General features: G+C 56.3%; 117 protein-coding genes, 1 tRNA gene, 3 pseudogenes and 1 riboswitch (1 of these 122 cut by a window edge). Of the genes and pseudogenes, 87 read left to right on the top strand and 34 right to left on the bottom strand.

Features of this window, described 5'->3' with window-relative positions:
• The 34 genes from Tam1G_RS09340 to Tam1G_RS09180 all read left to right on the top strand — a co-directional run.
• Positions 1–85: the final stretch of a DUF7694 domain-containing protein gene (locus tag Tam1G_RS09340; RefSeq protein ID WP_101626309.1), read on the top strand. Its footprint begins 413 nt before the window's first position; the window shows 85 of its 498 coding nt (coding positions 414–498); its start codon lies beyond the left edge, outside the window; its stop codon occupies positions 83–85.
• Entirely contained in the window at positions 82–1,143 is a 1,062-nt protein-coding gene (locus tag Tam1G_RS09335; RefSeq protein ID WP_101626308.1) for a hypothetical protein, read from the top strand. Before Tam1G_RS09340 ends, Tam1G_RS09335 begins: the two co-directional genes overlap by 4 nt.
• Positions 1,140–1,412: a hypothetical protein gene (locus tag Tam1G_RS09330; RefSeq protein ID WP_101626307.1), complete on the top strand. Its 273-nt coding sequence runs from the start codon at positions 1,140–1,142 to the stop codon at positions 1,410–1,412. The genes Tam1G_RS09335 and Tam1G_RS09330 overlap by 4 nt, the downstream gene beginning before the upstream one ends.
• 7 nt (positions 1,413–1,419) lie before the next feature.
• On the top strand, positions 1,420–2,043 hold the full coding sequence (locus Tam1G_RS09325) for an exonuclease domain-containing protein (protein WP_242689609.1): 624 nt from the start codon (positions 1,420–1,422) through the stop codon (positions 2,041–2,043).
• On the top strand, positions 2,040–2,300 hold the full coding sequence (locus tag Tam1G_RS09320; protein ID WP_101626306.1) for a hypothetical protein: 261 nt from the start codon (positions 2,040–2,042) through the stop codon (positions 2,298–2,300). The genes Tam1G_RS09325 and Tam1G_RS09320 overlap by 4 nt, the downstream gene beginning before the upstream one ends.
• Entirely contained in the window at positions 2,297–2,584 is a 288-nt protein-coding gene (locus tag Tam1G_RS09315) for a tight junction protein ZO-3 (RefSeq protein ID WP_101626305.1), read from the top strand. The genes Tam1G_RS09320 and Tam1G_RS09315 overlap by 4 nt, the downstream gene beginning before the upstream one ends.
• A complete protein-coding gene (locus Tam1G_RS09310; protein WP_101626304.1) occupies positions 2,581–2,775 on the top strand; it encodes a hypothetical protein in 195 nt (64 codons plus the stop codon). The genes Tam1G_RS09315 and Tam1G_RS09310 overlap by 4 nt, the downstream gene beginning before the upstream one ends.
• 17 nt (positions 2,776–2,792) lie before the next feature.
• Positions 2,793–3,560, top strand: a complete 768-nt coding sequence (locus Tam1G_RS09305; RefSeq protein WP_101626303.1) for a hypothetical protein — start codon at positions 2,793–2,795, stop codon at positions 3,558–3,560.
• 146 nt (positions 3,561–3,706) lie between these two features.
• Positions 3,707–4,024: a hypothetical protein gene (locus tag Tam1G_RS09300; RefSeq protein ID WP_101626302.1), complete on the top strand. Its 318-nt coding sequence runs from the start codon at positions 3,707–3,709 to the stop codon at positions 4,022–4,024.
• Positions 4,025–4,035: 11 nt separating this feature from the next.
• Positions 4,036–4,296: a hypothetical protein gene (locus Tam1G_RS09295; protein WP_101626301.1), complete on the top strand. Its 261-nt coding sequence runs from the start codon at positions 4,036–4,038 to the stop codon at positions 4,294–4,296.
• 113 nt (positions 4,297–4,409) lie between these two features.
• Positions 4,410–5,702, top strand: a complete 1,293-nt coding sequence (locus Tam1G_RS09290) for a DNA modification methylase (RefSeq protein WP_207553032.1) — start codon at positions 4,410–4,412, stop codon at positions 5,700–5,702.
• A 16-nt stretch (positions 5,703–5,718) separates the two neighbouring features.
• A complete protein-coding gene (locus Tam1G_RS09285; RefSeq protein WP_101626300.1) occupies positions 5,719–6,324 on the top strand; it encodes a terminase small subunit in 606 nt (201 codons plus the stop codon).
• A gap of 4 nt (positions 6,325–6,328) precedes the next feature.
• Positions 6,329–7,939, top strand: a complete 1,611-nt coding sequence (locus Tam1G_RS09280) for a terminase (RefSeq protein WP_242689610.1) — start codon at positions 6,329–6,331, stop codon at positions 7,937–7,939.
• Positions 7,940–7,954: 15 nt separating this feature from the next.
• On the top strand, positions 7,955–9,463 hold the full coding sequence (locus Tam1G_RS09275; protein WP_101626298.1) for a phage portal protein: 1,509 nt from the start codon (positions 7,955–7,957) through the stop codon (positions 9,461–9,463).
• Positions 9,444–10,241 carry an HK97 family phage prohead protease gene (locus Tam1G_RS09270; protein WP_101626297.1) on the top strand — a complete coding sequence of 266 codons (798 nt, stop codon included), beginning with the start codon at positions 9,444–9,446 and terminating at the stop codon, positions 10,239–10,241. Before Tam1G_RS09275 ends, Tam1G_RS09270 begins: the two co-directional genes overlap by 20 nt.
• 2 nt (positions 10,242–10,243) lie before the next feature.
• Positions 10,244–11,485, top strand: coding sequence for a phage major capsid protein (locus tag Tam1G_RS09265; RefSeq protein ID WP_101626296.1), 1,242 nt, complete (start codon positions 10,244–10,246; stop codon positions 11,483–11,485).
• Positions 11,486–11,511: 26 nt separating this feature from the next.
• Positions 11,512–12,066: a hypothetical protein gene (locus Tam1G_RS09260; protein ID WP_101626295.1), complete on the top strand. Its 555-nt coding sequence runs from the start codon at positions 11,512–11,514 to the stop codon at positions 12,064–12,066.
• Positions 12,045–12,458 carry a hypothetical protein gene (locus tag Tam1G_RS09255; RefSeq protein ID WP_243394878.1) on the top strand — a complete coding sequence of 138 codons (414 nt, stop codon included), beginning with the start codon at positions 12,045–12,047 and terminating at the stop codon, positions 12,456–12,458. The genes Tam1G_RS09260 and Tam1G_RS09255 overlap by 22 nt, the downstream gene beginning before the upstream one ends.
• 3 nt (positions 12,459–12,461) lie before the next feature.
• Positions 12,462–12,752 carry an HK97 gp10 family phage protein gene (locus Tam1G_RS09250; RefSeq protein WP_101626293.1) on the top strand — a complete coding sequence of 97 codons (291 nt, stop codon included), beginning with the start codon at positions 12,462–12,464 and terminating at the stop codon, positions 12,750–12,752.
• Positions 12,749–13,162, top strand: coding sequence for a hypothetical protein (locus Tam1G_RS09245; RefSeq protein ID WP_242689611.1), 414 nt, complete (start codon positions 12,749–12,751; stop codon positions 13,160–13,162). Before Tam1G_RS09250 ends, Tam1G_RS09245 begins: the two co-directional genes overlap by 4 nt.
• A 29-nt stretch (positions 13,163–13,191) precedes the next feature.
• Entirely contained in the window at positions 13,192–13,803 is a 612-nt protein-coding gene (locus Tam1G_RS09240; protein WP_101626291.1) for a hypothetical protein, read from the top strand.
• Positions 13,804–13,887: 84 nt separating this feature from the next.
• The gene (locus tag Tam1G_RS09235) at positions 13,888–14,304 is read left to right on the top strand and encodes a hypothetical protein (protein ID WP_101626290.1); all 417 of its coding nucleotides are present in this window, start codon (positions 13,888–13,890) and stop codon (positions 14,302–14,304) included.
• Positions 14,301–14,603 (top strand): hypothetical protein, encoded by a 303-nt coding sequence (locus Tam1G_RS09230; protein WP_242689612.1) that lies wholly within the window; start codon positions 14,301–14,303, stop codon positions 14,601–14,603. Before Tam1G_RS09235 ends, Tam1G_RS09230 begins: the two co-directional genes overlap by 4 nt.
• 21 nt (positions 14,604–14,624) lie before the next feature.
• Positions 14,625–18,224, top strand: coding sequence for a hypothetical protein (locus Tam1G_RS09225; protein WP_242689613.1), 3,600 nt, complete (start codon positions 14,625–14,627; stop codon positions 18,222–18,224).
• The gene (locus tag Tam1G_RS09220; protein WP_101626289.1) at positions 18,221–19,078 is read left to right on the top strand and encodes a hypothetical protein; all 858 of its coding nucleotides are present in this window, start codon (positions 18,221–18,223) and stop codon (positions 19,076–19,078) included. The genes Tam1G_RS09225 and Tam1G_RS09220 overlap by 4 nt, the downstream gene beginning before the upstream one ends.
• On the top strand, positions 19,063–20,616 hold the full coding sequence (locus Tam1G_RS09215; RefSeq protein ID WP_101626288.1) for a hypothetical protein: 1,554 nt from the start codon (positions 19,063–19,065) through the stop codon (positions 20,614–20,616). The genes Tam1G_RS09220 and Tam1G_RS09215 overlap by 16 nt, the downstream gene beginning before the upstream one ends.
• 1 nt (position 20,617) lies before the next feature.
• Positions 20,618–21,004 carry a hypothetical protein gene (locus Tam1G_RS09210; RefSeq protein WP_101626287.1) on the top strand — a complete coding sequence of 129 codons (387 nt, stop codon included), beginning with the start codon at positions 20,618–20,620 and terminating at the stop codon, positions 21,002–21,004.
• Positions 21,001–21,159 carry a hypothetical protein gene (locus Tam1G_RS11720; RefSeq protein ID WP_165781975.1) on the top strand — a complete coding sequence of 53 codons (159 nt, stop codon included), beginning with the start codon at positions 21,001–21,003 and terminating at the stop codon, positions 21,157–21,159. The genes Tam1G_RS09210 and Tam1G_RS11720 overlap by 4 nt, the downstream gene beginning before the upstream one ends.
• Positions 21,152–21,910 carry a hypothetical protein gene (locus Tam1G_RS09205; protein ID WP_101626286.1) on the top strand — a complete coding sequence of 253 codons (759 nt, stop codon included), beginning with the start codon at positions 21,152–21,154 and terminating at the stop codon, positions 21,908–21,910. Before Tam1G_RS11720 ends, Tam1G_RS09205 begins: the two co-directional genes overlap by 8 nt.
• A 1-nt stretch (position 21,911) precedes the next feature.
• A complete protein-coding gene (locus Tam1G_RS09200) occupies positions 21,912–22,103 on the top strand; it encodes a hypothetical protein (protein WP_101626285.1) in 192 nt (63 codons plus the stop codon).
• Between the two features lie 19 nt (positions 22,104–22,122).
• Complete coding sequence (locus Tam1G_RS09195; RefSeq protein WP_101626284.1) at positions 22,123–22,929, top strand: hypothetical protein; 807 nt, start codon at positions 22,123–22,125, stop codon at positions 22,927–22,929.
• A 25-nt stretch (positions 22,930–22,954) separates the two neighbouring features.
• Positions 22,955–23,536 carry a hypothetical protein gene (locus Tam1G_RS09190; protein WP_101626283.1) on the top strand — a complete coding sequence of 194 codons (582 nt, stop codon included), beginning with the start codon at positions 22,955–22,957 and terminating at the stop codon, positions 23,534–23,536.
• 16 nt (positions 23,537–23,552) lie between these two features.
• Entirely contained in the window at positions 23,553–24,323 is a 771-nt protein-coding gene (locus Tam1G_RS09185; RefSeq protein ID WP_101626282.1) for a hypothetical protein, read from the top strand.
• Positions 24,324–24,350: 27 nt separating this feature from the next.
• Complete coding sequence (locus tag Tam1G_RS09180) at positions 24,351–24,686, top strand: hypothetical protein (protein ID WP_101626281.1); 336 nt, start codon at positions 24,351–24,353, stop codon at positions 24,684–24,686.
• On the opposite strand, the gene Tam1G_RS09175 is transcribed toward Tam1G_RS09180, so the two are convergent.
• Positions 24,683–24,865 carry a hypothetical protein gene (locus tag Tam1G_RS09175; RefSeq protein ID WP_101626280.1) on the bottom strand — a complete coding sequence of 61 codons (183 nt, stop codon included), beginning with the start codon at positions 24,863–24,865 and terminating at the stop codon, positions 24,683–24,685. The genes Tam1G_RS09180 and Tam1G_RS09175 overlap by 4 nt on opposite strands.
• A gap of 41 nt (positions 24,866–24,906) precedes the next feature.
• On the opposite strand from Tam1G_RS09175, the gene Tam1G_RS11715 reads away from it, so the two are divergent.
• Positions 24,907–25,050 (top strand): hypothetical protein, encoded by a 144-nt coding sequence (locus Tam1G_RS11715; protein ID WP_165781974.1) that lies wholly within the window; start codon positions 24,907–24,909, stop codon positions 25,048–25,050.
• A gap of 6 nt (positions 25,051–25,056) precedes the next feature.
• On the opposite strand, the gene Tam1G_RS11710 is transcribed toward Tam1G_RS11715, so the two are convergent.
• From Tam1G_RS11710 to Tam1G_RS09150, 5 genes are all read right to left on the bottom strand, one after another.
• Positions 25,057–25,206 carry a hypothetical protein gene (locus tag Tam1G_RS11710; protein ID WP_165781973.1) on the bottom strand — a complete coding sequence of 50 codons (150 nt, stop codon included), beginning with the start codon at positions 25,204–25,206 and terminating at the stop codon, positions 25,057–25,059.
• Positions 25,207–25,319: 113 nt separating this feature from the next.
• Positions 25,320–25,511: a hypothetical protein gene (locus Tam1G_RS09165; RefSeq protein WP_165781972.1), complete on the bottom strand. Its 192-nt coding sequence runs from the start codon at positions 25,509–25,511 to the stop codon at positions 25,320–25,322.
• Between the two features lie 153 nt (positions 25,512–25,664).
• On the bottom strand, positions 25,665–25,883 hold the full coding sequence (locus Tam1G_RS09160) for a hypothetical protein (protein ID WP_101626277.1): 219 nt from the start codon (positions 25,881–25,883) through the stop codon (positions 25,665–25,667).
• Between the two features lie 69 nt (positions 25,884–25,952).
• The gene (locus Tam1G_RS09155; RefSeq protein ID WP_165781971.1) at positions 25,953–26,150 is read right to left on the bottom strand and encodes a hypothetical protein; all 198 of its coding nucleotides are present in this window, start codon (positions 26,148–26,150) and stop codon (positions 25,953–25,955) included.
• Positions 26,151–26,269: 119 nt separating this feature from the next.
• Positions 26,270–27,133 (bottom strand): tyrosine-type recombinase/integrase, encoded by an 864-nt coding sequence (locus tag Tam1G_RS09150; protein ID WP_101626275.1) that lies wholly within the window; start codon positions 27,131–27,133, stop codon positions 26,270–26,272.
• Between the two features lie 81 nt (positions 27,134–27,214).
• Here Tam1G_RS09150 and Tam1G_RS09145 point away from each other — a divergent pair, with 81 nt between their 5' ends.
• Genes Tam1G_RS09145 through Tam1G_RS09135 form a run of 3 tightly spaced genes read left to right on the top strand, consistent with a single transcriptional unit; the run spans position 27,215 to position 28,702 of the window.
• A complete protein-coding gene (locus Tam1G_RS09145) occupies positions 27,215–27,571 on the top strand; it encodes a DUF2746 domain-containing protein (protein WP_101626274.1) in 357 nt (118 codons plus the stop codon).
• A gap of 12 nt (positions 27,572–27,583) precedes the next feature.
• Positions 27,584–27,979 carry a phage holin gene (locus Tam1G_RS09140; protein WP_101626273.1) on the top strand — a complete coding sequence of 132 codons (396 nt, stop codon included), beginning with the start codon at positions 27,584–27,586 and terminating at the stop codon, positions 27,977–27,979.
• Between the two features lie 3 nt (positions 27,980–27,982).
• Positions 27,983–28,702: a peptidoglycan recognition protein family protein gene (locus tag Tam1G_RS09135; protein ID WP_101626272.1), complete on the top strand. Its 720-nt coding sequence runs from the start codon at positions 27,983–27,985 to the stop codon at positions 28,700–28,702.
• Between the two features lie 400 nt (positions 28,703–29,102).
• Here Tam1G_RS09135 and Tam1G_RS09130 read toward each other — a convergent pair whose 3' ends face one another.
• On the bottom strand, positions 29,103–30,917 hold the full coding sequence (locus Tam1G_RS09130) for a CocE/NonD family hydrolase (RefSeq protein ID WP_101626271.1): 1,815 nt from the start codon (positions 30,915–30,917) through the stop codon (positions 29,103–29,105).
• An 82-nt stretch (positions 30,918–30,999) separates the two neighbouring features.
• Positions 31,000–32,394 (bottom strand): DHA2 family efflux MFS transporter permease subunit, encoded by a 1,395-nt coding sequence (locus Tam1G_RS09125; RefSeq protein WP_101626270.1) that lies wholly within the window; start codon positions 32,392–32,394, stop codon positions 31,000–31,002.
• A 213-nt stretch (positions 32,395–32,607) separates the two neighbouring features.
• Here Tam1G_RS09125 and Tam1G_RS09120 point away from each other — a divergent pair, with 213 nt between their 5' ends.
• Entirely contained in the window at positions 32,608–33,138 is a 531-nt protein-coding gene (locus Tam1G_RS09120) for a TetR/AcrR family transcriptional regulator (protein ID WP_133125001.1), read from the top strand.
• Positions 33,139–33,235: 97 nt separating this feature from the next.
• Positions 33,236–33,508, top strand: a complete 273-nt coding sequence (locus Tam1G_RS09115) for a GNAT family N-acetyltransferase (RefSeq protein WP_101626268.1) — start codon at positions 33,236–33,238, stop codon at positions 33,506–33,508.
• 85 nt (positions 33,509–33,593) lie between these two features.
• On the opposite strand, the gene Tam1G_RS09110 is transcribed toward Tam1G_RS09115, so the two are convergent.
• Positions 33,594–35,105, bottom strand: coding sequence for an MFS transporter (locus tag Tam1G_RS09110; protein WP_101626267.1), 1,512 nt, complete (start codon positions 35,103–35,105; stop codon positions 33,594–33,596).
• A gap of 144 nt (positions 35,106–35,249) precedes the next feature.
• On the opposite strand from Tam1G_RS09110, the gene Tam1G_RS09105 reads away from it, so the two are divergent.
• Together Tam1G_RS09105 and Tam1G_RS09100 are read left to right on the top strand one after the other, a co-directional pair.
• Entirely contained in the window at positions 35,250–35,870 is a 621-nt protein-coding gene (locus Tam1G_RS09105; protein ID WP_101626266.1) for a TetR/AcrR family transcriptional regulator, read from the top strand.
• Between the two features lie 285 nt (positions 35,871–36,155).
• Positions 36,156–36,416, top strand: coding sequence for a hypothetical protein (locus Tam1G_RS09100; RefSeq protein WP_101626265.1), 261 nt, complete (start codon positions 36,156–36,158; stop codon positions 36,414–36,416).
• Between the two features lie 334 nt (positions 36,417–36,750).
• On the opposite strand, the pseudogene Tam1G_RS09095 reads toward Tam1G_RS09100, so the two are convergent.
• Both Tam1G_RS09095 and Tam1G_RS09090 read right to left on the bottom strand, forming a co-directional pair.
• A pseudogene (locus Tam1G_RS09095) lies at positions 36,751–36,847 on the bottom strand (IS3 family transposase); the annotation flags it as partial.
• 30 nt (positions 36,848–36,877) lie between these two features.
• Positions 36,878–37,049: pseudogene (locus Tam1G_RS09090) on the bottom strand (IS3 family transposase); the annotation flags it as partial.
• Positions 37,050–37,202: 153 nt separating this feature from the next.
• Positions 37,203–37,262: riboswitch (guanidine-III (ykkC-III) riboswitch) on the top strand.
• A 19-nt stretch (positions 37,263–37,281) separates the two neighbouring features.
• Here Tam1G_RS09090 and Tam1G_RS09085 point away from each other — a divergent pair.
• On the top strand, positions 37,282–37,596 hold the full coding sequence (locus Tam1G_RS09085) for a DMT family transporter (protein ID WP_101626264.1): 315 nt from the start codon (positions 37,282–37,284) through the stop codon (positions 37,594–37,596).
• A 527-nt stretch (positions 37,597–38,123) separates the two neighbouring features.
• On the opposite strand, the gene Tam1G_RS09075 is transcribed toward Tam1G_RS09085, so the two are convergent.
• The 4 genes from Tam1G_RS09075 to mmuM form a co-directional block, all read right to left on the bottom strand.
• A complete protein-coding gene (locus Tam1G_RS09075; RefSeq protein WP_278251021.1) occupies positions 38,124–38,408 on the bottom strand; it encodes a homocysteine S-methyltransferase family protein in 285 nt (94 codons plus the stop codon).
• Between the two features lie 95 nt (positions 38,409–38,503).
• Positions 38,504–38,710, bottom strand: coding sequence for a helix-turn-helix transcriptional regulator (locus tag Tam1G_RS09070; protein WP_101626262.1), 207 nt, complete (start codon positions 38,708–38,710; stop codon positions 38,504–38,506).
• Positions 38,703–40,013, bottom strand: coding sequence for a Fic family protein (locus Tam1G_RS09065; RefSeq protein ID WP_101626261.1), 1,311 nt, complete (start codon positions 40,011–40,013; stop codon positions 38,703–38,705). Before Tam1G_RS09065 ends, Tam1G_RS09070 begins: the two co-directional genes overlap by 8 nt.
• Positions 40,014–40,258: 245 nt before the next feature.
• Positions 40,259–41,233, bottom strand: a complete 975-nt coding sequence (mmuM, locus tag Tam1G_RS09060; RefSeq protein ID WP_101626260.1) for a homocysteine S-methyltransferase — start codon at positions 41,231–41,233, stop codon at positions 40,259–40,261.
• Between the two features lie 100 nt (positions 41,234–41,333).
• On the opposite strand from mmuM, the gene Tam1G_RS09055 reads away from it, so the two are divergent.
• Both Tam1G_RS09055 and dtd read left to right on the top strand, forming a co-directional pair.
• Positions 41,334–41,687, top strand: a complete 354-nt coding sequence (locus Tam1G_RS09055) for a hypothetical protein (RefSeq protein WP_133125000.1) — start codon at positions 41,334–41,336, stop codon at positions 41,685–41,687.
• 276 nt (positions 41,688–41,963) lie between these two features.
• Complete coding sequence (dtd, locus tag Tam1G_RS09050) at positions 41,964–42,449, top strand: D-aminoacyl-tRNA deacylase (RefSeq protein ID WP_101626258.1); 486 nt, start codon at positions 41,964–41,966, stop codon at positions 42,447–42,449.
• Between the two features lie 80 nt (positions 42,450–42,529).
• Here dtd and Tam1G_RS09045 read toward each other — a convergent pair whose 3' ends face one another.
• Positions 42,530–44,140 carry a PolC-type DNA polymerase III domain-containing protein gene (locus Tam1G_RS09045; RefSeq protein ID WP_101626257.1) on the bottom strand — a complete coding sequence of 537 codons (1,611 nt, stop codon included), beginning with the start codon at positions 44,138–44,140 and terminating at the stop codon, positions 42,530–42,532.
• A gap of 318 nt (positions 44,141–44,458) precedes the next feature.
• On the opposite strand from Tam1G_RS09045, the gene Tam1G_RS09040 reads away from it, so the two are divergent.
• From Tam1G_RS09040 to Tam1G_RS09030, 3 genes are all read left to right on the top strand, one after another.
• Complete coding sequence (locus tag Tam1G_RS09040; RefSeq protein ID WP_033891026.1) at positions 44,459–45,289, top strand: histidine phosphatase family protein; 831 nt, start codon at positions 44,459–44,461, stop codon at positions 45,287–45,289.
• A gap of 119 nt (positions 45,290–45,408) precedes the next feature.
• The gene (locus Tam1G_RS09035; protein ID WP_101626256.1) at positions 45,409–46,698 is read left to right on the top strand and encodes a uracil-xanthine permease family protein; all 1,290 of its coding nucleotides are present in this window, start codon (positions 45,409–45,411) and stop codon (positions 46,696–46,698) included.
• Between the two features lie 300 nt (positions 46,699–46,998).
• Positions 46,999–48,933: a DEAD/DEAH box helicase gene (locus Tam1G_RS09030; protein ID WP_101626323.1), complete on the top strand. Its 1,935-nt coding sequence runs from the start codon at positions 46,999–47,001 to the stop codon at positions 48,931–48,933.
• A gap of 154 nt (positions 48,934–49,087) precedes the next feature.
• Here Tam1G_RS09030 and Tam1G_RS09025 read toward each other — a convergent pair whose 3' ends face one another.
• Positions 49,088–50,380 carry an alpha-amylase family protein gene (locus Tam1G_RS09025; RefSeq protein ID WP_101626255.1) on the bottom strand — a complete coding sequence of 431 codons (1,293 nt, stop codon included), beginning with the start codon at positions 50,378–50,380 and terminating at the stop codon, positions 49,088–49,090.
• A gap of 222 nt (positions 50,381–50,602) precedes the next feature.
• Here Tam1G_RS09025 and Tam1G_RS09020 point away from each other — a divergent pair, with 222 nt between their 5' ends.
• Entirely contained in the window at positions 50,603–51,655 is a 1,053-nt protein-coding gene (locus Tam1G_RS09020; protein ID WP_101626254.1) for an inorganic phosphate transporter, read from the top strand.
• Positions 51,656–51,669: 14 nt separating this feature from the next.
• Positions 51,670–52,293, top strand: coding sequence for a DUF47 domain-containing protein (locus Tam1G_RS09015; RefSeq protein WP_101626253.1), 624 nt, complete (start codon positions 51,670–51,672; stop codon positions 52,291–52,293).
• 10 nt (positions 52,294–52,303) lie between these two features.
• Here Tam1G_RS09015 and Tam1G_RS09010 read toward each other — a convergent pair whose 3' ends face one another.
• Entirely contained in the window at positions 52,304–52,957 is a 654-nt protein-coding gene (locus Tam1G_RS09010; protein ID WP_101626252.1) for a response regulator transcription factor, read from the bottom strand.
• Positions 52,954–53,763: pseudogene (locus Tam1G_RS12120) on the bottom strand (sensor histidine kinase); the annotation flags it as partial. The pseudogene Tam1G_RS12120 and the gene Tam1G_RS09010, both read right to left, overlap by 4 nt.
• A 785-nt stretch (positions 53,764–54,548) precedes the next feature.
• Between Tam1G_RS12120 and Tam1G_RS09000 the strand changes: the two are divergent.
• From Tam1G_RS09000 to Tam1G_RS08990, 3 genes are read left to right on the top strand one after another with little or no spacing between them, the layout of a single operon-like run.
• A complete protein-coding gene (locus Tam1G_RS09000) occupies positions 54,549–57,587 on the top strand; it encodes a type I restriction endonuclease subunit R (RefSeq protein ID WP_243394877.1) in 3,039 nt (1,012 codons plus the stop codon).
• A 3-nt stretch (positions 57,588–57,590) separates the two neighbouring features.
• Positions 57,591–59,096, top strand: a complete 1,506-nt coding sequence (locus tag Tam1G_RS08995) for a class I SAM-dependent DNA methyltransferase (protein WP_101626249.1) — start codon at positions 57,591–57,593, stop codon at positions 59,094–59,096.
• Positions 59,086–60,312, top strand: coding sequence for a restriction endonuclease subunit S (locus tag Tam1G_RS08990; protein ID WP_101626248.1), 1,227 nt, complete (start codon positions 59,086–59,088; stop codon positions 60,310–60,312). Before Tam1G_RS08995 ends, Tam1G_RS08990 begins: the two co-directional genes overlap by 11 nt.
• On the opposite strand, the gene Tam1G_RS12115 is transcribed toward Tam1G_RS08990, so the two are convergent.
• The 5 genes from Tam1G_RS12115 to xerA form a co-directional block, all read right to left on the bottom strand.
• Positions 60,263–60,733 (bottom strand): restriction endonuclease subunit S, encoded by a 471-nt coding sequence (locus tag Tam1G_RS12115; RefSeq protein ID WP_207797863.1) that lies wholly within the window; start codon positions 60,731–60,733, stop codon positions 60,263–60,265. The two genes, Tam1G_RS08990 and Tam1G_RS12115, sit on opposite strands and share 50 nt — an antisense overlap.
• 49 nt (positions 60,734–60,782) lie before the next feature.
• Positions 60,783–61,064 (bottom strand): DUF4160 domain-containing protein, encoded by a 282-nt coding sequence (locus Tam1G_RS08980; RefSeq protein ID WP_101626247.1) that lies wholly within the window; start codon positions 61,062–61,064, stop codon positions 60,783–60,785.
• Complete coding sequence (locus Tam1G_RS08975) at positions 61,057–61,290, bottom strand: DUF7723 family protein (RefSeq protein WP_101626246.1); 234 nt, start codon at positions 61,288–61,290, stop codon at positions 61,057–61,059. Before Tam1G_RS08975 ends, Tam1G_RS08980 begins: the two co-directional genes overlap by 8 nt.
• A complete protein-coding gene (locus tag Tam1G_RS08970) occupies positions 61,283–61,555 on the bottom strand; it encodes a DUF7724 family protein (RefSeq protein WP_101626245.1) in 273 nt (90 codons plus the stop codon). Before Tam1G_RS08970 ends, Tam1G_RS08975 begins: the two co-directional genes overlap by 8 nt.
• 97 nt (positions 61,556–61,652) lie before the next feature.
• Positions 61,653–63,374, bottom strand: a complete 1,722-nt coding sequence (gene xerA / locus Tam1G_RS12130; protein ID WP_101626244.1) for a site-specific tyrosine recombinase/integron integrase — start codon at positions 63,372–63,374, stop codon at positions 61,653–61,655.
• 135 nt (positions 63,375–63,509) lie between these two features.
• Here xerA and Tam1G_RS08960 point away from each other — a divergent pair, with 135 nt between their 5' ends.
• From Tam1G_RS08960 to Tam1G_RS08950, 3 genes are read left to right on the top strand one after another with little or no spacing between them, the layout of a single operon-like run.
• A complete protein-coding gene (locus tag Tam1G_RS08960; RefSeq protein ID WP_101626243.1) occupies positions 63,510–64,508 on the top strand; it encodes an ABC transporter ATP-binding protein in 999 nt (332 codons plus the stop codon).
• 31 nt (positions 64,509–64,539) lie between these two features.
• Positions 64,540–65,799 carry an ABC transporter permease gene (locus tag Tam1G_RS08955; RefSeq protein ID WP_101626242.1) on the top strand — a complete coding sequence of 420 codons (1,260 nt, stop codon included), beginning with the start codon at positions 64,540–64,542 and terminating at the stop codon, positions 65,797–65,799.
• Complete coding sequence (locus tag Tam1G_RS08950) at positions 65,786–67,228, top strand: ABC transporter permease (protein WP_101626241.1); 1,443 nt, start codon at positions 65,786–65,788, stop codon at positions 67,226–67,228. The genes Tam1G_RS08955 and Tam1G_RS08950 overlap by 14 nt, the downstream gene beginning before the upstream one ends.
• Before the next feature lie 12 nt (positions 67,229–67,240).
• Here the strand turns inward: Tam1G_RS08950 and Tam1G_RS08945 are convergent, their stop codons facing one another.
• From Tam1G_RS08945 to Tam1G_RS08930, 4 genes are all read right to left on the bottom strand, one after another.
• Positions 67,241–68,722, bottom strand: a complete 1,482-nt coding sequence (locus tag Tam1G_RS08945) for an ATP-binding protein (protein ID WP_101626240.1) — start codon at positions 68,720–68,722, stop codon at positions 67,241–67,243.
• Positions 68,723–68,893: 171 nt separating this feature from the next.
• On the bottom strand, positions 68,894–69,823 hold the full coding sequence (locus tag Tam1G_RS08940) for a transglycosylase SLT domain-containing protein (protein WP_423220485.1): 930 nt from the start codon (positions 69,821–69,823) through the stop codon (positions 68,894–68,896).
• A gap of 116 nt (positions 69,824–69,939) precedes the next feature.
• A complete protein-coding gene (locus Tam1G_RS08935; RefSeq protein WP_101626239.1) occupies positions 69,940–71,301 on the bottom strand; it encodes a nucleobase:cation symporter-2 family protein in 1,362 nt (453 codons plus the stop codon).
• Between the two features lie 35 nt (positions 71,302–71,336).
• On the bottom strand, positions 71,337–71,918 hold the full coding sequence (locus tag Tam1G_RS08930; RefSeq protein WP_033891011.1) for a xanthine phosphoribosyltransferase: 582 nt from the start codon (positions 71,916–71,918) through the stop codon (positions 71,337–71,339).
• 166 nt (positions 71,919–72,084) lie between these two features.
• Between Tam1G_RS08930 and Tam1G_RS08925 the strand changes: the two genes are divergently transcribed.
• The 11 genes from Tam1G_RS08925 (at position 72,085) to mltG (ending at position 84,413) form a co-directional block, all read left to right on the top strand.
• Positions 72,085–74,721: an ATP-dependent helicase gene (locus Tam1G_RS08925; protein WP_101626238.1), complete on the top strand. Its 2,637-nt coding sequence runs from the start codon at positions 72,085–72,087 to the stop codon at positions 74,719–74,721.
• Positions 74,722–74,956: 235 nt separating this feature from the next.
• Positions 74,957–75,355: a DUF4418 family protein gene (locus Tam1G_RS08920; protein ID WP_101626237.1), complete on the top strand. Its 399-nt coding sequence runs from the start codon at positions 74,957–74,959 to the stop codon at positions 75,353–75,355.
• Between the two features lie 11 nt (positions 75,356–75,366).
• Positions 75,367–76,584, top strand: a complete 1,218-nt coding sequence (locus Tam1G_RS08915) for an ABC transporter permease (RefSeq protein ID WP_101626236.1) — start codon at positions 75,367–75,369, stop codon at positions 76,582–76,584.
• A gap of 1 nt (position 76,585) precedes the next feature.
• Complete coding sequence (locus tag Tam1G_RS08910; protein ID WP_101626235.1) at positions 76,586–77,434, top strand: ABC transporter ATP-binding protein; 849 nt, start codon at positions 76,586–76,588, stop codon at positions 77,432–77,434.
• Between the two features lie 204 nt (positions 77,435–77,638).
• A complete protein-coding gene (gene rpsD, locus Tam1G_RS08905; protein ID WP_033891006.1) occupies positions 77,639–78,265 on the top strand; it encodes a 30S ribosomal protein S4 in 627 nt (208 codons plus the stop codon).
• A gap of 106 nt (positions 78,266–78,371) precedes the next feature.
• A complete protein-coding gene (locus Tam1G_RS08900) occupies positions 78,372–79,046 on the top strand; it encodes a histidine phosphatase family protein (RefSeq protein ID WP_165781968.1) in 675 nt (224 codons plus the stop codon).
• 283 nt (positions 79,047–79,329) lie between these two features.
• The gene (locus tag Tam1G_RS08895; RefSeq protein WP_101626233.1) at positions 79,330–79,713 is read left to right on the top strand and encodes a DUF948 domain-containing protein; all 384 of its coding nucleotides are present in this window, start codon (positions 79,330–79,332) and stop codon (positions 79,711–79,713) included.
• Positions 79,713–79,949, top strand: coding sequence for a hypothetical protein (locus tag Tam1G_RS08890; RefSeq protein WP_101626232.1), 237 nt, complete (start codon positions 79,713–79,715; stop codon positions 79,947–79,949). Before Tam1G_RS08895 ends, Tam1G_RS08890 begins: the two co-directional genes overlap by 1 nt.
• Before the next feature lie 122 nt (positions 79,950–80,071).
• Complete coding sequence (alaS, locus tag Tam1G_RS08885) at positions 80,072–82,753, top strand: alanine--tRNA ligase (RefSeq protein ID WP_101626231.1); 2,682 nt, start codon at positions 80,072–80,074, stop codon at positions 82,751–82,753.
• Positions 82,754–82,758: 5 nt separating this feature from the next.
• A complete protein-coding gene (ruvX, locus tag Tam1G_RS08880; protein WP_101626230.1) occupies positions 82,759–83,220 on the top strand; it encodes a Holliday junction resolvase RuvX in 462 nt (153 codons plus the stop codon).
• 11 nt (positions 83,221–83,231) lie between these two features.
• Complete coding sequence (mltG, locus tag Tam1G_RS08875) at positions 83,232–84,413, top strand: endolytic transglycosylase MltG (RefSeq protein ID WP_101626229.1); 1,182 nt, start codon at positions 83,232–83,234, stop codon at positions 84,411–84,413.
• Positions 84,414–84,491: 78 nt separating this feature from the next.
• Here mltG and Tam1G_RS08870 read toward each other — a convergent pair whose 3' ends face one another.
• The gene (locus Tam1G_RS08870; RefSeq protein ID WP_101626228.1) at positions 84,492–84,959 is read right to left on the bottom strand and encodes a peptidase A24; all 468 of its coding nucleotides are present in this window, start codon (positions 84,957–84,959) and stop codon (positions 84,492–84,494) included.
• Between the two features lie 50 nt (positions 84,960–85,009).
• On the opposite strand from Tam1G_RS08870, the gene aroC reads away from it, so the two are divergent.
• From aroC to Tam1G_RS08815, 11 genes are all read left to right on the top strand, one after another.
• Positions 85,010–86,197, top strand: coding sequence for a chorismate synthase (aroC, locus tag Tam1G_RS08865; protein WP_033890998.1), 1,188 nt, complete (start codon positions 85,010–85,012; stop codon positions 86,195–86,197).
• 17 nt (positions 86,198–86,214) lie between these two features.
• Complete coding sequence (locus Tam1G_RS08860; protein ID WP_101626227.1) at positions 86,215–87,837, top strand: bifunctional shikimate kinase/3-dehydroquinate synthase; 1,623 nt, start codon at positions 86,215–86,217, stop codon at positions 87,835–87,837.
• Between the two features lie 9 nt (positions 87,838–87,846).
• On the top strand, positions 87,847–88,293 hold the full coding sequence (gene aroQ / locus Tam1G_RS08855) for a type II 3-dehydroquinate dehydratase (protein ID WP_101626226.1): 447 nt from the start codon (positions 87,847–87,849) through the stop codon (positions 88,291–88,293).
• 76 nt (positions 88,294–88,369) lie between these two features.
• Positions 88,370–90,031 carry a CTP synthase gene (locus Tam1G_RS08850; RefSeq protein WP_033890994.1) on the top strand — a complete coding sequence of 554 codons (1,662 nt, stop codon included), beginning with the start codon at positions 88,370–88,372 and terminating at the stop codon, positions 90,029–90,031.
• A gap of 157 nt (positions 90,032–90,188) precedes the next feature.
• Complete coding sequence (locus Tam1G_RS08845; RefSeq protein WP_101626225.1) at positions 90,189–91,817, top strand: L,D-transpeptidase; 1,629 nt, start codon at positions 90,189–90,191, stop codon at positions 91,815–91,817.
• Positions 91,818–92,026: 209 nt separating this feature from the next.
• Complete coding sequence (gene sufB / locus Tam1G_RS08840) at positions 92,027–93,526, top strand: Fe-S cluster assembly protein SufB (protein ID WP_033890991.1); 1,500 nt, start codon at positions 92,027–92,029, stop codon at positions 93,524–93,526.
• Between the two features lie 5 nt (positions 93,527–93,531).
• Positions 93,532–94,767: a Fe-S cluster assembly protein SufD gene (sufD, locus tag Tam1G_RS08835; RefSeq protein WP_101626224.1), complete on the top strand. Its 1,236-nt coding sequence runs from the start codon at positions 93,532–93,534 to the stop codon at positions 94,765–94,767.
• A 24-nt stretch (positions 94,768–94,791) separates the two neighbouring features.
• Positions 94,792–95,571, top strand: coding sequence for a Fe-S cluster assembly ATPase SufC (gene sufC / locus Tam1G_RS08830; protein ID WP_033890988.1), 780 nt, complete (start codon positions 94,792–94,794; stop codon positions 95,569–95,571).
• A 134-nt stretch (positions 95,572–95,705) separates the two neighbouring features.
• On the top strand, positions 95,706–96,980 hold the full coding sequence (locus Tam1G_RS08825) for a cysteine desulfurase (protein WP_101626223.1): 1,275 nt from the start codon (positions 95,706–95,708) through the stop codon (positions 96,978–96,980).
• Between the two features lie 11 nt (positions 96,981–96,991).
• Positions 96,992–97,546, top strand: a complete 555-nt coding sequence (gene sufU, locus Tam1G_RS08820) for a Fe-S cluster assembly sulfur transfer protein SufU (RefSeq protein WP_101626222.1) — start codon at positions 96,992–96,994, stop codon at positions 97,544–97,546.
• 8 nt (positions 97,547–97,554) lie between these two features.
• Positions 97,555–98,142 (top strand): metal-sulfur cluster assembly factor, encoded by a 588-nt coding sequence (locus tag Tam1G_RS08815; RefSeq protein WP_101626221.1) that lies wholly within the window; start codon positions 97,555–97,557, stop codon positions 98,140–98,142.
• A 74-nt stretch (positions 98,143–98,216) separates the two neighbouring features.
• Here Tam1G_RS08815 and glgC read toward each other — a convergent pair whose 3' ends face one another.
• The 3 genes from glgC to Tam1G_RS08800 all read right to left on the bottom strand — a co-directional run bounded on the left by glgC (position 98,217) and on the right by Tam1G_RS08800 (position 100,749).
• Positions 98,217–99,461 (bottom strand): glucose-1-phosphate adenylyltransferase, encoded by a 1,245-nt coding sequence (gene glgC, locus Tam1G_RS08810; RefSeq protein ID WP_033890983.1) that lies wholly within the window; start codon positions 99,459–99,461, stop codon positions 98,217–98,219.
• 230 nt (positions 99,462–99,691) lie between these two features.
• The gene (locus Tam1G_RS08805; RefSeq protein WP_101626220.1) at positions 99,692–100,573 is read right to left on the bottom strand and encodes a TrmH family RNA methyltransferase; all 882 of its coding nucleotides are present in this window, start codon (positions 100,571–100,573) and stop codon (positions 99,692–99,694) included.
• Positions 100,574–100,661: 88 nt separating this feature from the next.
• Positions 100,662–100,749, bottom strand: a tRNA-Leu gene (locus Tam1G_RS08800).
• A gap of 96 nt (positions 100,750–100,845) precedes the next feature.
• Between Tam1G_RS08800 and Tam1G_RS08795 the strand changes: the two genes are divergently transcribed.
• The 6 genes from Tam1G_RS08795 (at position 100,846) to era (ending at position 106,222) form a co-directional block, all read left to right on the top strand.
• Entirely contained in the window at positions 100,846–101,643 is a 798-nt protein-coding gene (locus Tam1G_RS08795; protein ID WP_101626219.1) for a 16S rRNA (uracil(1498)-N(3))-methyltransferase, read from the top strand.
• A gap of 79 nt (positions 101,644–101,722) precedes the next feature.
• Positions 101,723–102,061 carry a histidine triad nucleotide-binding protein gene (locus Tam1G_RS08790; RefSeq protein ID WP_033890978.1) on the top strand — a complete coding sequence of 113 codons (339 nt, stop codon included), beginning with the start codon at positions 101,723–101,725 and terminating at the stop codon, positions 102,059–102,061.
• A 12-nt stretch (positions 102,062–102,073) separates the two neighbouring features.
• Positions 102,074–103,225 (top strand): PhoH family protein, encoded by a 1,152-nt coding sequence (locus Tam1G_RS08785; RefSeq protein WP_101626218.1) that lies wholly within the window; start codon positions 102,074–102,076, stop codon positions 103,223–103,225.
• Entirely contained in the window at positions 103,222–103,770 is a 549-nt protein-coding gene (gene ybeY, locus Tam1G_RS08780; RefSeq protein ID WP_033890975.1) for an rRNA maturation RNase YbeY, read from the top strand. The genes Tam1G_RS08785 and ybeY overlap by 4 nt, the downstream gene beginning before the upstream one ends.
• Before the next feature lie 27 nt (positions 103,771–103,797).
• The gene (locus Tam1G_RS08775) at positions 103,798–105,228 is read left to right on the top strand and encodes a hemolysin family protein (RefSeq protein WP_033890974.1); all 1,431 of its coding nucleotides are present in this window, start codon (positions 103,798–103,800) and stop codon (positions 105,226–105,228) included.
• Between the two features lies 1 nt (position 105,229).
• On the top strand, positions 105,230–106,222 hold the full coding sequence (era, locus tag Tam1G_RS08770) for a GTPase Era (protein WP_033890973.1): 993 nt from the start codon (positions 105,230–105,232) through the stop codon (positions 106,220–106,222).
• A 231-nt stretch (positions 106,223–106,453) separates the two neighbouring features.
• Here the strand turns inward: era and Tam1G_RS08765 are convergent, their stop codons facing one another.
• Entirely contained in the window at positions 106,454–108,490 is a 2,037-nt protein-coding gene (locus Tam1G_RS08765; RefSeq protein WP_033890972.1) for an AMP-dependent synthetase/ligase, read from the bottom strand.
• A 225-nt stretch (positions 108,491–108,715) separates the two neighbouring features.
• Between Tam1G_RS08765 and Tam1G_RS08760 the strand changes: the two genes are divergently transcribed.
• From Tam1G_RS08760 to Tam1G_RS08750, 3 genes are read left to right on the top strand one after another with little or no spacing between them, the layout of a single operon-like run.
• Complete coding sequence (locus Tam1G_RS08760; protein WP_033890971.1) at positions 108,716–109,861, top strand: Rossmann-fold NAD(P)-binding domain-containing protein; 1,146 nt, start codon at positions 108,716–108,718, stop codon at positions 109,859–109,861.
• Positions 109,862–109,886: 25 nt separating this feature from the next.
• Complete coding sequence (locus Tam1G_RS08755; protein WP_033890970.1) at positions 109,887–110,192, top strand: NAD(P) transhydrogenase subunit alpha part 2; 306 nt, start codon at positions 109,887–109,889, stop codon at positions 110,190–110,192.
• Positions 110,192–111,616 carry an NAD(P)(+) transhydrogenase (Re/Si-specific) subunit beta gene (locus Tam1G_RS08750; RefSeq protein ID WP_033890969.1) on the top strand — a complete coding sequence of 475 codons (1,425 nt, stop codon included), beginning with the start codon at positions 110,192–110,194 and terminating at the stop codon, positions 111,614–111,616. Before Tam1G_RS08755 ends, Tam1G_RS08750 begins: the two co-directional genes overlap by 1 nt.
• 174 nt (positions 111,617–111,790) lie before the next feature.
• Here the strand turns inward: Tam1G_RS08750 and Tam1G_RS08745 are convergent, their stop codons facing one another.
• Positions 111,791–112,789 carry an alpha/beta hydrolase gene (locus tag Tam1G_RS08745; RefSeq protein WP_101626217.1) on the bottom strand — a complete coding sequence of 333 codons (999 nt, stop codon included), beginning with the start codon at positions 112,787–112,789 and terminating at the stop codon, positions 111,791–111,793.
• Positions 112,790–113,302 lie beyond the last annotated feature (513 nt).

Here is a 113,302-nt window from a genome sequence, read left to right as displayed (position 1 = left end):
CACGACGGAGCCCGAGCACGACGACAACGAACCGCCGGCCTATCACGGCGGCATCCACCAGATCATCATCGGAGGCGAATCATGAGCCAGCAGGCAACCGCATGGACCCTCTACGAAGCGCCCATCGAACTCGACGCCATCGAATTCCGACTCCTCACCATCATCGCCGACAACGTCGATAACGAAGGCCGAGGCTTCGGCAAAAGCGTCAAAACCCTCATGGAACTCTACCGGGCGCCCATCGGCGAACGCACCGTGCGCGCCAAACTCGCCCACATGGTCGAAATCGGCGTGCTGCGCGAAGGCGACCAACGCCTCGTCTCCTACCTCCCCGGCAACCGCAGGCCCAAGGTCTACGACATCGTCATGAACGACAGGGGTGCAGAATATGCACCCCTGAACGACGATGACGCATACCCGATCAACGAACCCGCGTCGGAGCCAGAAACCGAAACAGAATCGGAACCGGTCATCGCTGCCGACGAATGGACCACCGACGAAGCCGACCCCGACGCATCACAGGGGTGCAGCAGGGGTGCAGCAGGGGTGCAGCTGACCTGCAGCAGGGGTGCACGTATAGCTGCAGACAAGAGTATTAAATCTATTAAGAATATTAAGAACATTAAGAGAGAGTACGCGCGCGCAAAAACGCAAACCGAAACCACCACCAGCCAGCCCACGGATCCACGCCAAGCGCTCGCCGACTTCCAACCCGACCAGACGCACATCGCGCTCGCCGACGCGTTCGGCCTCGACCTCGACTACGAGCTCGCCAAATTCCGCGATGCGCTCGACGCCAACGGCAAGTACCCGTCCAATCCGGCGCCGGCGTTCCGCAACTGGCTGCGCCGCGGCAAGGAGATCGGGCTGAGCGGCGCCAAGCTCGGCACCGGCATGCCCGATGCCCCGGATCCGGCCGATATGGAGCTGGAACGCAGGGCGCGCAAGCTCGTCGACAGCTCCACACGCCTCAAGCAACGCCAACCGGACCCGGCTATCCGCCACGAGTGGATCCCGGCCGTGGCACGGCTCCTCGGCCAGGGCAAAGCGCCCACCGACATCGTGGATCGGATCTGCCTCGACCAGCCGGACGAACTCACCGAACTCGGCATCCACGTCGACGGACTCGAGGCCATCGCATGAACGGCAAAGTCCAGGAAACCATCGACTGGCATACCGCCAAACCCACGGAGCTCGACGGGGCACGTTGCATCCTCATGACCCAGGCCGGCACCATCATCGACGGCCGACTCAAAGCAAGCTACCCGCACGACGGCTACCAGGCCACCCGGTTCACCCTCGACGACACCGAGCAAAACCTCAAAGGCATGCGGATCCTCAGCGTCAACCCCAAACACGACACCGCGATCCTCCAACCCCACATCACAACCCTCACCGTCCTGAAAGGCTAGGAAACCCATGAACACAAGCGACGCGCACGCCATCACCGTCGGCGGCCAGCCCATCACGCCGGAACCCACCGACGCGCTCCTCTGGCTCGACGTGGAAACCACCGGACTCGATACGAACACCTGTTCGATACTCGAAATCGGAGTCATATGCACCAGCCTCGACGCGACCAGGGAGTTCGGCCGCTACGAGACCGTCATCCACATCGACTCCAGCCAACTCCTCGAGATCGCGCTGCCCGCCCTGAGGATGCACACCGCCAACGGCCTCCTCGCCGACTGCGAACAAGCAGGCAGCAGCGAACAGGAAGCCGCCGACGACCTCGCCGACTTCATCGACCGGCTCACCACCAACCGTAACCTCACGCTCCATCCCGCAGGCACCAACGTCCAACACTTCGACCTGCCCGCCATCGACCACCTGCTCGAACAACACGACTACCACGGCTTCCTCGCCAACCAACTCCACTACCGAGCCCTCGACCTGACCAGCCTGCGCCTCCTATGGCAATCACTCGGCCACAACCCCTACCAACACCACCAACACGGCACCCACCGCGTCCACGACTGCCTCACCAGAGACATCACCGAATACCGAAACATCCGCCAACAGATCAAGGACCACACCGCATGAAACGCACCAACACCCGCAACGCACGCGCCACCCTCACCACACTCGGCAAAACCATCCTCTCCATCAACCTCCTCGCCGTCATCTTCACCGCACTACGCCTCGCCAACATCACCGACTGGAGCTGGTGGATCGTACTCCTACCCATCTGGGGACCAGCCGCATACGTGGCACTCACCCTCGCCTTCTGCACCATCGGCCTCATCGCCACAACCATCCTCGACCACCTCGACCACACCAACACCAAGGACAACCAATGAACAAGCTCCTCAACCACATCTTCAAAGACTGGACCCTCGAAGAATTCACCGGCCTCCTCTTCGCCCTCATAGCGCTCGCCGCCGCCACAGGCCTCATCGCCACCATCGGACTCATCGGCTACACCATCGCCACCGGCAACGACCAACCCAAACAAACCACCATCCAAAAAATCGAAACCACCGGCGACATCAAACGCTTCTGCATCGAAATCAAAACCGGCGACCACATCGACGCAATCGACTGCGAACTCATCGACCCCATGACCGGAGGCGTAGCCAAATGACCGAACGCCACGGCAAAATCCTCACCTACCAACAAATCAAAACCGCGCTCGCCGACTGGCACAAACGCAACCGGTTCCTCACCACCGAAGAAGCGCTCACCCGCGAAGCCAGCTTCATCTACGACAACTACGGCACCAACTACTACATCGAATACCCGCCATCGCCACCCACAACCAACACCAACCCGTGAGACAATGGACAACGGGCATGAAGCCAACCGAACAGCAGCAAAACCACACTGACGGACCCGGAGGAACCATGCCCACACCAGCCCAACAACTCCACAACAACCTGCGAACACTCAAAGACGGCTGGCCCATACTCAGCCTCATCGCCGCCAAAAAAGCCAACATCATGGCACGCAGCACCAGCAACGGCACCCACAGCATCGCACCCATCCCCGTCAACATCGACGCATGGCAACTCAAACAAGACATCGACCTCCTCACACGCAAACTCACCCGAGCCGCAGGCCTCCACCCACACCGCGGCATGGACGTCCCGGCACTCCTCAAAGGCATCATGCTCCACGAAACCAACCTCCTCGCACACGACGACGCCGACGCCATCACCGAGCAAATCGCGCTCGCCGCCGTGCGCATGGATCGGATGCTGAACCCGCCTCCGGCGTGCAAGATGATCGGGCCTTGCCCGAAGTGCGGCTATGAGCTGTGGTGCACGGAGCTGGAGATGTTCTCGGGGTACAAGGCCTGTGACCGTTGCCGGGGCGAGTGGCGGATTAAGGATGTGCAGCAGGCCAGCGTCCTGCGGCTGGCCCTCGGCGGAGCGCAAGGCACTGCGGCGGCCATTGCCCGGTGGATGGATCCCTACGGGGTGGCGGTCAAGCCGAACACGATAACCAAGTGGGCCAAACGAGGGATTCTGGAACCGGTGAACGTGGATGAGAACGGCAATCCGGTCTACAACGTGTGGGACGTTTGGCAGGCCTTCACCCGACGAGACAGGGGCAAGTGACACGCCGAAGGTCTTGACAGACGCAAACTGTCACCGCTAGAACTACTATCGTTGGTTATTTCTGTAACCACTTGGATACTTTGAAACCCCGGGCGCTTGCGCTTCGGGGTTTTCTTATGCCCGATCCCGCGAAGGGAGGCCCACGAATGACGGCTCCCAGCAGAAAGGTCAGAAAGGGCGGACGTCAGTTCGAGAAGGACCGCAAGGCGTTCTTCCTGAAGTGCAAGGCCGAGCGCGCGGTCTGCTGGCTGTGCGGAATGCCCATCGACTATGAGGCGCCGCAGAACACCAGCGATGACTCGTACAACCTCGACCACTTCTACCCGGTGACCAAACGTCCCGATCTGCAGCACGACCCGGCCGGCTTCAGGCCGAGCCATACGCAATGCAACAACCTTCGAGGCAACAAGGATCCGGCGACGCCAATCGGCGCGCTGTCAAGGCAATGGATACGCACAGCATAGGAGCCGCCACCATGACCGATATCGAGGAACCAGTCAAGACGCAGCAAGGAGAAACCATCGGGAAGGCGCATCAGCCCATCAGCCTGCACATCTCGGCAAGCGTCGGAGACTACGAGGCCAATCTGGTCGACCTGGAAGTGGACATGCCCATCGACATGGAACCGTGGATGAGCGGCAACACCCTGTTCGTGCCGAAAACGGATGCGAAAGCGCTCACCAAACGCCTCACGAAAGGCATCAACGCGTTCGTCGAAGCATTCGCGGACCGGTAGGGGCGTTCGAATCGCGAAAACGGCCTCCGGTGGAAGACTACCCGCGTGCCCGCAGTTCCTCTCCCTCCGAAAATGACCACCCCATCGCGCGTGCGCGCGGGAAAGGAGCCGAAGTGGCGAATCTGAAAATCGAGACCATGCCAGTCGGCGACCTCACCGCCTACCATCGCAACCCGCGTCGCGGCAACGTCAATGCCATCGCTGAAAGCCTCAAGGCGCGCGGACAATACAAGCCCATCGTCGTCAACAAGGGCACCAAGACCGGCATCGCCAATGAGATACTCGCCGGTAACCACACATGGCAGGCCGCCAAGAGCCTCGGCTGGACGACCATCGAAACCGTGACCGTCGACCTCGACGCGGATCAGGCCGCGCAGATCGTGCTCGCCGACAATCGCATCGCCGACCTCGGCGGCTACGACACCGACGCGCTCGCCGAACTGTTGGAGGGCATCGAACAGCCGACTGTGGGCACCGGATACAGCGCCGACGACATCGCCGAGATCATCGCCGCCGCGAGACCCGCGCCCAATGAGCTCAAAGACCCAGACGACGTGCCATCGGTGCCGAAGAAGCCCTATACGAAGCCCGGCCAGATATGGAGGCTCGGCGACAGCCTGCTCGTCGTCGGCTCCAGCACCGACGAACAGCTCATCACCAAGGCGGCCGGCATGATCGGCCAGCCATCATGCATCTGGACGGACCCGCCCTACGGCGTCGCCTACCAGGGCGGCACCAAGGAGCATCTCACCATCGAGAATGACAACGACCCCAACAAGGCCGTCGAAATCACCAAACAGGCCATGCAGGTCGCCACCAAGATCTGCAAGCCAGGATGCCCGTTCTACATGGCCCACTCTGACAGCCTGCGCGTCCAATTCCAGCAGGCGGTCGAATCCATCGGCCTCAGATGGCGGCAGACCCTCATCTGGGTCAAAGACCAATTCACGCTAGGCCACTCCGACTACCAGCAGCAGACCGAACCGATAGCCGCCGGCAACCTGCCCGACAAGCCGCTCACCGAATACGAGCCCATCGGCTACGGATTCACGCGGGGGGGGGGCGGCCGTCTCGGCCGAGGAAGCGCGAACTGGCGCGGCGACAACAAACAATCGACCGTCCTGCAATTCCCCAAGCCCAAAGCCAACAGGGAGCATCCGACGATGAAACCCGTTGAACTCATCCAAAGCATGCTCAAAAACAGCTGCAGGCCTGGCGGCATCGTCTACGACCCGTTCGCCGGCAGCGGCTCCACGCTCATCGCCGCCCACGGGCTGCGCATGAAAGCGCTCGCCGTCGAACTCGACCCGAAATACGCCGACGTGATCTGCCGGCGATTCCAGGAATACACCGGCATCATGCCGGAACTCGACGGCAAGCCACACGACTTCACCGCAAGCGACTGAAAGAAGGTGAGGAACATTGACCGCCGAAACCGACGCCAAGGCCCTCAACCTGTTCCTCGCCGCCACCCCGATCGGCCAGATCAAAACCAAGATGGGCTACCGGTCGACCACCAGCGCGATGGCCGCCATAACACGCGCCCTCAAAAGCGCACGCTCAGGCAAAAACCCGGACACCGCGCGAAGCATCGAAATCGAACGCCTCGACAGCATCTACCGGCAGATCTACCCGCTCGCCCTCCAACAGGACGCCAAAGCCATAGACCAATGCCTCAAGATCGGCGAACAACGCCTACGGCTCATGGACGCACCGACCAAGGCGCAGAAGGGACTGCTCAAAGCATACGAGGACACCGTCAAAGCACTCGATGACCGACTGAAGCCCGAAGACAGCGCCCTCATCCAATCCGGCCGAATGATCGCCAGCCAAATCGACTACGCCGTCACCCACGGCACCGGCATCGAAGTCACCAAAGCCCTCTACCTCATGCCACACCTGATGAACGTGCTCCGGGAGCTCGGAGCCACGCCAGACGCGCGCGGCTCCATCGCCAACGCGCTCCAGGAAACGAAACCAAAACAGGTGGCCGACGAATTCGAGGAATACCTGGCAAAAATGACCTAGGAGGATGCACATGGACATCGGCGAAATCAACGACGACGCCCACGGCATCACCACCCCAAGAATCTACACGCCACCACTGCGGCCCCTCACCCCGGCAACCTCCGACGGCTACGGAGTCATCGAATTCGCCGAACGTTTCCTCCACGTGAACCTCTACCCGTGGCAGAAATGGCTGCTCATCCACGGACTCGAAACCAACCCAGACGGATCCTACCGATTCCGCCGCGTCGTCGCCGAAGTCGCACGCCAGAACGGCAAAACCACCGTCATGAGCGTCCTATGCGCATGGTGGCTGTTCGTCGACTCCGGCCGCCGACCCGAACTCTCCCCATCATGGAAGTTCCTCATCGTCGGAGCCGCCCAGACCCTCGACAACGCCAGAGCCCCATACTCCGCCGTACTCAACTGGTGCAACCCCACGCCACAAACCGACGAGGAAGCAGCGCTCGCGGTGCCCGCATTGCAGAAGCGCGTGCAACGGGTCAACAACAGCCACGGCGAGGAAGCGATTATCTGCCGCAACAAGGCGCAATACATCGTCCGAGCCGACAAGAACATCCGTTCGAAATCCGCCAGCCGCGTCGTGTTCGACGAGCTGCGCGAACAGCACACGGACGACGGCTGGAACGCGGTCAGCCAGACCACGAAAGCCATCTGGTCCAGCCAACTGTGGGGCATCAGCAACGCCGGCGATTACCGCAGCATCGTGCTACGTAGGGTCGTGGACGAAGGGCGCAGGCTTTCCGACTCGTGGAACGCGAGCGTCGAAACCGGCCAGCAGACCATCGACGAATGGACGGAAGCGCATGACACATCCTACGGGTACTTCGAATGGAGCGCGCCGGATGGGTGCGAGCTTGATGACCTGGACGGCATACGTCAGGCGAATCCCTCCCTTGGCTATGGGCCGATGACCTACCGGAGCGTGATCGCCGACATCAACGGCATGACCGAGGCGGCATACCGCACCGAGGTGCTCTGCCAGTGGGTGACCGCCGACATTATCCCGTTCATTGATCCGAAGCAATGGAAACGCGGCATCGACAAAAAATCCAGCATCCCGTTCGAGAACCGTGTGGTGCTCAGCGTGGACACTTCGGCGGATCGTGAGACCACATACGTCGCGGCCGCCGGATACCGGGCTGACGGGCTGCCGCACGTCGAATTGATCATGCGGCGTGACGGCATGCTTTGGGTGCCCAAGTATCTGGGCATGCTGCGTGAATCATGGCCGAACATCACCGAGATAGCCATCCAATCGAAAGGCTGTCCGGCCGTCGATTTCTGCGATCCTCTCGCCGAAGCGGGCTGGACGGTGCACATGATCGAAGGCTTCCGGGTCGGCGCGTGCACCGGCCGGTTCAAGGACCGCGTGAAGGAAGGCAAGCTCCGGCATCTGCCACAGCCGGCCATCGAACAGCAGGTGAGCGTGGCCATCACCAGACGACTCGGCGAAGTCGAGGTATGGGACCGGCAGAAATCGGCCATGCACATCAGCGGCCTCATCGCCGAAAGCCAGGCGCTCTACGCGTTGGAGACCATGAACGCCGAACCTGTGAAACAACAGCGCAGCGCATATGACAGCGAAACCGGGCACGGACTGCTCGTTCTCTAGGAAGGAGGCTGAACCTTGGGCATCTGGCAGAAACTCACCGGCATATTCCGCCCCACCTACCACATCAGCTTTGACATGACCGATGCGATGACCATCATCCAAGGCCAATCGGAGACCGAACTGTACAAGACCCAGCCTCATCTGCGCACGGTCATCAGCTTCCTCGCCGACAACGTCGCTCAGGTCGGATTGAAGGAATTCCGCCGAATCTCCGACACCGACCGTCAGCGCATCACGGACTCGCCGCTCATCAACCTGCTCAAGCAGCCGAATCCGGACATGACCGGTTTCGAGCTGCTCCGCCAATTGACCGCGGATCTGGCACTCCATGACGTGGCCTACTGGATCGTCACCCAATCCCCGGAACGGGGTATGGAGAGATTCGGCGGCTGGCAGATCAGGCCGATCCCCCCATCATGGGTGACGGCCAAGCAGGAAGGCAGCGTGTTCGCTCCCGCCTCCTACCGCGTGGATACGGGACTCGGCCGAGGCTGGTTCGACGTGCCCGCCGAGAACATGCTGGTGTTCCACGGCTGGAATCCCACAGACCCGACCAACGGGGTCACGCCGGTCATGGCGCTGAAGGACATCATCAACGAGCAGATCCAAGCCTGGAGCTACCGCACGCAGACATGGCAGCGCGGCGGCCGCGTCGGCACCGTGCTCGTCAGACCGAAGGACGCGCCGCCATGGGATGACACCGCGCGCGAACGCTTCGCCCGCGGCTGGAAGGAATTCACCGACAAGGGAGCCCGCGCCGGCAGCACCCCGCTGCTCGAGGATGGCATGGAACTCAAACGCCTCGGCTTCAACGCGCGCGAGGAGGAATTCAGCGAAGTCACGAAGCTCAGCCTGCAGACCGTGGCCAGCATCTACCACGTCAGCCCGGTCATGGTCGGCATCCTCGACAACGCGAACTTCTCCAACACCAAAGAGTTCCGAAAAATGCTGTATTCGGAGACCTTGGGCCCGACCATGCGCATGATCGAGGACCGGCTCAACACGTTCCTCGCCCCGATGATCGGCGCCGACCCGCTCGACTACGTGGAATTCGACATCCGCGCGAAACTGAGCGGCGACTTCGAGGAACAGGCCAGCGTGCTCTCCACATCGGTGGGAGCCCCCTGGATCACACCCAACGAAGCCCGAGCCACACAGAACCTGCCCCGCATCGAAGGCGGCGACAGCCTCACGGTGCCACTCAACGTCACCCAGGGAGGCCAGGCGAGCCCTCAGGACGGCGGCGACCCGATACGTCCAGCATCCGATACGGATGAAACCACGAAGAACCATGTCATCGCCATGTGGAAGGCAAGGCTCGACAAAAGCGTGCGCAGCAAACTCGGCGCCGGCATCGACGTGGAAAGCATCGGCTGGCTCAAATGGCAGAACGAGCTCCAATCCGACATGACCATCACCGCGCATATCGACCAATTCAACAGCGGGCTCATCGCCCTGGACGAAACCCGCAAAGCACATGACGAATACGCGAAGGAGCAACAGCATGCGGACCAAACAACTTGATTGCCGGTTCAAGACCAACGAAGAGACCGACGACCTGCAGGAAGGCGAATTCATCGCCTATCCCAGCACGTTCACCCGCCAACCCGACTGCTACGGCGACGTGGTGGCCCCCGGAGCATTCCTCGACAGCATCACCCACTGGAAGGAAAGCGGCAACACCATGCCCGTGCTCTACGGGCACCGCATGGACGACCCCGACTACAACATCGGAGGCGTCACCGACATGGGCGAAGACGACCACGGCTGGTGGATCCGCGGCAGATTCGACATGGACTCACCCAAGGCCGCGCAGACCTACCGACTCGTGAAAGCCAAACGAATCTCGCAGCTGTCCTTCGCGTTCAACGTGGACGACGAAGGCACCGTCACCCTCGATGACGGCACTAAAGCCAACGAACTCAGGAAGCTCACCGTCTACGAGGCCAGCTTCGTGCCCATCGGAGCGAACCAGGACACCAGCGTCGTCGCCATCAAAAGCATCGGCGAACAATTCACCAAATCCGGCCGCATGCTCAGCGCCGCGAACGTGGACATGCTCACCGGCATCAGCGAACAACTGGCGCAGGCCTCCAAACAGATGAAGGATTTTCTGGCATCGGCGACGGCCAGCCAGGAGCAAGAAAACAACCAGAGCGACGGTGCGAAGGCATCGGAGCCGGACAAGGCCAAGAACGAGGAGCCCCAAGGGGCCAAGTCCGAGGAGCCCAACCGGAAAGCCGAAGCGGAAGCGCTCGACCTCGCCATTCGAATCGCCCTCAAAGGGCAGAAAGGAGAGTAGGCATGTCCACTCTCATCGAAAAGCGAGCCGCGCTGATGGCGCAGCTCAAGGAGAAGCAGGCCGGACTCAAGGCCGGGGAAATCAGCGACGATGACGCCACCGCCATCAAGCAGCTGCTCGACCAGGTCGACCAGCTCGACCAGCAGATCGGCAAGGCCGAAGACCAGGCGCAGATGATCGCCAAGATCGGTGCGCTCGCCGCCGCGTCGACCCCCACCGGCAATAATTCCAGTGGCCAGAACGATGAGACTCCGGCCAAAAACGCCGGCGACCTGTTCGTCAAGTCGTATGCGAAGAACGTGGGCACCCGCCTCAAGGCCGGCTACGCGGTCGAATTCAAGGCCAACACCGACACCCAGACCGTAGGGGACTCCACGGGAGCTTTCGAGCCATATACGGTGCAGACCGACACCCAGGCCGTGTTCCCGTACCAGCGTCCGCTCGCGGTGGCCGACCTGTTCAGCCAGGGCACCATGGGAGCCTCCACGAACGCCGTCAAATACCCGGTGTTCGGCGAACTGGAAGGCTCCGCGGGCACCGTGGCTGAAGGCGGCCTCAAGCCCCAGCTGCACTTCCCGGATCCGAAGTGGAAGGCCGATGACCTCAAGGAGGTCGCCGGCTGGTTCGCCGTCTCCGACAACATGCTCGACGACCTCGACTGGCTGCGTGGCGAGATCACCGACTTCGCCGCATACAACATCCAGCTGCTCGAAGAGACCCAGCTGCTCTCCGGAGATGGCGCGGACAACAACATCGACGGCCTGTTCAACCGCGAGATCCAGACCCTCGGCCAGGGCGACGACTCCGACGCGGACCGCATCTTCAAGTGCCGCAAGCTCATCGCCACCGCCACCGGGTTCCAGCCGGACGGCATCGTCATCAACCCGACCGACTACGAGGCCATCCGCCTGTCCAAGGACGCGAACGGCCAGTACTTCGGCGGCGGGTTCTTCACCGGCCAGTACGGCCAGGGCGGCATCATGCAGGATCCGCCGCTGTGGGGCGTCAAGACCGTGGTCACCGAAGCCATCGCACCCGGCACCGCGCTCGTCGGCGCTTTCAAGGCAGGCGGCAAGGTGCTGCGCAAGGGCGGCCTGCGCATCGAATCCACCAACGCGCACGCCGACTACTTCATCAACGACAAGGTCGCCATCCGCCTCAAGGAACGCCTCACCCTCCAGGTGAAGTACCCGAAGGCCTTCGTCAAGGTCACGCTCGGCAAGCCGACCACGACCACGAAGTAGCCCCGACCATAGGAAGGAGAGCCCCGATGGCAGAAAACTCCAAAGGCACCCCGGACATCATCGAGAACCCCGGCGAGTTCACCACCGACGGGCTCTTCTTCCTCCGTGCCGCACAAGCCGCGATCCGCCGCGAATGCGGATGGCACGTCACCCCCAGCTGGACGCACACCATCCGCGTCGACGGCTACGGCGGCGGCACCCTCATACTCCCCAGCAGCCACGTCACCGACATCAGCGGCCTCGAATTCGACGGCATCGACCACGTCGATGACATCGACTGGTCGGAGAAAGGCACCGTGGTTCTCCGCCACGGCACGCTGCCGGACAGACCCGGAGCCATAAGGGTCACACTCACCGACGGCTGGGAACCCGAAGACGTGCCGGAACTGCACACGCTCATGCTCTCCCTGGCCAAACGAGCCGCCACGGCACCGGCGCCGATGATAGCCTCGCAAAGCACCAACGGCAGCAGCATCAGCTACATCACCAACGGCGGCGCCCCGATAGGACTCCAACTATTCGAAGCGGAAAAACGCCAGCTCGACCCATACCGACTCACATGGGGAGCACGAACGGCATGAACGCGCTCGACTACATCACCACCGGCTCAAACGGATTCTCACTCTCCGGAGCCACCGACTTCCAAAGGCTGCGAGCCAGACGCACACCCCGCGCCATGAATCCGAAGCAAACCGATGAGGATTGGCAGCACCCCGACATCATCGAAATTCGAGGCGCGCTCGCATCCTCCACCAGCACGCGGCTTCCCGACGCGCTGGATATGCAGACCACCAGCACCGCCGTGCTCACCATCGACAATCCCAAAGCCGATGTGCGCATAGGCGACCGCATCAGAGCCATGCCGGATGACGGCCGCCTATGGGAGGTCAGCGGCTTCCCCTCGAACGACGTGAACGCGTTCAGCGGCTGGCAGCCCACACTCGAAATCCAACTCACCGAATGGAGGGGATGACACATGCCAGCGGCAGGACAGACCACGGTCGACTTCAATGAGGCTTTCTTCGACGAGATGCTCAATTCGGCCGGGGTGAGGGCCCTGACCAGAGGAGCGGCCGAGAAAGCCCTCAACATCGCCAAGGCGAACGCCCCGGTGGATACCGGAGCCTATCGAGACGGTCTGCAAGTGGAGGCCGTGCAGCATGCGCACCGCACCACCTACATGGTGGTCGGCACCGACGCGAAGACCATGCTCATCGAATCGCAGACCGGCAACCTCGTCAAGGCATTGAAGAAGGCGAAATCATGAGCGTGCTTTCACCGGACATCGAGCAATGGCTGTGCGATTATCTGCGGGACCGGGTCTACGACGTGGAAGGCCTGCAATTCGACAACCGGAAACCGGAAGCCTACCGCGGCGATTATCCGCTCGTCACCATCCGAGACGACAGCGGCTCCGGCGACGGGCTCGCGCAATTCGACCGCAGCGTCGGCGTCAACATCTACGGGTGGACCCGCGCCCATGACAAGCCGTGCAAGGACCTCGCACGCCGCATCCAATCCATGCTCATGGACGACGCCATCGCATCCGCCGATAATTCGCCCGTCATAGCGGTCGACCACTCCCAATGCAACGGCCCCTACGTGGTGCCTGAGAACGAGCCCACCGCCCACTACTACCTGATCATCGCCTATTCGGTGATCGGAGAAATCCAATAACCCAACCAACAACACCGAAAGGAACCACCATGACAGCAGACGCCCAGGGCAACGACCTGACAGCGGTCAAGTACGTAACCTCATCCAAAATCATCATCGCCCCATACAATCCAACCGCGAAGCTCACCGCATCCATGATCGCGAAAACCGTGGCAGACCCGATCACCACGCTCAAGGACATCTTCAGCAAGGGACACGCGGTCGGCCTCATCACCAGCGACGGCGCGCCACAGGACGCGCGAGACTCCGATGACGCCACCGAATTCCATCAGCCCGGCTACATGCTCAACGCCGACCCGAACCTCACCCTCGCGTTCACGGTCGCCGAAGACAACGAAACCGTGCGCGGCATGACCATCGGCACCCCCGATGCCGACGGCGTCTACCACGTGAGCGACACCATCCAGGATTCCAAGTGGATCGCCTACCAAGAGACGCACTACAAGACCGGCACAATCCGCCGCCGCCTCGGCGTACTGCAGACCACCGGCAGCGAACCCGCGCAGGACACGCGAGGCGAAGTCTCCGGCATCGCACTGACCACCACCTGGCAGAAGGACAGCATCGTCGACAACGGCAACAGCCGCTACCTGCAGTCCTACTACACGCCGACCACCACCGACACCGAGACCGGCAAGTAAACCAAACGTCCCTCGCATGAGCTTCTTCTCCCATCGGCATGCGAGGGACCTCCCGCCGATGGGAGAAACCGATAGGAGAACACCATGGCCGCAACCGAATGGACACCAACCCCGGAAGACTTCGAAAACTGGACCGACGACGACGAACAATCCGCGCTCGACGCCATCGCCTCGCGGATGAAGATCAGCCACATCATCAAGAACGACGAATACTGGGCGCTCGCACCCGGCGGAGTCATCTACAAGCTGCCGATGTTCCTCAGCATCCATGATTTCGAGGCCCTCTCGTCCGCCGCCGATGATTCCGAAAGCATCGAACAGATCAAGCGCATCCTCACCCAGTTCGCCGGCGAGGAACAGGCGAAGAAGCTCGAGGCTGGTCCGACACAGATCGCGTTCAACCTGCTTCAGGACTACGGGGCCACCCTGATGAAGACCCAAGGCGTCGAATTGGGAAAATCGCAGGATTCTGCAGAACCCTCAGCTCCAAAGAAGGAGTGAAGGTACGCGCCGACTTCGCCAAAGCCGGCTGGAGCTTGGAACGCGACCTCGGCCGACGGCTGCGCTTCGTGGACGCGATAAGCCTCCACGAGGCCATGAGCGTCGACCCGTCAACATACACGGGAGCCTCAGCCCTGGGTCTCGCGTTCCCCATGACCGCCACCGACATCACCATCCTGCACGCCATCGGCGCCAACGGACTGGTGGACACAAGTGACGACAGCGGGGCTCCGGATGATTCTGCGCCGGCGGAAATCCACGACGCCGAGACCCACGAGAGCGCCCTATTCAGCATGTAACACCCAATAAGGAGGACTCCAATGGCGGGAGGCGCAGAGGTCGGCACCGGCCACATCTCCATATTCCCCGTGATGAACGGCTTCCGAAACGCCGTGAACAAGGAGATGAAGAACGCCGGCAAAACCGGGTCGAAAACCTTCGACAAGGCCTTCGGCACCGGCAAGAAGATAGGCAGCCGGTTCGGCACGTCCTTCAAGAACGGATTCAAAGGCAGCGCAGGCCAGCAGCTCGCCGACGATGTGCTCAAGCCGTTCAAGAAGGACGTGGCGCAAGCCACCTCCAAAGCCTCCGCCGCCCTTCTCAACTACAAGCAATCCACCGTGGCCGTCGCCGCGGCCCAGGACAAACTCAACGCCGCCATCGCGAAATACGGTGCCGACAGCACCCAGGCCCAGGCCGCCGCGATCAAGGTCGAACAGGCCCAGCTTCGCCAATCGGTGGCGCTCGAGAAATCCAACGAAGCCGCCCGCAAACTCGCCGAAGCGAAAAAGGTGCTGCAGGCTGCGGAATCCGAACTCACCATGAACAACGGCAAGGCCACAGTCTCCTTCAAGACCATGGCCAGCTCGTTCGCGGCCGGATTCTCCAGCATCAGCCGAGGCCAATCCACCTTCACCGGACTCTCCGGAGCGCTCGGTAGCCTCGTGCGCAGCCTGCTCGGCGTTGACGCCATCTGGAAACCGTTGGGCGCGAAGATCAGCGGCTTCGCCAGCACGGCAGTGGCCAAACTCAGCGGCTTCGCCGTACAGGTCGGCGCGAAAATCCAAACCGGACTCAAAGGAGCCATCAGCGCCGTCCAACAAACCCTCAAAGGGTGGGGCAGCAGCATCGCCACAACCGTGTCAGGCATCGCCAAACCAATCGGCGCGGCAATCAACGCCTGGACGCAACCGATCCGCGACTGGGGAAGCAGAACCGGCTCCGTCATCAAAAACGCGGTCACCACCTGGACCGCACCCATCCGCTCATTCGGCGGCAAAATCGGCTCCGCCATCGGAAACGTCGCAGGAAAAGTAGGACAGAAACTCGCCCCGGTCGCCAACGTGGCCAAGAACTACTTCGGCAACATCGCCACCGCAGCCGGAGCCGTATGGTCCAAACTCCCAGCCGGAGCGCAGACCGCCGCCGGGGCAATCGGCAGCACGCTCGGCAACCTCGCCTCCAGCGCAGGCAACGCATTCAAGAGCCTCGCCTCCAGCGCCGGCTCGCACCTCAAGAGCCTCGCCACCGGAGCGGTCGCCGCAGTGGGAGCGGGCATCACCGCCATTGGAGCCACCGTACTCGCCACAGGCAAGCAGGCGCTCGCCGCCTACGCCACGTGGGAGCAGGCGGTCGGCGGCGTGGACACCCTGTTCAAGGATGCCAGCGGCACGGTGCAGAAGTATGCGTCCGAAGCGTACAAGACCGCAGGCATCGGCGCGAACGACTACATGAACCAGGTCACGAGCTTCGCCGCAAGCCTCGTGAGCTCGCTGGGCGGCGATACCGCCAAGGCCGCCGAGATGGGCAACCAGGCCATCATCGACATGTCGGACAACGCCAACAAGATGGGCACCGACATAGGCAGCATCCAGCAGACCTACCAGTCGCTCGCTCGTGGCAACTACGCCATGCTCGACAACTTGAAGTTGGGCTATGGCGGCACCAAGAGCGAGATGGAACGCCTCATCTCGGATGCGAACAAGCTGCCCGGCGTGCTCAAGGACGGCAACGACCTGAGCATCGATTCATTCTCCGACGTGGTCGAGGCCATCAGCCGAGTCCAGAAGGAGATGGGCATCAGCGGCACCACCGCAAGGGAAGCGGCGACCACCATCGAGGGATCCGTGAACTCGATGAAGGCCGCCTGGCAGAACTGGCTCGCCGGCCTCGGCAACAGCAACGCGGACATGGGTTCGTTGAGCCAGCAGCTCGCCGAAAGCATCGGCACCGCGCTCAAGAACATACTGCCCCGAGTGGGCCAGATTGCCAAGGGCGTCGTGAAGGCGATACCCGCATTGTTCGCCGATCTGGTGACGCTCCTGCCCAAACCGTTCCAGGACGCGATCAACGCCATCGGCAGCGTGTTCAACGGATTGGGCGACATGTTCAAACCCGTGCAGAACGCCATCGCCCCGCTGATCGCCGCGTTCGTGGCGCTCGGAGCCGGTGGCATCGCCCCGCTGCTGTCCAAGATTCCGCTGCTTGGCGGGGTCTTGGGAGGATTGAGCGGACCGTTGGCCGCATTGGGCGGTCCCATCGGCATCGCCGTGGCCGCCATCGGCGCGCTCATCGCCACCACGCCGAAACTGCGTGAGGCGTTCGGCGAACAGGCATCCGCCTTGTTCGCCCGGTTCAAGGCCGAGATTGCGAGCATGCAGCCCGCGTTCGACGCGTTGGTGAAAAGCATCCAGGGCATGCTCAAGCAGATCATGCCGGTCATCACCGATGCCATCGGCCAGTTGATACCGGTTGTTGGCTCCATCATCCAGACGATGCTGCCGCTGATCCCCACGATCATCGAGCCGCTCATCAACGGACTCACCGGCCTCATGCCGGCAATCAGCCAGATCGTGACGAGCCTGCTGCCGCCATTGACGGACGCCATAGCGGCACTGCTGCCATTGGCCGCGCAGATCATCAGCATGATCACGCAGATATCCGGGCAGATGCTCGCCGCGCTCATGCCCGTCATCCAGCAGATCGTGGACTTCATCGGACAGATGGCAGCCGCCATCGGCCCGGTAATCCAGCAGCTGATCCCGGTAATCCAACAGACCGTGGCAAGCATAGTCGCGCTGCTCCAGCAACTCATGCCGGTGATACAAGGCATCGTCTCGGTGGTGGGAGCCGTGGTATCCGCAATCATCGGATTCATCACCGGGTCGCTGCTGCCAGCCGTGCAGGCGATGCTCCCATACGTGTCAGGCGTGATCAGTGGAATCAGCGGCGTCATCCAGGCCGTCGTCGGCATAGTCTCCGGCGTCATCAGCATGGTCACCTCACTGATCAACGGCGACTGGCAAGGCGCATGGAACGCGTTCAAGAGCATCCTCTCCAACGCGGCAAGCGGCATCGGCAGCGCACTGCAAGGCGTCATCAGCGCCATCAAAGGCGTGTTCGCCGGAGCGGGCACTCTGCTTCTCAGTGCAGGCCAGGCCATCGTCCAAGGTCTCATCGACGGCATCACCGGCATGATCAGCAAAGCCGGCAGCGCCATCAAAGGCGTCATGGACACCATCAGCTCGTTCATCCCGCACTCGCCAGCCAAGCGAGGTCCCTTCTCAGGCAACGGATGGACGCCGCACCGCGGCCGCGCCATCGTCGAAGGCCTCGTCGAAGGCATGGACAAGGCAAGCCCCGAAGCGGCCAAATCCATCCGCGGAGTGATGACCGGCATCAGCGGTGCCATGACCACGAACAGCCAGATCGACACGACAGCCGCGACCATCGGAACAACGGCGCTCGCCGCCGGCGCCTCCGGCAGCCTCGCGGATCTCATCACCGAGATACGCGGCCTGCGCTCCGACCTGCAGTCACTGCACGACGATCTCGGCCCGACCATCGCGTCATACGCGCCGACCATGACCATCCGCGAAACCAAGCGCAAGCTCGGCATAGTCCAAGGAGGGAACCGATGAGAACCATGACCTACACCTGCGGCGCCACCCAGCACCGCGTGGTCGACCTCATCGCACCCGACGGCATCATGGTCAACCGCATCGAATCCCTGCGCACCCACGCATGGGATGTGGAGCTCGCCGCACACGGCATCGACTCCGCCGCACTCAACGCCTCCACCGTGCAACTGGAGGCGAAGTGCGCGGATCTAACGATTCTGGACACGGCAAGCAACCTGTTCGACGCCGACATACGGGCCCTAGCCTCCACGGGAAACCGGAACAAAGCCGGAACCATCACCGTGGACGGCTGGGCCCAAGCCGCACTCATCACCGGCATCGAACCATCGCAAGACCTTCCAAACCCAGCGAAATACGCGCTCACCGTCGCGCTCCTCGACGGCGTATGGCGCAAACCAGCCGACACGCAGCACTTCCTCCCGGACGAACTGCAATCCGGCCTCTACCTCGATTACCCCTATGACCACCCCTACGACTACAAGGCGCCAACGCGCGGCGCCGACGCCATCAACACCACCGGCGCCCCAATGCCGTTCAAAATGGTCATCTTCGGTCCCTGCACGAACCCGTCAATCACCATCGGCGGCAACCGATACGAACTGACCATGACCATCCCAGTCGGCGCATACGTCACCATCGACAGCCAAACCGGCCACAAAACCATCACGATGACCGACATCAACGGCGGCACCACCAACGTATTCGACAAAGCCACACGAGGCAACGGCCTCGACGGCGGACGCTACATCTTCCAACCCATACCAGCCGGCGAAACCAACGCCCAATGGAACGGATTCGGCTGGGACCTGACCATCATCATGGAAAGGAGCGCCCCAGCATGGCTGACCTCATAATCACCGACAGCGCCCGCAAGCCCATCGCATCCCTGGACGACTACGAGCTCGACCTGGCCTACGGCAGCGATGAGAACGACTTCAAACTCACCTGCCTGCCACAACCGGCGGCTGGCGCGCTGATCATGATGGACGGCACCGAATACGGCGGCATGGTCACCGTCCGTAACACGGACGGCAGCGTGGAAGGCCCCACCTGGCATGGCATGCTCTCACGTCGAATCCTCCAGCCCGATGCGGGTAAGGACTACCTCACCGTGAGCGGCAACGCCGCGACCATCCTCAACACGTTGTTCAAACGCATCGGCCTCGATACCCTGTTCACCGCCGACGCAAGCACCGTGACCATCGGCAGCTGGCAATTCGACCGATACACGGACGCCTACACGGGCATCACCAAGATGCTTACGGCAAACAACGCGAAACTCCGCCTCACATGGCTCGACGGCCACGTGCACGCCATCGCCAAACCAGTCGACCACTACGGTGACACCATCGACAGCGACCTGCTCACCTTCCAGGCGTCACTCGACTCGCAGCCGGTGAACCACCTCATTGGCCTAGGGCAAGGAGACCTGCACGAACGCGTGGTCGTCCACTGGTATGCGGATGCCAACGGCAAGGTAAGCCAATCCAAGACACTCACAGGGCTCGCGGAATACACGGCCATCTACGACTACAGCAACGCCCAGGCCGACGAACTCAACGAGAAGACCAAAGAGAAACTCGAAGAGCTCCAGATTCAGGGCGGCGTGAGCGTCACACTCAACGACCGCAGCCTCTCAATGGATGTGGGGGATACCGTCACCGGACGAGACAACCAGCTCGGCATCACAATCACCGTGCCGATCTCCAAGAAAATCGTCAAGGTCAACAACGGCATCATGGGCGTCGACTACGAATGCGGCACCGCGGACGGCGTCACCACAAGCCTCAGCGGCACGGCGGAATCCGGTGGCTCCGGCGCCACGTATTACGCGGATGGCACGACCATCACGATGAAGAACAACACGTTCTCGGCCGTGGTCACCCCGTCGCGGGTAGACGGGGTCGAAAAGACCGCCACCGACGCGTACACGCTCGCCTCCGGTTTCTCGGCCGAGATCGGCAAGGCGCAGCAGACAGCCGCCGAAGCCAACGCCATAGCGGCGGCGAACGTGGCGGCTATAACCGCGGCCCTTCCCTTATCCGCGAGCAGAAATGGCCAGGCCGTGCACCTCACTGCAGCGGAGGCCACAGTCAACGGATCAGGACTCATGAGCGCCGCTGACAAAAAGAAACTCGACGGATTGGAGAACTACACGCTTCCAGCTGCCACCAACGGCATGATCGGCGGCGTCAAACCGGACGGCAGCACCATCACCGTCAATGATGATGGCGTCATCACCGCGCACGTCACCTCGGCCGGAGGTGGACCCGTGATGCCGATTGGCTATGTGGTGATGAACACCACCGGCGCCAATCCGACTGTTGACTTCGGCGGCACCTGGGAGCAGCGCCCCTCGCTGGGCGCATATGTGTGGGAAAGGACGAAATGAGATGACGGCGACATTAGGCAGGCTCGGCCTGCTGGAGGCCCGACTGCTGCTCGTGGCCGGCGTGACCAACCACGTGAGGCTGCTGTGGGTGCGCAACATCCTGCGAGCGGACGGCTCTCGCACCGCGGTGCCGGTGGATCTGACCGGGTGGAATCCCCGGCTGCAACTGCGCCGCGACGGCAAGGTGCTGGCGGATCTGAGCGACTGCGTGGCATTGGACGCGCAGGGCCATGTGGACATCCACATCACCGACGAACGCTCCTCGACGCTTTCGCCATACGCGGGGGCGTGGGACCTGCTGCTGGAAAGCCCGCAGGGGGAAGTGACGCGCCTCGTATACGGCGAATGGACAGTCACCAGCGCCATCAGCAGAAAGGAGCTCTCATGATCCGCACACTGGACGGCTGCTCGTGCGACGAGGGGCCGGTAATCATCCTCGAGGACGCGGTCATCGGCGACGTGAGCATCGTCTACGCCACCGACACGGACATCGACAACCTGTTCCCAACACCAACCACAGATAAGGAGGAACACGATGGCTGACACAAGCAAGGTCATCGACCTGGACCGGCTCGCACGGTTCAAAACCAAACAGGACGCGGCCAACGAAGCCAAATTCGCCCTGAAAGGCGAGGGCGGCTCCATCGCCACGGCAGACAAGGCCGGCATCGTCAAACCCGGCGCCGACTTCGACATCACCGAGGATGGCACCATCAGTCTGTACTCGAAGATCGCGGTCACCTCGTTCACCTGCGCGCCGTCGCAGGCCGAACGCGGCGCCACCGTCACGGACGTGGAGCTCGCATGGGGACTGAACAAGATCCCCTCGACGCTCACGCTCGACGACGCGGCTCAGGAGCCGACCTCGAAGGGCGCCTCCCTCAAGGGCGTGAACCTCACCGCGAACAAGCAGTGGACGCTCAAGGCCACCGACGCACGGAACGCCAGCGCATCACGCACGGCGGGAATCACGTTCTACGACAAACGTCACTGGTTCACCGCAACCGACCTCGCCGCCGCGGGTATCACCGACGAGCTCATCAACCAGGCCGCCGGCGAATACGCCACGTCGCGCGCCAAAACGTTCACGCTGACCGCCGGCGATGGACAGCACATCTACTACGCGTTCCCGGCAAGCTGGGGCACGCCCACGTTCAAGGTCGGCGGCTTCGAGGGAGGCTTCAACCTGCTGACCACGTTCGACCACACGAACGCGAGCGGCGCGACCGTCAGCTACGCCGTATGGAAATCCACCAACGCCAACCTCGGCAAGACCACCGTGGAGGTGAGCTGAAATGGCCATCGAACTGATTGACACGCTCGCGCCGAAGAACAACGGCGCGTTCCCCATGGTCAACGCCAAGGATGTGGACGTGGACGGTAAACGACTGCCCGAGAAGCTCAAGGAGCTTGAAACGGCAGCCGGAAACATCGAAGCCGCCACCGACGACGACATCAACAACCTGTTCAACCCCAGCAGCAAGTAACCACCGAAAGGAAGCCATCATGGCAACGAAATTCATCAACCTCGACAACCTCGCCGCGTTCCTCGCGAAGCTCAAGACCCTGTTCGTCGCCAAGGAACTCAAGACCGGCAGCACCGACACCTACAAGGTGCTCTCCGACAACAACCTCACCGACGAACTCGTCACCAAGATCCAGAACGCCGGCGACTCCACATTCTCCGGCGCATACGCGGACCTGACCGGCAAGCCGTCCATCGGAGGCAAGGAAATCGCCAGCGGCGAACAGACCGCCGCCAGCCTCGGACTCGCCACCCCCGCGGACGTGACCACCGCCGCCAGCGATGCGCGCACCGGAGCCGTCGACGACGTCAAGAAGCTCGGCTACCAGACCGCAGCCAACGTCGAGACCGCCATCACCGCGAAGGGCTACCAGACCGCCGCCCAGGTCGACACCATCGTCACCGGCAAGGGCTACCAGACCGCCGCAAACGTGGACGCCAAGGTCAACGCCGCAAAGACCGAACTGCAGAACTCGCTCGGCTCCGCGTTCCGCGCCAAGGGCTCCGCCGCGTTCGCCGACCTGCCCGCACTGGACAAGACCGCCAAAGGCGACGTGTACAACGTCACCAACGCGTTCACCACCACGGCCGACTTCGTCGACGGCGCGGGCAAGAACCTGCCGGCAGGCACCAACGTCGTCGCCGTGGCCGTCACCACCGGCGAAGGCGACAACGCCACCACCACGATGAAATGGGACGCGCTCACCGGCATGATCGACCTGAGCGGCTACATGCTCAAGACCGACCTCGTCGCGGCCACCGACGCCGAAATCGACGCCCTGTTCTAACCGCACCTCCGAAGGAGAACACCCGATGGCCTCGAAATACGTCACGATCAGCAACATCCAACACCTCGTCGCCAAGATCAAAGCCGGTTTCGCGGCCATCGGCCACAAACACGCAGCCGGCGACATCACCAGCGGCACCCTCGCCACCGACCGGCTGCCCACCATGCCGATAGCCAAAGGCGGCACAGGAGCCACCGACGCATCCACGGCACGCGCCAACCTCGGCATCACACCCGCCAACATCGGAGCCGCCACGGCCAACCACACGCACGCCACCATGAAAGGCTCCACCGCAACCACCGCCGGATCCGCAGGACTCGCACCCGCGCCGGCGGCCGGTGCCAGCAACCGCTATCTACGCTCCGATGGCACCTGGCAAGTGCCACCCGACACGAACACCACCTACGGCACAGCCACACAGAGCGCCAACGGACTCATGAGCGCCGCCGACAAGAAAAAACTCGACACCGTACAACTCGCCTCATGGCCCATCGGAGCCATCATGATGACCACCACCAACACCAACCCGACAACCAGCCTCGGCGGCACCTGGAAACAACTCGAAGCCACAGGCTTCACCGGATACCTCTGGCAACGCACCGCCTAACACGAAAGGAACCACCATGACAGTCGAACTCATCACCGGCTTCGCCGGAACCCCACACATCAACAGCGACGACATCGGCGCGTTCCAAGCCGGTATCGTAGGCCCCGGCGACTACGCGCTCGCCACAGGCAACCAGCTCAAGGCCACCATGAGCAACGCGAACACCATCGCCGTCCAATCCGGCGACGCCGTGCTCAACGGTCGCCACGTGCACTTGACCGGCACGACCACCGCCACCGTGCAATCCGGCACCCAAGGCCAGAAACGCAACGATAAAGTGGTGCTCCGCTACACAAAGAACACCACCACCGGTGTGGAAACCTGCTCGCTCGTGGTCATTAAGGGAACCAACGCCACTGGCACCCCAGCGGATCCGGCCCACAACACCGGTAGTATCCTCGACGGCGTCACCACCCACGACATGCCCCTGTACCGCATCCCCATCGACGGCATCACCGTCGGCACTCTCGTCCCGTTGTTCAACGTGCTGAAGCCTATGAAGGACGTGTGGGATTCGCTAACCCACTACGGATTCTCTCGCTCGGACGGCGGCGTTGTGAAGGGAGTGCTCCAGCCGAACGCAGTGACTGTCCAGAACACGAAATGGGCACATGCGTTCGCAGAAACTCCCACTGTGGTCGGCTGGTATGCGAATGACAACATCTACTCATGCGCCATCGGCTCCGTCACCACAACCGGCTGCTCCATCTCAATCAAAAACGTTGGAGAACAGGCCAACGGCATCGAGGGGCACGTGTACGCAGTCGCCTACGGCAAACTTGAGTAGCTTTCGCTAACCCAAACGCAGACCGCTGTGTTCCAAACCCAGAACACCGGCAGTTTCCAGATGCGATTCGACCCGGTCATCTATATACACGAAGGACTGGGATTGCTGTATCTGCACCTGCCGCCGATCGGCATCAACGTGACCGTGGAGAGCTTCGGGTTCATGCTCTACAAGAGTGGCCCGAAGCCCAGCAAGGAGATAGACCTCGGATTCGTCTACCAGCACGCGACCGGCAACTTCACCTACCGTTGCGCATGGCAGACGGACGGCAAGATCAGTCTCCGGACCAATGCCACCGCAGGGGATTACCTGCAGCCGGCATCGTTCATCGTGCCCATTCCCGATGGGGTCACGTTCGCTTAGGCGAAGGTGACCCCATCGGGAATGGGGATGGTGACTGGCGTATGGATGCACCGGTCACCATTGGATAGGTTGCCGACGATGACAATCTGCCCGTTCGTCTTCCATGTGGCCTGCTTGCCGTAGCCGGAGTTCGGCAACGACCACAGGCAGCCGAGATTCACGTCCTTCGAGGGCTTCACCCCTGACTTCGGCTGAATGACGCCATAGTTGGTGACATCACGTGGCTGATGAACGAGGTGAGATTCACGTGCAGAAGCCGGTTCGCTTGATCTATGATAATCAGCTGCATACCGCCGTAACTATCGCCTGTGAACGAGTTATCGTTCTGCATCTTGAAATGCGCGTACAGCAGTGGCTGGGTTAGCGAAAGCTATGCAAGCTCGCCGTAGGCGTACCAGCGTGGGTAAACGTCACGCGAATTTGGTTGATCCATGACGTTGACTATCCAATAGACGAATCCGGTTGTCGTAATGTCGGTAATCGCGGCATTGAATGTCACGTCGCCTGATTCGCACCACATAAGGGGAGGCTTCTTGAATGGCTTGTCAAATATGATGGTGTTGTTCCATGTGGCTCCGCCCTTGATTCCGCCTTTGTAGATTCCTCCACCCAATCCGGACACCAGCTGATGGGTTAGCGAATCCCGTAGATGATGGTCAGAGTGAGTAGTTTGCTGGTAGCAACAAGTTTGCTGACGCTATCTGCATCACGGGCACGGTGGGTGTTGATTGAGAATCCGCCATTTTTAATGGTGAATCGAACATCTTTGAACCATGTTTTTCCTGTGGTAATGGATGTAGTGTGCCAGCTGAGCGTTGTCGCCATATCGGGAAGGACTGGAATCGTAAACGATCTATACAGTCCGTCATCGTCCTTTCCTTCAAGCAACAGCCATTTAAACACACTGACGTCTTTGGAGAATTGCGCCGAACCTTCCTGAATGGAGCCGGACCACAGAATGGGCTGGGTTAGCGAAAACTACCACCATGCCAGCCAAGTGAATTTGACGATATGGTTGGTGGCCCACGTGTCGGTAAGTGTGTTGCGGAATCGCACCCATGCCTCCGTACTGCGTAAATCCCATAGAGTAGGTAGCACGTGCAGCACGGAGGCATCATCTTCATTGGGGTGCTTCATGCGGGTGACGAGGAATCCGGTGGGCATGGTCGAATGGCGAGTCCATTTGACCGCGGACACCGCGTCGCCATTCGTGTTGCCAGCCCATATACCCGATTCGCAGTCTGTCAGTCCGTGGGTTAGCGAAAGCTAGGCGGTCAGCCAGCTGCCGGTGCAGGTTTGGAAATACCCTTTATCCGCTTTACCTCGAATGGTAATGCTTCCGTCAGAGTCTATGTACCAGCTGCCGACTGCACCGCCATTGTTCGATACAAACAGGATCGCGCCGTTGATCGCAGGCCTGTATCCTTCCGGGATTTTCTCTGTAGCTTTCAATTCTCCGGTCACATAACTAGATGATGGCGAAGGTTGACCGACCGCTATAACGATGCGACCTATGCGCATGAGTCTTACATTCATTGCGTAGGGGCCAGTAAACGATACAGACGATTGGGTTAGCGAATCCCTTAACGTATGAGGGCGTGCTCCCATGTGCGTTGTGCCTCGCGCAACACCTCGCTATCGGGGCGCAGGTAGTAACGGGCTGTGGTTGCGATGCTGGAATGGCCGAGCGCCCGGCTGACCACGGCCACGTCCACTCCGGCTCCCAATGCGGTGCTGGCCCAACTGTGGCGCAGATTGCGGCGCGGCACGTATGGCAGATTCTGCGAATGACACCATGAGGCGTAGCGGCGAGCTACCTGACCAGGGTTCAGGAATCCGATAAGCCGACCGCTTTCGCGTGGTCTGATTTCACGCAGGCGGAGCACCGCGAATCGCGGCAGCACGACGGTGCGACGCGATAGCTCGGTCTTCGGCTCGACTATCGCCTCGTGGCCGTCCACCCATTGCAATCCTCGCCGGATTCTGACCTTGCCGGTGTTGAGATTCACGTCAGACCATTCCAATCCGAGAGCTTCTTCGGTGCGTAGTCCGAGGCAGACGCTGCAGATCAGCCAAGCCTCGAGCTCATGCCCGTGGAAACCCTGCAGCAACTGGCGTATCTGGCGGATATCCAGCACCTCCGGCTCATAGCCGGAGGGCTTCGGCGGTGTGACCCTGCCGGTCACGTCCACATCCAGTAATCCGAGCCGCACCGCCGAACGCAGCATCTGCCGGAGCACGGCCCATGCCTTGCGCGCGGCACCCGGCGAGTTTATCGAGTCCAGCCACGATTGGATGCGCGGCCCCGTCAGATTCACCAACTCCACATCGCCCAATTCCGGTCGTATATGACGGTTCCATGCGCTCGCGTATCCGACGCGCGTGCATTCGCGCAGCCTGCCGCATGCCGGCCAATAGGACTCAGCCCAATACTCATTCAGTAACATTTCCGACCTCCAAAACCCACACGCCGCATGGCCGTCCCATGCGGGTCTACGTGTGGGTTTTCCACACCGTAGGAGCCGTGCATGAACCTGCCCGAGGGATTGCCCGCATGGGCGTACATCGTGGTGAGCGCCCTGGTGCTCGCCGCCCAGATCGTCACCGCTATTTGGATCAACCACAGAGGCGACGAGAGGGACAGGGCGACGCGAGGCGAGATCACGAACAACCACGAGATGCCATTGCGCGACGACCTCGACGACAAAAACCGGCGCACTCTGGACGCCATCGAATCATTGCGCGGTGCGGTAGACGATCTGCGTGACGACATGAACGGCGAATTCGCGACCGTCAACAGGCGCATCACCACCACCGAGCAGAACCTCATCGAACTGCGCCACGAAGTCAACGACCTCCGGCGCGGAGGAAACAACCACCAATAGAAAGGAACACCAATGGCAAACATCGCCGGAGTGGCCGACCACAAGGCCGCCAATACCACCACTACCACGATCCCGGGCTTGACCTTGGAGCGCACGAAATCGATCGTGCTGCTCCTCGTCCAGCTGTTCAGCGTGCTCCAGACCGGCCTGTCCATCGCGGGGGTCGCGGCACTGCCGTTCACCACGGACCAGGTGTCGACCGCGATCACCGGCGTCATCGCCGTCGTCTCGTCCGTCTGGTCGTGGTGGCGCAACAACAACATGACCGGCGCCGCCGTGCAGGGCCAGCAGGTCGTCGACGCCGTCAAGCTCGCCCAGTCCACCGGCAATGCGGTGGATATGCCGGGCGAGGTCGTGCCGATGAGCGAGATGATCGAGGACCCTGATACCAAGACCATCACGGAGTGAGTCATGGTGCAGATCAAGGAGGAGATCGTCAACCAGGGGCACGGGTATCTCAGCCCGTCCCTGTTCGCCGTGCACTCCACGGCGAACCCCGGCGCCACGGCCCGCAACCACCGGGATTTGTGGAGCCGCGGCTACGATTACGCGGTGCACCTCACGTCCGACTGGACGGAGGCGATCCACTGCGTGCCCTACGACCGGTTGTGCTGGCAGGTCGGCAACGGCAATGGAACGTGCGAGGGCATCGAGATCTGCGAGGCCACCAACGCGTCGGACTTCTGGAAAGGTATTGAAATCGCCGCCGACGTGATTGCCCAACGATTGCGCGCTCGCGGGTGGGGTGTGGACCGCATGCACCCCCACCAGTGGTTCTCGCAGACCTACGGCGGCAGCGACCACACCGACCCCATCCCGTACTTTTCGCGCTTCGGCTATAACTGGGGCGCTTTCGTCCAACTTGTCCAACAGAAATTATCCGGCGTCAGTGCCGGAACACAGGAGGTAGATATCATGGCGGCATTGATGATCCGCAACGACGACACTGGAGTGATCTGGTATTGCGAGCCCGGCAAGGGGCGCACCGCGCTCACCCACGTCGACCAGGCCAACCTGCTCCAGCAGACCGGCGTGCCGTTGATTCACGGCAACAGCGGAGCCCCTTGGTGGGGACGCTTCGATGAGATCAACAGCCTGGTGTGCAGCACCATGAAGAAGCTCGGCGTATGAGTAACGTCCGAAGGTTCATGGAGTGCGCGGCGTTCCTCGCGGTCCTGCTCATCCTAGAGCTCTACGCGGCGGTCACCGGCGACCATGACATGCCCTGAAACCGAACGCCCCGCCCGGGCAATGCAGACGGCTTCGCATGAGCCGCACTGCTTGCCGGGCGGGGCGTTTTCCTGTATACAATTGAAGCGATACAACAAAATAGAGTGTCAATAGTGTGTACGCACAAGAGACGAGACACTGAAACCCTTGGAAACACAGGGAAACGAAAAATACGAACACATTCAAGTTCAACGTGAGTAAGTGATTGCAACAGTGATCGCCGAGTAGCGTCGGGGCCTTGGAATCCGAGCGATTCCAAGGCCCCCGGTTATTTCGCCATGCGGAGCTTCTCGGTTCGATATTACGGTTTTACGATCGGCATGAGCAGGACGCTGTCGTAGACGCCGCCCGTATGCACGGTGTGCCTGCCCTGATTGACGGTGGGCAGCTGTGCGTCCGGCGCTTCATCGCTGGCGCGGGCCTCGGCTACCGGGCCGCAAGCATGTCCTCCGATTTCCAGCACCAGGGTCTCTCCTTCATGCAGGAGCATATCGGTCGGCCATAATCCCAGATCGATCTGCACCGGTACGAACGGGGTGACCGGTTGCGGGTTCGTATAGGTCATGTATGGTTCGGTCGGCGTCGATCGTTTCGTATCGAGTTCGCGGTGCGAGGCGCGCAGTCGGCCGTTGGGGCCGACATAGATCGGCCCGCCGGGAAGCTGCTTGCCTTTCGGCGTGAGTGCTATCATCATGCGCAGTTTCTTCTCCAAGCCGGGGAAGACCACGTGGTACAGCACTTTGCCCTTCGCATCCTTCTTGTACAGCTGGGCGAACAGATCCATGTCGTCGCCGGCGTCGGTGCTCATCCACAGGCGGGCATTGAGTGGCCCGTGGATTTCCATGTCCCGGGGAATCCGGTATTCGAAGCGTGCGACGGCGCTCATGTCACGACTGACGGCATCGTATTCGGCGCTGGATTCCAGTGCGGCCTTTTGCTCGTTCATAGTGCCGTTCGAGGCATCCAGGTGCAGTGCCATCGTTTCGGTCCGCACGCAAGGATAGTCGTCGGACGTGGAGAACAGGTTGTGTTTGGCTCCCACGTCAAGCCGCGAATATCGTACGCGCGGCGTCTGCTCCCATCCGTTGTCGATGCCCTTGAGATAGTGGTCGAAGAAGCGACGCAGGTCGTCGCAGTTCTCCCGGGTGTCAAGGTCGCCCCATTCATGGGTGTCGTGGATGCGCAGCCATTTGTCCGTCGATCCGAGTCGTTTGAATCCGGAGAGTGTGCTGCGGGTGTGGATCGGATGCGTCCAGCTGGCCACCACATAAGCGGGGACGGTGGCATGTTCGAGATCGGGGATCTTATCGGTCCAATAGTCATCCACGAGCGGGTGTTGTTCGAGCATGCCGGTCACATCCTCGAATCGGCTCTGCCCGTACAGGAAGCCGACGATGTCGATGTCATGGAACGTGCCGTTGGGGATGCCTCCTCGGCATACCACGTCGCGGTATTCGTCGGTAAGGCCCTCCCACGGGGCGATTGCGGCCAGATGAGCCGGCTTTGCTGCGGCGGCGGCCCATTGGATCATGGCGAGCTGTGAATTGCCCATCATACATACCTTGCCGGTGCACCAGTCTTGGCTCGCGATGTATTCGATGGTGTCATGCACGTCTCGTCCGGCCTGAGTGCCCATGAAGTACATGTCGCCGCCGGAGTGACCGATGCCTCGCTCGTCCACCACGCAGATCGCATATCCATACCTGCACCAGTAGGCCGGGTCGGGAGACTCGAAACGTTGCAGACCGGATACCTGATCCTTGGGGAACCCGGTGCTGGTCACATCGTAGTTGGCGTTGAACGGGCCTCCGCGCTTGCTGTAAGGCGAATAGACGAGAATGACCGGGGTGCAGGTGTCGCCCTGCCTGCGCCATAGGTCACCGTAGATGACCGTGCCGTCGCGCAGTTCAATCGGGATGTCCTCCAGGCATTCGATGTCGATCGGCAGTTTCATGGCTCCCTTGGCGTTGACGCTTCCCTCCCGGTAGAGGACGGTTCGCGTTTCCAGCGGCGGAATCGGAGGTTTGGCCTGGTTCAGTGGATTCGCCGGTTTGAACAGGATTTCGCTCCCGTTGATGTCAAGCAACGGTGCGCTGCTGTTGGTGGTATCGGTCATGATGTTCCTTTCTGTGATGTAATGGGGGACAGATGATGTGATTCGGCCGGTGTGTCCTTTTGGACAATGGGCCGGGTATTCCCTATCCGACGATGGTGTCGGTTTCGCGGTCGCGTATGAAGATTGCGATGAATGCCGCCAGTGCCAGCAGAATCACCGCGGCGGCGATGAATGCGATTTTGTCGCCGTAATATGCCGCTTCAAGTTTCGTGGCCGTGGGCGCGATTACGGAGGATAGCGCGGAGAACGATATGATCAGCGCGACCATGAAGGAATTGCTGATCTGGTTTGAGGTCTGGGCGGCGGCGTTCGCGTGGCGCACGAGAGTATTGCTCAACGAATTGATGCCCCATGTGTTGCAGGGCGTGATGATTAGCTGCACGCCTACCGAGCAAAGGGCGTATGCGATGGCGACGACCGGCATGTCGGTGTCCATCGGCATCGTTGCAAGCAGTGCGATGCCGGCGAGGGCGCACACGCAGCCTACCCGAGCCGGGACATGCACGCCGAACCGGTCGTACAGTTTGCCGGATACCAGCGCCATCGCCGCGCTGAGCAGAGCGCCAGGCAGTACGACGAGTCCGCTCATCACGGCGGATTCGCCTCTGACGATCTGAACGAACAGGGGCAGCACGGTGCCGATGCCGAGATACACGCCCTGTGTGAGTGCGATGACGGCGACGGAACTGGAAAACCTGCGGGAGCGGAATACGCGCATGTCAAGCATGGGTTGGTCAAGCCTGCACTGGCGAACGACGAACAACGCGATGAGAGCGGTGCCGATCACGATGAGGAAGATGATGGCGACCGTATTGTCGGTCGATGCGAACGTCGACAAGCCGTACAGTATGCACAGCAGCCCGATTGACGACAATGCCACGGACAAGGCGTCGAACGGCGTCCGAGTAGCCGTCTCCTTGATTTCAAGCACCACTATTGCGACGCAGAGAATGATGATGCCGAGTGCGCCGACGATAAGGAATAGCGCATGCCAACCGACGGAATCGATCAACAGGCCGGACACCGTCGGGCCTATCGCCGGTGCGAATCCCACCAATAAGCCGATCAGACCCATGTCCGTCCCGCGTCGTTCGCGAGGAAAGATGAGTACGATCTCGGTCATCACCATGGGCAGCAGAATTCCCGTACATGCCGCTTGGCAGACGCGGCCGACGAGCAAGACTCCGAAATTCGGCCCCCACGCGGCCAGCAGGCTTCCTGCGGAGAATATGCTCATCGCGGCAACGAACAGACGCTTGGTCGAAAAACGCCCGAGCAGGTATGCCGACAGTGGGATGATCAACGCTTCGACCAGCGAATACGCGCTCGACAGCCACTGGGCCGTGGTCGCGTCGATGCTGAAGTCTTCCATGATGGACGGCAACGCCGGAGACAGAAACGACAGGTCGAGAATGGCGAGCACCGTGCCTGTCAACAGCACGATGACCGTAATGCGTTGTTTTCGGGTTAATCCCATAAGAACAGGTTCCTTTCCGTCGGCGGTCCAGCTCTGATTCGGCCGTACCGCGGCAATTTGACTGTGGTTGGTTATTGGTCTAATGTTTATTTAGCAACCAAAGTTGCATATCTTCAACCGACGGAAATCATCGCAGGGGGCATATGCGACCAATGGACGAAAATGTCGCTTATTGGCATCGCCCATATGGATACGGAAACGAAGGGACCATGCATGGCGGAGGATCTACGTATCGTCAAAACCCGGAAGGCGATTCGTGATGCCTTCCTGACATTGCGGCGAACCCAACCGTTGGAGCGAGTCAGGGTGCGCGACATCTGCGCGGAAGCACTGATCAACAAGTCGACGTTCTATCATCACTACACCGACGTGTTCGATCTGTCGGACCAGCTTGAGGACATGGTCCTTGATGAATGCTTCGAGGCGTTTCAGTACAAGGACAAGCTGCTCACCGATCCTTTGGTCTTCCTCGGAAACGTGCCGGCGGCCATGAGTACGAGAAAAGACGCCATAGACATACTGTTCCGCGGCAGGCAGGACGTGCTGTACGACAAGATAGAACGACATCTGCGGCAGTTCTATCTGACGGAAGACACCACCGAGGAAGAGGACATCCTCCTTACCTTTGTCATCGGAGGAGCGATGTACGCCATGCGTACGCTCGCGGCCGAAGGGCCGTACAGCAGGGAATCCGTCACCGAGGTCTCGGCCCGCATCATCGGCAGGCTCGTGCAACGGGAATGAGGTCCGCGGCTGACGCGATTCCCTCCGTTCCGAACTGTCGTACCGAGCATGGTCTGTTTTCTGCCACAGTGAGGCGTAAGGGTCGAGTTCATATTTAATGGAACTTGGCTATTGGATTGGTCGTCCGTTCTGGGGTCGCGGCTACATGCCCGAGGCTCTGGACGCCACGCTCGGATATGCCTTCGATACGTTGCATAAGGACGCCGTATGGGGCGGTCATTATGTAGAGAATAGCCAGTCAGGCCGTGTGATGACCAAATGCGGCATGAAGACGGTCTTTGAATCGAAGCATGACTACTTCGGACTTATCAATGAATACCATGATGATGTTTTCCGCATCATCACTGAGGACAGATGGCGTGTTGCATAGCTAGATTATTCCGGTTGTGCGTAATGCGTAGACGTTGTCGTTAGAAAGACAATGCGGCTTCCACGTTACTTATTAATCTGGGCCTTTATTGCATTATCTTACGTGATATCAGCGCAACGATTCCGAGAGTGACGATAATGATTGCGGCTGCGACGGCGAAGCTGCCAATCATCGCTGATTCATAGGCGCGGGAAGCTACCTGTCGTATCCATTCACCCGTCACGCCCGTGAATCCAGCCGTCTGCTGAAAGTCCAGCGTTACAGAGCCAGCGGATTGCGGATTCAGTCCTGCGGATTGTGCGAAATGATGGAATCCTGCTACATACAATCCACTCTGTATGCTACCGAAGATTCCCACGCCGATGATGGATCCAAATTGGCGGAACACCGTCAGCAGGCTGGAACCGGCACCGGATTGCTCAATCGGTACCCTGCCCATCGCCCATGTCAGCATCGCTGGTTGACCTGCCCCCAGTCCGAATCCGGCCACAATCTGACCAATCAGCACTGTCGACTGTTTCGCAATTTCGCTAGGCCACCACATGGCGACGCCAATCATCAACATGCCAGCAGCCAAACATCCCAAAGACAACAAGCTCGCTCCGCGCGAATTCATTCGAGCTACAATCCAGTCATTTATCTGTGCTCCCACGATGGATGCGATGACCAGTGGTGTCAACAGCATTCCTCCGACCAGCGCGTCGTGACGCAGCACTGTCTCCAGGTAAGCCGGCATGATGAATATGATGCCGTACATTGAGAAGTTCAGCATCATCAATGCCGGTGCGCATGCCGCGAATGACGAATCCTTCATCAATCCGAGCTCCATCAACGGATTGTACGACATGCGATCATGCAGCACGAATCCCGCAATCATCACAGCGCCAACCAGCATCGGAATCCATGCGTTCACGGCCAGAACACCATGCTGCGCATTGACCAGACCGGCGGAGAACAGGGTGAATCCAGCGAACATCATTGCGACCGACAGCCACGGCATATGCAACGATTGGGATTTGTGCGCCGCGCTCGCCTGCGGAACGTTTGCGCGTATAACCATGATTACAGCAAGGAACACTAGGCCATCAAACCCGAAAATACCCCGCCAACCCAGCGACGCGGTGAGAGCTCCGCCAACGAGCGGGCCGAAGGGTACACCCAACGTGCCGGCTATCGCCCATGTGGTCATGGCGCGAGACAGTTCGGGACCTCGAAAGAGGATGCCGAGCAGTGCCTGTCCCATTGGGATGACTACTCCTGCGCCGGCACCCATGATCGCCCGCGAGACAAGCAATACCGGTACATTGCCGGCTGTAAGGCCGATTACCGATGCAACGACGAACAATCCCAATCCGGCAAGCATGGTTTTCAGATGGCCGAGTCGGTCGCCAAGGAATCCCGCCAGCAGTACCACAGCCGCGAACACAAGATTGTAGATGGACACGACCCACTGCTGTTCCGCCATATTCGATCCGAATGATTCGGTGATGTCTGGCAGTGCCACATTGAACGCAGTGGTGTTGATCATCATTACCAGTTCGGCTGCGCATAGACAAAGCAAAGCATGATTCAGTTGCTGAGTACTTGTGTCATTCATTCTTCATCCAATAAGATACAAATTCGTTTCTTATAAACAACATGTGATTATAGATAGCCCTAGATAAGAAACGCCGTAGTATCCTGTAAAGAGCGATAGTAGAGAATCGTTATCCACAACACCTATGCCAACCGGAGATAGCACATGGAAGCGGGCACCGCACCAAAACAGACGCGCCGCAGGGGCAAGGCTTTAGAGGCTGCCATTCTGGATGCTGCGTGGGAGCAGCTATCTACGTGCAGCGCCGAAGAGTTCACTTTCGACAATGTGGCCGCCAAGGCACGCACCAGCAAGCCGGTGCTGTACCGACGATGGTCGAATCGCGCGGAATTGTTCGTGGCCGCCATGAAACAGCATCGTAGTCATGCCGCCATCGAACGGCCGAACACCGGCACACTCAGGGGCGACGTCATCTCCATCCTCCGGCAGCTCAACAGCAAGCAATCCGATGCGGTGATGGTGCTGGCCAAGTTCGGCGTCTATGCCAATTGGCTCGGCGTGAGCGCGCACGAACTATACGAGCGCACGATGATTAGCGATCAGCCCAGCATCGTGATGGCCATCGAAAACGCGCGGGCGCGCGGCGACGTCACCTGCGAACTGCCGGAGTCGTTGCTGCGTATGCCCGGAGAACTCGGACGCGCGACCATCCTGCGCGACATGCGTCCCTTATCCGAAGCGGACATCATCGCCACGGTCGACGAGCTGTTCCTTCCGCTCGTTAACCATTACGAGCATCAAGCGCGAATCGCCGCCAACAAGTAATACAGAATCATGGATTGTCCGATGTCAAATCGATATGGATACCCCTGAAAGATATAGAAAGTATGTGCAGGAACGTCACCGCACATGCGACTGACTCGAAAGTGGGGATGATATTCGTGCCTATTTTGAGGCTTGCAAGGAATATGATGACCTAAGACTTATGCTTGCTGCGCTAAGGATGTAGAGGAATCTTGAAAAGAAAAACTCGGTTGGCGCTGGACAAAATAAGCTATGACAATGCGAAACCGCCCGCGCTCATACGCGGATACTGTAAGGAGGGGTGGCATGGATATCCATGAGGCCATGAAGCTTGCAGTACAGGATTACCCGAACATGATGGTTTTCGGGGTTGCGGAAAATAATATGGCGTGGATTTTCGGACTTGACTTCAAAGATGCCGACTCCCATCCATCTGAAGTCGGTTTGCCTTCGATTGCTGTGGACAAGCATGACGGTACACGTCATCTTCTGACTCCAGGCACTGAATCGTTCTGGAAATATCGGACAAAGGACACAAGACCGATTCCAGTCCCTCTTGCGGCCTAACGGCTGAAACACCAAACCACCCATATGGATGAAGGCATTCGTGTCCACGTTTGAATGAATCTGTGCAAGAACGGGTGAAAAGTCAACACCGCCTTCCCCTACATTGATGACAAGAGAGGAGTGGATAGCTGATGAGCAAACAAGCCGAATGCGACCATGTGTTCGAAGCTGAAGCCGCTCGTCACTCCCGTTATGGCCAACCATCAGCGTGACGGCGTCGAAGCGTGCATCTGTGCCAGAGAACCATGCGAAGCGCTGCTCGACTTGCTTTGGACTACAGCTGAAGCCTGAACTGCGCCCCGGATGTTGGACGTGGTTTATTAAGGGTACCTGATTAGGCTGTGAGGGACATGCTCCGGAACTCCTCCGGGGGTGTGTCCCTCGAGTCGTTTCTGCCTTCGTTTGTCGTTCCAATGGACCATGTACGCGTCCGGTCCTCCGCGGCGATAGTCCTAGCGTCACTGCCTCAGACACGTTTGGCTGACGATACCATAACGTTCCATGACCTCGTCCGCTGTCAGTCCATGATTCACATGGTCGAGCACAGTGTTGAGCTTCGTCTCGTAATCGTATTTCCTGTTGCCCCGTTCTTCCATGAGCGCCGCCTCTCCAGCCGATTCGGTATGTCAGCAACCTTTCTCTCGTCACATTCGACGATCGGTATTTTCCGGATGCTGATTTGCAAGATGCCACAGTACATAAGTCGTCGGTTCCACGGCCGGCAGTGTGGAATGAATCATGGATATACGCAAATCCATTCTATTTTCGGCTGTGTTATCGTAATAGGTAGAGCTAGCGTTGCTCCCGGACGATGGACAAGTACCCGGTTTGACAAGACTTGCCATGCATGAGGAGTATGACGGTTATGCCTTGGTTTGTTCTTATAGTTTCCGGCATCTGTGAATCCGTGTGGGCTATTGCGCTTGACCGGTCCGAGGGATTATCCCGACTGGTTCCCACTGTGGTGTTTGTGATTGGCCTCGTTGCCAGCATGGGTGGACTTGCCTTTGCAATGAAACACATCCCCATTGGTACTTCATACGCGATATGGGTTGGCATTGGTGCGGCAATAACTGCCGTTTACGGCATGCTTAGCGGAGAGGAAGCCATTTCGCTAATGCGGATTCTGCTCATCATTGGACTGGTCACCTGCGTCATAGGGCTAAAGCTCGTTGATTGATAACAGATATACAGTGCCCATTCTTTGAATAGGGGAGTGGGCCATTCTGTTTCTGCGGTTCCGTGCTGGCATGCAGGCTCATTGTTTTCGTCCGGTGAAAGGGACAGTCTGAACAAAACCGTTGAAACCAGACGATTGATACTGTGTCCTTGGAAGGTTGATGACGCATCCAAGACGGGGCCATTTTGTTCAGATGCGCTTCCAATCCTGAAATCGGTTTGCTGTGCGGATGGCCGTCTCATACCGGTGTCGAAGGCAGCATGGGAGCAGCTGGGCGCATAGTGCTGAGGAGTTTATTCCGACTAACGCGGTTGCCAAGGTACATATCAGCAAGCCAGTGTTATACCGGCGATGGTCGAATCGCATGGAATTGTCCGTGACCACCATGAAACAAGAGTGTCCGTGCCCCCCACACAAACATGGAACACGGCTCGACATCCAACCGATACGGTTTGAGGAAGTCCGAGATATTGATGTTGCTAGTTATTTCATCCAGCGAAGTCTGCCGTCCGATGCAACTCGACATGTCAGCAAAGTGCCTGCTGACGATCTGCCGGTAGCGCCTTGGCCAAATCGTGAATATCAGCAGGGGAGGTGCGGCAGCAGCCGCCGATAAGCAAGGCTCCCGCTTCAACCCATCGGAGAGCCATATGGATGAGCGATGAAGAGTCTAAACCGCGCGTCCAAGTCTTGGTGTCGGGATGGTAGACATTGCCATTATTCGGATACACGATAATCGGTTTGGCGGTAACGGCCGATATATGGCCGATTGCGTCAGTGACGAGTTCCGGTTGCACGCAATTGACGCCGATCGCACGCCCGAGCAGAACGAGCTGATTGAATTGCGCAGGTGCAACCGGTAGCTGGAGATGGAGGTGGATGTTTTAAAACAAGCGGCGCTGCTTGCTTATTCGTTGGGATGCTTGCGCGGTCTGCCGCCACCCACCCCGCGGCCGGGACGGGCGGCGTTCCACCGGTCGATAGTCTCCGGCAGCCAGCCACGCGTCGTGCCAATCAGCGCGTCCGGCTCAGGCAGTTTATATCCTTTCGCAGCGGGATTCTTCACACCGAGGCGTTCTCCGACCTCCTTGAGGCTTAGGAACCGTTCAGTCATCGTCATGCCTTCCTGTTTCTTCTTGAATTTTGCTGTTATGCTTTCCGTTGTTCTCTTGTATTCCAGTTTCAAGGATGTCTTTCAACGATTTCGATGCCTGTATTTTCAGAGGGCGTTTCCCGGACTGGACGACAAGGTTTGTGTCCATGAGCTCTCCCACATACTTCCTTGCGCTTTGCTTGGATAGTCTGATATGGGTTGCGGCATCGTTCAGTGTTATGGACTTAGATGAGTCGAACATCTCCTCTTGAATCACGCCGTATAGTATCGAGGCCGCTTGTGCGGACAGGCCATGCTTCTGCTCAAGTTGGTTGCAGACCGACCGGCCTCTGTCGAGCTGGTCGACCCTGACCTCGAGTTCATCGATTAGCTCATCTTGAGCCTTTCTGATGAACTCGAGGATGGTGTTCACGAAGAAGGTGAGTTCACCGCAATTCAGCTTGTCTTCGGCCTCCATGAACGCTTTGTAATAGGAGTTCTTGTTTTCCGCGATGATGCGGGACAGGGAAAGCACTGTGGGCATGGTCAGGTTGTGGTTCAGATAGAGGGCCAAGAGATACCGGCCCGTTCTGCCGTTGCCGTCGTAGAACGGGTGGACGTACTCGAACAGGAAGTGCGACATGATAGACGACTGGAGGCGGGGAATTTCGTCGGAGGTTGCGAGGTGGATCATGTCGGTAAGGAGTGCACTGATGTTGCCTTCACCCTTGACACCGTTATGAATTGCGAGACCGTGTGAGCCTTGTATCTCCACGTCGCCTTTTCGGAACAGTTCGCCGTCTGGCTTGTCGCTCTCGTTGATTTCATCGAGCACAACCTTGTTGTAGATGTCGCGGATGTCTACGATTCCTGAAGGCAGTGCAGTGTCTTTGTCAGTGAGGTTCAGATATAGTTTGGCGAATTCGCTGAACCGGGCCTTGGATTCGTTGCCGCTCTTTCTTGCTTTGTCGGCTGCATCCACGGCGTCTTGGGTTTCCTTGCGGGTGCTGCGTACTCCCTCCATCTCGTTGGTGGCGAACAATTCCTCGCTGATGGAATGTCGTATGTAGTTCCAGCGCATGACGCCAGGGAGCTGGTTCCACAGAAAGGACACTTGCCGTTCCGCGAGGAGTATTTTCTCCGTGAGTATGGATGTTTCGCGTGGTGTAGCAGTGAACAGTTCGCCCAGCGGTGTGATGACCCCGGTTCTGAACGTGGAGTCCGCTTCGAGCCGTTGCTGGGCAAGTTTCGTATGGTTGATGAAGGCGTCATTCGTTCTGTCGGCATGGAACGTTCTCGCCAAACTTCTATATTTCATATTCATTGACCGAACTTGCCTTCCTGATTGCGCCCTTAATTGTAAAAACTATAAGATAATAAGAGGAGTGAGGCAAATAAACGCCATCAAAACATAACTTATATCAGTACGGCAACAACCAAATAAAGTGCCAATAGAGTGTTCGATTAGGTGTCCGGCCTCCTCAAGGACGAGTTCTATGTCGGACGCGAGTTCTCCGCATACGAGGAGTTCAAGGCCAGGCTGGACGCGTCCAACTTCCGAGGCGCAGTTCAATTTCGGTATAAGGCCTTGGCCAAATCGTGAATATCGGCAGGGGAGGTGCGGCAGCAGCCGCCGATCAGTGAGGCTCCCGCCTCAGCCCATCGAGAAGCCATGTTGCTCAGAGACAAAGCCCCTGCGCAGCGCGTCCAAGTCTTGGCATCAGGATGGTAGATATCACCATTGTTCGGATACACGATAATCGGTTTGGCGGTAACGGCCGATATATGGCCGATTGCGTCAGTGACGAGTTCCGGTTGCACGCAATTGACGCCAATCGCACTGATTTGCGGGCATGCATCGGCGATGGCTGCAGCAGTCTCCAACACTGTGCCATCACATAAATGCCCCGAATCGCCAAGGCTGAACGACACCCATGCCTCATGATCAGGGAACTCCGCGCTCAGCAGGCCAATCAACGCTTGAACCTCGCCGATATTGGGCATGGTCTCAAAAGCGAAGAGGTCTATGCCGCTGTCAGACAGAATCTGCATTCGGCTGCGATGAAAATCTTGATAGGCGGTATTCGAAAGATGATAGCTGCCGGTATATTCGCTGCCATCCGCCAGAAATGCGCCATACGGGCCCACACTGCCAGCCACCAGCAACGGTCTCGCATCATTGGGAAATGAATCGTTCGTTGAGGCATTGCTGGCATTGGCATGATGCTGCCGATACCTCTCCCGCGCTTCCAATGCGACGGATGCGGCTGTGCCGATAAGACGCTCTGCTTCTTCATGAGATATCCCGCATTTCTCAAACGCAGGAATGTTCGCCTGATAAGTGTTCGTGATAGCGATATTGGCGCCTGCCTCAAAATACGCTTCATGCACATCGCGTACGGACTGCGGAGCCTGAATCAATGCAATCGCAGACCACAGTTCACTTGTGGTATCCACGCCCCGATGCTCCAGTTCGGTAGCCATCGCGCCATCAATAATAAGCGGGGATTGCGTGGCGAGCGTTTGCTCGATGACGCCGAGCATGGGTTGCCTCCTCTATATATGGATATGCGCCATAGGCGTAATCACTATGGTCATACGCTAATCTATAGGACAACCAAGAATGTAAAAGTCAGATAGCCAGATGGGAAACAAGATTATGCAGCCGGTAGCTGAAGCTTTGCATGCCGCTATTGCGGGTGTGGATTTGAATAATGTTGATTTGTCGAACTTGGATTTGTCGGTTTTAGACAGGATAGCTGTATGGTATGGCGGTTTGCCGTCTACTGTGCAGACTGGTGTGACCATCGTAGTTGGTGCCGCTGTGGCGTACGTGGTTTTCAAAATCGTGGCCAAAATCATCAAAGGTTTGATTATGTCGATTATTGCGGCAGTGCTGGCATTCCTACTGACTACTGTGCCTGGCAATATGATTTTGTCCAATGCTTACGATCGTGTGGAACAACAGGTTTCCACCAGTCTTTCTCAATCGCAGTGAATTCCTTATTATCTTGCGCTGTCTTATTCAGTACGCCAGCTGCTGGGATGCTTTGCTGCTGGGATTATTGATTTTGTGAATTACCGCTGCTACAGGTAACACGGCTGTGAATCCTATGCACATGATTCCTGCTCTCTACGAGCGCCTGTGATGAACCACATACAAGGCGACGGTGACGCTGCGAAAACCACTCAAGTCAAGCGTATCAGTCGTGTTGAGTGCGCTCGCCGAAGCCTAAGCATGTTCCGTTTCACGGGAGATGGCATAATCGGGCATATGCGTATTGTGATTCAGCGAGTAAGCCATGCCAGCGTTGACGTTGTCAATGAACTGGGAACCCTTGATCCCACATTCGAGCCGCAGCAGATCGGCCCCGGCTACATGATTCTGGTCGGAGTTTCCGATGCTGATGGCGATGCTGAAGTGTCATGGCTCGCCCACAAAGTATTGAACCTGCGTGTTTTCGAGGACGAACAGGGCAAGATGAATCGTTCGATTCAGGATATCGGCGGTGAGATTCTCTCCCTCTCACAGTTCACCTTGTACGCTGACGTGCACAAGGGCAATCGCCCAAGCTTTATCAAAGCCGGCAAGCCCGAACATGCGGATATTACATGGATTAAATTCAACGAGGCGCTGCGTTCCGGGGGAGTGCCGGTCAGAGAAGGACGATTCGGTGCGCACATGCGCGTAGGCCTTGTCAACGACGGCCCGGTGACCATCATCGTCGATACCGAAACCGATATGCCGCATAAAAAATAGCATTCAAAAAATGGCGTTAGTCTCTCTGATTGAGAAACTAACGCCATTACTTTTGCTTGATCATTCAGTCATTCAGTCATTCAGTCGTACATCGGTGTGCGGCGCTCGTGACGCACGAAATGACGCTTCTTAGTGATGCGTTTGCCGCCCACGCCGGCCTTGCCGTCAGGTCCCCAAGGTCCACGAGCCTCAGCCTTGAGCTGGGTGAGATGATGTTTCATCGCCAACAGCATGATATGCGTATCCTCAAGGCCCAAATGGCGTTCATTATCATCCTCGCGCAGCGCACCTTGACGCTTGGCATAGGCATCCAACGTATTGTCGCCATCCGGGTGACCTTCGCAAGGAATCGAACCCTCATCCCACAGGCGGCTCATCGGCAGCGTATCGATGATGGTCACATGGCCATTGCGGTATGCCTCCGCGTAGCCGGCAACATTCAGCATAAAGAAGCTGTGCTCGAACGTGGCCATATGCGCCACGAATGGTTGTGAGGTCAAGCGCTTCAGCAAATCAGCCTGAGCTTCGGCGTCCTCATCAAACAGCGGATACTCGTCGCCTACGCGCTGGCTCACGTCAATGCCAGTCAACTGGATGATGAATGGATTACCGTGGCGTGCGGCTTCCGGCGTCACGCCAAACGAGAAACGATGCTGATCATACGCATCACCACCCTGATAGTAATCCTTGTCATAGGTGTAACCGGTTGGCGCATCAGCCGGACGCGGCGACTTCATATTCATATACTCGAAGCCCACATCGATGATGTACGTGCGGTATGGTTCAGTGCCATTGGTCTCCAAATCAATGCCCATCACCTTATCGACATCACGGCCAGGCAGGAACACGGCACGCCAATATTCCTTGGTTTCCGCATTCTGTCGTGAAGCCACATGTTCGGCTGCCGCATGGCGGAATCGAGCGAAAGCAGGTTCAGAAACAGCAGTTTCATCCACCGCGACCTGTTCCGTAGAGGGCACTGCAGGATTGTCATCATTAATGACCGGCTGACCTTCAACCAAATAATCAGGAGAGCCGGCATCCGAGCTCGAGTCGGCGGGTGCGGATTCATCAGGACCGGCCTCAACGGAACCATATTTCACTTCGTCGGCATCGAACAATGCCATCTGACGATGGTGTCGTTGCGCTTCGCGCGCAGCCCTGTCAGCCTTACGCTGTTCAGCGCGAGCATTGACAATCTCAGCCGTATGATCCTGAATATCATCAACAACAACACCATCGCGTGCCGCAGTCAATACCGGCACTGTTACACGCTGACGTTCCTCATCGGTAACGGTCCACAAACCTTCGGCCACACCACGGTCGCGCAACAGCACAATCTGATCATTCAAACGACGATTCGCATATGCCAGCGCACGCGGCAACTCATAGGTCTTGATATGACGGTCAAAATCCCGCATGAATACCATGCTCATCTTCGCGATGATCGCTTCCAAACGATCGCGGATTTCAAGATCAGTCTTCAGCAAATCGTGTACATCCGAACCGGCCCCCGGTTCGTAATCAGCCGGCGAAGCTACGCCAATGCCATGTTCGAGATCGAGCGAACGCACCCAATCCCAATCGATATCGTTATTATCTGCATCCTTCAACATAATGTATGACCATTGGCCGATACTCTCCTTAGCGGAAGTCAGCCATGAACGGTCGATTTTTGAGTTATTCCCCATGCCTCCATATCGTAGTGCGTTCAGGTTTCGTTGCGAAAGCGTAAACCAGTATTGCAGCCGAGCCGAGGCTGAACACCCGGTGAATTCTTTGATTCAGCTCGGGGAAGAAAGGCGCAAACACTGGTGGTTTCGAGTAGGGTAGTGGGCAATTGCTTCCGCATGGAACTATTTACCCAAACGTTATGATGCGAGACAGACGAGATGAGGGCAACGTTTTGCTTGCCACTGAACGTAGAAAATGAGTAACACCTGTGACGCGGAAGTCAGGTTAATCAATCAAAAACAGTAGACGTTATATGAAATGAGGAACTGAAAACTATGAGCATGCCGCTTGATTTGTATGTGATTCGGCATGGTGAATCCGAAGCCAATGTGATTGTGCAGGCCGGCGAGCAAGGCGACGAATCCCTGTATACGCAGGATAATGTGACAGTGCCCGACCGCTCCTGGCGTTTGACCGCTACTGGACGTAAACAGGCCGACTGCATTGGCCGTTGGATTGTAAGCCAGCAGCAACTGTTCGACCGCTACTTGGTCTCCCCATATGTGCGCACACGCGAAACTGCGGCCACTATGGCACTGCCCAAAGCAAAGTGGGAAGAGAATCGTGTGATTCGAGAACGCTCCTGGGGCGAAATCAACACCATCACCAAGGATGAGTTCAAAACCAACTATGCACGCAATTGGATGTTCAAGAACACGGATCCGCTGTACTGGCGCCCACCGGCAGGGGAGTCCATTGCCGACGTGGCCGAAGACCGCGTGCACAATGTGCTCACGTCTTTGAGCCGCAAATCCGATGCCGAATCGGTGGTGATGGTCACGCACGGCGACTTCATGCTGGCTATGATGCTCACCATCGAAGATCTGTCGGACGAGGAATTCCTGCATCGGGCCGATGCTGATGAATGGCGCATCACCAACTGCACCTGTCTGCATTATTCGCGCCGGGACCCGGAAACCGGACGCACTTCCAAACGTGTGCGTTGGGAGCAAACCGCTCGACCGGTTCAGGATCCGGAAACCGGGCGTTGGGAAGTCAAAGTGGAACCTTGGCGTGAATTTAAGCGCCCATATCTTTCCAACGGTGATTTGGTGGACGTGGTGCGCACGGTGGACCCGCACCTGTTGGAGTATTACGGCAAATAAACACGGTTAATATTTGCTGCCGATAGCGCCATTTCGGACAATCTCCATGCGATACAATGGCGAGCAGTGCGCGGCCGGAGGTATGGCCGCGCCCTCAGCCACAAGCGAGGAGAGAAGTAATGTCCAATATCTTTCAATGGCAACTGCACGGCGACGGTAAGACGTTGCAGCCCGGCGAAGTCGTGGAGCCCGATGAGCGCCTGACTTGGGTGCGCACCGCAGGCATCGGTGCGCAGCACGTCATCGCCATGTTCGGCGCCACCTTCCTGGTGCCGATTCTGACGGGATTCGATCCGTCCACCACCCTGTTCTTCACCGCAATGTCCACCGCACTGTTCCTGCTCATCAACAAGAACGTGCTGCCAAGCTACCTTGGCTCTTCCTTCGGATTCATCGCTCCGATCACCGCAGTCACCACTGCGCATAAAGGCATTGCCGTAGCCAGCTTCGGCATCATGGTCACCGGTATTCTGCTCGCCCTGATCGGCGTGCTGGTGCACTACGCCGGTGCCAAGTGGATTGACATCATCATGCCGCCGGTGGTCAACGGTGCGATTGTGGCCATCATCGGCTTCAATCTGGCTCCCTCGGTGTGGACGAACTTCCAGGCCGCTCCGGACACCGCTATCGTCACTTTGGTGGCAGTGCTGCTCGTGGCCGTGCTGTTCAAGGGTCTGCTCGGTCGACTCAACATTCTGATCGGTGTGCTTATCGGCTACATATACGCATGCTTCCGTGGACAGGTGGATTTCTCCGCCATCGCCGATGCCGGCTGGATCGGCTTCCCGAAGTTCCACCTGCCGCAAGCCGACTTCACTATTCTGCCGATGTTCATCCCGGTGGTGCTCGTGCTGGTGGCTGAAAACGTCGGCCATGTGAAGTCCGTGGCCCAGATGACCGGCCGCGATTACGACAACCAGATCGGCACCGCTCTGATGGCCGACGGTCTGGGCACCACGCTCGCCGGCTTCGGCGGCGGCTCCGGTACCACCACCTACGGTGAGAACATCGGCGTGATGGCAGCAACCAAGGTTTACTCCACCGCAGCTTACTGGTGCGCAGCCGTGTTCGCCCTGATCCTGTCGCTGTGCCCGAAGTTCGGTGCCGTGATCAACACGATTCCTGCCGGCGTGCTCGGTGGCGTGACCACCCTGCTCTACGGCATGATTGGCATGATCGGCGTGCGCATCTGGGTTGAGAACAAGGTCAACTTCGATAAGCCGCTCAACATCATGGTGGCCGCCATCACGATGATCATCGCCATTGGCCAATTCGCCTTCACCATTGCCGGCACGTCCTTCAACGGCATCGCTATCGGCACCATCGTGATTCTGGTGGCCTACCACGGTCTCAAGGCCATCGGCAAGGCAACCGGCACCATCGACAAGGATGATCCGGATATCCTGTAATGCTTGATGCGGGGTACAAGCCCACCGTGTGGTGAAATTCTCACCGTGTGGTATCCCAAAATGGCGCAATTCCGCCAAACCCAAAAATGGTGATACCACACCGTGGATGAATTGCCACACGGTGGGTTTTTTATGCCGTTAATAGGGACTCCATTATGTGTTATTGCGATGGATACCTATAAAGTAGGGGGCTTGGGCTAGGCTCAGGTAGTTTGCATATTTCACGCGATTACCATGCGTGCCTGATGATGAAAGGCCACTGTGCCCTATACCGATTTTGAAGATAACGCCGACACCTTTATGAACGGCGATGAAGAAACTCGTCCGATGGCTTTCGGCGAGCTTGGCGTACCCGGACCGATTGTCCGAGAACTTGCCCGTGACGATAAGAAAACTGCTTTCCCTATTCAGGCTGACACGTTGCCTGATTCCCTGTCCGGCCGCGATATTCTTGGCCGTGGACGTACCGGTTCTGGTAAAACCTTGGCTTTTTCCATTCCGCTGGTTGCGCGCCTTGGCGAATATGATTCGCTCGGCGAGTTGGCAATGGAAGAATTCCGCCGTGAAATCAAACGTCGTAAGCAGGAAAAGCTGGAAGAACGCCGAGCTGACGATTTTCTGCCGCATCCGCGCGGATTGGTGCTGGCTCCAACTCGCGAGCTTGCCAACCAGATCAATGATGTGATCGCTCCGCTGGCGCACGTATACGGCATTGGCACCACCACGGTGTACGGTGGCGTGAACCAGAACCGTCAGGTGCGCGATCTGCGCCAAGGCGCGGATATTGTGGTCGCATGCCCTGGCCGCCTTGAGGATTTACTTCGTCAAAAGCACCTGACGCTGTCCAGCGTCGAAGTCGTGGTTATCGACGAAGCCGATGAAATGGCGGACATGGGCTTCCTGCCTCCGGTCAAGCGACTGCTTGAGCAGGTTCGTCCTGATGCCCAGCACATGCTGTTTTCCGCAACGCTCGATCATGGCGTGGATACGGTGGTGGAGGAATTCCTGAAGGACCCGAAGGTGCACAGCGTGGATGAAGCCAACGCTGAACCGGATCTGATGACCCATCACGTATTCGAAACCACTCGCACGGATAAGCATGAGCTGGTGCGCACGCTTGCTTCAGGCGTGGGGCAGCGCATCCTCTTCACTCGTACCAAGTTCCAAACCAAGAAGCTCGCCAAGAACCTCACGCAGAACGGTATTCCGGCAGCGGAACTGCATGGTAACCTGAACCAGAACCAGCGCGACCGTAACCTGGCCGCTTTCGAATCCGGTGACGTACATGTAATGGTGGCCACCGATGTGGCTGCTCGTGGTATTGATGTCTCCGGCGTGGAACTTGTAGTGCAGGTGGAGCCGCCAGAAGATCCTAAGGCTTTCCTTCACCGTTCGGGCCGTACCGCTCGTGCCGGTCGCGCCGGTGATGTGGTGACTATTGTGCTTCCCGAACAGCGCCGCCAGACCCGTCGTATGCTTCGCGAAGCCGGAATCACCGTCAAGCCGGTTGAGGTTACCCATGAATCTCCTGAAGTATTGGAGCTGGTGGGGGAGCGCGCGCCTATCGTCAACGATTGGAATCTCGACAAGTCTCAGCCGGTCGGTGGCAAGCGTCGTGGCGGCAAGCAGGAAACTCCGCGCCTGAGCAAAGAGGAGCGCGAGGCTCGCGCTCGTCAGCTTGAGCAGGAGCGTAATGCCCGCAAGAAGGACCGTCGACGTCGCCGCGCCGCCGAACGTTTGGAAGCTGCAGAGCAGGCCAAGCGCGATATGGAGCGTCAGGCTCGTGATGCAAAGTCGAGCAAGCCTCGTAAACCGAATCGTGCTGAGCGTCGAGCTGGTCTAAGCGATCGTGAGGCCGAGCGTCGAGACTACTTATTCGAGCATCCCGAGGAACGTAGGCATTCAGGCGGCAACCATCGCAAGGATTATCGCCAGGAAGCTGGCAAGCGCGGCGATTGGCGTAATGATACTCGTCGTGGTGCGGATGCTCGCAACCGTCGCCGCGACGATGATCGCGCTGGTTCGAACGGTGGCAAGCGTATTCATCGCCGTAACGAGAACCGCATTATCGTAGACGAACGTGGAGAGGCTGCAAAGCGTCACGAGCGCCGTATGCAGGCAAAGTATGGGAATACGGAAGGCTCCCAGCAGCGCCATACCAAGCATTTCGGCAAACAATCCAAAACGAGGCGTACTCCATTCCGTATGCAAGGTACTCGTTCCGGGCGTCGCTAATGTGTCCTTGAGAAAAAGCTGAAGGGTTGCAGTGCAAAACACTGCAACCCTTCAGCTTTTTCTCTCCCTCAGTCGCATTCCGTGCGCCGGCTCCCTCATCAGAGGGAGCCAAAAAGACGTAGCTGACTGAGGGGAGCCGTTGTACGACGGTTGACTAATACCGGTACAGTACTGTGCCGTTGGTGTCGGTTATCGTAAACGTTGGTGTTGTTTCAACACTGAGCGATACGGTTAACGAATGATTGCCGTCTGCACTTACCGAACGATAGACGAATCGTTTATTCTCCAACTTGATTGCTTCGGTACGAGCATCCAACAGCCACGGGTTACGGCGGCGTAGCGCAATCAGTGCCTGATGCAGTCGGTACGTGGGCTCACCAAGCTTGGATAATTCGACAGGAGAGAGCGGGAACTTTGGCCGCACATCATCATCGCCACCGAATCGTTCCTGTTTGACGCCCACATAGCCCTGCTCGTCACCGTAATAAATGCTTGGCACGCCGCCAACGGTCATCAATACGGCCAATGCCAGTGCAGCTTTTTCCGGGCCGATTTGCGAGGCAATGCGTGTCACATCGTGATTGCCGATGAATGTTTGCGGTACAAATGAATCCAAAAACGCGTTATGACGTTTGAGATTCCAATCCAACTCAAAGAAATTATCGGTTTCCAGGGCATGCTGAATCGACTTCCACAACTCATATTGCGTGACCGAATCCAGTGATGCGTCCGCAACGATCTGTGGGTAATCGCCATGAATCACTTCTCCGAACACCCAGGAATACGGGTGTGTGGCTTTCACCTGTGGCAATACCTTGGCCCAGAACGAGGTAGGCACGGCATAAGCGGCATCCAATCGCCAGCCTGCGGCACCGCGATCAAGCCAATGATTCATCACTCGCGCCACATATTCCACGGTTTCCGGCGCATCATGGTCGAGATCAACCAGATCGCCATGACCCTCGAATACATCCAGCTGTGGCTGTCCATCCTGTCCCAAATGCGCACGAACCAAGCCATGCCAAGGATTATCAGCAGTCGACTGCCCTGCGGCTTCATCCAATGCGGCCTGTACCGCCGGATGCTGGCGACTCACATGATTGAACACGCCGTCAAGAATCAACTGCAAACCCATGTTTCGGCATGCGTCGGCCAAACGGTCGAATGCAGCGTCACCACCCAGCCGCACGTCGACATGCATGTGATCCAGCGTGTCGTACCCATGCGTGGACGATTCGAAAATCGGTCCCAATAGCAGACCAGATGCGCCAAGATTGCGCGCGTATTCCAGCCAATCAATCATGGAATCAAGACCGCGGCCGTTGAAGGTGCGAGGGCCCTGAGGTCGAATATCCGCGCCGCAGAACCCCAATGGATACACCTGCCAGAACACGCCATAACGCACCCAATCCGGTAAGTTACGCCCCTCGTCAGTGCTTACAACCATCACACACCTCCTATTGACACTGCGTCTATTTTCTCACATTGTTAAGGAAAAAACACGAGTGCACCTTAATGAATGCTGACTGCCACCTTTTGTGAATGATTGAGCTGTCTCATTAAGAAGATCATGTTGCGACGCCACGAATGCGCACTACGTAGTCACCAATCGGTTACAATCGGTGTGACGACTTTCCGCCGCCCCCGAAGAAGAAGGTGAAGATTAGCCGTGGACGTATCCTTGGCCTATTTCATCCAGCAGGTATTCTCCAACCCAGCCTTAGCTGTAACAACGTTGTTGACGCTCGGAGTCATCTTTGTCAATGGCTGGACCGACGCCCCCAATGCCATTGCCACATGTGTGACCACCCGTTGCATGCGTGTACGCTCCGCGGTCATCATGGCGGCCATCTTCAACTTCCTCGGCGTTTTTTTGATGACGCAATTCAATGCGTCCGTAGCCTCCACCATCTCCAACATGGTCGATTTCGGAGGGGATACGCATTCCGCACTCATTGCCTTATGTGCGGCGCTTTTCTCCATTGTGGTATACAGCGTGGGTGCATCGATGCTGGGCATCCCAACGTCCGAAAGCCATAGCCTCATCGCAGGCCTGACCGGCGCAGCCATCGCGATTCAAGGTGGCATCGCCGGCGTCAATATGGGCGAGTGGGTCAAAGTACTGTACGGCTTGGTGGCCAGCCTTGTCATCGGCTTCGGTATGGGATGGATTGTCTGCAAGATTGTGACTTTGATTTGCGCAGGCTTCGACCGCCGACGCACGAACGGCGTTTTCACGTATGCGCAGATCGTCGGCGCGGCAGCTAACAGTTTCATGCATGGTGCTCAGGATGGCCAGAAATTCATCGGCGTATTATTCCTCGGCATGGCCTTCTGCAACGGCCAATCTTCTGTGGCCGGTGTGGTGATTCCGGTATGGCTGATGATTCTGTGCAGCACCATCATGGGTATAGGCACTTCGGTCGGCGGTGAGAAGATCATCAAGTCCGTAGGCATGGACATGGTCAAATTGGAGAAATACCAAGGCTTCTCCGCCGACCTTTCCAGTGCACTCTGCCTGTTAGTGATGACTGTGCTCGGTATCCCGGTTTCCACCACACATACCAAAACCAGCGCCATCATGGGCGTGGGCGCGGTCCGCCGTCTTTCCGCTATCAACTTCGGCGTAGTACGAGACATGATGCTCACCTGGGTATTCACCTTCCCCGGCTGTGGCCTCATCAGCTTTGCTATGGCCAAACTCTTCATGTTCGTGTTCTAGAAAGGAACCTAGCAATGGCAAGAAAAAACGATTCCTTCTACTTCGACGGATTCCGCGAGAGCGCTGCATACGCATGCCAGGCCGCGCATCTTTTAAGCGAAGTGATGCACAACTTCGACCCTGAACAGTTGAAGGACAGCATGGAGGAAATGCATCGCATCGAGCAGTCGGCCGACAAGGTTCGCCACCGTTTGATGGATGAGCTGGTAACCGCTTTCATCACGCCGTTCGATCGTGAAGACATCGGACAGTTGAGCTATGTGTTGGATGATGTGATCGACAGCATCGAAGGTGTGCTCGACCGCATGTACTACGACAATGTGACGGATGTTCGCCCTGAAGCATTGCAGATGACCGAAATGGTTTCGCATGCCTGTGATCAGATTGAAGGTCTTATCGGCGAGCTGCCGCAGTTCAAGCGTTCCAAGACGTTACGCGAACGCGTGTTCGCCATCAATACCATCGAAACCGATGCCGATCATGTGTTCATCGAAGCCATGCACACGCTGCATACCACTTGTACCGATCCGCTGCAGGTATTCGCATGGCATGATGTATTCCGCCATCTTGAGCAGTGTGCAGACAACTGCGAATCCGTGGCCAACGTGGTCGACAGCATCGTCATGAAAAACAGCTGATATTATCGGCTCACCGGTGCTCACGAATCCACTCAATAGCCAATTGAGTGCGATTCGTGAGCCCGAGTTTGTCTAATATCGCGCTGATTCGATTGCGCACGGTACCTTCGCTCAAGCTCAGCTGCGCGGCGATATCCCGATTGTCCAAACCTTGCGCCACCAGAGAAGCAATCACTTGTTCCTTCTTATTGAGTAGTTGTTCGATGGATTCACCGGACTCGTGGGCTGAATCATCAGCGGTTGCGCTTGCTTGGCTGCTGGTCAGCTTCCCCAGTACTTCCGCGCCAAGCACCACCTGACCGGCCATCACCGCCTGCAATGCCGGTCCAACCGCAGTCACATCCTGTTTAATCAGGTACCCTTTGGCGCCCAGTGCCATTGCCTGCGCAATATATGATTGATCCGCGAATGTGGTCAAAAACAGAATACGAGCTGCGGGATCTTTCTTAAGGATTTCGCGGGCCGCTGCGAGGCCATCCTTGCCGGGCATTTGAATGTCAATGAGCAGAATATCCGGGTGATTCGCCGGAGATGCGAAATAGTTGGTTACTGCGGCATCGCCGTCATTTGCAGTCCACAGCACATCGGCCGCGTTCGTAGCGGAAAGAATAGTCGCCAAGGATTGGCAGACAATGGGATCATCATCTGTGATGGCAATTCTCATTGATTTCTGGTCTCCTTCATCCACGGTTGCTTGGGAATGGAAACGAACACCCTCCAGCCCTGATTGTACGGTCCGCATGTTGCCGTGCCTCCAATGGCACGCACACGCGAATCGATGTCGGCTAATCCCATACCACGCGGCAATTCATGACTGATTTGGATTGTGGGGCCGCTTATGTTCGATGCATGCTTTGCCGGGCCATCATCTTGTACTACCAGTTGCCAGAACGCTGGAAAATTGCGCAATGTCACATTGGCACTTTGCGCCTCGCTATGCCGCACCACATTCGTTAACGACTCTCGAATCACCGTGGCCAAACAACGGGATACCGGTGCGGGTGCAGCGGCAATATCATTAATCAAGCGCACTGAGAAACCTGCGGAGATGCCGTCAAATGATGCGACCGCATCCTTGATTTGCGCAGCAAAATCTGTGCCATCATCCTCCAGATCATGTACGGACCTGCGCACCATTGTCATCGCATCATCGAGCGTGCCGCTTAATGCGGCAAAGTTTTGTGCGGCGATTGCATCATTAGTGGCATCGGCCACCGCTTTGCCGGCCTGCGCCTGCATAATGGCACGCGTCAATAGATGGCCCACATTGTCGTGGATTTCGCGGGCGATACGTGTGCGTTCACCGAGCGTGGCCATGCGAATCGATTGCGCGCGTTCCTCGTCTATATCAGCAAGCCGTAGCCGATGGACGCGAACCGATTGTCTTTCGTGGTCCTGCATCACACGCAACATATGACGTAACGCGGCTTCTCTTTTTGCGCGGCAACCTAGCGCGAATCCCAGTGCACATGCTCCAGTAACAATCACAAAGATGCGGATGGAGAATGTACCAGTCCAAGCATTTCCGCCAAAATAGGCTTGTCCAAACGCAGCGGCAATCGATACCAACCACAACCATCGCGATATTGCATTGCCTATAAGCAGCACACGCTGATTCGATGGTGCGGGTGGTGAAGCTGCCGATGGCATAGCCGTTGGTGAAGATGTTCGTTTTGGTATCGATGTGTGGGAAAGTGCGTGAATCAGCGAGGGGAGTGGCTTCGTGGTTTTCGCTGCATCATAACTAATCACCGGCAGAAACATAATCCACAATGGCAATACCGTTGAGGCAAAGGCATAGCAGCATGCCGGCAGCCAGGCCCAAGCATGCCGTGCCAGCCATTCGGATAACCCAGTGGCGGATATAGCAATCAGCATACCGGCAATAAGTCCTACATAATGGTTTGAAGCATACGCGTATGATGAACCAGAATCGGCGACCAAAGATGATGTGAGCATCAGAGCCAAGCTGAACACCAGCAACAGCCCCTTCTCAATCATCGTCCGCATGGCCCCTCCTGCCAAACATTCACCTGTATAGCCTAGAGTACCCGTATGGAATGGCGTTGGCTTATAGCCATGAGCTTCTTCTTACGGTTCGCGTTGAACCAAACAAAATAATCTGCCAGATAGTAGCATGGTTTGGTGTTTCCGGTAAGTATTCAGCGTGCAAAGGGGCAAAGAGGATTATGACGATGACTGACCATTTGTCCAAGTTGGAAAGCGATAACAATATCTCTTCCTTTGATGAAGCAATGTTTGAACATGCAGTTATTCAGCGTTTGCAGTCGCTGGGGTATGAATGGCTATACGGTCCGGATATAAACCGTACGAATGAGTTATATCGTGATGCTCTGTTGCCGGGAGTATTGGAAGATTGTTTACATCGTATCAATCCGAAAGCGCACCCTTCTGCTCTTGCTGAGGCTGTGCGTAAGGTAACAGATATCGAGGGAGTGGATCTGCTGTCCCGCAATATCCAATTCATGGACTATCTCCAGTCCGGTGTTGAAGTGTCGTTCTTCGACGGAGAGAAAATGGACACAGACCATGTACGAATAATTGATTTCGACCATCCGGAACGGAACGCGTTCAACGTAGTCAATCAATGGACATACGTTGAGTTTGAAGAAAAACGACCTGACATTATCGTCTTTATCAACGGTATGCCACTGGTGGTATTCGAGCTGAAATCGCCGTCACGTGAGAACGTTGATGCTTCGGACGCCTATCTGCAGCTGAGAAACTATATGAAGGTCATTCCTTCGCTGTTCACGTACAACGCGTTTTGCGTGATGACCGACATGAGTGACACTCGTGTGGGAACTATTACGGCCAATGAAGATCGCTTCATGCAATGGAAGACGGCTGATGGTGACTATTCAAAGATTGCTAACAAGATAGCTGTTCGATGGACTACCTTGCTTGATGGTATGTTTCCGAAAGAACGATTGCTTGATATTCTTCGGAATTTCATCTGTTTCTCCAAGTCAGAAGAAGGAACCGCGAAAATTCTCGCGGCATATCATCAGTACTTCGGTGTTCATAAGGCAGTAGAGAGTACTTTGCATGCTATGAACAACGACGGCAAAGCTGGCGTGTTTTGGCATACTCAGGGTTCCGGTAAATCATTGTCGATGGTCTTCTATGCGCATTTGCTGGCTGAACAGGTGAACAGTCCAACGATTGTCGTGACTACTGATCGCACTGATTTGGATGGACAGTTATATGGTCAGTTCGCTAAATGCTCGGATTTCTTGCGCCAGATTCCTCAACAGGCGGAAAGTCGCGAGAATCTGATCGAACTGTTGGATAATCGGCAGGCGAACGGCATCGTATTCACGACGATGCAGAAATTCAGCGAATCCGATGAACCCTTATCCGAGAGGCATAACATCGTGGTCATGGCTGATGAGGCTCACCGCAGCCAGTACGGGTTGGAGGTGAAACTTCATACAGATGGTACTCGTTCGATTGGTGATGCTTTAAAGGTGCGCCAGGCACTGCCGAATGCTTCCTATATAGGATTTACCGGTACTCCGATTGAGACACAGGACAAGTCCACGCGTGAGATATTCGGTGATTACGTGGACGTGTATGACATGACCCAATCGGTCGAGGACGGTGCCACTCGTCCGGTGTTCTATGAGAGTCGTGTGGTTTCGCTCAAGCTGGATGAGAACATACTCCGCGAATTGGATGAGCAGTACGAGAACATCTCGGATGATGCCGATGAGATGGCTATCGATCGTAGTAAACGTGACTTGGCGACGATGGACAGTGTGCTGGGAGCACCTGAGACCATTGATTCGTTGTGCCGCGACATCGTGAACCACTATGAGGAGAATCGTGCTGATGAGCTGACGGGTAAGGCATTGGTTGTTGCTTATTCGCGGACCATCGCCATGCGCATGTACGAGAAGTTCCTTGAACTGCGCCCGCAGTGGAAAGACAAAGTGCATGTGGTCATGACCTCTTCTAATCAGGACCCTGAGGAATGGCACAAGATTATCGGCAACAAAGCGCACAAACTGGAGCTGGCTAAAGAATTCAAGGATGATGATAGCCCGTTCAAAATCGCCATTGTTGTGGATATGTGGCTGACCGGGTTCGACGTGCCATCGCTGTCTACGATGTACGTCTACAAGCCCATGAAGGGGCATAATCTGATGCAAGCTATTGCTCGTGTGAACCGTGTGTACAAGGGCAAGGAAGGCGGTCTGATCGTCGACTACATCGGCATTGCCGGAGCTCTGAAACGCGCTATGCACGATTACACGAAGCGTGATCGGGAACGCTATGGCGATATGAATGTGGCCGACACCGCATATCCGTTGTTCCTCGACAAACTGAGTGCGTGCCGAGACTTTCTGCATGGTTTGGATTATCAGAATCGAATCCATACCAATTCTGCTGAACAGATGGCTGAAGCCATTGCGGATGGTGCGGATTACTTACTTGATCCCGAGCGGGAGAAAGATCGTAAGGACTTTATCAAGTGTGCCAAGGAGATGGCCCAAGCATTTGGTTTATGCCGCAGCATGGTTGCTGATGAACTGAAGATCGAAGAAGCGTACATCGATGTGTTGCGTACGCAGATGCTGAAAGTGCTGAACGTCAATCCAGGCAACCCGCGTATGTCTTTGAAGGAGATTAACAAGCAAATCGCCGCCATCATGGAGCAAGGCGTACATAACGAAGGCGTTATCGATCTGTTCGAAGACCGGACAGTTGAGGTCTCGCTGTTTGATGAATCGTTCCTTGCCGAAGTCGCACAGATGAAGCAGAAGAATCTTGCGATGGAATTGTTGCGCAAGCTGATTGACGATCAAGTCAAGGCATATCGTAAGAAGAGCGTGGTCATGGCCGGAAAGTTCTCAGAAATGCTGCAGCAATCGGTTAATGCGTACCTCAACGGCATGCTCACCAACGCCGAGGTCATACAACAGCTGTTGGATATGGCCAAGGAAATCATGGCCGCGCGACAGGAAGGTAAGACGCTTGGTCTGGATGATGAAGAGCTTGCCTTTTATGATGCGCTGACCAAGCCACAAGCTATCAAGGATTTCTACGAGAACGATGAGCTGGTTGCTATCACCCGAGAGCTGACTGACACGTTGCGCAAGAACCGCACGATAGACTGGCAGAAGAAAGAAGATGCCCGCGCTCGCATGCGTAAGTCAATCAAACGATTGCTGAAGAAGCATAAGTATCCGCCGGACGAAGTGCCGGAGGCCATCGAGACGGTGATGCAGCAGTGCGAGTTGTGGGTTGACTACGGAGAGGGAAACTGATTCATGGCGAAAAAGACAAGCACCAAAGCCCTCGGCTTCGAGGAGCAGATTTGGGATGCGGCCTGCAAATTGCGTGGCAACATCGACCCTTCGGAATATAAGAATGTCGTTCTTGGCTTGATTTTCCTGAAGTATGTTTCTGACAACTTTGAGGCGAAGCACGCCGAATTGGTGGTTGAAGGCGAAGGATTCGAGGAAGACCGTGACGAGTACACGTCCGAGAACATCTTCTGGGTACCGAAAGAAGCCCGTTGGGAAGTCGTGGCTGCGGCCGCGCACACTCCTGAAGTCGGTAAGGTCATCGATGAATCAATGAGGCTCATCGAGCAGGAGAACAAGAAACTCAAGGGCGTGCTGCCCAAGAACTTCGCACGTCCTGAACTGGACAAGCGCCGGCTCGGGGAAGTGGTCGACCTGTTTACCAACGTGAAGATGGCTGAGAATGGAGACACCCATGATTTGCTCGGCCGCACGTATGAATACTGCCTGTCGCAGTTTGCATCGCAGGAGGGTAAGAATGCTGGTGAATTCTACACGCCGAAGTGCGTGGTGAAGACGCTGGTCAATGTGCTTGAACCATTCAAAGGGCGCGTCTATGACCCGGCGTGCGGCTCGGGTGGCATGTTTGTACAGTCCTTTGAGTTTGTGCGCAACCATCAGGGCAACATTAACAACATCTCCGTCTATGGTCAGGAGTCGAACCCAACAACGTGGAAGATGGCCACGATGAACCTTGCCATTCGTGGTATCGATGCCGATCTTGGCCCGAAAAACGATGACACGTTCTTCAACGATCTACATCGCACTGAACGGTTTGACTACATTCTCGCCAATCCACCATTTAACCTGTCCGATTGGGGCGGCGACAAGCTCAAGGACGATCCACGCTGGGAATACGGTGTGCCGCCTGAAGGCAATGCGAACTTCGCATGGATGCAGCACATGATTCACCACCTGTCGCAGTCTGGCCGTATCGGCTTAGTGCTCGCCAATGGCTCGCTATCGTCGCAGACGAACAATGAAGGAGAGATTCGCAAGAACATCGTCAACGCCGGACTGGTGGAGGGTATTGTTGCGATGCCAACGCAGCTGTTCTTCTCCACGCAGATTCCAGTGTGCCTATGGTTCCTGCGCAAAGGGCGTCCTGCTGATTCCAAGACGCTGTTCGTAGATGCTCGCAACATGGGTACGATGATCAGCCGTTCACAGCGCACGCTGACCGATGAGGACATTCAGAAGATTGCGTCCACGTTCGATACGTTTCGTGACGGAACGCTGGAAGAGGAGAAGGGCTTCTCCGCCGTAGTGTCTATCGAAGACATTGCCAAGCAGGATTACATTCTTACTCCCGGCCGCTATGTCGGCATTGCTGAGCAAGAAGAGGACGATGAGCCATTCGATGAGAAGATGAAGCGTCTGACTGGTGAACTCGCCAAGTGCTTCGAGGAGTCCAACCGCCTGCAAGCCGAAATCAAGAAGAACCTGGAGGCGATTGGGTATGGACTCTAACTGGATTTATTTATCTGATATTGCTTCTATAAGCTCCGGGGGAACTCCATCAAAGAACCATCCTGAGTATTGGAATGGTGATATACCGTGGGTGAGTGCAAAATCTATGGATGCAGATTCCCTTAATAGTTCAATGCTCTATATTACAAATGAAGGTGTATCTGCTGGAAGTTGTATGGCTAAGCCAGGAGATATTCTTCTTCTTGTAAGGGGTAGTGGGCTATTTAAGAGAATTCCTATTATTTGGGTCGATAAAGCTATGGCTTTTAATCAGGATATAAAGCGCTTAAGTGTACCTGATCACGATGATGCGCGATATCTATATTTCTGGCTCCAATCCCAGCGTAGTGTAATTTCACAAAATCTGGAGATGACGGGCATTGGCGCGGGGAAGATAGATATGAATTATCTTTCTGAAATGCCAGTTTGGTGGCCTGATAAGACCGTTCGCAAGCGTATTGTTGTCTGCCTGGATTCCATGCAGAAGTTACGTACTTGTCTCACTCAGACAAACGGCCATTTGTTGGAAATTGGACAAAGCATATTCGATGAAAAGCTCAAGCTCTGTGATCTCACTGAAGGAAACGTAGGTTTACTTGGTGATATAGCGGAAGGTAATCCTCGACGGCAATTGAGCAAAGGGGAGATAGCTAAATATATTGATATGAGCAGTCTGTCTACTACAGGGTCATATCCCAGTGGATGGATTGAGAAAGCTTATAACGGTGGAATGCGATTCGCCAATGGTGACACGCTTCTTGCTCGGATTACTCCATGTTTGGAAAACGGTAAAGCGTCCTATGTCAATTTTCTCAACGAAAGTGAAGTGGCTTTTGGCTCAACAGAATACATTATTTTAACTGGCAAAGATGGAATCTCGAACGAGATTTTCTATTTTTTGGTGCGCAACAGCAACTTCATTGAATATATGGTTGGACATATGAATGGTAGTAGCGGCAGGCAACGGGTCTCTGTGAAGGATGCGTTGAACTATCCAATTCATATTCCCGAAGGTAAAACTCTAAAGGCAATTGGGCAAAGATTATCCATGTTATTAAATAGCGTAAGCGCAAATTCCAAGCAGATTAAAAAACTGTCACAACTACGTGATGCGCTGCTGCCCAAGCTTATGTCCGGTGAGATTGATGTGTCGAAGGTTGAACTGCCTACACCGCTAGAACAAAACTCTGCGACAAATGGCCGTTTGTCCGAGTAAGACAGTCAATCTGTTGATCGTATGTTCCTAGAACATAGGCGATCTTATGCTGCGTCGTGAGATCGGGAATGGTGACTACACAATGGTGAACGTGGTTTCGGTTGATGCCCGGAACCGCGCTCGCTGTTGTGTAATTGTTCCAATTGATAGTTTTCAGTAGGTAGTAAATAAAGTGTGGGTAATTCCCCTTGAAATCGGAGACATACAGAGTGGTGTTTAGCGGCCAATAGTTATCTGTCGCATAGAAAACTTCACCGATGGTGCCGTATCGTCCGGTGATTACTCCTGGCCCGTGTACTGCGGCCTCATTGTGAACCCCAGAACGTCCTGAAGACGAATAAACAGGGACCTTACCTTTGACTCGTTTCTTTGAAGGCAGATCGTATCCACGCTTGAGTGTGATTGCCTCGCCAAGCGCCATGCTTCGCCATGTCATTGATTGCATACCTATCGTTATTTGTGTGTTGTAATCAAGCCTGTCCGTAGAAGTCCTCGGTGCTGTATTCCTTCCACCTGAGGTACATCTCCCGATAGTTCTTCTTGATAAATTTCTGAATTACAGAGACTTCCTTTGCGGTCAGTCTGCCTTGTCGCTCAAGCGTGGTGTCGCCATTGGATTTGACGAAGAATTTCGCGGAGCCTGATTCAGTGAGTTTGGTGTCGCTGGCGTGTACGTGCATGCATTCGATGACACAGAATGATGTGAAATACAGGTAATATCCGGCGACCATGAATTGGAAGTACTTAGGCATGGTCGGCCTCCAGAAACTCCTTGTTGTTTCGGTAATATCCCTGAACGATACCGACCTCTATATCGTCCATGCTAGTCTCAAGTACATTGCCTTCACGGTCTAGCACTAGGGCCGAGCCAGGATCGTTGAGATTCAACACTTTAATATGCCCGTTGTCGGTGTCAGTAAACGCATAACCGTTCACAATCATTCCTGCGCTGCTGGCAATTGAAGCAATATCAGGCATGAGCTACCTCAACTTTCTTGATCGGCTGTAGGAAATGATCGGCATCAATGTACAGATCGTTCAATATTGGTGCCAAATCGATGTATTCCTCTTCTGGCTCGGTGTTGTGCTTGTATTTTGCATCCACCACGAGGTATCCGTTATCCCATTGCTTGACATTGGTATATCGTTCCAACGAGTAAGGAGCGCGGAACCGAATACGAGCCTTGCAGTATTCAAACACAGTAAAGCCGTTCTCTGAACTGAGATATGCCGTATCGGTCATTTGCTTTGGGCTGTTTAGTGATGAGACCAAAGTGCTTCTCCTTCCAGCTTTACCAAGTTGAGTCATGCTGGTTTCGATTATAGAAGAACAATGCTGATTACCCCAGATACTTTCGATGCGATGCTTTCACGTTGCTTTGGCTGACCAATGCGTATTGCATGGTGGTGTCTATCTTGACATGTCCAAGTAGTTTCTGAACCTGTTCCACTGGCATGCCGCGGTTTATAGCATTGGTGGCCATAGTACGTCGGAACTTATGTGGGTGTATGCGGGGAAGTTGCAGCTTTCTGCCGAGAGAACGAAGCCGGCTTTCCACGGAACAGATGGCAATGCGTTCGTGGTCGCCGCTGAGACTGACGAATAGGGCAGGGTTATCGTCGTTACGACCTTGCAGGTATTCTTCAAGATGTAGCTTGGCTCTGGCATCGAAGTATGCTTTTCGTTCCTTGTTGCCTTTACCTTGCACAATACATTCGCGTTCAATGAGGTTGATGCTGTTACGGTCGAGCTTCACTAATTCGCCGACTCGCATGCCAGTGGAGGAAAGCAAGTCGATCATAGCGAGATCGCGCGGCGTTTCGCAGCCGTCTCGTAAACGCTCCATGTCTTCATCCGAGATGGTTTCCTTGACTCTGATTGGAGCTTTCACGCGGCGTATCTTACGTGCGGGGCTTTTGACGATATAATCCTCATCCTCTAACCATGAGAAAAACGTGGAAAGAATACGACGAATATTGTCTACCGTGACTTTCCCCACGGTATGCGTCGTTTGGTATTCGGCGAGATAGGTTCGAAGCTGTTCGGTATCCACTTGAGGCAGCGGAACAAAGGTTTCTTTTAAGTAATGTGTAAGTGTTGAATCATAGTATTTCAACGTGCGCTCGCTGCATCCTTCAAGTTCCTTGGCGGTAAGAAAGGAATTCAGCAATTCGTTGGCTTCATTGTCGTTATCGGGAATTGTTTCTGTGTTGAGGTTGACCGACAGTACGCTTTTGAGCTGTTTGAGCTGTCGCGCATCCAACGTGTTCTGCATGGCCTTCAGGATTGATTCGATGGTGTTGTTTCCTATCATGTGGGACCTTTCGCTCAATGCATGTACGAATACTGCATGCATAATGCGAGCCACAGAAAAAACGAAGCGGCGGGCAGACAAACGGCCATTTGTTTGAACGATTTGTTCTGGCGTCGTAGGCAATTCGATCTTCGATACATCGATCTCACCAGACATGAGTTTGAGCAGCAGCGCATCACGCAGTTGCGCCAAAGCAGCGATTTCATTTTCGTTGTTCTTAATCGCATCCAACAAGGGTCCAGCGTATGAACTGAATGATCGTGCTTGCTCAGCTGAAGGAATCGGGGCAGCAAAATGACGCATAGCCCTACCAGACACTTCAACAAAAGTGGTACCGGAACCCGCCTTTTCAATCTCCTTTGCATTGTCCCTCAGGAAGCAGAAGACGAATGCCGTGCCGATGTTATCGGATGGTACAACCGATTTAAAGCCCTGGTTAGTGCATACTTCCTTCGCTGCAATCGCAACATATCCAACTGGAGCGCGCGAACTAAATAAGACCGAACCAGCAGGCATCAGTTTTGTACTACAGGATTGATGGCCAGCATCAGTAATATCCGTTGCGCCATGCTCAATGAATATATTTGTTGTATTAGAAAGATCTTTAGGCGTCACCCAGCTAATACCGGAAGTCGTGAAGAACTCTTCTCGCTTTTTTGATGGAGTTGCACCACCAACCACTGTGCCCAAGTCCTCAATGCAGCCATACGTGTCAATGGAATTGATGACGTTACGATATTCCGTCATTAGCAACTCCAACAAATGGCCGTTTGCTACATCTGGTGACAAATGTCATGGCTTTTGCTGGGACTCGTGACGAATGTGGCTGGTTTCATGTGCTTGCGATTGGGATGATGGAGCTATCCAAGGAAGGGAGTGATTATGGCAAACGAAACCACTGCAACCACTCAAACCATTCAGACTGCCCAGGCCACTCAGTCAGCCGTTCCCGCGGTTCATGTGAGTCAGCTGGTCAAACGCTATGGCGATATGGTGGCGCTCGACTACTTTGATCTCGACGTGAGGCAAGGTGAAATCTTTGGCCTGCTAGGACCCAACGGCTCAGGCAAAACCACGGCCATCAACTGCATTCTGGCGTTGCTTACCTATGATTCCGGTACGGTCCGTGTATTCGGCGAGCCGATGACTCCCACCAGCTATGCGCTAAAGCGTCGCATCGGCATCGTGCCGCAGAATGTGGCCGTATTCAACGAGCTGACTGTGACCGAGAACATCGACTACTTCTGCTCACTGTATGTGCCGAAGAAAGCCGACCGCGCACCTCTGGTCGAAGAGGCCATCGAATTCGCCGGGTTGCAAGACTTCCGCAAATTCCGCCCCGGCAAACTCTCAGGAGGCTTGCTGCGACGACTCAACATCGCCTGCGGCATAGCGCACAAGCCCGATTTGATCTTCTTCGACGAACCCACCGTAGCAGTCGACCCGCAGAGCCGCAACGCGATACTCGAAGGTATCCAGAAGCTCAACAAGGCCGGCGCCACCGTGATCTACACCAGTCACTACATGGAGGAAGTCGAACAAATCTGCGACCGCATCCTCATCATGGACCACGGTCGGCATCTGGCGCTCGGCACAGCCGATGAGCTGAAGAACATGATTGACACCGGCGAACGCATCACCATCGAAACGCTTGACCTGACTGACGAGACACTCGCCGCCATACGTGCGTTCGCATTCATCATCGAAGCCTCCTACGACGGACGCGAACTGGAGGTGCGTTGCCGTCGCGGTGAGCACAACCTCGTTGATCTCATCGGTGTACTGCGCACTTCAGGCGCGAACATTGGACACCTGGCCAGCCGGCCGCCGAGCCTCAACGACGTGTTCCTGGAACTCACCGGCAAGGCGCTACGCGACTAAGGGCCCTCCAGCCCGAGGAAAGGAGAACGCCATGTGGAGCACATTCATAGTCACACTGAAAGCGAATCTCAGAGATAAAAGCTCGCTGTTCTGGCTCATCGTGTTCCCAATTGCTCTGGCGACCATGTTCAATGGTGTGTTCGGCAACCTGGATCAGGCCATGAGCATTACCCCGGTATCCGTGGCCGTGGTCGAAGACGCGAATTGGACGAACGCAATCGGTGCGGATACGCTTATCACGGCATTGTCCGGCAAAAACAGTGATACGAGCAAGACTCACGATGACAACGGTACGAATGCCGTGAAGATCGATCCCGGCGTAACCCTGTTGAACGTCACCAAGGTCGACTCGACATCGCAGGCGCGCAAACTGGTAACCCAAGGCGACACCGACGGTTACCTCAAGGCCGACAATGATGGACGAATCGCACTCACACTCAGCGACGATACCGTGACCGTGGCCAACAATGGCACGCAGGAGGCGGGACTTGATGTCTCCCTCTCGGCGCTTGACAACGTGCTCGACCAGTACAACCGCACCAGTGCCACGGTGAAAGCCGTGCTTGAGGACAATCCGACTGCCCCAATCACTCGCACGTTCTGGAATGGCCTCAACGCATCCATGAACGCTACCAAGGAGGTCACACTCACCAACTTCAAACCCAGCGTGATGGCGAGATACTATTACGCGCTCATGGGCATGGCGTGTCTGATTGCCATGTCGTACATGATTCATACCGTCACCACCGCTCAGGCAAACCTCTCCGCGCTCGGCATCCGCCGTACCGTCGCGCCGCTCGGGCGAGCCAAGCAGCTCGTAGCCGGATTCCTTGCGGGGTGGCTGTGCTCCTGCGTCTGCTTGCTCATCGCACTCGCCTACATCCGTTACGGTTGCGGCATCGAAGTTGGCGGACGCGAACCGGCAGCCGTGCTCGCCGTGGTTATCGCTTCGTTCATGACCTGCGCGTTCGGCACGATGATTGGCGCAATCCCTAAGCTCACGACTGGTGTCAAACAGGGCATGTCCACCGCCATCGCATGCTCGCTGTCTCTGTTCAGCGGACTGTACGGCGGATTCGCCATGGAGCTGAGCGACCTGATCTCACGCAAGGCGCCATTGCTTGCTGCTATCAACCCTGCACAACAGGTGACTGACCTGTTCTACTCGCTTATGTACTACGACAGCTACCAGCCGTTCATCCGCACCTGCGCCATCCTACTTGCGATGAGTGCGGTGTTCCTCGCGGCCGGTGTGATCATGCTCAGGAGGCAACGCTATGAACACCTGTAAAGCCACCGTGCGCGTACTGGTCGCACACCGCACGTACATCATCATCTATTTGGTGCTCATGGGCATCATGATGTTCACGCTCAGCTGGTCGCAGATCACCGCAGCCACCCGTACGGTGGCCGACACCTACGAGCCGGAGAAGGTCAATGTCGCCGTCATCGACAGGGATGCGAATCGAGGCGGCATTGCTGAGGAGCTGCGAGACTATCTGTCTGATTCCGCTACGCTGGTCGAACTGGACGACGATGCCGAATCGTTGCAGCAGGCCGTCGCCTCGAACTGGACCGACCTCATCGTCATCATCCCACGCGGTTACGCCGCCGATTTTCTCAAGGCCGCGCAATCCGGCAGTGATATGCCGAAGGTCGAAACGGTCACCAGCTACACGTCCGGAGCCGGCACCATCGGTGGCATGAACGTGAACGGGTTCCTTTCCCTGACTCGTATCGCGCTGATTGGTGGGAATGTGAAGATTGACGACAGTGCGCTTGCCGCACAGTATGCACAGTATGCAAACAGCTTTGCTGCCGCCGGGCAGAATGACGATTGGTCGCAGGCTGTGGGTGGTTCATCCACGTTCGACCTTAACTCGCTGCCAGAGGGGACGTTGTCCGATTTGACGACGAGCGACGTCCAGTCCGCTGCCAAGCGGGCCGCACGTACGGCACACGATGCGAAAGTCAACCGTCCGGTCGTCGTTGAGAACATCACAACGCGGGACGACCGGGAGGCAAGTACGGCGAACTCCGGCGCCTCAGGATTCGGCGACACGATGAAAACGGCAATTTACCCGCTGTTCCTGACGCTCAGCGTATGCGTGAGCTTGGTTGCACGCGTATTCGGCGCGGGCGAGCTGCGTCGTAGGCTCATGGCATCTCCCTCCACGGCTTCGATTGGGCTCAAACGCATGGGTGTACTGTGCGGTTTCGCGCTGCTGATCTGCGTGGGCTATCTGGCCGTTGCGTTGGGATTGATCGCAGCGGCAGGCGTGGATATCACCTCGATACCGGTGAGCGGTGTCATGATGACCTTCGTCTCGATCTGCATGTTCTCCCTCATGTGCACGGCCTGCGGATTCATGCTTGGTGAATTCGGCGCTTCAGATATGGTGGCCAACGGTTTCGCGAACGTGTTCGGCCTGCTCATCCTGTTCACATCCGGTATCGCATTCCCAATGAGCATGATGCCGGACATGATGGTCACTGTCGCCAGACTCACGCCCGGCTGGTGGTACTGCACGGCAATCGACAACGCGCTCGGCTTCGGTTCCGCCGCATCCGGAGTGGACGCTGGAGGCTGGGCTGTGGCCACAGGCATCGTGATGCTGTTCTCGCTCGCATTCGTCTGCGTGGGACTCGCCGCCGGGAAATACCGGCGCTCCCGGCCGAATGCGGTCGCATCGACCGTCACACAGCTCGCCGAAGCATAGGAGGCGCAGTACCTACATCCCCTTCAACCGATAGCGCTGGGTCGGGTCGTCTTGGAATTTCACCTTGGCGACCCGACCCTCGCGTATCAATTCACGCATGCCGGAGGTTGCAGCCAGAGGCGTCAATTGCAGTTCTCGAATGATTTCCTTGATGCTCATGGCCGAATGCCGTTCCAGAACGGTCAGAATCGCTTTGGAGATTTCGCTTGGTGTGCTGTTCTTCGCGGTGCGCTGTTTGGTAATAGTCATCGTGAACGTATTGATGTCATTCTGCGTGGTAGCCGGCTCGATGCCTGCTTCTCGAAGAGCTGCGGCAATACGTTGGTAACCATCTCCGCCTTCCGGATTCACGAAGCCTCCATCTGGATATGGCGTGGACTCCAGCAGCGTAAACAGAAACTGATTACGGGTTGAAACGAACGGCACTCCGGTCACAGGATTCGGATTCGCCAGCACATCATGGGTCACCGTGCCGTATAAGCCACCAGGATTGGTGATTTCAATACGATTCGTGAACACGCTGATACGCACTTGGGTGCCGCGTGCATCGGGGGAGTAGTCGCGATGAGTAAGCGCGTTCGCGATAGCCTCGCGCAATACCACGGGCGGATAGTCGAGCTTCTTCGCGCCCACCCATTGCATCAGCGATTCCACGGCATCGTTAATCATCACCGGAATTGGTCCCACAATGGTTTTTGTGGCTACCAATCGCTCATCTCCCCGGAACACCTCATCTCGGTCCGTGCCGGGAAACACTGCGATGGCAATAGACAATCTCGGGTAATACTTCTGCGGATATCGGCCCAACGCCAACAATCCGGCAAGCGTAGGCCTTAAGATTCCGCCCACCTCGCTGTCGTCAGAATCATCATGACGTAGCACCTGCAAATCCAACAACGTTCGTGTGGCTTCACGGCCGGCGAACACATGCGGATGCTGTTCGCGCGCACGAGCCAACAATCCTGAAACCAGAGTCGAATCAAGATCATCAGTGGTGGCATGCGGCACAATATCCAAATCATAGGTAGGCTGCAAATGCTCTTCGATGAGCCGGTCCACCTCATAGGAGGTCATACGACGATCACCATCGCCGGTGCGAATAAACGAGCCACCATGAGGGCCGAGAGCGGTAGTGAAACAAGGCTTATCGCGCGGAAGCATTTCATCAATGCGTGCGAATACCAGATTCGAGCCTTCGAACGGACACGTTACGATAACCGGGCGAACCACTGGAGTCATTTTCTCGCAGGCTTGACTCAAAGCCTCTTGCATAGCACGGGCGTTAAAATCCTCAACCGGAGTGAAACCGTTCTTTTCCGAAAGACCGAGAATAATCCAGCCACCGGAACCGTTGGAGAATGCGGAGAGCGTATCGGTGATCGTTGAGGAGATGCGGCGCTTGCATTCCTTGACTTCGCATTGCTGTGTGTCGTTGCCGATCATGCGCATAAGCTCGATGAGCTCGGTCATCTTCGCGGTGTAGTCATCAACCATGGGAGCGCCTCCTTGACACTATTGTGCCGTATGCGGCGCATCTTGATGAACCATGTACTGTGCATCATTCAGCAATTCATCGAGAATTCATACCAGCCGATGGAATCGAAGATGCGGTAGAAGCTTTGTTCTAAGTCCGAGGTGGGGGAGATGCGTTTACATTAGCGCGGTTCATCCCAGTGTCGCGATGATGGTGTTTTGTATGCTCTCTTCGCCGGTCCAGATGCCGTCTGTGCGGTTCCAGCTCATGCCGTTGGCGGTTAGGGAGTCGATGCCGTACTCCCGGGCGTGGGCGACAAACCAGCTGGCTGTTTGCCAGCATACGCGCTGCTGGTCGGTATCGGATAATCCGGCCGGCAGCGCGACAGTCAGTGTGGAGTCAGTTGTCGCGTTCGAGTGCTTATCGTCATTTATGGGGTCTTTGGTGATGCTGACATTGGGCAGCGCTGCCGTGGCCGCAGTGATGAGTCCGTTCTCATCGGAGCCATTTGTAGGCTCAAGTGCGCATGTGACACCCGCATTCACCTCACCAGTCAAGGCCGACGCCCAAGCGTGTGCCATCGAATCCCAATTGGCATACAGATCCGGGTATCCTGAACGCTGCACCTCCTGTGCCGCGTCCTCTACCGGAATAGTTTGCCAGTCGGGTACCTGCATCAGGTGGTCGTAGAAGATATTCGTGGCGTATGTCGGATCGGACACCTGTTCAGCCGTGCCCCATCCTTGGCTGGGACGTTGCTGGAAGAGCCCCAGCGAATCCAAATCGCCGTGGTCGAGATTCGTGAGCCGCGACTCTTGCATAGCCGTGGCGATAGCTACTGTGACTGCATGATCTGGCAGCCCACGATTGACGGCGATGTTCGCAATCAGCGCGGCGTTGCCGGCCTGCTCGGGGCTGAGCGTGTGACGTGTGCCATCGGAGGATATGGCGGCGCAATAGGTGTCGTCGGCAGAACGCACATATTGCTTTGGCGTGAACAGTCGCGGAAGTAGCATGACGCCCACTAGAACGATGACAGCGAACATGGTTATCGGTATTATGATCCACGCGGTGAGAGCGGCGGGACGGTGTGCGCCATATCGGTTGTGCTGTCGTCGCATAAATTCCTCCGTTCGCTGTGCCGTCCTGCCTGTACTTCCATACTCCATGTTTGAGCACGTGAGAGCAATGCGACTGAAGTATGATTTCGACGGTCATGCCGCGGCTCAGGCTATGCTTATGCTTCCTTCGCGGCTGGCGCGCTCAGGAAGTGCTCCTCGCTCGGCAGCACGGCGTTGAGGATTACTGCGACCACGAACGCCACGGCGATGCAGTTGGAAGCGAAGATCTGCTGGAACAGGGAAGGGAAGTTCACGAAGATATCGCTCACCTGGGTGAAGCCGATGCCGATAGTCAGCGAGAGTGCCGCAATCGTGATGTTGCGCTGAGAGAAGCCGGCCTCGGCAATCATCTGGAAGCCGGAGAGAATGATGTTGCCGAACATCATAATCGTGCAGCCGCCGAGCACCGCCTGAGGCAGCGAGTTGAACACTTCGGCGATGGCCGGTACGAAGCTCGCCAGAATCAGAATCAGGCCACCGGAGAGAATCACCTTGCGGTTGACTACCTTGGTCATAGCCACGAGGCCGATGTTTTGAGCGAAGGAAGTCAGCGGCAGGCAGCCGAACAGACCAGAGACCGAGGAAATCAGGCCATCGCCAGCGATAGCGCCAGCGGTTTCACGCTCAGTGGGCGTACGGTTCAGGCCCACCTTGGTCAGGGCTGCAGTGTCGCCCAGCACCTCAACCGAAGACACCACATACAGCAGTCCGATGGAAATGATCGAACCCCAGTCGAACTCAGGCTTGAACGGCATCAGCTGTGGCACGGAAACAATGGCGAGATCCTGGAATCCGGAGAAATCAACCTTGCCCATGCAAATGGCCACCACGTAGCCAACCACGAGACCGAACAACACGGACAGCTGCTTGGCGGTACCCTTCATCAACAGTTGGAAGGCAAGGCAGGCCACCAGAGAAATCAAACCAAGCGTCAGGTTCTGCCAGGAACCGAAGTCCTTGGCCCCGGAACCGCCGCCGAAGCTCGTGGCACCCACGTTGAGCAGCGAGAAGCCGATGGAAGTCACTACAATGGCCGAGACGATAGGCGGCACAAAGCGGCGCCAGTACTTGGCGGTCAAACCAAGCACCAGCTCCAGTACGCCACCGACCAGAACGGCACCGACCACTGCGCCATAGCCCTTATCCGCACAAATGGCCACGGCTGCGGCCACATAGGTGAAGGAAATGCCGGTCACCATAGGCAGACGGGAACCGATGCGCCATGCGCCGTACAGTTGCAGACAGGTGCCCAGACCAGCTACCAGAAGACCAGCCTGAATCACCGCGGCGGATTGTGCGGGCGTCATTTTCGCGGCAGATGCCACAATGAAAATCGGTGCCAGATTCGCCACGAACATGGCCATCACATGCTGCAGGCCGAACGGAATACCCTTCCAGAAGGAAACTGGTGCGTCCAGCGAGCTCAATGCTTCAAATGAGACGTTGGATGATTTGGAGGTTTTCTTCTCGTCGCTCATATTGCTCTTTCTTCTTCTCTTCTCTCTGTGAGCTTTTAGTGGCGGAATTCGATCTTGCCGGTTTCCGGATCCATCGACTCCACGATAGCCAGGGAATCCACGTCATAACCATCTTCGCGAAGACGATCGCCGCCGCCCTGGAAACCCTTCTCCACAGCAATGCCGATGCCCTCAACCGTGGCGCCCGCCTTCTCACACAGTTCGATCAAGCCGCGCAGCGCCTTGCCGTTGGCCAGGAAATCATCGATGAGCAGCACATGATCGCCCGGGTTCAAATACTTCTTGGACACGATGACCGGGAACTCCTTCTGCTTGGTGAAGGAGTAGACGGTAGTGGTGTACTGATCGCCATCGAGATTGATGGACTGTGCCTTCTTGGCGAACACCACCGGCACATCATTGAAATGGCGGGCTGCACAGCAGGCGATGCCAATGCCGGAAGCCTCGATAGTCAGGATCTTGGTGATGGTCTTACCTGCGAAGTGCTCCGCCCATGCCGCGCCCATATGATCGAACAGGCGCACATCGCACTGGTGGTTCAGGAATGCGTCCACCTTCAGCACATCGCCGGCCTTGACGGTGCCTTCGGCCTGGATTCGTTCCTCAAGTTCCTGCACTGGATACCTCCTTGACGTCAAATTGGTATAACTATCGGTATAGCTATGGGATATGGCAAACCAGCTTACGCTGACCGGCGCATATGGTAGATATGAATGTCGCGCGATTTGAGGAACAGATTATCCACGCGCGTTCGTCACGGTAGGTTGTCAAGGGGAGAGCATCATGTTCGATGAGCCGGAAGTCATTGCGCGTAGCGCCCAAGAACTGGTAGATGACTTGAATCCTCAGCAGTCCGAGGCCGTGCAATACCGTGGCCAGGCGCTGCTCATCGGCGCAGGCGCAGGCTCTGGTAAAACCCGCGTATTGACCCGCCGCATCGCATGGATCTTAAGTCAATTCGGCGCATGGCCGAGCCAGGTGCTCGCCATCACCTTCACCAACAAGGCCGCCGCCGAAATGCGTGAACGACTGGGCTCACTCATCGGCCCGGTGGCGCAGCGTATGTGGGTTTCCACCTTCCATTCCGCTTGCGTGCGCATCCTGCGTCGTGACGGAAAATCCATCGGACTGAAGTCCGGCTTCTCCATTTATGATTCCGCCGATTCCGAACGACTCGTCAAAATCATCGCCACCGAATTCAATTTGGATATCAAGCGCTACACACCGCGCTCGATTCTCGGCCACATTTCCGACTTGAAGAACAACCTCACCGGCTGGAAGGAATACCTTGCCCTGCATGCTCCGGATTTCACTCCCGGTCAGCGTGGCTACCAATTCGGCACGGTGGGGGACCTTGAAGCTATCTATGCGGTGATTTATGCCGAATACGAGCATCGACTGGCACTTGCCAATGCTGTGGACTTTGATGATTTGATCGGCCGGACCGTTGAGCTGTTGCGCTCCGATCCACAGGTAGCTGAGTATTACCATCACCGCTTCCGTTACATTCTGGTGGATGAGTATCAGGACACCAATCACGCCCAGTATGTGCTGGTGCGCGAACTCGCCGGCGTTGATAGCGGTGAACACAGCATGCCGGGCTCTCCCAACGCCGGTAAAACCGGCCCGGCATGGATTACCGTGGTAGGCGATTCCGACCAGTCCATCTACGCATTCCGTGGCGCGGATATCCGCAATATCCAGGATTTCGAACAGGACTTCCCGAACGCCAAAACCATTATGTTGGAACAGAACTATCGTTCCACGCAAACCATTCTGGACGCGGCTAACGCCGTAATCAGTAATAACGAAGGACGCAAACCGAAGAAGTTGTGGACCGCGCTCGGCAAAGGCGAGCCAATCGTGGGCTATGCGGCAGATAACGCTCAGCAGGAAGCCCAATGGGTGGCTGGCGAGATTGCGCGACTGCATGCCGAGGAATCCATCGCCTATTCAGACATGGCCATCATGTATCGAGCCAATGCACAGTCCCGTTCGCTTGAAGAAGCGCTCATCAACGGGGGACTGCCATACCAGTTGGTCGGTGGCACTAAGTTCTACGAACGCCGTGAAATCAAGGATGCCTTAGCATACCTGCAGGCATTGGTGAACCCGGATGATGACGTGAACCTGCGCCGTATTCTCAATGTGCCGAAGCGTGGTCTAGGGGACCGAGCCGAGGGAATTCTGCTCGCCTATGCGCGTGAGCATGGCACCAGCTTCTTCTATGCGCTGATGCATCTAGATGAGATTCAGAACATTCCGACCCGTACGGCCAACCAGCTCAAAGCATTCCGAGAGCTGATGGGTGCGCTTTCCCAGTTCACCCGCGCGCATGACAATAAGCCAAGTGAGGTCGTGGCCGAAGTGCTGGAGAAGTCGGGATTGCGTGCGGAGCTGGAGAAATCCGTCGATCCACAGGACGCCTCCCGTTTGGAGAACCTTTCCCAGCTGCAATCCACCGCAGCTGAATTCGAGCAGAACACGCCGGACGCCACATTGTCGGCTTTCTTGGAAACGACCGCTCTGGTGGCTGATTCCGATCAATTGCCCGGTGAAGCTGAAGATTCCGGCAAGGTGACGTTGATGACTTTGCATACCGCAAAGGGTCTGGAATATCCGGTGGTGTTCCTCACCGGCATGGAGCAGGGAACATTCCCGCATTCGCGTTCGATGGAAGACACCACCGAGCTGCAGGAGGAGCGTCGACTGGCCTACGTGGGCATCACCCGCGCCAAGCGCCGCCTGTATGTGACTCGCGCTGCCGTGCGCTCGCAGTGGGGGCAGGCTGCGGATATGATGCCGAGTCAGTTCCTTGATGAGATTCCGGCGGAGCTCATCGATTGGAAACGTAAAGAAGCCGGCGTGGAGCGCATGCGCTCTAGTTGGCAGTCTGACGGCGATGGCTTCTCCGATGATTTCGGCGGCTGGGATGATGACGATTTCGGTAGTGCAACGTTTGGCGGTTCATCCACTTTCGGTGGCCGCGGCTCCGGTTCTTCATACGGTTCACGCTCACGTTACGGATCCTCGTATGGGTCGGGTTCATCATCATATGGTTCAAGGTCCTACGGTTCCAGATCTTCTTATGGTTCCGGGTCCTATGGGTCACATGGTTCGGTGTCTTCCTCCTATGGCTCCCGTTCCGGCTCATCATCGGATTCCTACGGTCATACGCGAGGCGGCAAGGTGACGACCCGTCATACCACGCCAAAGACTTCTGCTTCGGCGGTTAAGAAAGACAATGGTTTGAATGCCGCTGATTTCGCCATCGGAGACAAGGTGGTTCACGATAAGTTCGGCCTTGGCACAGTCATGGATATTCAGGACAAAGGCATCAAATCGGTGATTACCGTGGACTTCGGTTCGGCCGGAGTCAAGCGCCTGATGCTGCGCGTGGCGCCTATTGAGAAGCTCTGATGAGCGATAGGACTTGCCTCCGGCAAGACTGTTGCTTCGACCTTCACTCAGCTTTCGCTTCGTTCAGGCCTCGTCTACGAACAGTCCACTGGACTGTTCGCTTCACGACTCAGCCCGTCGCGGGCGGTAGCAGAAAAGGGAACAAAAAACAAGACTTGTTTTTCTGATTGCGGCATGGGCATAATGCGAAGGTTGTGCTCACGAACCCCGTCTTAGGGGAGAGAAAGTAAGAGAAATGAAGAACAAGCTGTTTGCATCCGTTCCCAATATTCTGCTCGGCCTGCTGATTGCCGTTGCCCCGCAGACCTTCGCCCACGCCTGCATCGGCCATGATATGCCGGGCGCATGCCACTACTCACAGCAGGCCGCCACCAGTATCGGCGTGGTTATTCTCGTGCTTGGTATCGTCGCTTTGTTTGTCAATCATCAGATTCGCATCGGTTTGAATATTGCGGCTATTGCGAACGCGTTGCTGTTGCTCGCAGTGCTGACCTTCCTTATCGGTGTATGCAAAGGTGCCATGATGCACTGCCGCATGGTTATGCTGCCTACGCTTATTGTGCCCGGCGTGCTTACGATGGTGTTCGCGGGCATCGCCATCTGGCTTGATTCTCGCTCCACTGCGCGCGGCTGAAAGAGCCAACCATGCATTCCGCAATCACATTACGTGGACTGCCATATGAGAATCTCAAGCGTAAGCCATTGCGCACGGCAGCATTACTCACCATTGTTACTATCCTGTCGCTGACGTTCTTTGGCGGAACCATGCTGACGATGAACCTCAATACAGGCATGACCAGCATGGAACAGCGCCTTGGTGCCGATCTTATGGTCGTGCCGCAGAACACCGCGCAGCAAGCGGAAGCTTTACTGACCAATGGCAATCCAAGCACGTTTTATTTCACTACCGATATTGCAGACACAATCAAGAGCGCCGATGGCATCGAACAAGCCAGCGAACAGACCTACATATCATCACTGGCTGCTGCTTGCTGCGATGAAAAACTGCAGATTATCGGATTCGATCCCGCTTCCGACTTCGTTATTGAGCCTTGGATTGCTTCCCAATTTGATGGCACACTTCAAGACGGACAGATGATTGCCGGAGCCAACGTGAATGTGTCTGTTGACGGCACTATTGAACTGTATGGACGTGATTGGCCGGTCGTGGCTCAGCTTGCCAACACCGGTACCAGTCTCGACAATTCAGTGTTCATCAATACAGCCACTGTGCCTCAGATGGTGGCTGTTTCATCGAAGATGACCAAAAACAGTGCGTTCGCCAAGAATGCCGATAAAGCTGTTTCGACCGTACTCATTAAAGTGAAGCAAGGATATGACGCGCAGACGGTGGCTGACAACATCAAACATCTCGATTCCCGTTTTTCCGATTTGGGCTATGTATATCCAGGCGGTATCACTGCCACTACGAAAAACTCGTTGAACGCATTGATCTCCTATCTTGCAGTGTTTGTGTCTGTTATCTGGGCGATGGGTGTGATTGTGCTGCTTGCGGTTTTCGCCTCGTCGGTGAACGAACGCAAACGTGAATTCGCATCGTTGCGCATCATGGGTGCCACTCGCGGCATGTTGAATGCGATTATCGTAAAGGAATCGATAATGATTGGGGCCTCCGGTGGCATTGTCGGAGTCGGGCTGGCCAGCTTGATGATTTTCCCATTCAGCTCGCTTATCGGTACGCAACTGCAACTGCCGTATCTTCAAGCTGGACCCATCGCGATTATTGGGTGTGCGGTGGTGACTCTTGTTTGTTCCACTGCCATCGGCATTGCCGGCTCGATGCTGACTATGTGGCGGTTAAGCAAGCCGGAAGCATATCTCACCTTGCGGGAAGGGGACTGACATGGCAAGTACTTCCCATTTGCTTGTGCTTTGCGAAGTGACCCGTCAGTTCATTCGCCGTGGCAAGCCGTTCAGCGCCGTAGATCATGCGAATCTTATCGTTGATGGAGGCGAATTTATTGCGGTCGTTGGCCGATCCGGCAATGGTAAAAGCACATTGATTAATATGGTCGCTGGACTGATTCGCCCGACCTCAGGATCAGTGACTGTCGATGATCGCAATGTGGCTGCTCTCTCGGACAATGAGCTTTCCAGGCTCAGGAACCGCACTCTCGGTTTCGTGACCCAAGGTCATACTCTGTTGGGTAACCTGACGGTGCTGGACAATGTGATATTGCCGGCCACAATGTTCCCCGATCCTTTGCCGTTTGCCTGCGATGATGAGGGCGAGATTTCCGAAGAAGGTCAGTCATTATCCGATGATGAGGCGTCGGCGGCTGATTCCAGCCTGCCGGACACCATTGTTCCCTTTGCCGATGATTCCGGTGCCAAGTCAGCGGATGCGCAGAATATTCAGGCCGGTCAGAGGAGTGCGTTGATTTCTCGTGCACAAGACCTGCTGAACCAGCTTGGCATCGCTGATCTGGCAGATAGTTACCCGCGCGAGCTGTCCGGGGGAGAGATGCGGCGCGTATCCATCGCTCGTGCGTTGATGAATCAACCGAAATTGCTGATTGCTGATGAGCCGACCGGTGATCTTGACCAGGAGAGTACTGATATTGTGATGCGTCTGCTCAGGGCTCAAGCCGACAATGGTATGGCGATTCTTATGGTCACTCATGATCCTGATGCTCTCGCATGGGCGGACACGGTATATCGCATGGATGCTGGAGTGCTGTCCAAGGTATAGGTGTATCATTGCCTGCTGGTGTCTGCTGCAAGGCAGATATCGTCTGGAGTCATAGCCCATCAACGGGTCGGTGGTCGTGTTCTGCAAGAATGCAGCCATTCGTGAGTAATCACGTCGAAGCGTTGGAGAGGCCCGACTCAGCGTGTGGCATCAGTACATGAGGCCATGCGTTCCGTTCAAATAACGACAGAAGGATTAATCCAAATGACGAACGTTCAGCGTTCTCGCCGTCAGGTGCGCCTTTCCCGCGCCCTCGGCATCGCACTGACCCCTAAGGCTCAGCGCATCTTCGAAAAGCGTCCGTACGCTCCTGGCGAGCACGGCCGTGACCGTCGCCGCACCGAATCCGATTACGCGGTGCGTATGCGCGAAAAGCAGCGTCTGCGCGCTCAGTACGGCGTCTCCGAGAAGCAGCTCCGTGCCGCTTACGAGAAGGCCACCCGTACCGCCGGCCAGACCGGTAACGCCATGCTGACCGATCTCGAGACCCGCCTCGACAACCTCGTGCTGCGTGCTGGCTTCGCCCGCACCACCGCTCAGGCTCGTCAGTTCGTGGTTCACCGTCACATCCTCGTTGACGGTAACGTGGTCGATCGCCCGTCCTACCGCGTCAAGCCTGGCCAGACCATTCAGGTCAAGGCTAAGAGCCAGACTATGGTTCCGTTCCAGATCGCCGCTGAAGGCGTGCACCGCGATGTGCTGCCGGCGGTTCCTGGTTACCTCGACGTGAACCTTGCCTCCCTGAAGGCCACCATGACCCGCAAGCCGGAAGTCGAAGAGATCCCGGTGCAGGTCAACATCCAGTACGTGGTCGAATTCTACGCCCGCTGATCCGGGCCCATCTGGTCAAAACAATCCAGGACATACCGCTCGAACCCCGCGCCTCAAAGCGCGGGGTTCCTGCGTTCTGAAGACAAATTGGCGTAGCATGGTCAATATGATTCTTCACTTGCATTTGGTCCGTCACGGACAGACCTACTTCAACCGATACAACCGTCTGCAAGGATGGTCCAACTCGCCGCTTACCGAATCAGGCATCGCTGACGCTGCCAAAGCGGGGGAGAAGCTCAAGGACTTGACCTTTGCCGCGGCATACTGCTCGGATACCACACGTGCACAGCAGACCGCAGAGAAAATTCTGGACATCAATGAGTCGGCAGGTCGCACGCGTCCTGAATTGATTGCGGACATGCATTTCCGTGAACAGTTCTATGGCTATTATGAAGGCCTCGATATGGCTATGGCTTGGTATGCTGCAGGCGCTCCGCATGGTGCGAAGACCTATAACGAGATTGTGGAACGATTCGGCCTTGGCGCGTCGCGCGATTTCCTCAAAGAAGCCGACCCATTTCATGATGCGGAATCCGATGAGGAATATTGGACTCGTGTAGAAGGGGCTTTTCGGCTTATCGCAGATAATCCTGATTTGCATGACGGTGATGGTGTGTTGCAGATTTCCCACGGCAACACCCTGTTGAGCTTGGCTCACCGTTTTGGCGGTTCTGACTTGGATCTGAGCGAACGCCCGGCAAACGGATCGGTAACGGTAATCGATTTCGACACTGACAAGCCTTTTGCAGATGCCGTGACCATAGTGTCATACGGCAAATAACCACCAGATGAATCATCAAATTCAACACCCAAACCCATACCGTCCATATTGACTGTAGGTTTTTAAACACGAACTGTAGGTTTTTGGATACCGGCTGTAGGGTTTTGAACGTTGACTGTCGGGTTGACACACTGACTGTAGGGTTTTGAACGAAATCCGTTGGAAAACCTACAGTCAGTGTTCAAAAACCTACAGTCAATCTACAGTCAATATGGAGTTGGTGGGGTAAATAGAGCGCAAGTGCTACTCTTGTGCGAGTATATGTGACCTCAAGGAGGAAACAATGGGAGTCGGAGAGATCGCTGGCCTGATCGCGGCCATCGCGTTCGCTGTATTGGCCGGTTTCATGATCTATCCGCTGATCAGACTCGGCAAGATGTTCGATCAGATTGCGCTGACCGTCAAAGAATCGGGAGAGCATGCCATTCCTGCATTGGATGAAGGAGTAACGACAGTCAAGCAGGTGAATAAGTCGCTTGAAGATGTCAATCGAATCTCCGCAGCGGCATCCACAACCGCGAATAATGTTGGTGCTTTAACCGATTTGTACGGTTCCTTCTTGGGCAAGCCTGTAATCAAGGTTGCCTCTGCTGCATATGCATTGAAGTCCACGGCTCAGTCCTTCATCGCCAAGAATGCTGGCGATACTGCTCACAAGGGGGAGTGATGTTCAAACGCATCTTCTGGGTCGGTGTCGGTGTGGCCATAGGCATTATGGCAGTCACCAAGGCGCAGGCGTATGTCAAGGCAAATACGCCTGATGCAGCACGCCAGTTCCTGCTCGGACCTGATCAGCACAATGTGCCGATGAGGACGCTTGAAGGTTTAGTCAATGAATTCAACGCGACTCGTCGAGCCCGCGAGGCTGAGCTGAACAATAAATACAACGTGCAAGCCGACTGATTGACGACTCGACTGTAACCAGTCGATGTCATCGGTTGATTCTCAATATCTCATATATCACAGTCTTTCCATTAATATAGAGGCGTTATTACGCCTAAAACCAACAAGGAGTACATCCCGCCATGCGCACTGCGGAAATCGCAAAGCGATACCTCGATTACTTCGCCAAGCACGACCACCTCGTTGTGCCTTCGGCGTCGCTGATCTCTCCGAACCCCACCACGCTGTTCACTATTGCAGGCATGGTGCCATTCATTCCTTACCTGATGGGTGAGCAGACCCCGCCGAAGCATCGTATGGCTTCCAACCAGAAGTGCGTGCGTACGCTGGATATCGATGAGGTGGGTAAGACCACTCGTCACGGCACCTTCTTCCAAATGCTCGGCAACTTCTCCTTCGGCGATTACTTCAAGGAAGAAGCCATCCATTACGCATGGGAACTGCTCACCACTCCGCAGGATCAGGGCGGCTATGGCTTTGATCCTGAGAAGCTGTGGATGACCACCTTCACGGATGATGACGAAGCCCGTTCCCTGTGGATTAACGAGGGCGTGGACCCCGAGCACATCCAGAAGATGGGCATGGAAGATAACTTCTGGACCACTGGTGGTCCTGGCCCTGGCGGCCCATGCTCCGAGATTTACGTCGATCGTGGTCCTGAATTCGGTAAGGAAGGTGGACCGATCGCCGACGAGAACCGTTATATCGAAATCTGGGATCTCGTGTTCGAGAACTACGAGGTCGACAACGTCAAGTCCAAGACTGATCTGCACATCGTTGGCGAACTTGAGAACAAGAACATCGATACCGGTGCCGGTTTGGAACGTCTTGCCTACCTGATGCAGGGCAAGAACAACATCTACGAGACTGACGAAGTCTTCCCGGTGATTGCTGCAGCCGAGCAGCTGTCCGGCTTGAAGTATGGCGAGAATGAAGAAGCCGACGTGCGCTTCCGCGTGGTGGCCGATCACGTTCGTTCCGCTTTGATGATCATGTCTGACGGCGTGCGCCCCTCCAATGTGGGCCGTGGCTACGTGCTGCGCCGCCTGCTGCGCCGTACCGTGCGCTCCATGCGTATGCTCGGCGTTACCGATCCGGTGCTGCCCACCCTGTTCCCGACTTCCAAGAATGCTATGGAGGCCAGCTACCCGGAGCTCAACGACACCTTCCATGAGGTGTCCGAATCCGCATACGGCGAGGAAGATGCGTTCCGCCGCACGCTGGAAACCGGTACCACCATCCTTGACGTGGCTGTGAACAAGGCCAAGAGCGATTCTTCTGAGCCGACTGTGACCGGTGAGGATGCCTTCAAGCTGCATGATACCTACGGCTTCCCGATTGAGCTGACCCTTGAAATGGCAGCCGAGCAGGGCGTGAAGGTTGATGAGGCTAAGTTCCGCGAACTGATGGCTGAGCAGAAGTCCCGCGCACGCGCCGATGCTCTGAAGAAGCGCCACAACGTGGATCTCTCCGTTTACGACGACTTCAAGAAGACCCTCGTCAAGCCAATCGACTTCCTCGGTTACACCGACATGTCCGCTCGTGCCAAGGTCATCGGCATCATGCAGGAAGGCAAGGGCTCCGTACCTGCCGTCACCGGACCGGCCAACATCGAGGTCATTCTCGACCGTACTCCGTTCTACGCGGAAGCAGGCGGCCAGCTCGCCGATCAGGGTGAGATTCTCTCCGACGATGGCGCTGTGCTCGAAGTCGATGACGTGCAGAAGCCGATTAAGGACCTCATCGTTCACCAGTGCCGCTTGACCGAAGGCACACTGGTTGTCGGTGCCGAGGTGAACGCCAACATCGACCTGAACCGTCGTGGCGCCATCGCCCGTTCCCACACCGCTACCCACATGGTGCACAAGGCACTGCGCGAGGAACTCGGTCCGCAGGCTACCCAGCGTGGTTCCGAGGACGCTCCGAACCGTCTTCGTTTCGACTTCCAGTGGTCCAAGGCACCGGCCAAGTCCGTGATTTCCGCAGTCGAAGAGCGTGTCAACGACAAGCTGCGCGACAACCTCGCCGTGACCACCAAGGAAATGAAGTTCGATGACGCCATCGCTCTTGGCGCCATGCACCTGTTCGGTGAAAAGTACGGCGACATTGTGCGTGTGGTCTCCATCGGTGAAGACGGTTGGAGCCGCGAGTTGTGCGGTGGTACCCACGTCGACCATGTTGGCAAGATCGGTATGGTGAACATCCTCTCCGAGGCCTCCATCGGCCAGGGTGTGCGTCGTGTGGATGCCGTGGTTGGCCAGGGTGCTTACGATTTCAACGCTCGCGAGCACGCTCTGGTCTCTCAGCTCTCCGACAAGCTCAACGCTCGTCCGGACGAGCTCGCCGAGCGTATCAACACACTGCTTGCCAAGCTCAAGGAATCCGATCGCCGTCTGGCTGCCATGTACGAGGGCCAGCTGGCTGCCGCTGTGCCAGCTCTGGTCGCTGATGCGAAGGCTTCCGATGCTCCGGTTAAGGCTGCGGTCAAGAACGTAGGCCACTTCGGCACGTTCGATGCTCTGCGCAAGACCGTGCTCGACATCCGCGGTCAGCTTGGTGAAGATGCTCCGGCCATTGTGGCTCTCGCTGGCGTGAACGAGGATGACAAGCCGATGGTGGCCGTTGCCACCAATGAGGCCGCTCGCAAGGCCGGCATCAAGGCTGGCGATCTGGTTCGCGGCGCATCCAAGATTCTCGGCGGTGGTGGCGGCGGCAAGCCGGACTTCGCCCAGGGCGGTGGTGCTGATGCATCCAAGATTGATGAAGCACTCGAGGCTTTGAAGCACGAGGCGCAGAAGGCCTGACGCCTGTGGTGTGGTTAGGCGTTGATTTAGGTAATGCTCGGGTCGGACTTGCTCTGTCCGATCCTGAGCTTACCTTCGCTCACCCGGCAGGCGATATCTATGTTGCCGGTGATTACTTCTTTGCTATTGACGATGTGCTTGACGTCATCGAAGACGAGCATGTGACTCATGTTGTTGTTGGTCTGCCCTTACAGATGGATGGGACTGAGGGTAAAAGCGCAAAAAAGGCGCGTCGCTGGGCTGCCAACTTGGAAAAACGTCTCCATGCTGAGGCAGAGCACGCATTAGAGATAGAGGAACATTCGATTCCGCAGGTATCATTGATAGATGAGCGATTGACCACAGTCAGTGCGCATCGACAGCTCTTCGAGGCCAATAAATCCTCGAACAAGCATAGGCCTTTGGTCGATCAGCAGTCGGCAGTGGTGATTTTGCAAACGGCACTCGACCGTGCCGGGAAACAATGAGGTACGGGTTCATGTCAGACAACATTCATGATTTCTTTGATGAAAACACGCATTGGGTCGAACAGGGGACCGGTGTATTGGGTGGCGGTGAGCCGCCGCAGCCTCCTAAATCACGACGAGAGATGCGTAAGCGCCGTAAGCAACGCAAGCAAAAACGCTATGGTGTGCTTATTGCCGTTGTTGTGGTTATCGCGCTGATTGCTTGTGGCGGATACTTTGGCGTACGCAAATTGCATGAGATTCGAGACAGCCAAAGTCAGTCAAATGCGATTGTTGAGGATTATCCGGGTCCTGGATACGGTGAGGTGTCGTTCACTGTTGAAGACGGGCAGGGCGCAGTGGAAATCGCGAAGAACCTGCTGAAAGCGGATGTCATTAAATCCACCGATGCCTTTACCAGTATTGTTGGTGCGAATGATGCCAAACTATATCCAGGCACGTTCACGCTGAAGAAGCATATGGCGGCTTCTGACGTGCTGACTATTCTTACGGACAGCTCGAAGGCAGCAGGTTTCCTTGAAGTACGGCCTGGCGAACGTGTCAGCGCGGTTATTACCGATGCCGCAGCGCTTTCCGGTATTTCCGAAGATGAATTCAATGCCGTCATCAACAATAAGGGAGATGGCATTCTTCCCGCTGAAGCTAATGGAAGCTTCGAGGGATGGCTTGAGCCAGGCACCTATAACGTCAAAGGCATGAGCAGTGCTTCCGACATCTTCAAGGACATGGTGGATAAGCGCATCGCCAAGCTTGACGAGTTGGGCGTGCCTTCCGGCTCCGATCGCGAACGGGTGATGATTATCGCTTCCATCGCCGAGGCTGAAGTCAACAAGGCTGATTATTACGGCAAGGTGACGCGAGTCATCGAAAACCGTTTGGCGCAAGGCATGTCTCTGGGCATGGATTCCACGGTTGCCTACGGCAACAATGTGCAGCCGGCTGACGTAACCACGGCAATGCTTCAGGATGAGTCGAACCCGTATAACACATACAAAATTACTGGTCTGCCGCCAACCCCGATTAGCAATCCCGGTGATGACGCGATTCAGGCCGCAATGAATCCTGAAAGCGGAGACTGGCTGTACTTCTGTACAGTCAATCTCGACACTGGCGAAACCAAGTTCGCCACCACCGCCGAAGAGCATGACAAGAATGTTGCCGAACTTCGCCAATGGCAAGCAGAAAACCAGTGATTCAGCTTGTAAGTGCCTCCCACAGGGGAGGCACTTTTGTTATGCAAAACACACAACCTCAATGCATAAACAGTTAAGTTACAGCACCGCGCTCAACATCAACGCAATGATTGCCGCCACCAGTATTACCGGCACATAAGGTACTTTGCCGGCGTAAGCCGATTGCGGGTGGCTCAACTTAGTCCAACATCCTATCCAAATAAGACCGCAGATTCCCATAGCCAACCACCACAACACAATGGTAAACAGACCGAACATGCCAACTGCGAGCCCAACCGGCACCAACGCGGTCACATCGCCAAATCCCAATGAGCGTGGCACAATCAATGCCAATGCAAACTGAATAAGACAGCACAGCACTGTAAACAACAGCGTTTGCAGTAATACGAACAAATCATTGGTCATAACGGCGTATACCAATACGGCAATAAGCTGCACCAGAGCGCCAATAGCTACCCAAGGCAAAGGAACCCGTCTCACTCGCATGTCTTCAATGGACAACGCAAGCTCACATAGCAGACCGGGAAGAGTGAACAGGTATGGCATGGCTTACCATTATCCCCTAGTTATTGACCATCTGGAATGAGAGGGATGCTATGTTGCGCTGGCAGACGGCGGGAGAGTCTCACGGTGAGGCCTTGGTGGCCATGATTGAAGGACTGCCGGCCGGCATCCGAATCAGCACAAACGATATCGTTGCTGCCTTGGCGCGTCGTCGTTTGGGATATGGTCGCGGCGCACGCATGAAGTTCGAGCAGGATCAGGTGCGTCTGCTCACTGGCGTGCGTCATGGTTTGACGCTTGGCTCTCCGGTGGCCATTGAAATCGCCAACACTGAATGGCCGAAATGGACCGAAGTCATGAGCGCTGATGCACTCGACCATGATCTACCTCGCGAAGGTCGCAATGCTCCGTTGAGCCGCCCCCGCCCAGGCCATGCCGATTTGACCGGTATGCGCAAGTATGGTTTTGACGATGCTCGTCCGGTGTTGGAGCGTTCCAGCGCTCGTGAAACTGCATCCCGCGTGGCACTTGGCGAAGTTGCTCGTCAGTTCCTCGAGCAGGCGTTCGGCATTCGAACCGTATCTCATGTAGTGGCACTTGGCGGCGTCTCCACCAATCCTGATTTGCCGCTGCCGACTCCGGACGATGTGGAAGCATTGGACGCTTCTCCGGTGCGCACTCTTGACAAAGAAGGGGAGCAGCGCATCATTGAGCGCATTGACGAAGCCAAGGCCGCGGCCGATACGCTTGGCGGTGTGGTGGAAGTGCTTGCCTACGGTGTACCCGCCGGTATCGGTACGTATGTGGAATCCGATCGTCGTCTTGATGCGGCATTGGCCAGCGCCATTATGGGCATTCAAGCGTTCAAGGGCGTCGAAATCGGTGATGGCTTCCTTGAGGCTGCTCGCCCCGGTTCTCAGGCTCACGACGAAATCGTGGTGAACGCGGATGGCCGCATCGACCGTCTCTCCAACCGTGCAGGTGGTATTGAAGGCGGCATGTCCAATGGTCAGGTGATTCGCGTACGCGGTGCCATGAAGCCGATTCCTTCCATTCCGAAGGCATTGCGTACCGTCGACGTGCTCACTGGCGAAGCGGCAAAGGCCATCAATCAGCGTTCTGATAGCACGGCGGTGCCGGCTGCGGCCGTAGTGGCCGAGGCAATGGTTCGCTTGACTCTTGCCCAGTACGCCTTGGACAAGTTCGGTGGCGACAGCGTTGAGGAAACGCATCGCAATCTTGAATCTTACCTGGCTTCCTGGCCCGAGCACATGCGCTGATTACAGGATGTGATGATATGGCAGCACATCCTTATGCAGTAATTCTTGGCATGATGGGTGCCGGCAAAACCCGTGTTGGCAAGGAAGTGGCGCATATGCTTCATCTTCCGTTCGCTGACGCGGATGCTGAGATCGAACGCGAAGTCGGCATGAAGATTCCCGCATATTTCGAAAAGTATGGTGAGCCGGCTTTTCGAGACGTTGAAGCGGATGTTATCGCCGATTTCCTCGAGGATTTCGACGGTATTTTCTCCCTTGGCGGAGGAGCGCCAATGACTCCTTCCACTCAGCGCGAGCTGGCAACTTATATTGAGCGTGGCGGCAAGGTGGTATACCTCGACGCGGACCCTCAGGAAGCTATGGAACGCGCGAATCGCGGCGGCGGTCGCCCCATGCTCAACGGTGACGCCAATGCTCGATGGAAGAAGCTGTATAAGCAACGCGACCCTGTGTTCCACGACGTGTCCAATGTTCACGTACATACCCGAGGACTCACCCCACAAGGTGCTGCCAAGAAAGTGATAGATATGGTTTCCCAACGAATCGTTCATGTGAATGGCGCAACCATTGAGCCTTACGATGTTGCTATCGGCGAAGGCGCTATGAACCGATTGGTGGATGTGCTCGGTACCAAGCCTCGCAAAATTGCTCTGATTCATACTCAGCCGGTGCAGCGCCATTCCGATCGTGTCCGCGCGCTGCTACGCCAAGGTGGCTATGAAGTCTCCGACATTGTGATTCCTGATGCCGAACCAGGCAAGACCATTACCGTGGCCAATGGCATTTGGGAACGCCTTGGCAACGAAGGTTTTACCCGCTCGGATGCCGTGGTGGGTGTCGGTGGCGGTGCCGCCACTGATTTGGCTGGATTCGTGGCGGCTACATGGATGCGCGGCATTCGATACGTCAACTGCCCGACCTCATTGCTGGCTATGGTTGATGCTTCCACCGGTGGCAAAACCGGCATTAACACGCCGCAAGGTAAGAATCTGGTCGGATCGTTCTATACGCCGGCTGGAGTCTTGGCGGATATGACCACGTTGGCCTCGCTTCCGAACGATATTTTCATCGAAGGCCTAGGCGAAGTGGCAAAGTCCGGTTTCATTCGTGATACCGAGATTCTGCACATTCTCGAAGAGCATGCCAGCGAGCTGAAGAACTTCAACGGCCAGACGTTCCTGGGTTCGCCTCTTGAGGAAGTAGTCGCTGAACTCATCGAACGCACGGTAAAGGTCAAGGCTTACCACGTCTCTTCCGATCTGAAGGAGAAGGGACTTCGTGAGTTCCTGAATTACGGCCATACGTTGGGCCACGCCATTGAAAAGCTGGAGCACTTCCGCTGGCGTCATGGCAACGCTGTGGCCGTGGGCATGGTGTATGCCGCGGAACTTGCCAATATCATGGGACTTATCGATCGTGATGTGGTGGACTACCATCGTTCGCTGCTGTCTTCTCTGGGATTGCCCACTTCGTGGAACGGTGGCTCATTTGAAGATGTGCTCGCCCTGATGCATCGCGATAAGAAGGCGCGAGGCAATGAGCTGCGATTCGTGGTTCTTGATTCCATCGGCCATGTGGTTCATCTCGATAACCCACCCGTCGAGGATGTGGAAGAAGCATTCCGCCGCATTCAGCAGTAAGGAGCAGTCATGACCAAAATCATCGTTGTCAATGGTCCCAATCTGGGCCGTCTTGGTGTGCGTCAGCCGGATGTGTACGGACGCCAGGATTTGGAAGAGCTACGCCGTCTGTGCACCGCATGGGGCAAAGAATTGGGCCTCGAGGTCGAAGTGCGTCAGACCGACGACGAAGCCGAAATGGTGCATTGGATGCATCAGGCGGCCGACGAAAAAACTCCGGTGGTCATGAACCCGGCCGCCTTCACCCATTACAGCTATGCCCTTGCCGATGCTGCGCACATGGTGGGTGATGCCGGTTTGCCGCTGATGGAGGTGCATATTTCCAATCCATCCGCCCGAGATGAGTTCCGCAAGCGTTCCGTGATCAGCCCAGTCGCCACCGGTACCATCACCGGCATGGGTTTCTACGGATACAAACTGGCCATCGAAGCCATTGCGCATCTGCTTGCCGAGTAATAAGCATCAATAAACGAATAGAGGAGGGAACACACGTTTGACATCGCGTCATGCGCGGATGATAGAGTGAAATTCCATGGTTAGAAGAACACATGGCAATTCTCAAGAACACGTCACCAAGCATATTTTCGTCACTGGTGGTGTTGTTTCCTCCCTCGGTAAAGGCCTGACTGCTTCGTCCCTCGGACGTTTGCTGCGCAGCCGTGGCATTCATGTGCTCCAGCAGAAGCTGGATCCGTACATCAACGTGGATCCGGGTACCATGAACCCGTTCCAGCACGGTGAAGTGTACGTGACCGAGGATGGCGCTGAGACCGATCTGGACATCGGCCACTACGAGCGCTTCCTTGATGTTTTCCTCTCCCAGAAGGCCAATGTCACCACTGGTCAGATTTACCAGGAGGTGCTGCGCAAGGAGCGTGCAGGTGAATACCTTGGCCAGTGCGTTCAGGTCATCCCGCACATCACCAACGAAATCAAGTCTCGTATGCGCGCCCAGGCATCCGACGATGTTGATGTGATCATCACCGAAATCGGCGGTACCGTAGGCGATATCGAATCTCAGCCGTTCCTTGAGGCCGCTCGCGAAGTGCGTCGCGATCTCGGCCCGGAGAACTGCATGTTCGTGCACGTTTCTCTTGTGCCGTACATCTCTGCAGCCCATGAGCTTAAGACCAAGCCGACCCAGCACTCCGTGATGATGCTGCGTCAGCTCGGCATCTCCCCGGACGCCTTGGTGCTGCGTTCCGATCGCCCGCTGAACCAAGGCATCAAGGACAAGATCTCCCTGATGTGCGATGTGGATCCGGAAGGCGTGGTCAACTGCGTGGATGCCCCGAGCATCTATGATGTGCCGAAGATCCTGTTCGAAGAGGGCCTTGACGCTTACGTGGTTCGCGAGCTTGGCCTGCCATTCCACGATGTCGACTGGGATGAGTGGGCTGATTTGCTTGAGCGTGTGCACCACCCCAAGCATGAAGTCAACATCGCCATCGTCGGCAAGTACATCGATCTGCCGGACGCGTACCTGTCCGTCACCGAGGCCATCAAGGCTGGCGGCTTCGCCAACTGGGCCAAGGTCAACGTCAAGTGGGTTGCCGCCGATCGCTGCGAAACCACTGAAGGTGCCGCTGCCGCCCTCGACAACATCGACGGCATCGTGATTCCCGGTGGCTTCGGCATCCGTGGCATTGAAGGCAAGATCGGCGCTCTGAAGTTCGCTCGTGAGAATGGTCTGCCGGCGCTCGGCCTGTGCCTCGGCCTGCAGTCGATGGTCATCGAATACGCTCGCCACGTACTTGGCATCGAAGACGCCAACTCCACCGAATTCGAGCCGGATTGCGCCAACCCGGTGATTGCCACGATGGAAGAGCAGAAGGATATCGTGGCTGGCAAGGGCGATATGGGACACACTATGCGCCTCGGTTCATACCCGGCAGAGCTTGAAGAAGGCTCCTTGGTCGCCGAGCTCTACGGCACCACGCACGTCACCGAGCGTCATCGCCACCGTTACGAGGTCAATGTGGCTTACAAGGATCGTCTGCGCGAGGGCGGTCTGCGTATCTCCGGCCAGAGCCCGGACGGCGAACTCACCGAGTTCGTTGAGCTCCCGCAAGACGTGCATCCGTTCTACGTGGCCACTCAGGCTCACCCGGAGTTCAAGTCTCGCCCGACCAAGCCGCACCCGCTGTTCGCAGGTCTGGTGAAGGCTGCTCTTGATCATCAGCAGGCACGCTGAATAAGCATTGAACAGCGTGAGACGTGATATAAATCACGTACGCTAGATGCATACTAAGGCCATGAATTCATGAGGAATTCATGGCCTTAGTGCATAATAAATCGCATGTGCGCGAGCACTGCAGAAACAGCAACGAGAGAATACGTAAGAGTTCAATATGACTGATAACTTTGGACAGTCGATGGGTGTGCCTCAACCTGGAACGGTGCAGGCTGTGAGTGATGGTGAGGCTACGGCGGTATTCACGCCTTTTGATGTAGTGCAGCCTCCTATTCAAGAGGTGGATGATCATGCGTTGAGGGTCAAGCATGGCAAGCATCGTGTGATTTGGCCGTGGATTGTGCTGGGTGTAGTCGTTGTTTTGGGCGCATTATTTGGTGGTGGATTCTGGTTCTTCCAGTCTCATGCATTGCCGGGCGTAACCTTGTGGGGCAATCCGGTAATGGGTCAAAGCCAAAGTCATATTGCTGCTCAGATCGATGATGCCGTGAATAATGCCACCGTATCGGTGAAGTACGAAGGCAAGACGGCCAAGGTCAGCTTGAAAGACATGGGTTTGAGTGTTGACTCCGATGCCATTGCCTCTGATGTGGTGAATGCCAAGCGCGGCGATGCTTGGTGGCAGCAGTACGCATTCTGGGTGAAGAAGAATGTGACCGTTGCTCCTGCCAGCGCCGGTGCGGCAGATAACACAACGTTGAACGCCAAGCTGGGCGTAAACGAAGTCAAGCCAGTCGACGCTAAAGTGCAGTTGAATGCGGATGGCAATGGCTTTGATGTTGTTGCCGGTCAGCAAGGTGAAGGTATTGAAGCTAAGCCTGTTGCCCAAGCTGCTTTGGCCAGCGTCAAAACCCTTGGTGATGAGCCTGCCAAGGCAGTGACTGTTGCTCTGAAGAACACCGAGCCCGCGGTAACTGATGATGTGGCCAACAATGCCAAGGCCACGCTTGATTCGTTGATCGCCAATCCGGTAGCCATTAAGGTGGCCGATCACCAGATTGCCGCAATTGATGCCCAGGCATTGGCAGCGTCTACTCGTATTGATGCCAATAAGAATGGCAAACTTCAGTCTGGCGAAACCCGCAACGGTTATGTGGTCTTCAATGCCAGCAAGATTCAGCAGTACTACGACGATTCCGTTAAGCCAAACCTGCACACCGATCGCGAGGACCGTGACGTCATCGTCAATAACGACAACGATGTGTTGCAGGTCATCAAGGAAGGCCATGATGGTGTGACCATCGCATCCGGTGCTGACTCGAACATCGGTAAGGATGCCGTGGAGGCTCTGGCTAAAGGCAGTGGCTCGGTTTCCGTGGACGGCACGGTTGACCCGATGCAGACCAAGAGCACGAAGCGTCATGTGGTGGTTGATCTTTCCGATCGTCTTGTTCACGTATATGAGAATGGTCAGGAAATCAAGACCTTCCATGCTTCAGTTGGTCAGGACAACAACCGCACCACTGGTGTGTGCGAAGGTGATTTGTGCACGCCGACCGGTGATTTCAAGGTTTGGCTGAAGTATCCGACTCAGGACATGAGCGGCAACCTTACGCTTTCCGATGGCTCGGTAAGCCATTGGAGCGTTAAGGGCGTGGGAGACGTGAACTACTTCTCCAAGGATGGTTGCGCCATCCACCGTATCGCCAAGTCCAGCTTCACCAGCGATGCTTCGATCGCCAATATGAACAACATCTCCCACGGCTGCGTGGGCATTGGCTGGGATGTGTCCGATTGGTTCTACGACTGGTGCCTGATGGGGACTACGGTGCACGTCCAGCTCTGATCGCAGAAGCAAAAGCGCGATGTGAGGGCCTGTATACAGGCCCTCTTTTCGTATCCAAAAACAATAGAGATTCACAATCACAGTGCATACGAAACAATATGTGCCGTATATCACGTAAGCGTACAGCCAATATTCAGTGCGGCTAGTAGTGTTTCGACACAGGTTCTGTTAGGTTTACGTAGGACTAAGCGAGTAACAAGGAAGGCAGGATGGTGAGCGAAAACACAGCACCAAACGCCGCCGCTGACGTGGAGATGAGCCAGTATGTGGCTGATCGCACCCGCGTTAACGAGGATAAAATCAAGCAGGATGATGAAATCATCAGCCAGTTCGGCGATTACAGCTATGGTTGGCATGATTCCGACGCCGCTGGTGAAGCTGCCAAACGTGGTATCGATGAAAATGTAGTTCGCGCCATCAGCGCGGATAAAGGCGAACCTCAGTGGATGCTCGACATGCGTCTGCGTGGATTCAAGGCATTCTTGGAAAAGCCAATGCCGCAGTGGGGCGTTGATCTTTCCGGCTTCAACGCCGATGATTTCAAGTACTACGTCAAGCCGATTGACAAGCAGGCCAAAAGCTGGGATGAGCTGCCGGACGATATCCGTAACACGTATGACCGTCTTGGCATTCCCGAAGCCGAGAAGAAGCGCTTGGTTTCCGGCGTGGCCGCACAGTACGAGTCTGAGGTGATTTACAACTCCATTCAGGAAGACCTGAAGAAGAAGGGTGTTATTTTCGTAGACACCGACACCGCGGTGCGCGAATATCCTGAACTTGTCAAGAAGTACTTCGGCACGGTTGTTCCTCCTGAAGACAACAAGTTCGGTGCATTGAACACTGCCGCATGGTCCGGCGGTTCATTCGTCTACGTGCCGAAGGGTGTGCATGTGGATATTCCGCTGCAGGCCTACTTCCGTATTAACACTCCGGCAATGGGTCAGTTCGAACGCACGCTGATCATCGCCGATGAAGGCTCCTATGTGCACTATGTGGAAGGCTGCACGGCTCCGATTTGGTCCGAGGATTCTCTGCACGCCGCCATCGTGGAAATCATCGTCGAGAAGCATGCTCGTGTGCGCTACACCACCGTGCAAAACTGGTCGAACAACGTCTACAATCTCGTGACCCAGCGTGCCTACGTGCGCGAAGGTGGCACGATGGAATGGGTGGATGGCAATATTGGTTCCAAGGCAACGATGAAGTATCCTGCCTGCATTCTTGCTGAGCCATACGCCAAGGCATCCACGATGTCCCTCGGTTTCGCCGGTAAGGGCCAGTATCAGGACACTGGTGCCAAGATGATTCATCTGGCTCCGCACACTTCTTCCACTATCGTGGCCAAGTCCATTTCCCGTGGTGGTGGACGTTCCGCATACCGTGGTCTGGTCAAGATTGTCAAGGGCGCGGAAGGCTCCTCCAATTCCACCGTGTGCGACGCTTTGCTGGTGGATGACTTCTCCCGTTCCGACACATATCCTCACGTTGATGTTCGTGAAGACGATGTGTCAATGGCGCACGAAGCAACCGTCTCCAAAATCTCCGAAGACCAGCTGTTCTATCTGATGAGCCGTGGTCTTACCGAAGAGGAGGCACAGGGCATGATCGTGCGTGGCTTCGTTGAGCCGATTAGCCGTGAGCTGCCTATGGAATACGCGCTTGAGCTCAACAGACTCGTGGAACTTCAGATGGAAGGATCGGTGGGCTGATACCAATGGCCGATACAACTACACCCGTCAAGGAAATCAAGATTCCGGTCGCGGATCCCAATGACCCGTATGCCGTTCCGGCTGCCATGCCGTCTTCAGTGGATCATGCCGTTCGCTCGTTTGATGCGAACGATTATCCAATGCCGGACCGCAAGCAGGACGAATGGCGATACACGCCAATCGAGCGCATTAACGAATTCTTCACTGTGTTCAAGCCATCTGGCGAAACACAGATTGAAGTGTCGATGATTGACGGTTCCCCTCTTGCTGAAGGTGTCAGTCTTTCTCAGGTAAAGCTCGGTGAAGGTCTTTCCGGCACGGTTTCCAAGCCGAATGATCGCGTCTCCGCTGTGGAATGGAACTCTGGCGCAACCGCCACTGTTCTCGAACTGAATGGTGAAATCGCTCAGCCGGTACTGATCAAAGTTCACGGCGCAGGCGAAGATTTGGACGCTTTCCATCTGGTGATTGCAGCTGCCGACCGTGCCCACGCAGATGTTGTGGTGGAACATGACGGCGATGCTCGTCTTGCGGAAGGCATTGAAATCACCACCGGCAAGGACTCTCACATCTCCACCACGTTCATTCAGGAATGGGCGAAAACCGCCAAGCATGTGGGCAACCATCGCATTCATGTTGGTGAAGGTGCTTCCTTGCGCCATTCCGTCGTGACTCTGAGCGGCGACATTGTTCGCATTCGCATGGACCAGGACTTCGGCGGCGAACAGGGCGACCTCAACATGCTTGGCATCTACTTCGTGGATCCCGGTGAGCACATCGAACATCGCACGATGGTGGTGCACAACTACCCCGAGTGCAAGTCGCGCGTTGTCTATAAGGGTGCGCTTGACGGCAAGGGAGCACACTCCACTTGGGTCGGTAACGCATTGATCCAGCCGACCGCTCCCGGAACTGACTCCTATGAGCTCAACCGCAACCTTGTGCTAACCCCGGGTGCTATCGCCGATTCCGAACCGAACCTCGAAATCGAGAACGGTAACATCATCGGTGCTGGCCACGCTTCTTCCGTGGGCCGATTCGATGATGAAGAACTGTTCTACCTCGAATCTCGTGGCATCCCGGAAACCGAAGCACGCAAACTCGTGGTGCGTGGCTTCTTCGGTGAACTCGTGGAGGAAATCGGTATTCCTGCCATTTCCGAACATCTGATGGACGTTATTGACCGCCGTCTGGCTCGCGGAGAAGATGCAGCCATGACGCAGGTCCTCGAAGACAAGTAACAACAAACGTTTAGGAGCATTACCATGTCAACACTCGAAATCAAGGACCTCCACGTCCATGTGGAAACCAAGGAAGGCACCAAGGAAATCCTTAAGGGCGCCAGCCTGACCGTACACTCCGGTGAAACGCATGCCATCATGGGGCCCAACGGCTCCGGCAAGTCCACGCTGGCCTACACCCTCGCCGGTCACCCCAAGTACGTAGTCGATTCCGGCGAAGCCCTGCTGGACGGTCAGGATATCCTGAAGATGACCCCGGACGAGCGCGCCAAGGCCGGCCTGTTCCTCGCCATGCAGTACCCGGTGGAAGTGCCGGGCGTATCCATGACCAACTTCCTGAGGACCGCCAAAACCGAAATCGATGGCGAAGCTCCTGGCATCCGCCAGTGGGCTAAGGACCTTTCTGCAGCCATGAAGCGCCTCAAGATGGATCCAAAGTTCGCTTCCCGCTCCGTGAACGAAGGCTTCTCCGGTGGTGAAAAGAAGCGTGCTGAAGTGCTTCAGCTCGAACTCTTGAAGCCGAAGTTCGCCATTCTTGACGAAACTGATTCCGGCCTCGATGTGGATGCTCTCCGCATTGTGTCTGAAGGCGTGAACCGTGCCAAGGAAGCCAACCAGTTCGGTATCCTGATGGTCACCCACTACACCCGTATCTTGAAGTACATCAAGCCGGATATCGTGCATGTGTTCGCTGACGGCCACTTCGTTAAGACCGGTGGTCCGGAGCTGGCCGATGAACTCGAAGAGAACGGCTACGACGCCTACCTGCCTGAAGGCGCTGACTCCGAATCCGCTCTCGCCTGACATTACATAAGGCCGTGCCGGGCTGGGATGTACTGTTCCCGACACACTCAAGGCCGTTCGGCCAAGCCTACAGTCGGGAACAGCACATCCCAGCCCCGCACTCCTAGCCGTAGAAGAATCCTAAGGGGAAAATGATGGTTGATTTTAAGGCGATTCGGGATCAGTTCCCGATTCTGGATCAGGAGATTCATGGGTATCCTCTTGTGTATCTCGATTCGGCTGCTACGTCGCAGAAGCCGGAGTGCGTGATCGATGCTGAAGCGAATTTCTACCGTACGATTAACGCCGGTGTGCATCGTGGCGCCCATGAGCTGGCAGCTCGTTCCACTGTGGCTTTTGAAGAGGCGCGTGCCAAGGTAGCCAAGCTGGTTGGTGCCAATGCCGAAGAAGGCCAGGAAGAAATCGTGGTCACCGGTGGTGCGACCGCTGGATTGAACCTGCTGGCCACCGCCTTTGGCAATGCTTCACTGGGCCGTGGGGGAGAAGCTGCTAAACGTTTTGCCTTGAAGCCGGGCGATGAGATTGTGGTTTCTCGTGCTGAGCACCATTCGGTACTGCTCCCATTCCAGGAGCTTGCCTACCGTACCGGTGCCACCTTTAAGTGGATTGACCTGACTGAGGATGGCCGTGTTCGTACGGACAACCTTGATGAGGTTATTACCGAGCGTACTAAGGTTGTGGCGGTAACCCATGTTGGCAACACTACGGGTGCCATCACCAACGTCGCTCCGATTATCAAGCGCGCACATGAGGTGGGCGCAGTCTTTATTCTTGACGCATGCCAGTCCGTGCCTCATTTGAAGGTTGATTTCCATGCGTTGGATGTGGACTTCGCCGCATGGAGCGCTCACAAGATGTACGGTCCTACTGGTGTAGGCTTCCTCTACGGTAAGCGTGACATGCTTGAAGCATTACCTCCGGCTAACTTCGGTGGTTCGATGGTGGAGCTTGCCTACATGGACCATGAAGCTCAATACATGGCACCGCCAGCCCGTTTTGAAGCAGGTACCCAGCCGGTGGCACAGGTGGTGGCCGCTGGTGTCGCCGCCGAATGGATGATGAACATTGGGCTTGAAAACATCGAGGCTCACGAACGTGCAATCACCAATGAGCTGCTGAAGCTCGGCGATATTGAAGGTATTCGCATTCTTGGTCCTCGTGAAAATAAGGATCGTATTGGAACCGTAGCCTTTGATGTTGCCGGTGTGCATCCTCATGATGTGGGCCAATATATTGACGCGCAGGGCATTGCCATTCGCGTTGGCCATCATTGTGCGCAGCCGGTGCATCGTCATTTCGGCCTGTATGCTTCGAACCGTGCATCCAGCGGTGTCTATAATTCCGTGGAAGATGCGCAGGCGCTGGTTGAAGCAGCCAAGGGCATTCGTAAGTTCTTCGAAGTGGAGTAACAGAAAATATTATGAGTGATTTTGGTATGACTGGAGATGAACTCGAGCAGATGTACCAAGAGGTCATCCTCGAGGCATCCAAGCACCCTCATGGCAAGGAATCCTTTGCTCCGGACGCGGCTTCCGAAGCTTCTGGAGCCGCCGGAGCCAATACCACGGTTCAGGCAACGCATGAGTACTGCACGCCAGGTGAATCTCACCAGTTCAACCCGACCTGCGGTGATGAGGCAACCGTTCATGTTGAGGTTTCCGATGATGAACCGCATACCATCAAGCGTTTGGTTTGGGATGGTCATGGTTGTTCGATTTCCCAAGCCAGCCTGTCTGTGATGGTTGATCTGGTTGACGGCAAAACCGTGGATGAGGCCATGCAGCTGGAGCAGGTATTCCATAAGCTCATGGAATCGCGTGGTGCAGGCCTGAATGATGAAGCATTGGAAGATGAGCTCGGCGATGCCGTGGTTTTCCAAGGTGTATCGAAATACCCTATGCGTATCAAGTGCGCTCTGCTAGGCTGGGAAGGGCTTAAGGACTCTATTGCCAAGGCCCTTGCCGCAAAGAACTGAGGTACATAATGACCGATAACAATCTGGTTCCGGAACCGCAGACGTCTGTTTTTGATGCTGTTAATGGGGTTCTGAAGGATGAAGAAGCTGCTCGCCGCGTGATGATGAATCCGGCCTTGGCCAAGGGATTCCCTAACGGGCGTCCTGCCGCGTCTGAGACCAAGGATGATACGTGCGGATGTGGAAATCATCATGGCGCATGTGGCTGTGCTGATGACGAACAGTCCGAAGGCAACGATATTCCGTTGAAGGCAGTGGACGATATCGGTCGTGCCACTGCTGAGGATGTGCGTGAAGCGCTGCATCAGGTTATCGATCCTGAGCTCGGTATTGATGTGATTGATCTTGGTTTGGTGTACGGCATTGAAATCGATGAGCTTGGGCGCGCCATCATTACGATGACGTTGACCACGCCGGCATGCCCGCTGACCGATCTTATCGAAGATGAATGCGCTTCCACACTGGCCGGTCTTGTGGAGGAGTTCCGCATCGACTGGACTTGGGACCCGCGCTGGACGATGGATCGCATCACTCCGGAAGGCCGTGATCAGCTCGCCGCACTTGGCTTCAACTTTGAAAACATGCCAAAGTACTAAGCTTGTTCACTGCGCAGATGATATGAGAAACCCCGCAACTGTTCGGTTGCGGGGTTTCTCTATATGACCGTTAATCAGTCGTCAACGATGGTGTTCTTCGGCACCACGGTGATACCGTCCGGCGTGACCGTGAAACCACGAGCCAGATCGTGCTCGGTATCGATGCCCACTGTGGAGTTCTCGGTGAGCACGACGTTCTTGTCGAGAATGGCCTTGTACACGCGTGCACGACGGTTGATGACCACGCCGTCGAAGAGTACGGAGTCAACGATTTGCGCCCAAGAGTGGATGCGAACGTTGGGGGAGAGCACGGAGTGATGCACTTCACCGCCGGAAACAATCACGCCGGGGGAGACGATGGAATCGGTGGCGTGGCCAAGACGATCACGGCCGGCATGCACGAACTTGGCAGGCGGCAGATTACCGGACATCGTGTAAATCGGCCAATCCTGGTTGTACAGGTTGAATTCCGGCACGTAGGCAATCAAATCCATGTGTGCATCGTAGAACTGCTTGATAGTACCTACATCACGCCAGTATGCATGATCGGTTGCAGTGGAGCCCGGGATTTCGTTCGAGTTGAAGTCGTAGACGCCGGCTTCATTACGGGAAGCGAAGTACGGAGCGATATCGCCACCCATATCATGCTTGGTATCAGCGGCCTTCTCATCGAGAGCCAGAGCCTCGAACAGCGCCTTGGTATTGGCCACATAGTTGCCCATAGAAGCCAAAATCTGGTTCGGATTGTCCGGCAGGCCCGTGGTGGTGGCCGGCTTCTCCTGGAAGTTCTTAATCATGTTCGGATGATCCGGATCGACTCCAATCACGCCGAACTGGTTCGACTCCTCGATGGGCTGACGGATACCGGCAACGGTGAACTCGGCGCCGGATTCGATATGCTGCTGCACCATCTGCTCGAAGTCCATACGGTAAACGTGGTCAGCACCGACAATGACCACAATATCGGGCTGCACGTCTTCGATGATGTTGATGGTCTGGTAGATGGCGTCTGCGGAGCCGAGATACCAGTGCTTACCGAGACGCTGCTGTGCTGGCACAGGAGACACGTAGGAACCCAGCAGCGGGGAGAATCGCCACACCTGGGAAATATGACGGTCAAGGGAGTGGGACTTGTACTGGGTGAGCACAACCACCTGGCGGTAGCCGGAGTTCACCAGATTACTCAAGGGGAAATCAATCAGACGATACACGCCGCCGAACGGTACTGCCGGCTTTGCGCGATCGCGGGTTAGTGGCATCAGACGGGTCCCCTCGCCGCCTGCAAGCACAATTGACAGAATCTTAGGATTCTTGGCCATTGCTACTGTCCTCTCTTGTCTAGAGCGTCTTTCGACACCGCACTGCTTGGCCAAGCGCTTCGTTGCGTTTGGTTTACATAGTTAATAATTGCAGAAAAAAACGAACACGCAAGGCTATCGCTTCCGCGTGCCGTGAACTTGTGATGAATAGTTGTGCGATTTGGCGTGCGAATCGTTGCAAAACGTAACTTTTGAGATGGTTCGACTCGTCGCAGTGCAGAAAAAATAACTCAGTGTCGTGTCGCGTAGAATGCTACGGCACTGGAAGCCGCCACATTGAGGCTGTCTACTCCGTGGCTCATCGGAATCTTGACGGTCAAATCAGCTCGGGCAATGGTGTGGTGGGAGAGACCGTCGCCCTCGGTGCCGAAGATCAAAGCGAGCTTACTGATATGCTTGGGGTCGGTTTGCGGCGCATGCAGACGGCGCGTGAGCTCCTCCAAGGAGATGGATCGATCTTCGAGCGCCATAGCCACTGTGGTGAAGCCTAAGGATTTCAATTCGTCGATGCCGCGGAATGGCCAATAGTGTTTGTCTTCGGTGCCGTCGTCGTTATAGCCGGTGATTCGTGTCCACGGGACTTGAAACACCGTGCCCATCGAGACACGCGCTGCACGACGGTACAGCGGATCGCCGCATGAGGGTGTGACCAGCACGGCATCAACGTCAAGTGCGGCGGCCGATCGCATCAGTGCGCCAACATTGGTGTGATCCACAATGTTTTCCATAACGGCTACGCGTGTAGCGTTCTTGCAGACTTCCGCCACGGAGGGCAATGGCCAGCGGCGCATGGCGCATAATGCGCCACGGTGGAGGCGGTAACCGGTCAAGCGTTTCAGCTGCTCGGGAGATGCCACATACACGGGAATTTCAGTACCCCAGTGGGCGTCGATGAAATCGAACGTGCTGTGCATGCCCTCCAACCAAGGTTCCTCCACCAAAAGGGAGAGCGGCTCGCGCCCAGCTGCCAGTGCACGGTCGATGACCTTGGGAGATTCGGCGATGAACATACCCTTCGCAGGCTCGAGTCTATTGCGCAACTGCATCTCAGTCAGGCTCACATATGCTTCGACGCGCGGATCGTCAATGGATTGAAGCGTAATGAACTGCATGAGACCCTCTCAAGATTGCAAAAAATGTTTGTGGCGCACCATGTGCGTAGATACTGAAAAACCCCTTGCAATGCAAGGGGTTTATTTGTGCCCGAGACGGGACTTGAACCCGTACGCCTGTAAAAAATAGGCACTAGCACCTCAAGCTAGCGCGTCTACCATTCCGCCACCCGGGCAGGTGTCGTTTGGACAACGAGTTAGTACTTTAGCATGAAATTACGCGGATGCAATTTGAGCGTGTCCTTCGGCGTGTCGCGTGTAGCCTAGGAGTCATGACTGATGCTTTATTCCTATTCGATCCAACGGTTGACGACGTTCCAGTAAACAGCGATGAGCTTCATGCAGGTTGGAAGTTGACGCTGCCTGCACATATCAAGCGTCATGCTGTTCAGGCCATGCGCTTGAAGTCCGGAGACGGCCTACAACTTTCGGACGGTAATGGTCTTCGTATTCATGCGGTAATGGCCGATCCCGAAGCCGGGTTGGCCGAAGTCGATGAAGTATGGCGGGAGCCTGAACCGGTAACGAGGCTGGCTCTGATTCAAGCTTTGGCAAAAACCGGCCATGACGAGCAGGCCATCGATATGGCGACGCAAATCGGCGTTGACCAAGTTGTACCGTGGCAGGCTGATCGCTCCATCGCGAAATGGAAAGCGGGGCGCAGCGATAAGAAATGGTCCGCGGTGCTTACAGCGGCTACGGAACAGTCTCGACGTGCATTCAAACCACAGCTGGAGGACTGCGTATCCAGCAAGCAAGTAGTAGCTATCTGCCGCAGAGCCTGCGTTCATGGTGACTTGGTGGTGGTGCTGCATCAGGATGCTACCGATACATGGAGCGGTGTGGAAGCCAAGGTTGCACAGATGATGGAACGTTCTCTTGCCGATGGCAAGCCTCGTACTGTGAACGTGGTAGTCGGGCCTGAAGGCGGCATCAGTGAGCAGGAAGTGGAGGCATTCACCCAAGCCGGTGCCGTCAGCTGTGTATTGGGCAGCAATATTCTTCGCGCAGCCACTGCCGGGCCGGTCGCATTATCATTGCTCTCTCGCGTACTGGGACGTTATGAGTGACGAGATGTGCGGGTAGCGAGACATGGCCACGCGCTAAGCTGATTCCTAGTACAACAACCGAAGAAAGACGAGGAATACGATGAGCGAATCCAGCGAGTGCTTGTTCTGCAAAATCATCGCGGGTGAGATTCCCAGCACCAAGGTTTACGAGGATGACACTACGTATGCATTCAAGGACATCAATCCGAAGGCCAAGGTGCATGTGCTGATAGTGCCGAAGAAGCATTACGCCAACGCTGCTGAGCTTGCTTCCGCTGATCCCGAAGAGTTGGCTCATATCGTTTCCGTCGCCCAGCACATTGCGGATGAAGCATTCCACGGTGCATACCGTCTGGTGTTCAACACCGGCTTGGATGCCGGTCAGACGGTTTTCCATGTGCATGCGCATGTACTGACTGGTGAGAAGCTCGACGAATAGGATTCGCTTTTCGTGGCAACAACTACACGTACCATTACCGTTCCATCCCAATTGGATCCGGTGGCAGTGTTCGGGCCGGTCGACGAAGTCATTCGCGAGGTGGAACGAGCATTCCCGGATTTGACTATCATCGTGCGCGGCAATCGCGTTGCCATTGTGTCCAGATCCAAGCAGACCGAGGCACAGGCGGCGCAAGCTGAGGATTTGATTCATACGCTAATCCAAGCGGCTTACACCGCACCTATGGATGCGGATACCGTGCGTCGCATGCTTGACCAGAATGTGCTGAAGAATCATGTGCGTCTTGAGCATCCTGGGCATGGGTCCGCTCACGACAGGTTGGTGCAATCGTCTGCGGTTGAACGAACCCAGTCGCGTTCGGCTGGCGCGCGTGATTCCTTGTACCGCAAACCGACTGTGCCTGGTGTGATTACCTTTGCCGCTGGCGTTCCCGTGCGGGCTAAAACGGCTGGCCAGATAGCCTATGTGAATGCTATAGAATCGCATACCATCACATTTGGCATTGGGCCGGCAGGTACCGGTAAGACATATCTTGCAGTAGCCAAAGCCGTGCGCGCATTTCAGGATAAGCAGATTCGACGCATTATTCTGACCCGCCCTGCAGTGGAGGCGGGGGAGAATCTCGGTTTTCTGCCAGGTACTTTGAACGACAAAGTCGATCCATATTTGCGCCCGCTGTACGATGCCCTGGGCGATATGCTCGGTGCTGATCAGCTCAAGCGATATATGGATGACAACACCATTGAAGTGGCGCCGCTCGCCTATATGCGTGGCCGTACGCTGAACGATGCATTTGTAATTCTTGATGAGGCACAGAACACCACTGAGCAGCAGATGAAGATGTTCCTGACTCGTCTGGGATTCAATACCAGAATGGTCATCACCGGTGATATCACCCAGGTTGATCTTGCGGTCCCGCGTTCCGGGCTGGCCACGATAGAGCACATTCTCGGTGGTATCGAGGATATCGCTTTCGTCCATTTGAACAATGAAGACGTTGTGCGCCACCAATTGGTCGGCAAGATTGTGGCAGCTTATGACCATCATGCCGCCATCGCCGGAGACCACAGAGCAAAAAGCCGCGGCCGGCATCATGATCCACAGGCGGGTGCGGCAGCAAACTCAAGTGAGGAAACTGAATGAGCGTTGACGTAACCAACGAAACCCAATGGAACATCGACCCCAAGGTGTTCTCCGACTTGGGAATCTGGGTGCTCGATCAAATGCGAGTGAGCACCCAGTCTGATTTGACCATCATGTTCGTCGATCCCGATCCCATCGCTGAATTGCATATGCGCTGGATGAATCTTGAAGGACCGACCGATGTGATGAGCTTCCCGATGGATGAGCTTCGCCCAGGCGATGGCAAAACCGTGATGGAAGGCGTACTGGGAGATATCGTCATCTGCCCGTGGGTGGCTGCCCAGCAGGCCGCCGCTGCAGGACATAGCACCATGCAGGAAATGCTACTACTCACCATCCACGGCATACTGCATCTGCTCGGATACGATCATGTAACGCCGGATCAGGAACGGCAGATGTTTGGACTCCAACGTCAACTGTTGCTTACCTTCTTTGCATTGCGCCAGGACGCCAATGTGCAAGCCACACTGCCAGCCGGAACACCGGATGCATTGGCTTTATATGATGCCGCACATGGCAGCGGCCGTGATTTGAACGCCAAATAACAACAAACAAGGATGGCATCCAACATTATGGAGTATCTCAGTACCACCGTTATTGCACTTACTGTTGTTTTGGTTGTAGCCGCAGCCATTTTCGTATGGCTTTCGTTGACTATGGCTGCAGCTGAAGGCGCAGTGGCTCGCGTGACTCGTGCCAGTTTGAACAATCTGATTCTTGAGGTGCAAACCGATTCAGAGGCAAGCCAGTTCCTCAAGATGAAGAAAATCGACAAGATTCACCGTGTACAGCGGCTTATTGCCAACCGATACGCCACTGCAGGCAGCTGCGCGTTCTTCCGTATCACTTGCAATGTTCTCGACGGTGTACTGGTCTATTCCATCACCAGTCTGTGGGATGCTCCTCTGTGGGCGAGCCTGCTGATTGGATTCCTGTTTGCGATTATCGTGGCCGTGGTTTCCGTGCTGGTACGCCCACGCACTGCCGGCATGGCCAAGCCGGTAGATATCATGCTGGCGCATTCGCGCATTGTGTCGTTGGGCTGCAAGCTCACGCCGTTTGCGCGCATAGGCTCGGAAAAAAGCGGCAAAGCGCAGAATAGGCGCTCCAAGGATTCAGATTTGTCCGATGATGAGGAGCTGGAGAAAATACAGCTCGAACAGGGCAAGGCCGCTATTGACCGACTCGTGGAATCCAACGATTTCGATCCTGAGGTTTCCGAAATGCTGCGCAATGTACTGACGCTTTCGGATACGTTGACGCGCGAAATCATGGTGCCTCGCACCGATATGATTTGCATGGAGCGCGGCACCACACTGGCTTCCGCCCTGAAGTTATTCTCACGTTCCGGCTTCTCCCGCGTGCCGGTTATCGGCGAGGATGTGGACGATTTGATTGGCGTGGCTTATCTGAAGGATGCCGTGCGTGCCACCGCCTTCAATCCGGCTGCGCTGGACCGTGAAGTTGAGTCCATCGTCCGCCAGCCATTGCTGGTTCCCGAATCCAAGCCGGTGGATGATTTATTCCACGAAATGCAGCGTTCCCGTCAGCATGTGGCTGTGGTCGTGGACGAATATGGCGGCATTGCCGGTATGGTGACCATCGAGGATACGCTCGAACAAATCGTGGGCGAACTTGAAGATGAGCACGATCGTACTCAGCGTAATGAGCCGGAAAAAATCGGTGACAACAAATGGAAGATGCCTGCACGCACGCCTATCGCCGATCTTGAGGAGATTTTCGAAATCGATATCGACGAGGACGATGTTGATACGGTGTACGGTTTGCTGACCAAGCTTATTGGCCGGGTCCCGATAGTTGGAGCCTCGGCGGTGACACGCGGCTTGCGCTTGACCGCAGTGGATTCGGCCGGTCGACGCAAGAAGGTCTCCACCATCGTGGTGGAGCCGGCGCACGTCGAGGGCGACGAGGAAGATAGCAAGACCAGCGAGGAAGACGGCGAACATACCGCCAATGACGATTCGACCGCCAGCAAGGAGTGAGATGAGCGATCAGAACAATACAGTCAATGCCAACGAACCGGCAGCGCAGGACGTGCCGTACCGTTCCGGTTTCGTAGCGGTGGTGGGCCGCCCAAATGTGGGCAAGTCCACGTTGATCAATGCTCTTATCGGCAAGCAGATCGCTATCGCATCCTCCCGCCCGGAAACCACGCGTAAGGCCATTCGCGGCATCTTGACCACCGACCATGCACAGCTGGTGCTGGTGGATACGCCTGGTATTCATCGCCCGCGCACACTACTCGGCCAGCGCTTGAATGACGTGGTTGAAGAATCCTTGTCCGATGTGGATGAAGTGGCATTCCTGCTGCCGGCTGATCAGGAAATCGGCCCTGGCGACAAGCGCATTTTGTCTCGTCTGCGTTCCGATTTTGCGACCAAGCGCGACGATGGTACGTTCGCGTGGAAGGTGCCGCTGATTGCCATTGTGACCAAAATCGACGAATTGAATCGTACTGAGCTGATTAATAAGCTCATGGAAATCAATGCGTTCGCTGATTTTGCAGATATTGTGCCGGTGAGCGCTTTGGAACATGACAATTTGGCGGAAGTCAAGAATGTGCTGATTGAACACATGCCTGAAGGCCCGCAGATGTATCCAGATGACCAGATCAGCGAGGAACGTCCGGAAGAGACCATTGCCGAACTGATTCGTGGCACATTCCTGGAAGCACTGGATGATGAGCTGCCGCACTCGCTGGCAGTGGTGGTGGATTCCATCGATTATCCGGAAGACAACGAGACCGGCGCTGGATATGACGGCAAGGCACAAGTTCATGTGTCCATTTATGTGGAGCGTGACTCCCAGAAGCCGATCATCATTGGCAAGGGTGCTTCCAACCTGACTTATGTCAAGAAGAAACTGCGCACGCCGGTCAACCGTATCGTAGGCCAAAAAGCCAAGCTCGACCTTCACGTCAAGGTTGCCAAAGGCTGGCAGTCCGATCCTAAGCAGTTGGAGAAGCTTGGCTTCTAGCCAACTGCTTAGGATCGCCTCGCAGCTCGCTATCGCGGCTGCTCACTTCGCCTACAGACAGTCCACTGGACTGTCTGCTTTACGGCTCAGCTAAGCAGTTGGAGAAGCTCGGCTTCTAATTGTTTGCTCTGGCTCCCCTCTTTGAGGGGAGTTTTTGTATATATGCGGTAATGCTTTTATACGAATAAAGGCTCCCTCATTGAGGGAGCCTTCAACGCTAATACGCAGTCATTACTTCTTGCGGGCTACGTACATTTGGGTGTTGAGTAGGGTGGTATAACGCTTGATGACCTTCGGACGAATCACCTTCATGGATGCGGTCATCAAACCGTTCTCCTGAGTGAACTCTTCAGGCAGAATGATGAACTTACGCACCGATTCAGCACGAGAAACGCCTTCGTTAGCCTGATCGACCCACTTCTGCACTTCGGCGCGAACCGCAGCATTCTGGGTGGCATCTTCCATAGACATGTTTTCGTCAAGCCCCTTGGCGGCGAGCCACGGGCGCAGCGAATCTTCATCCAGGGTGATCAGTGCGGAAATAAACGGACGCTTATCGCCGAGCACCAGCGCCTGGGAGGCGATTTCGCAACGCTGAATGACTTCCTCAATCGGGCCAGGGGAGACGTTCTTACCACCTGCGGTGATGATGAGATCCTTCTTACGGCCGGTAATGTACAGGAATCCATCATTATCGATGCGACCAAGATCGCCGGTAGCGTACCAGCCATCTTCGGTGAAGGACAGCTCAGTGGCCTCATCGTTCTTGTGATAACGCGGGAACACGGCGCGGCCCTTAACCTGAATTTCACCGTCTTCGGCAATACGCAGCGAGAAGCCAGGGAAAGCGATACCAACGGAACCAGCGTGGAACGGAGTGCCCAGCGGGTTGAAGGCGCATGGTGCAGTGGTTTCGGTCAAACCATAACCCTCGTAGACCGGCACGCCAGCACCGCGGAAGAAGGCCAGCAGATCAGGATCCAGCGGAGCGCCGCCGGCCACAATCCACTTGGCGCGGCCGCCCAACACCTCACGCAGCGAAGAATAGACCACCGGGTCGAACGCCGCACGCTTGGTACGAGTCAGCGCGCCGGCCTTGCCATTGGCGGAAATCTCCTTCATATAGTTCTGTGCAGCCACTACAGCGGAAGCGAACACCACACCCTTCGGACCATGACCGGCCTTCTGGGAAGCAGCGTTATAGACCTTCTCCAACACGCGCGGCACCACAATCATGATGGAAGGCTTAGCCACCTGCAGATCGGAAATAAGCGTCTTGATGCCTTGCGCAATGTAGATGTGGATATCGGACGCTACCACAATGTAATTGATGGCGCGAGCAAAAGAGTGAGCCTGCGGCAGGAAGAGCAAAATCGTGTTCTTCTTATCGTGCAGCAACTCAGGCATGTAATCAGGCAGGTTCAATGCCGTCTGACAGTAATGCTCATGGGTCATTTCCACACCCTTGGGAGCTGCGGTGGATCCAGAGGTGTAGACGATGGAACACAGGTCCGTCTTCTTGATGGAATCGATGCGTTCATCAAGTTCGGCATCGGATACGCCAGCGCCGTATGCCTTGATTTCATCCAAGCCGCCATTGTCGATGCAGATGATGTGTTCGAGCGAGGGGCATTCCTCCACGGCGCCATCGGCCTTATCGCGCATGTCTGTGGTCTGGACGATGAGCAGTCGCGCGTCGGAATTGTTGACAATGTTACGAATCTGTTCGGCGGAATCTGTATCGTAAATAGTGGCCAACACACCACCGCAAGCCATGACGGCGGCGTCGGTCAAATCCCATTCGTAGGAGGTGCGGCACATAAAGGCCACACCATCGCCCTTTTTCAGTCCGTAGTGCAGCAGACCCTTGGCAACGGCACGAACATCGGCGAGGAACTCGTTAGCGGTAACGGTGTTCCACTCATTGCCGGATTTGTAGGTGTACAACGGCTCATCGCCCATACGTGCGGCGCGATCGGCGTACAGATCGTAGATGGAAGTGCCTTCATCCAAATCAGGGTTACCCTGCGTGGAGGTGGTCAGCAATCCCGTCAACACATCGATTTCGGTAGTGGTCAGGTGGCCGTCATCCCAATCGTCGGTATGCGGCAGTTCGATGTTCGACTCAACCGGCACATCGGCATTGGACAGGTAATCAGGCTCATCCGGAGTGTCGTCATGAACCGGATGAACGAAATCCGAGCCAAGCCTCAACGCTTTACGAGTGAGGTCAATGGTGTGCTGCGTGAAGGAATTGATAACCGACAATTCTTGCTCCTGCTATACATTTCACTGTCGTTCAGTCGCCGCTTTCATGCGCCTGAACGTTTCTCAAAGTTCAAATTGTAATCGTGTGAGCCGAACTCGTCACCTTACGCAACCGTAGGAAAAACCTACGCATCCGTAAGAAAAAGCTGCATCTTGGTATCGATAGCGGTTACACTTGCACATTGGATAACCATTTCCATTCAAAGTAGAACAGAAAGGGCTCTCATGGCGCAAAACCAAGAAGCCACCGTGGTATTCGGCGTTGTGAACGAAACGTCCGAAACCGAATCCCGCGTTGCGTTGACGCCGGATATCGTCACCCGGTTGAAGAGGAGTGCAGTTTCCTGCATTATTGAATCCGGTGCCGGCATTGCTGCCGAATACACCGATGAGGATTATGAGAAGGCCGGCGCAAAGGTCGCCGACCGTGCCACAGTGCTTGCCGAGGCTGATGCGCTCGGTTTTGTGGACAGGCCGTCTGCTGAAATCGTGGCTTCGCTGAAGCCGGGACAGTGGGTTATCGGCATGCTCGGCTCCTTTACGGACGCCGATTACATCACTGCTCTCGAACAGGCTGGACTGGTGGGCATCGGCATCGAAAAGTTGCCTCGCAAGCTGTCAAGTGCACAGTCGATGGATGAGATGACTTCACAGAACTCGGTTATGGGTTATAAGGCTGCCATCGCCGCAGCCGATGCCTATGGCTCATTCCTACCGATGATGACCACTGCTGCAGGCACCATTCGCCCGGCCAAGGCTCTGGTGCTGGGTGCTGGTATTGCCGGTCTGCAGGCCATTGGTACGTTGCGTCGACTCGGTGCCGTCGTAACCGCTTACGATGTGCGCCCGGCTTCCCAGGGTGAAGTCGAATCTCTTGGCGCCAAGTTCCTTGATTTGGGACTTGATTTCTCCAAAGGTCAAGGCGAGGGTGGTTACGCTCGTGCGCTGACCGCTGAAGAACAGGCTCAGCAGCAGGCTGCAGTTGATGAGAAGGCAGCGGGATTCGACATCATTATCACCACCGCCAAGGTTCCTGGCCGCAAGCCTCCGGTGCTGTTGACTGCAGCCGGCGTGAATGGACTGCATCGCGGTGCCGTAGTCGTTGACTGCGCCGCTTCCGAACTGGGCGGCAACGTTGAAGGTTCCGCAGTGGGGGAGCAGGTCACCGAGGGCGGCGTCAAGCTGATCGGCGCCCCGTATCTGGCTTCCGGCGTGGCTACTACCGCATCCAACCTACTGTCTCGCAATGTCGCGGATATTCTCGTGCACTTCATTCGTGACGGCAAGCTCAGCCAGGATTTGAGCGAAGAACTGGACAACGCTCTGGTGGTCGCCGGTCGAGCTGAAGCACCGGCTGAGAAGACCGAGTAATCGAGAGTCAAGGAAGAAGACGATTATGCCTACACTCGTTGTATCCATCACCTTATTTGTTCTCGCACTGCTCATCGGTATCGAGGTTATCGGCAAAGTGCCGGCCACCTTGCATACTCCGCTGATGTCAGGCGCCAATTCCATTCACGGCATCGTTATCGTCGGTGTGGTGATTGTGGCGGCGGAAGCCAACAGCCCGCTAGCCTACGTGTTCATCTTCCTAGCTGCAGTGCTCGGCACGATGAACGTGGTTGGCGGCTATGTGGTCACCGACCGCATGCTGGAGATGTTCAAGTCCAACAAGAATGAGAAGAAGGGAGAGTCGAAGTAATGACCTCCGCAACCGTGGGAACCATCGACATCGTTGCATGGTTCGTATACCTGTTCTCCGCCGTCATGTTCGTGGTCGGCCTGCACTTCATGAACTCCCCGAAGACCGCGCGTAAGGGCAACCAGATTTCCGCATTCGGCATGGTCGTAGCCGCGCTGATGGCATTCGTGGTGCTCTTCGCCAAGGGCTTCGTGAATATTGTTGCTGTGGTGGTGCTGGTCGTCGGCATCCTGATTGGTGCCGTGGCCGGTGTGGTCTCCGCCAAGAAGGTCAAGATGACGGACATGCCGCAGCTGGTTTCTGTGTTCAACACCGTGGGCGGTGGCGCAGCAGCACTTGTGGCCTTGAACGACATTCTCACCAAGGACGGCACTCCGGATATCGTGGTGCTTATTACCGCTGGCCTCGGCATTCTCATCGGCTCCGTAACCTTCACAGGTTCGCTGATCGCAGCCGGCAAGCTGCAGGGTATCAAGTGGGTCAAGAAGCTGGCGCTGCCGGGCAAGGGTGTGTGGAACATTCTGTTCGCAGTGCTCTCCATCGCTTCTCTGGTGATGCTGTGCGTGCAGCCTGAGCAGCGATTGCTTTGGTCGATTCTGACCACCGTGTTCGCCCTGTGCTACGGTCTGGTCTTCGTCATTCCTATCGGTGGCGCAGACATGCCGGTTGTGATTTCCGTACTCAATGCTTGCACCGGTACTGCAGTGGCTATGTCTGGTCTGGCCATCGACAACGTGGCTCTGATTGTGGCTGGCGCTCTGGTCGGTTCTGCAGGCGTGACCCTGTCCATCCTCATGGCCCAGGCCATGAACCGTCCGCTGATTTCCGTGCTCGCCGGTGGCTTCGGTGGCGGTTCCGGTGCCGCTGCAGCCGGTGACGGTCCGGAAGGCACAATGAAGGAAACCACGCCTGACGATCTGGCTGTCCAGCTCGTCTATGCCGAGAAGGTCATCTTCGTGCCCGGCTTCGGTCTGGCTCAGGCTCAGGCTCAGCGCGAACTGGCTGACCTTGGCGAGCTGCTCAAGAGCCACGGCGTTGAGGTTTCCTACGCTATTCATCCGGTGGCAGGCCGTATGCCAGGTCACATGAACGTGCTCTTGGCTGAAGCCAACGTGCCTTATGAGGAACTCGTCGACCTCGATGAGATCAATCCGCAGTTCCCGCAAGCCAACGTGGCTCTGGTCGTTGGCGCTAACGATGTGACCAACCCTGCCGCCCGCCGCCCTGGCACTCCGGTCTCCGGCATGCCGATTCTCGATGTCGACAAGGCTCAGAACGTAGTGGTCATGAAACGTGGCCGTGGCATGGGCTACGCCGGCATCCAGAACGAGCTCTACTTCGAGGACAACACGCAGATGCTGTTCGGTGACGCGAAGAAGAGTCTGCAAGCCGTCATCGCCGCCGTCAAGGAATTGTTGGCCTGATGGAGTGTCTTCGTCGTTGCTCTTCGGTCGACGTACCATCGTACGCCTTCCCTCAGTGCGCCTAGAAGACACACGCATCAGCCCAACAATTACATTGATACATTACGCAAGCAATTGCATTGTTGGCCTGATGAAGTTGCTATGGCTCCCCTCGATGAGGGGAGCCATTTGTTTCTACAGTTTGAAGGTGCGCTTCACGAAGTTGGTGACGCGGTCCCAATACAGTTCTGGTTGCGTGCTGGCACTCATGGCGTGGGCTGCACCCGGAACGAGTAGTCGTTCGCGGTCGATACTGGCACAGGCAGCATAATTGCGATCAAGGAATGCCGGATCGACGAATGTATCATCGCTACCATGAATGAACATCATCGGAACAGTGGCATGATGAAGCGAGCTGACGCTTGATGCTTCTCTGAAACCATATTCAGCAAGATGCTTGGAAATTTTACTCATGGCAGCCACAAACGGCACAGCCATCCAACGGCGAGGCAGATGGTACATGCCTTTGGCGTTATAAAGGAACTGATCCCAAACCGAGGAATATCCGCAATCCTCAATGGCTGCTGCCACATTGCGCGGCAAATCAGGCTCGCCTACCGCCATCATCACAGTTGCCGCGCCCATCGATATGCCATCCAACAGTATGTGAGCCTCGGGGTCGCTCTCCACAATCAAGTGAATCCAGCGCATAAGATCACGGCGCTCAAGCCAACCCATGCCTACGAATCTGCCTTCACTGAGTTCATGGCAACGTTGAGCGGGAACAAGCACAGTAAATCCCATGCGCACAAATCGGCGTGCATACTTCGCCATCTCAGCAGGAGTACCGGTATAACCATGCATGCAAATGGCATATAGATGCGAGTGAGGAATGGAGCTATCGGAATCAAACAGCCATCCATGCAGTTTCAATCCGTCTTCACTGTATGTGGTGACCGGCTGCTTGGCTTGCGCAAACCATTGTGCTGCTTCGTGTTCCTCGGAGGCGTCTGCATGTGGTGCCTCCAGATAATCAGCCGCAGCTCCATGAGACATGAGTTTTTCCATCCAGCCAGAGCAACGTTTATCTATGGATAGATGGACCATGAAATCGGCGATGGCGAAAGTGCTGACGCTGAGTATTGCGGTTGTGGTAGCCGTGCCGATAATAAGGTTCCTGATAATGCGCTTCATCGCGGCCTCGATTCCTTTATCCAGTTCCTAATATAAGCCTAATCTCTGTGCCAAATCGTTTTCAGCGCTGCGGGGATCGAGGTGCCTCATTTGAAAATGAGCGCGTAATCCGGAGTGGTGCCTCACCTGTGGTGAGCGTGAAATCCTAGTCCGCGTCGGCTTGTGGGGTTTCGTCGTCTTCCGGTTCGACGCCCGCGATCCGGGCGAGCGTCTTGTTCAAGTATGCCATGTCCGGGCCCATGCGTCTGGCCAGCCGCGCGGTGCGCGGTGCCGCCAGTGCTTCGAGCCGGTCCTGGATGTCGTGGATGCGGCGGACGAGCTCGGCCGGGTTCACNGTCGCGAGCGTGTGTTCGATCTCCTCTCGCTTGTCGTCGGGTATGAAGCCGGGGCCGCCGGCGGCCCTGTCCGCCTCGTCGAACTCCTTGAGCCGCTCCCACGGGGTGCGTGGTGCGTCGTAGACGCGGCGGGGACGGCCGTCCCGGGTGCTTTCGCGCGCGACCGGCTTCTTGGACG

It is taken from the genome of Bifidobacterium imperatoris (assembly GCF_002860405.1).
Lineage (GTDB): Bacteria > Actinomycetota > Actinomycetes > Actinomycetales > Bifidobacteriaceae > Bifidobacterium > Bifidobacterium imperatoris.
This window is presented reverse-complemented; position numbering and strand designations above follow the sequence as displayed.

What these genes read in the sequence shown, in the direction of transcription:
- Tam1G_RS09045 (WP_101626257.1), bottom strand. Translation starts at nt 44,140, where the DNA reads ATGGGGAATAACTCAAAAATCGACCGTTCATGGCTGACTTCCGCTAAG.
- era (WP_033890973.1), top strand. Translation starts at nt 105,230, where the DNA reads ATGAGCGATCAGAACAATACAGTCAATGCCAACGAACCGGCAGCGCAG.
- Tam1G_RS09310 (WP_101626304.1), top strand. Translation starts at nt 2,581, where the DNA reads ATGACCGAACGCCACGGCAAAATCCTCACCTACCAACAAATCAAAACC.
- Tam1G_RS09140 (WP_101626273.1), top strand. Translation starts at nt 27,584, where the DNA reads ATGGCAAACATCGCCGGAGTGGCCGACCACAAGGCCGCCAATACCACC.
- Tam1G_RS09105 (WP_101626266.1), top strand. Translation starts at nt 35,250, where the DNA reads ATGGAAGCGGGCACCGCACCAAAACAGACGCGCCGCAGGGGCAAGGCT.
- Tam1G_RS08845 (WP_101626225.1), top strand. Translation starts at nt 90,189, where the DNA reads ATGACTGATAACTTTGGACAGTCGATGGGTGTGCCTCAACCTGGAACG.
- Tam1G_RS09235 (WP_101626290.1), top strand. Translation starts at nt 13,888, where the DNA reads ATGGCCGCAACCGAATGGACACCAACCCCGGAAGACTTCGAAAACTGG.
- Tam1G_RS09010 (WP_101626252.1), bottom strand. Translation starts at nt 52,957, where the DNA reads ATGAGAATTGCCATCACAGATGATGATCCCATTGTCTGCCAATCCTTG.
- Tam1G_RS09315 (WP_101626305.1), top strand. Translation starts at nt 2,297, where the DNA reads ATGAACAAGCTCCTCAACCACATCTTCAAAGACTGGACCCTCGAAGAA.
- Tam1G_RS09000 (WP_243394877.1), top strand. Translation starts at nt 54,549, where the DNA reads ATGTTTGAACATGCAGTTATTCAGCGTTTGCAGTCGCTGGGGTATGAA.
- Tam1G_RS09200 (WP_101626285.1), top strand. Translation starts at nt 21,912, where the DNA reads ATGGCCATCGAACTGATTGACACGCTCGCGCCGAAGAACAACGGCGCG.
- Tam1G_RS08960 (WP_101626243.1), top strand. Translation starts at nt 63,510, where the DNA reads ATGGCAAACGAAACCACTGCAACCACTCAAACCATTCAGACTGCCCAG.
- Tam1G_RS09190 (WP_101626283.1), top strand. Translation starts at nt 22,955, where the DNA reads ATGGCCTCGAAATACGTCACGATCAGCAACATCCAACACCTCGTCGCC.
- Tam1G_RS08940 (WP_423220485.1), bottom strand. Translation starts at nt 69,823, where the DNA reads ATGCGACGACAGCACAACCGATATGGCGCACACCGTCCCGCCGCTCTC.
- Tam1G_RS08970 (WP_101626245.1), bottom strand. Translation starts at nt 61,555, where the DNA reads ATGACCGATACGGCATATCTCAGTTCAGAGAACGGCTTTACTGTGTTT.
- sufD (WP_101626224.1), top strand. Translation starts at nt 93,532, where the DNA reads ATGGCCGATACAACTACACCCGTCAAGGAAATCAAGATTCCGGTCGCG.
- Tam1G_RS08920 (WP_101626237.1), top strand. Translation starts at nt 74,957, where the DNA reads ATGAAGAACAAGCTGTTTGCATCCGTTCCCAATATTCTGCTCGGCCTG.
- Tam1G_RS09055 (WP_133125000.1), top strand. Translation starts at nt 41,334, where the DNA reads ATGGGAAACAAGATTATGCAGCCGGTAGCTGAAGCTTTGCATGCCGCT.
- Tam1G_RS08870 (WP_101626228.1), bottom strand. Translation starts at nt 84,959, where the DNA reads ATGCCATACCTGTTCACTCTTCCCGGTCTGCTATGTGAGCTTGCGTTG.
- Tam1G_RS08805 (WP_101626220.1), bottom strand. Translation starts at nt 100,573, where the DNA reads ATGCAGTTCATTACGCTTCAATCCATTGACGATCCGCGCGTCGAAGCA.
- Tam1G_RS09165 (WP_165781972.1), bottom strand. Translation starts at nt 25,511, where the DNA reads ATGGCGACAACGCTCAGCTGGCACACTACATCCATTACCACAGGAAAA.
- Tam1G_RS09125 (WP_101626270.1), bottom strand. Translation starts at nt 32,394, where the DNA reads ATGGGATTAACCCGAAAACAACGCATTACGGTCATCGTGCTGTTGACA.
- aroQ (WP_101626226.1), top strand. Translation starts at nt 87,847, where the DNA reads ATGACCAAAATCATCGTTGTCAATGGTCCCAATCTGGGCCGTCTTGGT.
- Tam1G_RS09035 (WP_101626256.1), top strand. Translation starts at nt 45,409, where the DNA reads ATGTCCAATATCTTTCAATGGCAACTGCACGGCGACGGTAAGACGTTG.
- Tam1G_RS09145 (WP_101626274.1), top strand. Translation starts at nt 27,215, where the DNA reads ATGAACCTGCCCGAGGGATTGCCCGCATGGGCGTACATCGTGGTGAGC.
- Tam1G_RS08795 (WP_101626219.1), top strand. Translation starts at nt 100,846, where the DNA reads ATGACTGATGCTTTATTCCTATTCGATCCAACGGTTGACGACGTTCCA.
- Tam1G_RS09240 (WP_101626291.1), top strand. Translation starts at nt 13,192, where the DNA reads ATGACAGCAGACGCCCAGGGCAACGACCTGACAGCGGTCAAGTACGTA.
- Tam1G_RS11720 (WP_165781975.1), top strand. Translation starts at nt 21,001, where the DNA reads ATGATCCGCACACTGGACGGCTGCTCGTGCGACGAGGGGCCGGTAATC.
- Tam1G_RS08910 (WP_101626235.1), top strand. Translation starts at nt 76,586, where the DNA reads ATGGCAAGTACTTCCCATTTGCTTGTGCTTTGCGAAGTGACCCGTCAG.
- Tam1G_RS08915 (WP_101626236.1), top strand. Translation starts at nt 75,367, where the DNA reads ATGCATTCCGCAATCACATTACGTGGACTGCCATATGAGAATCTCAAG.
- ybeY (WP_033890975.1), top strand. Translation starts at nt 103,222, where the DNA reads ATGAGCGTTGACGTAACCAACGAAACCCAATGGAACATCGACCCCAAG.
- Tam1G_RS08825 (WP_101626223.1), top strand. Translation starts at nt 95,706, where the DNA reads ATGGTTGATTTTAAGGCGATTCGGGATCAGTTCCCGATTCTGGATCAG.
- Tam1G_RS08995 (WP_101626249.1), top strand. Translation starts at nt 57,591, where the DNA reads ATGGCGAAAAAGACAAGCACCAAAGCCCTCGGCTTCGAGGAGCAGATT.
- Tam1G_RS08790 (WP_033890978.1), top strand. Translation starts at nt 101,723, where the DNA reads ATGAGCGAATCCAGCGAGTGCTTGTTCTGCAAAATCATCGCGGGTGAG.
- sufU (WP_101626222.1), top strand. Translation starts at nt 96,992, where the DNA reads ATGAGTGATTTTGGTATGACTGGAGATGAACTCGAGCAGATGTACCAA.
- mltG (WP_101626229.1), top strand. Translation starts at nt 83,232, where the DNA reads ATGTCAGACAACATTCATGATTTCTTTGATGAAAACACGCATTGGGTC.
- Tam1G_RS08900 (WP_165781968.1), top strand. Translation starts at nt 78,372, where the DNA reads ATGATTCTTCACTTGCATTTGGTCCGTCACGGACAGACCTACTTCAAC.
- xerA (WP_101626244.1), bottom strand. Translation starts at nt 63,374, where the DNA reads ATGACGGAATATCGTAACGTCATCAATTCCATTGACACGTATGGCTGC.
- Tam1G_RS09210 (WP_101626287.1), top strand. Translation starts at nt 20,618, where the DNA reads ATGACGGCGACATTAGGCAGGCTCGGCCTGCTGGAGGCCCGACTGCTG.
- Tam1G_RS08745 (WP_101626217.1), bottom strand. Translation starts at nt 112,789, where the DNA reads ATGAAGCGCATTATCAGGAACCTTATTATCGGCACGGCTACCACAACC.
- Tam1G_RS09025 (WP_101626255.1), bottom strand. Translation starts at nt 50,380, where the DNA reads ATGGTTGTAAGCACTGACGAGGGGCGTAACTTACCGGATTGGGTGCGT.
- Tam1G_RS12115 (WP_207797863.1), bottom strand. Translation starts at nt 60,733, where the DNA reads ATGGCGCTTGGCGAGGCAATCACACTCAAGCGTGGATACGATCTGCCT.
- Tam1G_RS09295 (WP_101626301.1), top strand. Translation starts at nt 4,036, where the DNA reads ATGACCGATATCGAGGAACCAGTCAAGACGCAGCAAGGAGAAACCATC.
- Tam1G_RS09040 (WP_033891026.1), top strand. Translation starts at nt 44,459, where the DNA reads ATGAGCATGCCGCTTGATTTGTATGTGATTCGGCATGGTGAATCCGAA.
- Tam1G_RS11710 (WP_165781973.1), bottom strand. Translation starts at nt 25,206, where the DNA reads ATGTGGTGCGAATCAGGCGACGTGACATTCAATGCCGCGATTACCGAC.
- Tam1G_RS08895 (WP_101626233.1), top strand. Translation starts at nt 79,330, where the DNA reads ATGGGAGTCGGAGAGATCGCTGGCCTGATCGCGGCCATCGCGTTCGCT.
- sufC (WP_033890988.1), top strand. Translation starts at nt 94,792, where the DNA reads ATGTCAACACTCGAAATCAAGGACCTCCACGTCCATGTGGAAACCAAG.
- Tam1G_RS09225 (WP_242689613.1), top strand. Translation starts at nt 14,625, where the DNA reads ATGGCGGGAGGCGCAGAGGTCGGCACCGGCCACATCTCCATATTCCCC.
- Tam1G_RS08750 (WP_033890969.1), top strand. Translation starts at nt 110,192, where the DNA reads ATGACCTCCGCAACCGTGGGAACCATCGACATCGTTGCATGGTTCGTA.
- Tam1G_RS09265 (WP_101626296.1), top strand. Translation starts at nt 10,244, where the DNA reads ATGTCCACTCTCATCGAAAAGCGAGCCGCGCTGATGGCGCAGCTCAAG.
- Tam1G_RS09135 (WP_101626272.1), top strand. Translation starts at nt 27,983, where the DNA reads ATGGTGCAGATCAAGGAGGAGATCGTCAACCAGGGGCACGGGTATCTC.
- Tam1G_RS09100 (WP_101626265.1), top strand. Translation starts at nt 36,156, where the DNA reads ATGGATATCCATGAGGCCATGAAGCTTGCAGTACAGGATTACCCGAAC.
- rpsD (WP_033891006.1), top strand. Translation starts at nt 77,639, where the DNA reads ATGACGAACGTTCAGCGTTCTCGCCGTCAGGTGCGCCTTTCCCGCGCC.
- Tam1G_RS09245 (WP_242689611.1), top strand. Translation starts at nt 12,749, where the DNA reads ATGAGCGTGCTTTCACCGGACATCGAGCAATGGCTGTGCGATTATCTG.
- Tam1G_RS09220 (WP_101626289.1), top strand. Translation starts at nt 18,221, where the DNA reads ATGAGAACCATGACCTACACCTGCGGCGCCACCCAGCACCGCGTGGTC.
- Tam1G_RS08925 (WP_101626238.1), top strand. Translation starts at nt 72,085, where the DNA reads ATGTTCGATGAGCCGGAAGTCATTGCGCGTAGCGCCCAAGAACTGGTA.
- Tam1G_RS09070 (WP_101626262.1), bottom strand. Translation starts at nt 38,710, where the DNA reads ATGACTGAACGGTTCCTAAGCCTCAAGGAGGTCGGAGAACGCCTCGGT.
- Tam1G_RS08775 (WP_033890974.1), top strand. Translation starts at nt 103,798, where the DNA reads ATGGAGTATCTCAGTACCACCGTTATTGCACTTACTGTTGTTTTGGTT.
- Tam1G_RS09280 (WP_242689610.1), top strand. Translation starts at nt 6,329, where the DNA reads ATGCACATGGACATCGGCGAAATCAACGACGACGCCCACGGCATCACC.
- Tam1G_RS08950 (WP_101626241.1), top strand. Translation starts at nt 65,786, where the DNA reads ATGAACACCTGTAAAGCCACCGTGCGCGTACTGGTCGCACACCGCACG.
- Tam1G_RS08850 (WP_033890994.1), top strand. Translation starts at nt 88,370, where the DNA reads ATGGTTAGAAGAACACATGGCAATTCTCAAGAACACGTCACCAAGCAT.
- Tam1G_RS09115 (WP_101626268.1), top strand. Translation starts at nt 33,236, where the DNA reads ATGGAACTTGGCTATTGGATTGGTCGTCCGTTCTGGGGTCGCGGCTAC.
- Tam1G_RS08755 (WP_033890970.1), top strand. Translation starts at nt 109,887, where the DNA reads ATGCCTACACTCGTTGTATCCATCACCTTATTTGTTCTCGCACTGCTC.
- Tam1G_RS09150 (WP_101626275.1), bottom strand. Translation starts at nt 27,133, where the DNA reads ATGTTACTGAATGAGTATTGGGCTGAGTCCTATTGGCCGGCATGCGGC.
- Tam1G_RS09085 (WP_101626264.1), top strand. Translation starts at nt 37,282, where the DNA reads ATGCCTTGGTTTGTTCTTATAGTTTCCGGCATCTGTGAATCCGTGTGG.
- Tam1G_RS09065 (WP_101626261.1), bottom strand. Translation starts at nt 40,013, where the DNA reads ATGAATATGAAATATAGAAGTTTGGCGAGAACGTTCCATGCCGACAGA.
- Tam1G_RS08945 (WP_101626240.1), bottom strand. Translation starts at nt 68,722, where the DNA reads ATGGTTGATGACTACACCGCGAAGATGACCGAGCTCATCGAGCTTATG.
- aroC (WP_033890998.1), top strand. Translation starts at nt 85,010, where the DNA reads ATGTTGCGCTGGCAGACGGCGGGAGAGTCTCACGGTGAGGCCTTGGTG.
- Tam1G_RS09110 (WP_101626267.1), bottom strand. Translation starts at nt 35,105, where the DNA reads ATGAATGACACAAGTACTCAGCAACTGAATCATGCTTTGCTTTGTCTA.
- Tam1G_RS08955 (WP_101626242.1), top strand. Translation starts at nt 64,540, where the DNA reads ATGTGGAGCACATTCATAGTCACACTGAAAGCGAATCTCAGAGATAAA.
- Tam1G_RS09205 (WP_101626286.1), top strand. Translation starts at nt 21,152, where the DNA reads ATGGCTGACACAAGCAAGGTCATCGACCTGGACCGGCTCGCACGGTTC.
- Tam1G_RS09255 (WP_243394878.1), top strand. Translation starts at nt 12,045, where the DNA reads ATGGGGAGCACGAACGGCATGAACGCGCTCGACTACATCACCACCGGC.
- Tam1G_RS08980 (WP_101626247.1), bottom strand. Translation starts at nt 61,064, where the DNA reads ATGCCTAAGTACTTCCAATTCATGGTCGCCGGATATTACCTGTATTTC.
- Tam1G_RS09260 (WP_101626295.1), top strand. Translation starts at nt 11,512, where the DNA reads ATGGCAGAAAACTCCAAAGGCACCCCGGACATCATCGAGAACCCCGGC.
- Tam1G_RS09320 (WP_101626306.1), top strand. Translation starts at nt 2,040, where the DNA reads ATGAAACGCACCAACACCCGCAACGCACGCGCCACCCTCACCACACTC.
- Tam1G_RS08890 (WP_101626232.1), top strand. Translation starts at nt 79,713, where the DNA reads ATGTTCAAACGCATCTTCTGGGTCGGTGTCGGTGTGGCCATAGGCATT.
- Tam1G_RS09015 (WP_101626253.1), top strand. Translation starts at nt 51,670, where the DNA reads ATGGCAAGAAAAAACGATTCCTTCTACTTCGACGGATTCCGCGAGAGC.
- mmuM (WP_101626260.1), bottom strand. Translation starts at nt 41,233, where the DNA reads ATGCTCGGCGTCATCGAGCAAACGCTCGCCACGCAATCCCCGCTTATT.
- Tam1G_RS08860 (WP_101626227.1), top strand. Translation starts at nt 86,215, where the DNA reads ATGGCAGCACATCCTTATGCAGTAATTCTTGGCATGATGGGTGCCGGC.
- Tam1G_RS08990 (WP_101626248.1), top strand. Translation starts at nt 59,086, where the DNA reads ATGGACTCTAACTGGATTTATTTATCTGATATTGCTTCTATAAGCTCC.
- Tam1G_RS09130 (WP_101626271.1), bottom strand. Translation starts at nt 30,917, where the DNA reads ATGACCGATACCACCAACAGCAGCGCACCGTTGCTTGACATCAACGGG.
- Tam1G_RS08975 (WP_101626246.1), bottom strand. Translation starts at nt 61,290, where the DNA reads ATGCCTGATATTGCTTCAATTGCCAGCAGCGCAGGAATGATTGTGAAC.
- Tam1G_RS08760 (WP_033890971.1), top strand. Translation starts at nt 108,716, where the DNA reads ATGGCGCAAAACCAAGAAGCCACCGTGGTATTCGGCGTTGTGAACGAA.
- Tam1G_RS09215 (WP_101626288.1), top strand. Translation starts at nt 19,063, where the DNA reads ATGGCTGACCTCATAATCACCGACAGCGCCCGCAAGCCCATCGCATCC.
- glgC (WP_033890983.1), bottom strand. Translation starts at nt 99,461, where the DNA reads ATGGCCAAGAATCCTAAGATTCTGTCAATTGTGCTTGCAGGCGGCGAG.
- Tam1G_RS09030 (WP_101626323.1), top strand. Translation starts at nt 46,999, where the DNA reads ATGAACGGCGATGAAGAAACTCGTCCGATGGCTTTCGGCGAGCTTGGC.
- Tam1G_RS09330 (WP_101626307.1), top strand. Translation starts at nt 1,140, where the DNA reads ATGAACGGCAAAGTCCAGGAAACCATCGACTGGCATACCGCCAAACCC.
- alaS (WP_101626231.1), top strand. Translation starts at nt 80,072, where the DNA reads ATGCGCACTGCGGAAATCGCAAAGCGATACCTCGATTACTTCGCCAAG.
- Tam1G_RS09335 (WP_101626308.1), top strand. Translation starts at nt 82, where the DNA reads ATGAGCCAGCAGGCAACCGCATGGACCCTCTACGAAGCGCCCATCGAA.
- Tam1G_RS08815 (WP_101626221.1), top strand. Translation starts at nt 97,555, where the DNA reads ATGACCGATAACAATCTGGTTCCGGAACCGCAGACGTCTGTTTTTGAT.
- Tam1G_RS09300 (WP_101626302.1), top strand. Translation starts at nt 3,707, where the DNA reads ATGACGGCTCCCAGCAGAAAGGTCAGAAAGGGCGGACGTCAGTTCGAG.
- Tam1G_RS09120 (WP_133125001.1), top strand. Translation starts at nt 32,608, where the DNA reads ATGGCGGAGGATCTACGTATCGTCAAAACCCGGAAGGCGATTCGTGAT.
- sufB (WP_033890991.1), top strand. Translation starts at nt 92,027, where the DNA reads ATGGTGAGCGAAAACACAGCACCAAACGCCGCCGCTGACGTGGAGATG.
- Tam1G_RS09195 (WP_101626284.1), top strand. Translation starts at nt 22,123, where the DNA reads ATGGCAACGAAATTCATCAACCTCGACAACCTCGCCGCGTTCCTCGCG.
- dtd (WP_101626258.1), top strand. Translation starts at nt 41,964, where the DNA reads ATGCGTATTGTGATTCAGCGAGTAAGCCATGCCAGCGTTGACGTTGTC.
- Tam1G_RS09250 (WP_101626293.1), top strand. Translation starts at nt 12,462, where the DNA reads ATGCCAGCGGCAGGACAGACCACGGTCGACTTCAATGAGGCTTTCTTC.
- Tam1G_RS09305 (WP_101626303.1), top strand. Translation starts at nt 2,793, where the DNA reads ATGAAGCCAACCGAACAGCAGCAAAACCACACTGACGGACCCGGAGGA.
- Tam1G_RS08935 (WP_101626239.1), bottom strand. Translation starts at nt 71,301, where the DNA reads ATGAGCGACGAGAAGAAAACCTCCAAATCATCCAACGTCTCATTTGAA.
- Tam1G_RS09325 (WP_242689609.1), top strand. Translation starts at nt 1,420, where the DNA reads ATGAACACAAGCGACGCGCACGCCATCACCGTCGGCGGCCAGCCCATC.
- Tam1G_RS09270 (WP_101626297.1), top strand. Translation starts at nt 9,444, where the DNA reads ATGCGGACCAAACAACTTGATTGCCGGTTCAAGACCAACGAAGAGACC.
- Tam1G_RS09185 (WP_101626282.1), top strand. Translation starts at nt 23,553, where the DNA reads ATGACAGTCGAACTCATCACCGGCTTCGCCGGAACCCCACACATCAAC.